General features: G+C 41.4%; 103 protein-coding genes (2 of these 103 only partly in view). 55 read left to right on the top strand and 48 right to left on the bottom strand.

Annotated features, from left to right (window positions below):
* From F8C76_RS02095 to F8C76_RS02120, 6 genes are all read left to right on the top strand, one after another.
* Nucleotides 1-1,081, top strand: the final stretch of a protein-coding gene (locus F8C76_RS02095; RefSeq protein WP_152130254.1) for a TraG family conjugative transposon ATPase. Its footprint begins 1,328 nt before the window's first position; 1,081 of the gene's 2,409 nt are visible here — the last part of the coding sequence; the start codon falls outside the window, past its left edge; the stop codon is at nt 1,079-1,081.
* Between the two features lie 98 nt (nt 1,082-1,179).
* Nucleotides 1,180-1,683, top strand: a complete 504-nt coding sequence (locus tag F8C76_RS02100; RefSeq protein ID WP_249042380.1) for a conjugal transfer protein — start codon at nt 1,180-1,182, stop codon at nt 1,681-1,683.
* Entirely contained in the window at nt 1,683-2,522 is an 840-nt protein-coding gene (locus F8C76_RS02105) for a hypothetical protein (protein WP_152130255.1), read from the top strand. The genes F8C76_RS02100 and F8C76_RS02105 overlap by 1 nt, the downstream gene beginning before the upstream one ends.
* Nucleotides 2,523-2,533: 11 nt before the next feature.
* Nucleotides 2,534-3,160, top strand: a complete 627-nt coding sequence (locus F8C76_RS02110) for a conjugal transfer protein TraK (RefSeq protein ID WP_152130256.1) — start codon at nt 2,534-2,536, stop codon at nt 3,158-3,160.
* The gene (gene traM, locus F8C76_RS02115; RefSeq protein WP_170283948.1) at nt 3,141-4,073 is read left to right on the top strand and encodes a conjugative transposon protein TraM; all 933 of its coding nucleotides are present in this window, start codon (nt 3,141-3,143) and stop codon (nt 4,071-4,073) included. Before F8C76_RS02110 ends, traM begins: the two co-directional genes overlap by 20 nt.
* Nucleotides 4,070-4,861, top strand: coding sequence for a DUF4138 domain-containing protein (locus F8C76_RS02120; RefSeq protein WP_152130258.1), 792 nt, complete (start codon nt 4,070-4,072; stop codon nt 4,859-4,861). Before traM ends, F8C76_RS02120 begins: the two co-directional genes overlap by 4 nt.
* 118 nt (nt 4,862-4,979) lie before the next feature.
* On the opposite strand, the gene F8C76_RS02125 is transcribed toward F8C76_RS02120, so the two are convergent.
* Nucleotides 4,980-5,627, bottom strand: coding sequence for an HPP family protein (locus F8C76_RS02125; RefSeq protein WP_152130259.1), 648 nt, complete (start codon nt 5,625-5,627; stop codon nt 4,980-4,982).
* 238 nt (nt 5,628-5,865) lie between these two features.
* On the opposite strand from F8C76_RS02125, the gene F8C76_RS02130 reads away from it, so the two are divergent.
* Nucleotides 5,866-6,093 (top strand): hypothetical protein, encoded by a 228-nt coding sequence (locus F8C76_RS02130; RefSeq protein ID WP_152130260.1) that lies wholly within the window; start codon nt 5,866-5,868, stop codon nt 6,091-6,093.
* 270 nt (nt 6,094-6,363) lie between these two features.
* Entirely contained in the window at nt 6,364-7,050 is a 687-nt protein-coding gene (aqpZ, locus tag F8C76_RS02135; protein WP_152130261.1) for an aquaporin Z, read from the top strand.
* A 178-nt stretch (nt 7,051-7,228) separates the two neighbouring features.
* On the opposite strand, the gene F8C76_RS02140 is transcribed toward aqpZ, so the two are convergent.
* Entirely contained in the window at nt 7,229-7,963 is a 735-nt protein-coding gene (locus F8C76_RS02140; protein ID WP_152130262.1) for a LytR/AlgR family response regulator transcription factor, read from the bottom strand.
* An 11-nt stretch (nt 7,964-7,974) separates the two neighbouring features.
* Nucleotides 7,975-9,768: a tetratricopeptide repeat-containing sensor histidine kinase gene (locus F8C76_RS02145; protein WP_170283949.1), complete on the bottom strand. Its 1,794-nt coding sequence runs from the start codon at nt 9,766-9,768 to the stop codon at nt 7,975-7,977.
* Nucleotides 9,769-9,936: 168 nt separating this feature from the next.
* Here F8C76_RS02145 and F8C76_RS02150 point away from each other — a divergent pair, with 168 nt between their 5' ends.
* From F8C76_RS02150 to F8C76_RS02210, 13 genes are all read left to right on the top strand, one after another.
* Entirely contained in the window at nt 9,937-10,413 is a 477-nt protein-coding gene (locus F8C76_RS02150; RefSeq protein ID WP_152130264.1) for a PspC domain-containing protein, read from the top strand.
* Nucleotides 10,414-11,032: 619 nt separating this feature from the next.
* Nucleotides 11,033-12,523: an AraC family transcriptional regulator gene (locus F8C76_RS02155; protein ID WP_249042381.1), complete on the top strand. Its 1,491-nt coding sequence runs from the start codon at nt 11,033-11,035 to the stop codon at nt 12,521-12,523.
* A gap of 184 nt (nt 12,524-12,707) precedes the next feature.
* Nucleotides 12,708-16,238, top strand: a complete 3,531-nt coding sequence (locus F8C76_RS02160; protein WP_170283950.1) for a T9SS type B sorting domain-containing protein — start codon at nt 12,708-12,710, stop codon at nt 16,236-16,238.
* A 1-nt stretch (nt 16,239) separates the two neighbouring features.
* Nucleotides 16,240-17,151 (top strand): PorP/SprF family type IX secretion system membrane protein, encoded by a 912-nt coding sequence (locus tag F8C76_RS02165; protein ID WP_152130267.1) that lies wholly within the window; start codon nt 16,240-16,242, stop codon nt 17,149-17,151.
* Between the two features lie 1,134 nt (nt 17,152-18,285).
* Nucleotides 18,286-18,840: an RNA polymerase sigma factor gene (locus tag F8C76_RS02170; RefSeq protein WP_152130268.1), complete on the top strand. Its 555-nt coding sequence runs from the start codon at nt 18,286-18,288 to the stop codon at nt 18,838-18,840.
* A gap of 154 nt (nt 18,841-18,994) precedes the next feature.
* Entirely contained in the window at nt 18,995-20,167 is a 1,173-nt protein-coding gene (locus F8C76_RS02175) for a FecR family protein (protein ID WP_152130269.1), read from the top strand.
* A 65-nt stretch (nt 20,168-20,232) separates the two neighbouring features.
* Entirely contained in the window at nt 20,233-23,757 is a 3,525-nt protein-coding gene (locus tag F8C76_RS02180; RefSeq protein WP_152130270.1) for a TonB-dependent receptor, read from the top strand.
* A gap of 17 nt (nt 23,758-23,774) precedes the next feature.
* Nucleotides 23,775-25,154 carry a RagB/SusD family nutrient uptake outer membrane protein gene (locus F8C76_RS02185; RefSeq protein ID WP_152130271.1) on the top strand — a complete coding sequence of 460 codons (1,380 nt, stop codon included), beginning with the start codon at nt 23,775-23,777 and terminating at the stop codon, nt 25,152-25,154.
* A gap of 204 nt (nt 25,155-25,358) precedes the next feature.
* The gene (locus F8C76_RS02190; RefSeq protein WP_152130272.1) at nt 25,359-26,246 is read left to right on the top strand and encodes a PIG-L deacetylase family protein; all 888 of its coding nucleotides are present in this window, start codon (nt 25,359-25,361) and stop codon (nt 26,244-26,246) included.
* A gap of 51 nt (nt 26,247-26,297) precedes the next feature.
* Nucleotides 26,298-27,560, top strand: a complete 1,263-nt coding sequence (locus F8C76_RS02195) for an MFS transporter (RefSeq protein ID WP_152130273.1) — start codon at nt 26,298-26,300, stop codon at nt 27,558-27,560.
* A complete protein-coding gene (locus tag F8C76_RS02200; RefSeq protein WP_283016250.1) occupies nt 27,557-28,402 on the top strand; it encodes an ROK family protein in 846 nt (281 codons plus the stop codon). The genes F8C76_RS02195 and F8C76_RS02200 overlap by 4 nt, the downstream gene beginning before the upstream one ends.
* 61 nt (nt 28,403-28,463) lie before the next feature.
* Entirely contained in the window at nt 28,464-31,076 is a 2,613-nt protein-coding gene (locus F8C76_RS02205) for an exo-rhamnogalacturonan lyase family protein (RefSeq protein WP_249042338.1), read from the top strand.
* Nucleotides 31,077-31,160: 84 nt separating this feature from the next.
* The gene (locus F8C76_RS02210; RefSeq protein ID WP_152130275.1) at nt 31,161-32,591 is read left to right on the top strand and encodes an SLC13 family permease; all 1,431 of its coding nucleotides are present in this window, start codon (nt 31,161-31,163) and stop codon (nt 32,589-32,591) included.
* A 489-nt stretch (nt 32,592-33,080) separates the two neighbouring features.
* On the opposite strand, the gene F8C76_RS02215 is transcribed toward F8C76_RS02210, so the two are convergent.
* The 3 genes from F8C76_RS02215 to F8C76_RS02225 all read right to left on the bottom strand — a co-directional run bounded on the left by F8C76_RS02215 (nt 33,081) and on the right by F8C76_RS02225 (nt 36,772).
* Nucleotides 33,081-34,928: a CocE/NonD family hydrolase gene (locus F8C76_RS02215; RefSeq protein WP_152130276.1), complete on the bottom strand. Its 1,848-nt coding sequence runs from the start codon at nt 34,926-34,928 to the stop codon at nt 33,081-33,083.
* Between the two features lie 84 nt (nt 34,929-35,012).
* Nucleotides 35,013-35,735 carry a LytR/AlgR family response regulator transcription factor gene (locus tag F8C76_RS02220; protein ID WP_152130277.1) on the bottom strand — a complete coding sequence of 241 codons (723 nt, stop codon included), beginning with the start codon at nt 35,733-35,735 and terminating at the stop codon, nt 35,013-35,015.
* A complete protein-coding gene (locus F8C76_RS02225; RefSeq protein WP_211372105.1) occupies nt 35,732-36,772 on the bottom strand; it encodes a sensor histidine kinase in 1,041 nt (346 codons plus the stop codon). The genes F8C76_RS02220 and F8C76_RS02225 overlap by 4 nt, the downstream gene beginning before the upstream one ends.
* 179 nt (nt 36,773-36,951) lie before the next feature.
* On the opposite strand from F8C76_RS02225, the gene F8C76_RS02230 reads away from it, so the two are divergent.
* Together F8C76_RS02230 and F8C76_RS02235 are read left to right on the top strand one after the other, a co-directional pair.
* Nucleotides 36,952-37,356, top strand: coding sequence for a hypothetical protein (locus F8C76_RS02230; RefSeq protein ID WP_152130279.1), 405 nt, complete (start codon nt 36,952-36,954; stop codon nt 37,354-37,356).
* An 88-nt stretch (nt 37,357-37,444) separates the two neighbouring features.
* The gene (locus tag F8C76_RS02235; protein WP_152130280.1) at nt 37,445-38,857 is read left to right on the top strand and encodes an MATE family efflux transporter; all 1,413 of its coding nucleotides are present in this window, start codon (nt 37,445-37,447) and stop codon (nt 38,855-38,857) included.
* 59 nt (nt 38,858-38,916) lie between these two features.
* Here F8C76_RS02235 and F8C76_RS02240 read toward each other — a convergent pair whose 3' ends face one another.
* A complete protein-coding gene (locus F8C76_RS02240) occupies nt 38,917-39,375 on the bottom strand; it encodes an SRPBCC family protein (protein WP_152130281.1) in 459 nt (152 codons plus the stop codon).
* A 176-nt stretch (nt 39,376-39,551) separates the two neighbouring features.
* Here F8C76_RS02240 and F8C76_RS02245 point away from each other — a divergent pair, with 176 nt between their 5' ends.
* Nucleotides 39,552-40,538, top strand: coding sequence for a GlxA family transcriptional regulator (locus F8C76_RS02245; RefSeq protein WP_152130282.1), 987 nt, complete (start codon nt 39,552-39,554; stop codon nt 40,536-40,538).
* Between the two features lie 313 nt (nt 40,539-40,851).
* On the opposite strand, the gene F8C76_RS02250 is transcribed toward F8C76_RS02245, so the two are convergent.
* Nucleotides 40,852-43,266, bottom strand: coding sequence for a TonB-dependent receptor (locus F8C76_RS02250; RefSeq protein ID WP_152130283.1), 2,415 nt, complete (start codon nt 43,264-43,266; stop codon nt 40,852-40,854).
* Between the two features lie 217 nt (nt 43,267-43,483).
* Between F8C76_RS02250 and F8C76_RS02255 the strand changes: the two genes are divergently transcribed.
* On the top strand, nt 43,484-44,524 hold the full coding sequence (locus F8C76_RS02255; RefSeq protein ID WP_152130284.1) for a sensor histidine kinase: 1,041 nt from the start codon (nt 43,484-43,486) through the stop codon (nt 44,522-44,524).
* Entirely contained in the window at nt 44,521-45,240 is a 720-nt protein-coding gene (locus tag F8C76_RS02260; protein WP_152130285.1) for a LytR/AlgR family response regulator transcription factor, read from the top strand. The genes F8C76_RS02255 and F8C76_RS02260 overlap by 4 nt, the downstream gene beginning before the upstream one ends.
* Nucleotides 45,241-45,410: 170 nt before the next feature.
* Here the strand turns inward: F8C76_RS02260 and F8C76_RS02265 are convergent, their stop codons facing one another.
* The 9 genes from F8C76_RS02265 to F8C76_RS02305 form a co-directional block, all read right to left on the bottom strand.
* Nucleotides 45,411-46,316 (bottom strand): alpha/beta fold hydrolase, encoded by a 906-nt coding sequence (locus F8C76_RS02265; RefSeq protein WP_152130286.1) that lies wholly within the window; start codon nt 46,314-46,316, stop codon nt 45,411-45,413.
* Nucleotides 46,317-46,396: 80 nt separating this feature from the next.
* Nucleotides 46,397-47,443 carry an alpha/beta hydrolase family protein gene (locus tag F8C76_RS02270; protein ID WP_152130287.1) on the bottom strand — a complete coding sequence of 349 codons (1,047 nt, stop codon included), beginning with the start codon at nt 47,441-47,443 and terminating at the stop codon, nt 46,397-46,399.
* 258 nt (nt 47,444-47,701) lie between these two features.
* The gene (locus tag F8C76_RS02275; RefSeq protein WP_170283951.1) at nt 47,702-48,421 is read right to left on the bottom strand and encodes a TolB family protein; all 720 of its coding nucleotides are present in this window, start codon (nt 48,419-48,421) and stop codon (nt 47,702-47,704) included.
* Nucleotides 48,422-48,703: 282 nt separating this feature from the next.
* Nucleotides 48,704-49,087, bottom strand: coding sequence for a VOC family protein (locus tag F8C76_RS02280; protein ID WP_152130289.1), 384 nt, complete (start codon nt 49,085-49,087; stop codon nt 48,704-48,706).
* Between the two features lie 161 nt (nt 49,088-49,248).
* Nucleotides 49,249-50,127: a right-handed parallel beta-helix repeat-containing protein gene (locus F8C76_RS02285; protein ID WP_170283952.1), complete on the bottom strand. Its 879-nt coding sequence runs from the start codon at nt 50,125-50,127 to the stop codon at nt 49,249-49,251.
* A 125-nt stretch (nt 50,128-50,252) separates the two neighbouring features.
* A complete protein-coding gene (locus F8C76_RS02290; RefSeq protein WP_152130291.1) occupies nt 50,253-51,065 on the bottom strand; it encodes an AraC family transcriptional regulator in 813 nt (270 codons plus the stop codon).
* Nucleotides 51,066-51,379: 314 nt separating this feature from the next.
* Nucleotides 51,380-52,126 carry an alpha/beta hydrolase gene (locus F8C76_RS02295; protein WP_152130292.1) on the bottom strand — a complete coding sequence of 249 codons (747 nt, stop codon included), beginning with the start codon at nt 52,124-52,126 and terminating at the stop codon, nt 51,380-51,382.
* Between the two features lie 23 nt (nt 52,127-52,149).
* Entirely contained in the window at nt 52,150-53,052 is a 903-nt protein-coding gene (locus F8C76_RS02300) for an alpha/beta fold hydrolase (protein ID WP_152130293.1), read from the bottom strand.
* Between the two features lie 112 nt (nt 53,053-53,164).
* Entirely contained in the window at nt 53,165-53,536 is a 372-nt protein-coding gene (locus F8C76_RS02305; protein WP_152130294.1) for a hypothetical protein, read from the bottom strand.
* 109 nt (nt 53,537-53,645) lie between these two features.
* On the opposite strand from F8C76_RS02305, the gene F8C76_RS02310 reads away from it, so the two are divergent.
* Nucleotides 53,646-54,629 (top strand): AraC family transcriptional regulator, encoded by a 984-nt coding sequence (locus tag F8C76_RS02310; RefSeq protein WP_152130295.1) that lies wholly within the window; start codon nt 53,646-53,648, stop codon nt 54,627-54,629.
* Between the two features lies 1 nt (nt 54,630).
* Here the strand turns inward: F8C76_RS02310 and F8C76_RS02315 are convergent, their stop codons facing one another.
* From F8C76_RS02315 to F8C76_RS02385, 15 genes are all read right to left on the bottom strand, one after another.
* Nucleotides 54,631-55,467: an amidohydrolase family protein gene (locus F8C76_RS02315; protein WP_152130296.1), complete on the bottom strand. Its 837-nt coding sequence runs from the start codon at nt 55,465-55,467 to the stop codon at nt 54,631-54,633.
* 52 nt (nt 55,468-55,519) lie between these two features.
* On the bottom strand, nt 55,520-55,804 hold the full coding sequence (locus F8C76_RS02320; RefSeq protein WP_152130297.1) for a hypothetical protein: 285 nt from the start codon (nt 55,802-55,804) through the stop codon (nt 55,520-55,522).
* 109 nt (nt 55,805-55,913) lie between these two features.
* Nucleotides 55,914-56,615 (bottom strand): alpha/beta fold hydrolase, encoded by a 702-nt coding sequence (locus tag F8C76_RS02325; protein ID WP_152130298.1) that lies wholly within the window; start codon nt 56,613-56,615, stop codon nt 55,914-55,916.
* Nucleotides 56,616-56,766: 151 nt separating this feature from the next.
* Complete coding sequence (locus F8C76_RS02330; protein WP_152130299.1) at nt 56,767-57,219, bottom strand: DUF1569 domain-containing protein; 453 nt, start codon at nt 57,217-57,219, stop codon at nt 56,767-56,769.
* A 211-nt stretch (nt 57,220-57,430) separates the two neighbouring features.
* Nucleotides 57,431-57,844 carry an SRPBCC family protein gene (locus F8C76_RS02335; RefSeq protein WP_152130300.1) on the bottom strand — a complete coding sequence of 138 codons (414 nt, stop codon included), beginning with the start codon at nt 57,842-57,844 and terminating at the stop codon, nt 57,431-57,433.
* Between the two features lie 48 nt (nt 57,845-57,892).
* Nucleotides 57,893-58,504, bottom strand: a complete 612-nt coding sequence (locus F8C76_RS02340; RefSeq protein WP_152130301.1) for a YdeI/OmpD-associated family protein — start codon at nt 58,502-58,504, stop codon at nt 57,893-57,895.
* 156 nt (nt 58,505-58,660) lie between these two features.
* Complete coding sequence (locus tag F8C76_RS02345; protein WP_152130302.1) at nt 58,661-59,035, bottom strand: DoxX family protein; 375 nt, start codon at nt 59,033-59,035, stop codon at nt 58,661-58,663.
* 203 nt (nt 59,036-59,238) lie between these two features.
* Nucleotides 59,239-60,327 (bottom strand): adenylate/guanylate cyclase domain-containing protein, encoded by a 1,089-nt coding sequence (locus F8C76_RS02350; protein ID WP_152130303.1) that lies wholly within the window; start codon nt 60,325-60,327, stop codon nt 59,239-59,241.
* A gap of 192 nt (nt 60,328-60,519) precedes the next feature.
* Nucleotides 60,520-60,969: an NAD(+)--rifampin ADP-ribosyltransferase gene (gene arr, locus F8C76_RS02355; protein ID WP_152130304.1), complete on the bottom strand. Its 450-nt coding sequence runs from the start codon at nt 60,967-60,969 to the stop codon at nt 60,520-60,522.
* A gap of 2 nt (nt 60,970-60,971) precedes the next feature.
* Nucleotides 60,972-61,403: an SRPBCC family protein gene (locus tag F8C76_RS02360; RefSeq protein WP_152130305.1), complete on the bottom strand. Its 432-nt coding sequence runs from the start codon at nt 61,401-61,403 to the stop codon at nt 60,972-60,974.
* A gap of 20 nt (nt 61,404-61,423) precedes the next feature.
* Entirely contained in the window at nt 61,424-62,152 is a 729-nt protein-coding gene (locus tag F8C76_RS02365; protein WP_152130306.1) for an NAD-dependent epimerase/dehydratase family protein, read from the bottom strand.
* Nucleotides 62,153-62,158: 6 nt separating this feature from the next.
* Nucleotides 62,159-62,515: a nuclear transport factor 2 family protein gene (locus F8C76_RS02370; RefSeq protein ID WP_152130307.1), complete on the bottom strand. Its 357-nt coding sequence runs from the start codon at nt 62,513-62,515 to the stop codon at nt 62,159-62,161.
* A 499-nt stretch (nt 62,516-63,014) separates the two neighbouring features.
* Nucleotides 63,015-63,386: an SRPBCC domain-containing protein gene (locus F8C76_RS02375; protein ID WP_249042339.1), complete on the bottom strand. Its 372-nt coding sequence runs from the start codon at nt 63,384-63,386 to the stop codon at nt 63,015-63,017.
* An 8-nt stretch (nt 63,387-63,394) separates the two neighbouring features.
* On the bottom strand, nt 63,395-64,270 hold the full coding sequence (locus tag F8C76_RS02380; protein ID WP_211372106.1) for an alpha/beta fold hydrolase: 876 nt from the start codon (nt 64,268-64,270) through the stop codon (nt 63,395-63,397).
* Between the two features lie 70 nt (nt 64,271-64,340).
* The gene (locus F8C76_RS02385; RefSeq protein ID WP_152130308.1) at nt 64,341-64,754 is read right to left on the bottom strand and encodes a VOC family protein; all 414 of its coding nucleotides are present in this window, start codon (nt 64,752-64,754) and stop codon (nt 64,341-64,343) included.
* Between the two features lie 111 nt (nt 64,755-64,865).
* Here F8C76_RS02385 and F8C76_RS02390 point away from each other — a divergent pair, with 111 nt between their 5' ends.
* Together F8C76_RS02390 and F8C76_RS02395 are read left to right on the top strand one after the other, a co-directional pair.
* Nucleotides 64,866-65,837: a GlxA family transcriptional regulator gene (locus tag F8C76_RS02390; protein ID WP_152130309.1), complete on the top strand. Its 972-nt coding sequence runs from the start codon at nt 64,866-64,868 to the stop codon at nt 65,835-65,837.
* Between the two features lie 43 nt (nt 65,838-65,880).
* Nucleotides 65,881-66,717: a helix-turn-helix domain-containing protein gene (locus F8C76_RS02395; RefSeq protein WP_152130310.1), complete on the top strand. Its 837-nt coding sequence runs from the start codon at nt 65,881-65,883 to the stop codon at nt 66,715-66,717.
* A 72-nt stretch (nt 66,718-66,789) separates the two neighbouring features.
* Here F8C76_RS02395 and F8C76_RS19060 read toward each other — a convergent pair whose 3' ends face one another.
* The 5 genes from F8C76_RS19060 to F8C76_RS02415 form a co-directional block, all read right to left on the bottom strand.
* Nucleotides 66,790-67,203, bottom strand: coding sequence for a DoxX family protein (locus F8C76_RS19060; RefSeq protein WP_170283954.1), 414 nt, complete (start codon nt 67,201-67,203; stop codon nt 66,790-66,792).
* Nucleotides 67,204-67,219: 16 nt separating this feature from the next.
* A complete protein-coding gene (locus tag F8C76_RS02405) occupies nt 67,220-68,479 on the bottom strand; it encodes an amidohydrolase family protein (RefSeq protein ID WP_152130311.1) in 1,260 nt (419 codons plus the stop codon).
* Nucleotides 68,480-68,496: 17 nt separating this feature from the next.
* On the bottom strand, nt 68,497-68,622 hold the full coding sequence (locus F8C76_RS18995; RefSeq protein WP_283016251.1) for a hypothetical protein: 126 nt from the start codon (nt 68,620-68,622) through the stop codon (nt 68,497-68,499).
* 357 nt (nt 68,623-68,979) lie between these two features.
* Nucleotides 68,980-69,786, bottom strand: coding sequence for a helix-turn-helix domain-containing protein (locus F8C76_RS02410; RefSeq protein WP_152130312.1), 807 nt, complete (start codon nt 69,784-69,786; stop codon nt 68,980-68,982).
* Between the two features lie 596 nt (nt 69,787-70,382).
* Nucleotides 70,383-71,459, bottom strand: a complete 1,077-nt coding sequence (locus F8C76_RS02415) for a LacI family DNA-binding transcriptional regulator (protein WP_152130313.1) — start codon at nt 71,457-71,459, stop codon at nt 70,383-70,385.
* Nucleotides 71,460-71,707: 248 nt separating this feature from the next.
* On the opposite strand from F8C76_RS02415, the gene F8C76_RS02420 reads away from it, so the two are divergent.
* The 21 genes from F8C76_RS02420 to F8C76_RS02515 all read left to right on the top strand — a co-directional run bounded on the left by F8C76_RS02420 (nt 71,708) and on the right by F8C76_RS02515 (nt 100,843).
* On the top strand, nt 71,708-72,532 hold the full coding sequence (locus F8C76_RS02420; RefSeq protein WP_152130314.1) for an SDR family oxidoreductase: 825 nt from the start codon (nt 71,708-71,710) through the stop codon (nt 72,530-72,532).
* A gap of 188 nt (nt 72,533-72,720) precedes the next feature.
* Nucleotides 72,721-73,305: an RNA polymerase sigma-70 factor gene (locus F8C76_RS02425; protein WP_152130315.1), complete on the top strand. Its 585-nt coding sequence runs from the start codon at nt 72,721-72,723 to the stop codon at nt 73,303-73,305.
* A 124-nt stretch (nt 73,306-73,429) separates the two neighbouring features.
* Nucleotides 73,430-74,593, top strand: coding sequence for a FecR family protein (locus tag F8C76_RS02430; protein WP_152130316.1), 1,164 nt, complete (start codon nt 73,430-73,432; stop codon nt 74,591-74,593).
* Between the two features lie 267 nt (nt 74,594-74,860).
* Nucleotides 74,861-78,178 carry a SusC/RagA family TonB-linked outer membrane protein gene (locus tag F8C76_RS02435; protein ID WP_211372107.1) on the top strand — a complete coding sequence of 1,106 codons (3,318 nt, stop codon included), beginning with the start codon at nt 74,861-74,863 and terminating at the stop codon, nt 78,176-78,178.
* Nucleotides 78,179-78,195: 17 nt separating this feature from the next.
* A complete protein-coding gene (locus F8C76_RS02440) occupies nt 78,196-79,884 on the top strand; it encodes a RagB/SusD family nutrient uptake outer membrane protein (protein ID WP_152130318.1) in 1,689 nt (562 codons plus the stop codon).
* A gap of 92 nt (nt 79,885-79,976) precedes the next feature.
* Nucleotides 79,977-81,668, top strand: a complete 1,692-nt coding sequence (locus tag F8C76_RS02445) for a sulfatase-like hydrolase/transferase (protein ID WP_170283956.1) — start codon at nt 79,977-79,979, stop codon at nt 81,666-81,668.
* A 16-nt stretch (nt 81,669-81,684) separates the two neighbouring features.
* Nucleotides 81,685-81,834, top strand: a complete 150-nt coding sequence (locus tag F8C76_RS18655) for a hypothetical protein (RefSeq protein ID WP_170283957.1) — start codon at nt 81,685-81,687, stop codon at nt 81,832-81,834.
* Nucleotides 81,835-82,141: 307 nt separating this feature from the next.
* A complete protein-coding gene (locus F8C76_RS02450; RefSeq protein ID WP_152130320.1) occupies nt 82,142-83,788 on the top strand; it encodes a sodium:solute symporter family transporter in 1,647 nt (548 codons plus the stop codon).
* Nucleotides 83,766-84,560, top strand: coding sequence for a beta/alpha barrel domain-containing protein (locus F8C76_RS02455; RefSeq protein ID WP_152130321.1), 795 nt, complete (start codon nt 83,766-83,768; stop codon nt 84,558-84,560). The genes F8C76_RS02450 and F8C76_RS02455 overlap by 23 nt, the downstream gene beginning before the upstream one ends.
* A 2-nt stretch (nt 84,561-84,562) precedes the next feature.
* A complete protein-coding gene (locus F8C76_RS02460; RefSeq protein WP_170283958.1) occupies nt 84,563-85,756 on the top strand; it encodes an AGE family epimerase/isomerase in 1,194 nt (397 codons plus the stop codon).
* Between the two features lie 111 nt (nt 85,757-85,867).
* Nucleotides 85,868-87,448: a hypothetical protein gene (locus tag F8C76_RS02465; protein ID WP_152130323.1), complete on the top strand. Its 1,581-nt coding sequence runs from the start codon at nt 85,868-85,870 to the stop codon at nt 87,446-87,448.
* Nucleotides 87,449-87,603: 155 nt separating this feature from the next.
* The gene (locus F8C76_RS02470; protein WP_152130324.1) at nt 87,604-88,518 is read left to right on the top strand and encodes an N-acetylglucosamine-6-phosphate deacetylase; all 915 of its coding nucleotides are present in this window, start codon (nt 87,604-87,606) and stop codon (nt 88,516-88,518) included.
* Nucleotides 88,519-88,522: 4 nt separating this feature from the next.
* Entirely contained in the window at nt 88,523-89,248 is a 726-nt protein-coding gene (locus tag F8C76_RS02475; RefSeq protein WP_152130325.1) for a glucosamine-6-phosphate deaminase, read from the top strand.
* 167 nt (nt 89,249-89,415) lie between these two features.
* Nucleotides 89,416-90,507, top strand: coding sequence for a sialidase family protein (locus F8C76_RS02480; RefSeq protein WP_249042340.1), 1,092 nt, complete (start codon nt 89,416-89,418; stop codon nt 90,505-90,507).
* 321 nt (nt 90,508-90,828) lie between these two features.
* Nucleotides 90,829-92,505: a ribulokinase gene (locus tag F8C76_RS02485; protein WP_211372108.1), complete on the top strand. Its 1,677-nt coding sequence runs from the start codon at nt 90,829-90,831 to the stop codon at nt 92,503-92,505.
* 41 nt (nt 92,506-92,546) lie between these two features.
* On the top strand, nt 92,547-94,331 hold the full coding sequence (locus F8C76_RS02490; protein WP_152130328.1) for an L-fucose isomerase: 1,785 nt from the start codon (nt 92,547-92,549) through the stop codon (nt 94,329-94,331).
* Nucleotides 94,332-94,482: 151 nt separating this feature from the next.
* Complete coding sequence (locus tag F8C76_RS02495) at nt 94,483-95,496, top strand: LacI family DNA-binding transcriptional regulator (RefSeq protein WP_283016252.1); 1,014 nt, start codon at nt 94,483-94,485, stop codon at nt 95,494-95,496.
* Nucleotides 95,497-95,852: 356 nt separating this feature from the next.
* On the top strand, nt 95,853-96,992 hold the full coding sequence (locus F8C76_RS02500) for an exo-alpha-sialidase (protein WP_170283959.1): 1,140 nt from the start codon (nt 95,853-95,855) through the stop codon (nt 96,990-96,992).
* A 275-nt stretch (nt 96,993-97,267) separates the two neighbouring features.
* The gene (locus F8C76_RS02505) at nt 97,268-98,209 is read left to right on the top strand and encodes a dihydrodipicolinate synthase family protein (protein ID WP_152130331.1); all 942 of its coding nucleotides are present in this window, start codon (nt 97,268-97,270) and stop codon (nt 98,207-98,209) included.
* Nucleotides 98,210-98,253: 44 nt separating this feature from the next.
* Nucleotides 98,254-99,729, top strand: a complete 1,476-nt coding sequence (locus tag F8C76_RS02510; RefSeq protein WP_152130332.1) for a sodium:solute symporter family protein — start codon at nt 98,254-98,256, stop codon at nt 99,727-99,729.
* Between the two features lie 337 nt (nt 99,730-100,066).
* Nucleotides 100,067-100,843, top strand: coding sequence for an SDR family oxidoreductase (locus F8C76_RS02515; RefSeq protein WP_152130333.1), 777 nt, complete (start codon nt 100,067-100,069; stop codon nt 100,841-100,843).
* 115 nt (nt 100,844-100,958) lie between these two features.
* On the opposite strand, the gene F8C76_RS19065 is transcribed toward F8C76_RS02515, so the two are convergent.
* Entirely contained in the window at nt 100,959-101,237 is a 279-nt protein-coding gene (locus tag F8C76_RS19065) for an HPP family protein (protein ID WP_152130334.1), read from the bottom strand.
* 810 nt (nt 101,238-102,047) lie between these two features.
* Between F8C76_RS19065 and F8C76_RS02525 the strand changes: the two genes are divergently transcribed.
* From F8C76_RS02525 to F8C76_RS19070, 4 genes are all read left to right on the top strand, one after another.
* Nucleotides 102,048-103,403, top strand: coding sequence for a Gfo/Idh/MocA family protein (locus F8C76_RS02525; protein ID WP_152130335.1), 1,356 nt, complete (start codon nt 102,048-102,050; stop codon nt 103,401-103,403).
* Nucleotides 103,404-103,435: 32 nt separating this feature from the next.
* Nucleotides 103,436-104,386: a 3-keto-disaccharide hydrolase gene (locus F8C76_RS02530; RefSeq protein ID WP_152130336.1), complete on the top strand. Its 951-nt coding sequence runs from the start codon at nt 103,436-103,438 to the stop codon at nt 104,384-104,386.
* Nucleotides 104,387-104,854: 468 nt separating this feature from the next.
* The gene (locus F8C76_RS02535; RefSeq protein ID WP_170283960.1) at nt 104,855-105,976 is read left to right on the top strand and encodes an acyltransferase family protein; all 1,122 of its coding nucleotides are present in this window, start codon (nt 104,855-104,857) and stop codon (nt 105,974-105,976) included.
* A gap of 218 nt (nt 105,977-106,194) precedes the next feature.
* On the top strand, nt 106,195-106,329 hold the full coding sequence (locus tag F8C76_RS19070) for a hypothetical protein (protein WP_369126709.1): 135 nt from the start codon (nt 106,195-106,197) through the stop codon (nt 106,327-106,329).
* Nucleotides 106,330-106,624: 295 nt separating this feature from the next.
* On the opposite strand, the gene F8C76_RS02540 is transcribed toward F8C76_RS19070, so the two are convergent.
* From F8C76_RS02540 to F8C76_RS02555, 4 genes are all read right to left on the bottom strand, one after another.
* Nucleotides 106,625-107,512 carry a PhzF family phenazine biosynthesis protein gene (locus F8C76_RS02540; RefSeq protein WP_152130338.1) on the bottom strand — a complete coding sequence of 296 codons (888 nt, stop codon included), beginning with the start codon at nt 107,510-107,512 and terminating at the stop codon, nt 106,625-106,627.
* A 386-nt stretch (nt 107,513-107,898) separates the two neighbouring features.
* Entirely contained in the window at nt 107,899-108,861 is a 963-nt protein-coding gene (locus F8C76_RS02545) for a gliding motility protein GldB-related protein (protein ID WP_152130339.1), read from the bottom strand.
* 218 nt (nt 108,862-109,079) lie between these two features.
* Entirely contained in the window at nt 109,080-109,907 is an 828-nt protein-coding gene (locus tag F8C76_RS02550) for a class I SAM-dependent methyltransferase (protein WP_152130340.1), read from the bottom strand.
* A gap of 31 nt (nt 109,908-109,938) precedes the next feature.
* On the bottom strand, nt 109,939-110,313 hold the full coding sequence (locus tag F8C76_RS02555) for a hypothetical protein (protein WP_152130341.1): 375 nt from the start codon (nt 110,311-110,313) through the stop codon (nt 109,939-109,941).
* A 223-nt stretch (nt 110,314-110,536) separates the two neighbouring features.
* Between F8C76_RS02555 and F8C76_RS02560 the strand changes: the two genes are divergently transcribed.
* Complete coding sequence (locus F8C76_RS02560; protein ID WP_152130342.1) at nt 110,537-111,067, top strand: hypothetical protein; 531 nt, start codon at nt 110,537-110,539, stop codon at nt 111,065-111,067.
* 121 nt (nt 111,068-111,188) lie between these two features.
* Here F8C76_RS02560 and F8C76_RS02565 read toward each other — a convergent pair whose 3' ends face one another.
* From F8C76_RS02565 to F8C76_RS02590, 6 genes are all read right to left on the bottom strand, one after another.
* The gene (locus tag F8C76_RS02565; protein ID WP_152130343.1) at nt 111,189-111,584 is read right to left on the bottom strand and encodes a VOC family protein; all 396 of its coding nucleotides are present in this window, start codon (nt 111,582-111,584) and stop codon (nt 111,189-111,191) included.
* Nucleotide 111,585: 1 nt separating this feature from the next.
* The gene (locus tag F8C76_RS19075; protein WP_152130344.1) at nt 111,586-112,023 is read right to left on the bottom strand and encodes a helix-turn-helix domain-containing protein; all 438 of its coding nucleotides are present in this window, start codon (nt 112,021-112,023) and stop codon (nt 111,586-111,588) included.
* Nucleotides 112,024-112,519: 496 nt separating this feature from the next.
* Nucleotides 112,520-113,203: an aspartate/glutamate racemase family protein gene (locus F8C76_RS02575; protein ID WP_152130345.1), complete on the bottom strand. Its 684-nt coding sequence runs from the start codon at nt 113,201-113,203 to the stop codon at nt 112,520-112,522.
* Nucleotides 113,204-113,351: 148 nt separating this feature from the next.
* A complete protein-coding gene (locus tag F8C76_RS02580) occupies nt 113,352-114,212 on the bottom strand; it encodes an alpha/beta hydrolase (RefSeq protein ID WP_152130346.1) in 861 nt (286 codons plus the stop codon).
* Nucleotides 114,213-114,283: 71 nt separating this feature from the next.
* Complete coding sequence (locus F8C76_RS02585; RefSeq protein ID WP_152130347.1) at nt 114,284-114,691, bottom strand: RidA family protein; 408 nt, start codon at nt 114,689-114,691, stop codon at nt 114,284-114,286.
* Between the two features lie 11 nt (nt 114,692-114,702).
* Nucleotides 114,703-115,343 carry the 3' portion of a hypothetical protein gene (locus F8C76_RS02590; protein WP_249042343.1) on the bottom strand. It continues 43 nt past the right edge of the window, so only the last 641 of its 684 coding nucleotides appear in the window; the start codon falls outside the window, past its right edge; its stop codon occupies nt 114,703-114,705.

The following is a 115,343-nucleotide window of genomic DNA, read 5'->3' on the forward strand; positions in this document are numbered from 1 at the left end:
TCGGCAATACTTTGAACAGAATGTCCGGTTGGTCCTTATCGACTTGGGAGGCTCTTATGCCAAGTTTGCCAAACTCTATCCCAATGAGTATGTGATCCTTCGGTATGAAGAAGGAAAGAACTTGGGTATCAATCCCTTTTATATTGTGGATGAATCCGATCTGACCCCAGAACGTCTGGAGGATCTGTCGATCTTTCTTTTGGAACTGCTGGCTGAAAACAAGGTGACCAAATCCAAGGAGGTCGCCATTAAAAAGGTATTGTTGTTCTACTACAGATCGGTCCGGTCAGGGCATTCACTGACCTCCCTTTACCATTTTGTGGATGCTCATAAGGACACCTTGGTCACGGAGGTGCAGGTGGCCGAGGCCGATTTCAATGTGTATGGTTTTTTGCATATCCTATCCGAGTATGTGGATGGGGGGCTGTACAGCGCTCTGTTCACGGTGGGGAACGACCAGGCCCATAAGTTGGAGGATAAGCGTTTGATCGTCTTTGAACTGGACGAGGTACGCGACAATAAGGAAATCCTCTCGGTGATGCTCAAGTTGATCAAGTCGGCCATCCAACGTACCATATGGCAAAACCGTTCAGAGCGGGGTATCATCCTTTTTGATGAATTTGCGAAACAGTTGAAGTTTCCAAATGTGCTCGAGAGTGTTGAATTCTATTATCAGGCTATCCGGAAACAGAACGGGGCCATTGGTATTATTCTGCAATCCATCAACCAATTGCCCGAAAACACCACTGCGGCCAGCATCTTGGAGAATACCCAGGTCATCTATAGCCTTCGCAATGAAAAAGGATATGGGGACCTTAAACGTAGGCTCAATCTATCGGACCATGACCTTGATCAACTCAACTCCATTCGGAACAACCTGACCGGGGATGGAAAGTATACCGAGTTCTTTATCAAGATCGGGAGGGAGAGCAACATTTTTCGATTGGAGGTGCCCCCTGAGGTCTATGCTGCCTATCTCACGGATGGGAGGGAGAACCAGGCCATCATACAGAACTATGAACGGACCAATGATATGGAATTGGCCATCAAAATATTCCTAGATCAAAAAGAAAAAGCATAATGAAAACCACAGCACAAAACTTTTGGAACCGTTTCCCTGCTTCGGGATGGACCCTTTTATTGATCCTTTTACTGTCAGGCCGTGCCGGGGCCCAAGGGATGCCGGTGTATGACAACACGAATTTTATCAGTATGACCAAGTCCCTTGTGGAGTCGGCCAAACAGACTTCGGAACTCTTGAAGACCGTGGAATTTTTGAAGGAGCAGAAGGAGAACATCGTCAAGGTGAACAATACCATCAGGCAATTGAAAGCGTTAAGGGAGCTGACCCGAAACAATGAGATCTTGTTCCATGCCGTCCAGACCGATTTGCGGGAGATTCTGGGCTCCCCCTATATAAAGGCCCATGAAATGGAGCGAGTCTCCGGTTCCTTTGAGCAGATCATGGATCAAGCCATGGATGACCTGGATTTTGTCAACCAGATCCTCTCCAGTAATCTTTTGAAAATGACCGATGCCGAGCGGACCGCCATATTGATGGAAAAGAAGGTACGGTCACAAGAAATGGTGGCTGAACTGGAGATGAAGACCCGAAGGTACCGGGAGATCATTTCCTTTCGGAAGATGCAGGATATCGTCAACAATAGGGAAAGGATATACTGATGACAGGGTTCTTTTGGGGCATAGGGTTGGAGTATGTGGACGCGGTCTTCCAGACCATCAAGGACAGTGACTTTTCCCAATACACTATGGTGGGAATGAAGACACTTGCCATACTTTTCTTTTTGATCAATGTCCTGAAGAAGTACAATGAGGGTATCGCCTCGACCGAAGGGCATACTTGGGGGCTTACCCCTACAGAATTGGCCAAGAATTTTATGGTGGTACTTTTGGTCATTTTCTCCACAGAGCTCTTGAGTGTGTTCGATGGTATTTTGGTGGCCATTGAGACACAGTATCGGGACACGGCTCCGGCACTCCTCCCATTGCAGCTTCAGGATGTGGATCTGGAACGGGATGTGGGTGCCTTGGAAGCCGCCAAAAAAGCTATGGCCCTCTTATATGAGGCCTTGGTCACACCCTTGTATGGATTGAAGGTATTGGCCTTTATTATAGGGGTCGTACTGTGGTTGTTGGATTTGTTCATCTATCCCTTGTTCCTGGCCGAACGTTATTTCCTTTTGGGTATCATGCAGGCCTTCTTTCCTTTGGTGATCAGTCTGGCCGTATTCGAAAGATTCCGACCCTTGGCCTACAACTATTTCAAGCTTTATACAGCAGTTTATATGCTGGTCCCGGCCTTCTTTTTGGTCAATGTCTTTGTGAACAATCTCTATACCGAGATCAGTACCAATTTTTGGGAGAATCTTTTTGGTTTTGATTGGGGGAGTGAATTCTTTGCTCCGATCATTGAGATTGGCACCATTGGATTTATAGTCTTTTTAAAATTTAAGTTGTATCGACGGGCCACGAGTTTCACCTTTCGATTGTTCACCGGATAAAATTCAAATGGATGAAAACACCTTATAATCATATACAAAAATTGTTGCGGTTGAACCGATGGGTAGTGGTTTCTGTGGTCATATGCTCTGGAATGGTCAGTGCCCTATCGATTGTTTTGATGGCCCGGATGCACCGGGAGACCTTGGACCATGCATTTGTGGTCAACGGGGAAGGAGAGATAATACCCCTTAGATGGGCAGAACAACGGGAGCAATTGGAAGTTGAGGCCCTTGCCCATCTGGAATTGTTCCATAGGATGTTCTATGGGGTGGATGCCGATAGCTATAAGCGAAACATGGAAAGGGCCCTGTGGTTGGGCAATGCCTCGGTCGCCAATGTCTTCCAACAGAAAAAGGCCGACGGTTTCTACAACCGATTGTTACAATATGCTTTGGTGCAAAAGGTGGTGCGGATCAACTCCACGGTCAAGGTGGGGCAAGAACCATATCGATTTGAGACCCGGACCATGATCCGTATCCATAGGGGGGCGGTGACCGACACCTATGAGTTGATTACCACTGGACAGTTGATCCATGTGGAACGGAGTTTTCCCAATAATCCCCATGGTCTATTGGTCACTGATTTTTTTGAAAATACATTACAAAAATTGGAAAGCTATGAAACTACAGAAGAATAAAACGGTCTTTGTCCTGGTTCTTACCTGTGTGATCCTGTTTGTGGCCTTGTACGGTATGATGACCTTTGGAAAGGAGAAAAAGGAAGTTTTGAAACCGGATCGTATACCCATGCCGGATTTGGAAGAGATGCCAAAGGAGTATGGAACCAAACTGGAAGCCATTGAGGCCATCAAGAAAGAAAGGGAGGTCATTGTTCCCCAAGTCTATCCCGACCATATGGTTGATGAAAAGGGCTATTTCAATCCAGATTACATGGAGTTTGAAAAGCAGCGGATCATTGACAGTTTGTTTGCCTCTAGGAAGTTTAATGTAAGAAAGGACCCAGTTCAAGGTGTGGAGTTGGGTACTTCCAATTTGGGAGCGGGAGTGATGGAAACTGTATCGGAGAACGAGGAAGGGAAGCAACAAGTATCGATGCAAGAATTGACACTGTCCCATCAACTTTTTTTTGCTTCGAATCCGATCACTGTGCAAAGGGTCAATACCTCCTTAAATGAAAAGGGAGTATTCGCCTTTGTGGATGGGGCCCAAACGGTCAGGGGAGGTCATCGTTTGGTATTGCGGTTGGCAGAGGATGTCCAAATCAATGGTAGAATCGTTACAAAGGGAACACGCTTCTATGGGTTTGTCAAAATGAGGCCCAACCGGGTGATGGTGGACATTGCCAAATTAGGCGATCATATAGTAACGATAAAGGCCCATGATCTTCAAGATGGACAGGAAGGGCTTTACATGGAGAACTACATAAAGGGTGAACTCATGGAGACAAGTAGGGATGGGGCCCTCAAAGAGGTCAACCTGCCGGGATTGCCCCAGTTAGGTGGTATCAAACGAATCTTCCAACGAAACAACAGTGCCGTAAAAGTGTTCGTAATGGATCAATATCAGATTGTATTAAAATCAAGACCATGAACATAAGGATTTGGGCACTAAGTGCCGTTGCTTTGATTGGTTCCAAGGGCGTATGGGGGCAAAGGGCCTTGGATACCCTGTATACCAATGAGTCCATGAATGTTTCACTTTTCTTTCCGAACCCAATCAAACAGGCCGTAACGGGCCATAAAAACTTTGTCTTTTCCTATGATAGGGAAGAGGCGGGTCATTTGGGGCTGTTACAGGGAGTGGAAGGAGTGGAAAGTAATCTTTTGGTGATCACTTCCGATGACAGGGTATATGCTTATGTTCTTAAATATGCAAAGGTACTTTCCCAATTGAACCGCTTCATCTGCAGTGAGGAGGGAATAGGGAATGTATGGCCCCAAAAGGAATTACAGGTCCAGCATAATACCATGGTACCGTCGGTTTCCCATTATGACACGGTTTGCATGTCGTTACTCGATAGAAAACCAAAGACCATGGTGAGCAAACGTAAAAACGGCATACGGTTTCGATTGGAGGATATGGTCCATTATGGACGGGAAGTGTATCTGGTCCTTGAGATCAAGAACCGTTCAACAATCGATTTTGAAATGGGCCACTTGGAGGTGCTACGGGTCAGTGGCAATAAGAAAAGAAGGTCTGCCTACCAAGAAATTTCCATGGTACCCAGTTATGAATATGATCGCCCCGTTAAAATCAAACAAGGTGAGACCAAGCGCTTTGTCCATGTACTGCCCAAGTTTGTATTGGGCGATACGGAACATCTGAAGATAATACTCGGAGAGTTGCATGGGAATAGGAGGGTGGAGCTCTTTAAATAGACGGAACACATTGGCGATTGGTGCATCCGAATTGGAAACGGAATGGAACTTTAAAAATGTAACAGTCTTGGTTTCGATAGGTTGGAGTTCAGGTTCCGGAACCGTTCCAACATGCTCCCTAAGGTCCGAACTTGTTTTTCTGTAACGGATTTGGCCACTGTCTCCGTTTCACTGTGTTCCAAGCAGGTTTAGCCACTAATTTTACCAAACGTAAGAAACGTCCATCCGCTGGGTATCGGCGCTCTGGTGTTAGGTTGTTGAAGGTAAGTGCCACCAGAAACATGATAAGGACACCACTGAGAACGGGGAAAATTACATACCAATAGCCCAATCCGATTATTTTTTCAGAACCTATTACGGCAATCAGGGCCGTGGCGCCTCCTGGGGGATGAAGGGTCTTACTGAGCTGCATGGCAAGAATTGAAAGGGAGACCGAAAGTGCAGCGGCCAACCATAGGATGTCCCCAAAAAACTTACAGATGGTAACACCGATGATGGCACTGATCACATGCCCCCCAATTAGGTTTCGAGGCTGTGCCAAAGGGCTATGGATGGCCCCGTATATTAAAACACCTGTTGCACCAAATGACCCTATGAGCAATATATTATCGGATTGGTCCAAATAGTGACTTTGAATGGCCCCAATGCAGGCAATCCCGATAAATGACCCCAAAAACGACCAAAACAACTCCTTGGGCTCTACTGAGGTTTCTTTGTAAACTATATACCTTCCAATACGAAGTCCTCGTTTAATGTTACTTTTCATAAGTGCTGCCAAAGATACGGTTATGCCTTTGGAGAACAACAGTGAATAGGATGATATTGATAATGAATACCCTCAGTTTTGTTGTGATAGTAACAATGCATGGTGACCTTTGACTCAAGTATACATCATCTTAGTCTTGTCCTGACCCTAATTCTGTTACGAACAATTGGACAATTCCTGAAAAAGGATGAAATTCAGCTTGAATTATTGGGTGATCAATATAATGCACTGAGGTACTATGAGTGTAAAATATATAAGAATCTTCGTAGATGAACTGGTGATTATTGCCTCGTTGGATGGAACCATATACAGATGTGTTATGGAATCTTCCAAGAATGACTTGGATATGATGGAAAGCCTTTCCCCGGATTTACAGGAACTATATACAATTACTGTCACCATGGAAGGAAAAGAGTATTGTGATATTAAAATCAGGAATATCCTATCCATAGAAAGAATGAATTGACCCTTGGTCATTCAGTACTGTTAGGTGATTTTTTAAAACGTTCGACAGATCCATTCCACTGCTTGAAACCTTATTTTGGAATTCCAGCTAAATCTGACTATTCTCTTTCTGTTTTTCAATTTTGTTTTCAGGAAATTTCCACAGTAATTTATTACTTTAGTGATTGGACTGCCAATTACAAGTTCCCTCCCCAATTCTACAAAGCCACTTATTTTATACTGTTGCCTATTGGCCTAGTGATGTATACCATTAACTTTATATACATAACACATGAAAAAACTAGTAGCAGAATTTATCGGAACCTTATGGTTGGTACTTGGAGGATGCGGGAGTGCTGTCTTGGCGGCTGCATTTCCAGAATTGGGAATCGGATTTGTTGGGGTCGCCTTTGCATTTGGATTGACCGTGGTGACTATGGCCTATGCCATTGGACACATTTCAGGATGCCACTTGAACCCAGCGGTTTCCATAGGGTTTTGGATGGGGGGGCGTTTTGATAAAAAAGAACTCCTGCCTTACATTGTGGCCCAAGTGTTGGGAGGAATTGCCGGAGCAGGTATCCTTTACTTGATTGCCAGTGGTAAGCCCGGTTTTGAGATGGGAGGGTTTGCGGCCAATGGGTATGGGGAACATTCCCCTGGAGGCTATGGTCTTTTGGCGGCACTGATCACGGAAGTGGTCATGACATTTATGTTCATCATCATCATCTTGGGGGCAACGCATTCTAACGCGATCAAGGGATTTGCCGGTTTGGCCATTGGACTTGGATTGACGCTTATCCACTTGATAAGCATACCTGTAACCAATACATCTGTGAATCCTGCAAGGAGTACAAGTCAGGCCCTGTTTGTCGGGGATTGGGCACTTGGTCAATTGTGGCTGTTCTGGATAGCACCAATAATCGGGGCCGTTTTGGCTGGCATTGTATATAAGTTTCTGTCACCTGAAAAAGGATAGGTTACAAAACAAACCGTATAAATGTCATGGAGGAGATCAAGTAGGTATATTTCTGAACTACTTTCATTGAGTGATGTTGCAGGCCAGATGTATTTTTTGTCGGCCTTGTCGATATAATGATATAGGAATGGCCCTTTCCAAGTATGAGGTGTGGGGGGATATATTCTATTGTTAAGGTTTAGATCAAACTACATGCCTTAATGAAAGATTCCCTTCTACGTGTTGAAACTTCAAGTCTTTCCCCATTGTCAAGGAGCGCATAGCCATCCCTATGGTAGGAAGTCACATATCTCAAATTGATCAGGTGCGAATTGTGCGTCCTAAAAAAATTATGGCCCACCAAGAGTTGTTCAAAATGTTTTAGGGTTTTGGAGGCGGTATGTTTTTTACCATCCGATGTAAAAATATGGGTGTAGTTGATATCGGCTTGGCATCGTATTATGTCAGTTGCCACAAGGAAAAGGTATCCATCCTTATGGGGTACACTGATTCTTTTTGGATTGTGCTCTGTTGAAATGTTCGAGAGAAGGACATTGATTCTTTCATGAAGTTGTGCTTGTTCGGATTTTTCCATGGCCTTTTGAAATGCATATTCAAAATCTTCCCGATCTACTGGTTTTAGGAGATAGGCAATGGCCGAAAACCTAAAGGCCTCAATGGCATACTTTTCATAGGCTGTAGTGAAAATCAAGTTGAATTCCCTATAGGATACCGATGCGAGCAGGTCAAAACCGGTTTTATCATGGAGTTGTACATCCAAAAACACAATATTGGGATGTAGTTCATCTATGCCTTTTATGGCCTCAGAAACAGTATTGAAACTTACAATTTCAAGGATTCCGATATGGGGTTGGAGTAGGTGGACCAAATGGTCAATACAGTGCTGTTCGTCATCAACAATAGCTACAATCATGTTTTTTCTATTTAATATAACAGCTCAAGGGGAAGGCTTATTTCAACTTGGGTCCCCTTATCTTGGCCTTTATCGATAATTTTTAGCTTGCCATTGGTGTTCTTTTGTCTATTCAGAACTTCCAGCCTACTTTCCGTAATGGCAATCCCAAACGATTTCTTTTCCATGGGCATTCCTCCATCTGCCCATCCCCCCGATCCATTGTCATCAACCATACACACCAGCATGTTTTCCTTTCTACTGATATCGATTAAAATTCGACCATGGGTACTTTTTGGTGTAAAACCATGCCAAATACTGTTTTCAATAAATGGCTGTAATAGCAAAGGGGGCACCAGTATGTTTTGGATATCTAGACCTTCCTCTATCTTTACGGCATAATCAAATTTCCCTGGCTGTCTTTTGATTTCGACCTGAAGATATAAGTCAAGGAACTTTAAGTCCTCATCCAATGGTATTTCCTTGAATTCTGAGTTCTCAAGAACGGTTCGCATCAATTTGGCGAACTTGGTAAGATACTCCATTGCGGTGTAGGTGTCGTTCTTCAAAATGTAATCCCCTATAGAGTTCAATGAATTGAATATAAAGTGGGGATTCATTTGGGCCCTTAATGCCTTAAGTTCAGTTTCAGAGACCATGGCCCTGAAATCGGCCTCTTTTTTTTGTTCGAATGCATCTCTATGCCTTTTGTACAACAAGAATCCAAAAACTGAGGCCAATAGGAGACTTCCTCCACCAAAAAGGTAGGCTCTTTTTAGAGTGGTCTGTCTTTCAATCTCCATTTTTGTCGTTGACCTTTCTTTCTCAAAATTGAATTCAAGTTCCTTTTTGTTGATTTCTACCCTCCTGTTCTGTCCATTAAGGCTGTCCTTCAGTACGGAAAACCTTTTATGGGCCTCTAGGGCTTGTGCAAAATCCCCTTTGGCAGCATAAATATCCGCTAGTGATCCCCAAGCCGATTTCTGTAGAAATAGGTTTCCTTGGGCATCGCTGAGTTCCAATGCAAGATGGGCATACTTCTCGGCCTTGACATAATCATGGTTTGCCAGATAGGCCATGGACGCATTGGCATAAGCCGTGGGCCTTACAAATTCGATCCCATATGTCTCGATTAGGGTTATACTTTTCTCTGCGCAAATGAGCGCGGAATCCACTTGGCCATTCCGGCCATAGATCAGTGATAGGTTACTGTATAGGTTGGCCTTGTATGTAGGGTTCGTCTTGACCTGCTCCAAACGCAAAGCCCTGTTGTAAAAATATATTGCCGAATCGGACTGCTCCTGCGAACCATATATATTGGCTATGTTCGCGGTGGCGGTAAGTTCGAGGGACGTATCGTGTTTCAATACCTGTTTGAAATAACGAAGGGCCTTGCTGTATTCCTCCTGCTCATAATATAAGGTCCCTATTCCCCCATAAATGCTCCACCCAAAGGATTGTAAACTTTTGTTCCTCTCGATCAGGGAGAGGGCTTCATGGTAGAATTCTTGGGCCTTATAAGGATTGGAAAGTGAATATTGGTAAATAAGGGCCATACGCTCATAGGCCTGCATGGTTCCTTTATCATATCCGATTTGCTGCGATACCCTCAGAGTCCCTTTGACAAAGTCGAGCAACGTGGTATCAGATGGATTGGCAAAAAGGGCTTGTTTTACATAAAGGTTTCTTAAATCAACGGTTGTCGTATCCTTCCCGTTTTGGGTTTTCAACAATTGGGTAAGGGAATCCAGCTCTTTCTGAAGCTGTTGCGCAGAGGAATTCTGAACAATGGCGACAAAGGCAAACATGCACAGGATACATTTCATAAAAGCCATTTTTTAGGCCAATGCCATGGGATTATGAAAGTACACAATTTGGCAAAAAATAGCTGACCCCCGGCACAAAATAAAAATATACGGGCATGGGATCAATACCAGTTTTGGGCAAAGGGAGGTTCTCTTAGTTTTGAACCACTATCAGCCCAAAATATCAGTATGGATTCAGAAAACATTACAGGATTTTTTACCCGTCCCGAAAAATCAATTTTGGGAGTTTGTAGCACGGTTAGCAATGCATTAAAAATTCCCACAGTCGGAATAAGGGTGGCATTGATTGTCTTGACCCTTCTTTTCATTCCTTTAGGACTAATTGCTTATTTGGGACTTTATCTTGTCTTTAACAAAAGAATGGGCAAGATGGTGACCTTTGGATTATTGGGTGCGTTGTTGGGAATTCCGTTGAGTTATTATTTTCAATCCGGCATCATTCAAAATTATGGGGGCAACGGTGGTGTGCTTAATTATCTGAGAAATTTCATTGCCATGGTGGATGAGTATGACAGATATGTTGGCAACGGTTGGGATGTTGTTTTCAATATGTTTTTGAGCATAATTGTATTTGCTTTGGTTGGAGGTGTGATTGGGTATTACTTGGATAAGCATGGAAAAGTCAACAATAAGCCACTTAAATGATCATCTTGGAGAAAGTACCTGTATATGTTGTTCTACTGAACCAAAGATTTCTTTGAAAATATTCCTGCTTTAATTTTTGGAATCGTTTACCTGAATTTTACCAAGGACAATGGCTTTCTAGGGAATCAATGTGCTAGGTATTGGACTATAACATGTTTTCAAAACGGACCAATAATCGGGAGCGTTTTGGCAGGTACTATATTTAAGTTTCTTTTGCTTGAAAAGGTGTAGATTACAAAACAGAGCATACCTCTGTCATAGAGGTGATTGAGCACTCATATTTCCTAAGCTTGTGTGAAGTCTATGGACGCTCCGACAGTCACGAAGGTTAATTCCTTAAGTGGGTCGAAAGGATGGAACGGGAATAAAAAGCATCCAATTGAAATTTTTAGCAGAGATTTCAAATCAAATATATTCAAGTAGGGAAGTGAACTCAAAGGATTGAAATCTTTTAGATAAACGATTACTTTCTAAGAATTTATGAAACGAAATGTAAACCTTATATTTTTGTACACTAGAGCAGAGTGTATTGTTTAGACGTTTCACACTATATTTAATCATTTTTGTTTCCATTCTATGGGCTCCTCAGGCCGTTTCCCAAACTGAGGATGAAGTGAGAATGGAACAAAAGGCCAAGACTTATCTTGAACTTTTACAGGAAGCCTATCGCAAAGGGGATTATCACCTTCACAGGCAGTACAGTGATTCCTTGTTTGTTTATGCACAGGAAAGGGGTTTGGGCATCATGCAGGTCAAGGCCTTGGTCAATCAGGCCATTGGTGATAACATACAGGGAGATTACCAAAGGGCCATATCACTTTATCAAAAAGCTCTTGAGGTTTGTAAAACCATTCCAGGGGATGTGCACCACCAGACACTGGTGTTGGTCAATTTGGCCAACACCTACAGTAATGTGGACTTGCACGACAAAGCCATTGCCACAATGGAACAGGTGCTCGAACAAGCGGACAGAACCGAAAAACCCGACCTCATGCGCGTAGCCGCCTTAAATGGTCTTTCAAAGAGTCATTCGTATTTGGGGAAGGAGGAAGAGGCCCTGGTGTATGCAGAAAAGGTAAAGGAGTTGGGAAACCAAATGAAAAACGAGAATATTGTATTGACAGGCATAAACCATATTAGCAATTCCCATTACAAATTGGGGGATTATGAAAAGGCTGTTCATGTGGCAAAACAGGCCTTTGGTTATGAAGCTTTCAAGAGACCGACCAAGACTAGGGCCTGGATCTTGATCAATTTGGGAACCGCGTATCTAAAACTAAGGGATTTTACCAATGCCAAGATCTATTTGGACCAGGCACTTCAGATTGCCGAAGACCAAAACATAAACGAAATACAGATCGTATGCTATGAGAATTTGATTGAAGTTTACAAGAGTATTGGAAATAGTGGGGAAATGGTCAAAATGGAACGCTTGTACGCGAATGCCAAAATCAACTCATTGGACAATGAAAAGGCGGCCGTTGAAAGTGATCTTCGAGCTGAAATAAATGATAAGCAAAGAACAATTTCCGAGCAGGAAGAACTAATGGACATGTTCAATGTCTACCAAAATAAGATGATATGGATGGTCTTGCTTTCCATAATCCTTTTTGGAGCCTTGTCCTGGACCTACATAAGGATAAAGAGGGACATCAAACTTGAAAGTGAAAGGTCTAAGGATATCGCTGTTCCTTTTGGGGATGTTGAGAATGAAGAGTTCATCATGCAGCAAGAGAAGTACCGGAACTCTTCATTGTCTGAGAGCGATAGGGCAAGATATAAAGAGAAAGTTTTGGAACTCATGGAAGAGGATAAACCCTATTTGGACACCAATTTGATGTTGGGGGATTTCGCCAGAAAAGCTTCCATGAGCAGCCACCACTTGTCTGAGGTGCTCCATTTTGGATTCGAGAAAAACTTTTATGGGTTCATCAATTATTATAGGGTGATTCATGCCCAGGCACTTCTGAAAGATCCAAAAAATAATAATGTTAAGATGCTCGCCATAGCATTTGAGTCGGGTTTTCAAAGTAAGACCACCTTTTATAGGGTATTTAAGGCCCAAGTGGGCGTTACCCCAATGGAATATAGAAAGCAAAACCGACTCTGATAATCAATTAGTTATAGAAAAACAAGTACCATTCCATTGGGTGGAACCGCTCTTATGTTGAATTTGAGTTCTTTTGGGACACCAATCTTCAAGTCTCCCCAATATGATGTCAAGCAGAAAATCATGCCCTCTGCGAAATCAAGATTTAGCACTTCCATTATCTATAACGGCCAACCCCTTGTCCTTGTCAAGAATTTGGGTGTTGGCCATATTTCTTTTTCTATCGACACAGGTCTTATGGACGCAGATTTATGTCTCACCCAATGGAAATGGAAATGGAAGCGGTACCTCATGGGCCAATGCCTCTACTTTGCAGGATGCCGTGATCAGTACCCCGGCCAACAGTGAGATTTGGTTGCGACAAGGAACCTATCCTCTTACGGAGACCATACTGATCAATACCACACTACGGATATTCGGAGGGTATTCGGGAACAGGGAGCCAAAGAAACCCCAATGCGTTCCCCAGCATCATCAATGGTCAAAACGCCGTAGTGATGGTCCAAACTCGGTTCAGTTCTCAAAACACCTTGTTCGACGGTATTTCCTTTGTAAATGGGTATTCAAGACCAGGGGGGGTGGATGCGGCCGATGTTATCAGTGGAGGAGCAATGTATATTGCTGGCCACGGCACAAGGATCAACAATTGCATTTTTAGGGACAATACCTCTGAAAATAGGATAGGGTCGGGGGCCATTTATCTTTGGAACGTTGATAATATAGTTATAGAGAACAGTCTTTTCGAGAATAATAGTGTCCTTCAAAATGACCATGATTATGGGAACATTGGCGGTGGTGCCATGCATATAAGATTTGGTTCCAACAACAGGGTTGAAAATTGTAGGTTCGTCAACAACACCTCCCATTATAGTGGTGGGGCCATTTACGCTTGGGGAGAAAACGCCCAGATAGTGAATTGTCACTTCGAGGGCAATTTTTCAGATCAGCGTGGAGGGGCCATCTATGTGAACTTTGATGATGTCCATGTATCCAATTCCAGTTTTTTGAATAATTCGGCCAGGGGCCTTGGGGGGGCTATGTGCATAAATACCGACGGTTCAACCATCTCAAACTCCATGTTCGCCCAAAATACTTCACAGGACAATGGCGGTGCGGTATACAATGGTGGGAGGTTGTCGGTTTCCAATGCACTGTTCAATGGCAATACCACGACCTTGCTGGGCGGTGCCATTTATAGTAGAAGTGTTCTGGAGGTTGCCAATTCCACCTTCGTGTCCAATAGCAATACGGCCATTGTTCATCCAAGGTCTGCGTCAAATAGCTTTACGACCTACGAAACGAACATATACAATTCCATTTTTTATGACAATGCCCCGGGGAGCATTTCCGGTATGGTGCTCTGGGCGGATGTGGATAAGAATTCAAATGCCAACGATGAGAGCACCAAGGATTTTAGAAGGAACATGTTCCAGGAGAACACCTTTGTGGGGAATAACCTATTGGGTATCGACCCAGCTTTCCAGAATTTTTCCGGTGGCAATTTTCGGCTGGGTGCGATGAGTCCAGGGATAGATTATGGCAATAATGCCCTGTTCAATGCGGTATCCACGATCCCTGCCGGATCGGCAATGGATTTGGATGGTAATCCGAGGGTGTTTGGGGCAAGAATGGATTTAGGGGCCTATGAGCGACAGTCCGCTTCCACACTGACAGTGCCCAATTGTGTTTCGACCTTATCGCCAATCAACAATGCGATGGATGTTCCTTTGGACAGTAATGTTTCTTGGAATGCAGTAAACCTAGCCATTGGCTATCGTATATCCATTGGGACCACATCTGGGGGAAGTGAAATTGTGGACAACCAACAGTTAAGTGGCACGGTTTATAATCCAATCTCTGATTTTGATTTGGATACCACCTATTACGTCAGGGTGATCCCATACAACACAATGGGCAATGCGACAGGCTGTAATGAGTTCACTTTTACTACCGTATCGTCCGTAACCGTGCCTACCTGTACCCTCTTATCAAACCCTTTGGAGGGGGCAACGGATGTCCCTGTTACAAGCGACCTGAACTGGACAGCTGTCGCAGATGCCATAGGCTATCGCTTACGAATAGGTACCACCCCAAATGGAGATGAATTACTTTCGTTGACCGATGTGGGGAATGTGGGTACCTATGATCCGCTTGTGGACTTTCCGGAAGGGGAGGACATATATGTCCAGGTCCTACCGTACAATGTTCAAGGCAGCGCAGTAGATTGTTCAGTGGAAAGTTTTACCACCGAGACTTTGGCCCAGGAACCTAACTGTAGTACAATTACATTGCCTGTACATGGATCCACCAATGTAAGTGTGTCAACAGATATAAGTTGGACCGAAGTTGACAATGCAGATTATTATTTGGTAAGCGTTGGGACAAGTTCCGGTGGAACGGACATAACGGACCGTGTTCAGGTGACAGGGACGAACTATGACCTTACACAGGATTTGGAAGAAGGGACAGACTATTTTGCAACGGTGGTTCCCGTGAACAGCATGGGTCAAGCATCAGGGTGTACTGAAATCAGTTTTAGGACCGAGGTCCCGGCAACGGTTCCTGACTGTACAACGGTCACTGTGGAGCAGAATGGAAATGATATTCATATCACTTGGGGAGCCATAGACAATGCCGATGATTATTTGGTCACCATTGGTTCCTTATCCGGGGGAAATGACATTTTTGATTCGGTCGTGACGGGTACATCGTTTACAGATTCCATTTCGCTCAGTGAAGAAACCACATACTATCTGAATGTTATCCCCAGAAATGTATTTGGGCCGGCAGAGAACTGTTGGGAAGTTATTTTCACCACAGGAGTTTGGTCAACAATACCTGATTGTACCCCAATTATATCGCCCATGGACGAATCCATAAATGTGGGTGTCTCAACAGATATAAGTTGGGCCGAAGTTGTCAATGCGGATTACTATCTGGTAAATGTTGGGACAAGTTCAGGTGGAACGGACGTAGTGGACCATGTTCAGGTGACAGGGACGAACTATGGCCTTCCAGAGGTTTTGGAAGAGGGGACAGACTATTTTGCAACGGTAGTTCCCGTGAATAGTGTTGGTCAAGCATTAGGGTGTACTGAAATAAGTTTTAGGACCGAGATCTCCACAATTGTTCCTGAATGTACGGACATTCTTAGTCCAAGCCATGAAAGTATGGATATGGGTTTGAATCCCTTGATCAGTTGGGTCAACGTTGATACGGCAGAGGGTTATTATCTGTCCATTGGGACGAGTCCGGGCGGTACGGAAATAGTGGACAACGTACAGGTAGAGGGTACATCCTATCAGGTTTCCGAACGGCTTGAAGAACAGTCAACCTATCATGTGGGCATAGTACCCTACAATGACACCGGTAGGGCAATGGGGTGTCAGGAAATAAGCTTTACCACAATGGGTAGTACACTTTTTAAATCTAGATATGGGCTTTCGCCCAATGGTGACGGCAACAATGATTTTTGGAACATTCGGGGGATTGAAAACTATCCGGATAATGTGGTCTCAATTTACAATAGGTGGGGGGATATGGTTTTTCAGGTTGACGGTTACAATAACAGGGACAAGGTGTTCGGTGGTGAGGCCAATAGATTATCGGGTATCGGGGCCGGAACCTTACCAGAGGGTACCTATTTCTTTCAAATCGAATTGGGAAATCTGGAGGTGTCTGGAAGCATGAGGGGATTTTTGGTTATAAAGCGATAGGATGGAAAGCAAAGGCATATATGGGGCGGCCATTATAATGGTCATGACGATACATTTTGGATGGGGCCAGCAAACGGTACTGTTCCCGGAATACAACAACAATCCTTTTTTGGTCAATTCTGCTTACGCCGGTATGGGATTTGGTGCTGAGGTCAGTCTGAGCAATTATGGCTATGTCAATCCCATTGATGGAAGCCCCAAAACCTTGGCCCTGAGCTTCCATACTCCCCTTGCCAAAGGTAAGATGGGTATCGGGGGTGTTTTATTGAGGGACCAAATTGGGGTGGCCAATTCCACACAGGCTTTTTTTGCCTACTCCTATAAGGTTTTCTTTGATCATAAAAGTGATCGTCCTTATTGGCAACTATATGATGCCAACGTTCTTTCCTTTGGAATTACGGCCGGTGTACAACAGTTTAATGAAGCCCTAGTGGAACTGGGGATTCCAACCGATCCCGAGTTCTCATCCAATGTCAATGCGACGGTACCCACTGTAGGGGCGGGATTTCTATATAATCGCGCTAATTTTTACGTTGGGGCATCGGCACCGAACCTTGTAGGTGATAAACTGTCCAATCGGGACGATTTGGATCTGTCAAGCCCATTCTATGGATATTTGGGGTACAGGTTCTATAACAACAGGTTTGAAGAATTCATGATCAGTCCGAGCGCTTTGTTCAAGTATGAGAAAGGGGCGCCGATGCAGCTGGACCTTAATGTGATGGTAAATTTCAAACATAGGTTCGAGCTAGGGACTGGATATCGGAGCAGCTCTTCGATAAACCTAATGGGAGGAATCTATCTTCTCAAACACTTGAAGGTAATATACTATCACAACATTGGAATCCAGAATACCTCAATGGGAAACGCCCATGGGATTATATTCTCATATCTGTTCAATGGATATGAGTGATACGGTATATGTGGAGGTTCGAAATAAATGTTGAAAGTGTCCGACAAAGAGCGCATGTCATTTTTGCCGTGGTAAGACCCATTTTTGATAAATTTATCCATTGAATGGAAGTTTGATGGAATTATAAGATATACTATGCCCGGTTTACTTTGAGCCTATGGGAACTTAGCTTACTTAGCATCACTGTGGTTTATCCCTGTTTAAACCATTGAATAGGCAACGAAACACTGTAATGGTTCAATGATGCACAGACGTTATTTCAAATGGGTTGTCTTCATAGGATTTGAATTTAGTTGTCTAAATAGCCTTTTAAAAGTTCAAGTATAGAGTTACACCCTTCCTCCAAATATTCATCAATACATTCCACCCCTACCTTTGTATTCAACAATTATCTCCATTTAATCTAGGAATATTCTCCATACCAAAAAAATGGAATGTTGATATGGCAATCGTGACTTTGCCTAGAGCAGCCCAACCATTTACAATGGTGGCTCTTTGGGCCAATACAGCTTTTCTGATACAAAATGGAAAATTGTTTTGGGTAGTGTTCTTGCCAGCAATATTGATGACCATGGTATGAAGCACCTATATCCTATAGCGCCTGAAGGGTTTCAGCTAGGGCAAGGACGGGTCTGTATCCACGAGACTTTCTGTACTTTCCCATAGTCATTATATTTCTTACCAGTACCCTGTATAGCAAAGTTGATTACGGAAAGTTCATAGGACCAAATAAAGGAAATGGAGATGGTTTGGGACGACGAGAATATTGGTTTTGTATGGTCAGTCGGGGAAGTGGAGAATCGGGATACCAAAACTCTTATCGCATATTTTTATAAAAAAACTAATCATTTAAAGTTTTTTTTATAATTTGTTAATGTTTTTTGGTATTTATTCTATTGGTTACTTCAAATCAAAGAATTGAAATAAGGGGGCGGGTATAGCTTTCCTCTTTTTAAGAATAGCCCCAGGATCGTATAGGGGAGATTCTCTTGTAATGGCACTTTTTCGTTTGAGATAGAGGTAGTTCATGTCACTTTGCCTGAATTACTATTACGTTAAGTGTGCGAGATAGGTGTTGTCAATACCATTGGGGTATTGCTGGTCTTTTTGCACTGAAAGAGTAAGACGAAAAAAATGGACCAAAAAAACTACAGTGATGAACATTTTCTTGTTGAGCAGCTGAAACATGGCTGCCAAGAGGCATATGGATATCTTTTCACGATATATCATAAAGAACTGTGCAATTATATGACCGTGGTTTCTGGAAGTATAAGGGTGGCCGAGAATATTGCCCAACAGACTTTTATTAAACTATGGGACAATAGGGAGCAGTTGGCTGTGCAAGAAAACAAGCTAAAGCAATATATTTTTAAAATAGCCTACCATCTCTTTATAGACTCGAAAAGAAAAAGGAAAAAAGAGTTTGAGCTTTTGGAAAGTCTCAAACAAGAAGCCTACTTGGAAATTGCGGATACCGATACTTCTCTTTTTGAAGAACGCCTAAAAAAAGTGGAGACCGAAATAGAGAATCTTCCCGAACAGTGTAAGAGAGTCTTTTTAATGAGTAAAAAGGAAGGACTGAAGTACCAAGAGATCTCTGAGAAACTCCAAATATCCATTAAAACCGTTGAAGTGCATATGGGCAAAGCACTGAAAAGGCTTAGGGCACAGTTGACTATTTTTTTCTAAGACCTGTCCACAGGTTCCTTTTTATAACCTCCCTCTCTCAAGTTTTTTGCTGTAAAATAGCGGAATCCATAATTTTTGCGTTAAAAAAATAAATTTAGATAAGGGTTTTTTTGAAAACCTGCGTCTGTTTTGTAAAGGAAATAAATTTTAACCAATGACCAAGTTCGATATCAGAAGAACTATCACAAGGTATATCAACCAAGAAGCCACTCAAGAAGAACTGGCAATGTTATATGAGTGGGTAAAAAAAGGAAACAACCAAGAAGTGTTCAAAAAATATGTGCAGGCAGATTTCCTGATCAATTATCAGGATAGATCATGGAAGTCCGAGGATGCCTTCAAGAATTTCATGGAGACCATCAAAGAAGGTGATTCCAAAAAGGTAAGGCCATTATGGGTGCGCAACCCTGTTTGGAAATATGCGGCGGCTATAGTGGTAGTTGTTTCCACATCCTTGTATGCATTACTATTTAGTACACCACAAGAGGTTCTGGAGCCACAAATGGACCCGAATTTGGTAACCTTACAGTTGGGGAATGGGGAAGTATTGAACCTTGACCCAAATTCCAACGTAACCCTTAAGAGTAAGAAAGGAAATACTGTGGTCTCATTGGTTGAGGGAGTGCTCACCCAAGAAAACAATACCAATGGTAAAATGATTGAAAAAGATAATATTCTGAGGATTCCTTATGGGAAAAGGCTATCCGTTACCCTTCAGGATGGTACGGTGGTCATGTTAAATTCAGGTTCGACCTTGAGTTATCCTTCCAGTTTTTCGGGGAAGGACAAAAGAGAGGTATATCTAAAGGGTGAAGCGTTCTTTGAAGTGGCCAAAAACCCGGAACAACCATTCATCGTCAATACCGATAAGGTATACACCCAAGTTTATGGCACGGTGTTCAATGTAACCGCTTATGCTGAGGATGAGGTCACAGAAGTGGTCTTGGTCGAAGGTTCCGTTGGTGTCGGTGACATAGACGTTTCCCGAACCCAGCAATTACTCAAACCTTCCCAAAAGGCATCAAAACTATTGGATATGGAGAGTGGTTTTATTGTGGAAGATGTGGATGTCTCTTCATATGTATCATGGACCAAGGGTATTTTGACCTTTGAGAACGAGGCCATGTCCAGCATCATTAAAAAGTTGGAGCGTCATTATAACATACGGATTGAAAATCGACATGAAGAACTGGAAGGGCGAAGATTTACGGGGATGTTTGATGTGGAAGATATGGACAGGGTCCTTAAAACCATTCAGGCCCATACCCATTTTAGTTATGAAAAAGAAGGAAAAACAATAACCATTAAAAAACCTAACAAACAATAGTGCCTATGATTTGAAGAACCGATAGACCAAAAAATGAATACTTAACTAACTAGACTAAAAGAATTATGAAAAAAACCGAAACTAGCAGGCCTTTGCCAACAAAGGTCAGAGGGAGAATACTGCTCTACTTTTTCTTGCTGCTCATGTTTGGCCAAGTGAAGGCGGCATCCTGTACACAAGAGGATATCGTAGCCATAAGCTTTGAGAATGAGAGGCTGGGAAACGTATTTGAGATGATCACCAAATCCACGGGCTATAAATTTTTCTACGAAGCTACTGAAGTTGATTTGGATAGGAAAGTATCCATATCCCGAAAAGATCTTTGCGTGGAAGACTTCATGAAAGAGCTTTTCAAGAATACGGACCTATATTTTGAGGTGGTTGCGAGACAAATTGTGGTCAAGCAAAAGGATGAGGATCGATTGCCCAGTATGGTTCCCCAAAAAAGAATTGATGTCCCAAAACCACAAACCAACCTTTCCGGAACGGTACTGGATGAAGCAGGTGTTCCCTTGCCGGGCGCAAGTATTGTGGCAAAAGGGACTTCGGTAGGCACAACCACCGATTTTGATGGGAAGTTTACCATGACATTGCCGGCGGGTGTTACCGAAATCCAAGTAAGTTATATTGGATATAGGCCCAAAGAAGTGAATGTGGCGGGTCAGACCTCCATCACTGTTTCCATGGAACAGGATGCCGCGGCCTTGGAAGAAGTTATAGTGGTGGGGTATGGAACCTTGGCCAAAACAAAAGTGACAGGTTCAGTGGTTTCCATTACCCCCGAGACCATTGTTGAGGTTCCTGCACTGACCCCTGAGGGTGCCTTGATAGGTCAAGTGTCAGGGGTACAGGTACAGGAAGTATCCGGTGAACCGGGAGCGGCCCCAAATATTCGCGTACGGGGATCGGGGTCCATTTCTGCGGGAAACGATCCTCTGTTTGTAGTGGATGGAATACCCATCTCGCGTAATCTCACCTCATCAAGCCAATTGGGAGGTGTTGCCAATAGAAGGGCTACATTCCAACCTCCGACCATTAATCCATTGGCCACTTTGAATCCAAATGACATAGAGTCCATTCAAGTGCTCAAAGATGCAAGTGCTGCGGCCATATATGGATCTAGGGGAGGTAACGGGGTCCTTTTGATAACCACCAAGAAAGGATCTAATTCCGAGGAGGGTGTGTTTTCCTTTGATTCTTATGTGAGCATACAATCGGTTGCCAATAAATTGGATTTGATGAACGCAGAAGAATTGATAGACTATACCAGAGATGCTAGGAACAACAATTACTTGGCCTCTGTGGATGGAGCTTCCATAAATGATCCCATAGGCCCTGGAGATCGGGGAAATGCCAATTACGAACTACCGGAATCCTTTGTCAACTGGGATGGTACGGATACCGATTGGCAAGACCTTATCTTTAAGACCGGAATAGTTCAGAGTTATAATTTTTCATATGCATCTCCGGTAAGGAACAAGACAAGTTTTTATGCATCCACAGGGTATTTTTCCCAAACGGGGGTTATAGATAAGGCGAAGTTTGAGCGGTATTCCGTATTGCTGAACCTAAATTCCCAACTTGCCAAAAAGTTGAACTTGGATGTAAGATTGGCCCCGACCGTTACCGAAAACCAGCGGGTACCGGCATCTTCACCTTATTTTGCCGCTCCCCCGGGTATCGTCTATTCAGCCATAGTGCATTCTCCAACAGTGAGTCCATACAATCCTGACGGTACCATAAACCAGTTGAACAATCAATCCTATTTGGGAGGGGGGACCACTACGGCAAGCAATCCATTGGCAATCATCGAAGCCGTGGATGACCAAATATTCCAATTTCAGACAAGGGGAAGCCTTGCGTTGACCTACGATATTTTACCGGAGTTGAGTTTTAAGACCTTCGGAGGGGCATACATCAACCTGTATAATCAAGATTTTTACCGTTCCAATACATTATTGTATAGAAATTCGGCGGATGGTAACCCGTATGGACAGGCATCGTCTTCCACAGAGACCAATTGGCTTTGGGAGAATACCCTCAATTGGAAAAAGGAGTTTGGGGATCATTACCTGGATGCTGTTTTGGGGTATACCGCCCAAAAGGACAACTTGACATTGAAACAGGTATTGGCCAACAACTATCCGGATGATTTGGTTCCGACCATCAGTGGGGGACAGGTGTTTGGTGGCACCTCTGTAAAGGAACAGTGGTCATTGCTGTCTTCCCTATTTAGGATGAACTATAGTTACAAGGACAAGTATCTGTTTACCGGTACCATACGTTCCGATAAGTCGTCCCGATTTGGGAAGAATAACCAAACAGGATATTTCCCTTCTTTTTCAGTAGGATGGAGATTGAACGAAGAATCTTTCTTGGTAGGGTCCGAAACCGTTTCGGAACTAAAGCTTAGATTGAGTTGGGGCCAGACGGGTAACTTTGAAATTCCCAATTATGGGGCCGTAGGTCTATTGTCTCCCCAAAACTATAATTTGGGTGGAAATGAAATCAACGGTTTGGTACAAAGTACCATTCCCAATCCCAATCTGACTTGGGAGAAATCAGAGCAGATTGATGCTGGGATTGAACTGGGGTTGTTCAACAATCGGGTATTTCTTTTAGCCGATTATTATGACACAAAGACCAGAGATCTGTTGTTGAATGTTGCCATTTCCTCGGTATCCGGATTTGAGACAACCTTGAGAAATCTTGGCGAAGTGCAAAACAGAGGATTTGAAATTGCCCTGAGCACCAAAAACTTTGTGGGGGATTTTACATGGAACACGGATATCAACTTCTCGACCAATAAGAATGAGGTACTCTCCCTCAATGAAGGAAATGAACCCATTTACTCTTCAGGTAGTGCCGGTGTACGCCACGTTACAAGAGTTGGGGATCCCATTGGGAGCTATTATGGATATGTGGTGGATGGTATATATCAATCCCAGGCAGAAATAGATAGTGCTCCATTGGATACCCAAGCCCCTGATCCAGGTATTGGTGATTTCAAGTTCAAGGACATTGATGGGGATGGAGAGATCACTCCTGATGATCGGACCGTTACCGGTAGCTATTTTCCGGATTTCACATGGGGGATAAATAATAGGTTCAAGTATAAGAATCTTGATTTGAGCTTCTTGATCCAAGGGGTAGAGGGGAATGAAATCTTGAACCTCACCTCCAGACACATGAAGAATGGGGAGGCCAACTTTAATTCCTACGCCATTTTCAATGAAAGATGGAGGTCGCCCTCCGATCCTGGAAATGGGTCGATTCCCAGAGCGGATAGAGAGTCTGGAAACCATGGGAACAATAACAGACCTTCTTCTTTTCAAGTGGAGGATGGATCGTATGTCAGATTGCGGAATGTGACCTTGGGCTATACACTGCCAACGAACAACCTTTTTGGAAGCAACATCCAGAAGCTTAGGTTCTATGTTACAGGGACCAACCTTTTTACCATTACCGATTACCTTGGTTACAACCCAGAGGTGAGTAGTATTACCACTAATAGTTTAACCCCGGGTGAGGATTATGGAGCATTTCCATTGACCAAATCATTTACCCTTGGCGTAAACTTAAAGTTCTAACCTAAAAAATGGAAAACATGAAACGAGTTCTATATATAATTCTATGTGCCACCCTATTAACCGGATGCAGTGAGGACTTTACCGACCTTGCACCGATATCCAATAGGAATGAAGCCGATTTCTATAATTCTCCGGATGATTTTGAAGTGGCCATCAATGCAAGCTATTCAGGACTTCAAAGTACAGGGGTTTATGGAAGGGGGTATTGGACCATGTTCGAGATGCGAAGCGATAATACCGATCAAGGTCCTGATGCCACAGGGTTGGCACGTCAATACACCGAAATCAACTCCTTTACCGAAGATGCTTTAAATGAGCAAATTACTTCCGCTTGGAGTGAATCATACAAGGTGATTGCCAATTGTAATGTCATCTTGGAACGGATACCCGGTGTAGAAATGGATACGGCCCTGAAGAACAGGGTCACAGGGGAAGCCCTTTTCATTAGGTCATTGGTGTATTATCATATGGCCATTGGTTTTGGAAATATCCCTTTACAGCTTACCCCGTACATATCTGGGGATGAGCTGACACAGGTGGACCAAAACACGATTTTGGAGCAATTGGTGACCGACCTATCTACGGCAGAGGATTCCCTTCCGGTTTCTTACTCGGGCAGTTTAATGGGAAAAGCGACCAAAGGTGCGGCGGCAACCCTATTGGCCAAGGTATTGCTGACCCTGGGGGAAGATTCTGCTGCGGAAACCGTACTCAGGAGGATCATTGATAGCTATGGATATGAACTGCTTCCAGATTATGCAAATTTGTGGGGGGTGGCCAATGAGAACAATGCAGAATCCATTTTTGAGGTGCAATACATCAGTGGAGGTATCGGGCAAGGGAGCCTTTTTACAAACGATTTTTCACCAAGTACCGATTTGCAAACAGGCTCAGGGTTTGGACGGAACCGACCTACGGTTTCCATGTTGGAGGCATATGAGGACGGTGACCTACGTTATGATATATCGATGGGGGACACCTATGTGAATTTGGAAGGGGAGACCATAGAAGCTAGATATATCAAAAAGTACCGATCCGATTTGGCAATTGAGAACGATTCCGATACCAACTTTGTGGTTTTTAGATATGCCGATGTACTTCTTATGTTGGCCGAAGCATTGGGGGAAACACCTGAAAGCTATGATTTGATCAATGAAGTTAGGGATAGGGCAGACCTTCCCGATATTGATGCGTCCACTCCCGGAACTTTTGAAGAAAAACTGTTGCACGAGAGAAGAGTGGAACTGGCTTTCGAGAACCATAGATGGCCAGATTTAAAACGCTTTGGTATGGTGGATAAAATCCAAGATGCTGAACCTTTCATTACCGGGACAAGGGAATTTTTCTATATCCCTCAACGTGAGATGGACATCAACCCAAACTTCGTGCAGAACTAGGCAATGACTTTGATTACGTTATAGTGTGTTTTCATTATTTAAGTTAGTTTGATTGATAGAGCCCCAAAAGACCATGAAACCCTACTTATGATGCTATGGGCGTATTGTCAAAAAGAACAGAAGGCCAGTTTGACAAAGTTGTTTTAAAAGAATTGACCAAGACCATAACTACGAAATTTTAAGGAACCTAATATAGATTATACGATGAGAAAATTAATGATGGCAATTTGCCTTTGCTTTGCGTTTGCAACAATCCAGGCACAAGAAAAAAAAGTACTCAATATTATAGCCATTGGGGCACACCCGGATGACTGTGATTCGAAATTTGGGGGAACTGCGGCGCTCTTCGCCAAAATGGGCCACAATGTGAAATTTTTGGCCCTGACCAATGGAGATGCAGGCCACCAAAGTATGGGAGGAGGGCCATTGGCCAAAAAGCGGAGACAAGAGGCCAAGGATGCGGCCAAGGCTTTGGGCATAGCGGAATATGAAGTTCTGGATAACCATGATGGGGAACTGTTTCCCACTTTGAACGTTAGGCTGGAGGTGATTAGAAGAATACGTGGTTGGAACGCTGATATTGTTTTAGGGTTGAGACCCAATGATTATCATCCCGACCACAGAAATGCCGGTTCGGTTGTACAAGATGCAGCGTACATGAACATTGTGCCCAATGTTGCGCCAGATACGCCACCTCTGAAAAAGAACCCGGTTTTTCTATATATGAGCGACCATTTTAAAAAACCATATCCATTTCAAAAGGACATTGCCGTAATAGTGGATGATGTGATCGACACTAAGGTCAAAGGATTGGCGGCCCATGATTCACAAATGTTCGAATGGTTGCCATGGACCAATGGAACAGACCTTTCCACCATTCCCAAAGGAGAAAAGGAAAGATTGGCATGGTTGAAGGACAGATGGATGAGCAGAAAACCCGATGCCGGCACTTTGGAAGTCGTAAAGAAATGGTATCCCAATGTAGATGTTTCCAAAGTAAAGCAGGTGGAGTTTTTTGAGATCTGCGAGTACGGAAAACAACCGACCGAAGAGGAAATCAAGGAATTGTTCCCCATGCTGGGCACAAAATAGGAGTGGACCAATATTTGGAACCCCAAGATTAAAATAACCAACCAATTAAAAATGGAGCACAACAAGGCCACAACCAAAAGATATTTTCACATCATTGGGTTGGTAATGATCGTATTCTTTGTAATATCCTTCATTACCAACATACTGAACTCCATAATAGTAGATGTTAAGGGTAGTTTTGATCTAAGTCTGACTTTGACAGGCCTACTGCCATTTACATTCTTTATCGCTTATGGAATCATGTCCATACCGGCAGGGTTCCTTTCCGAAAGGTTTAGTGAAAAGGCCCTACTGTCCATATCTTTTTTGGTAATGACCGTTGCTTCTTTGGGCTTTGCCCTTACACCCCAATACGGTGTGTTTAGCATTACCCTTTTTATATTGGGTAGTTGTATGGCAGTTCTTCAGGTAATCATTAATCCCATGTTGCGCGTGGCCGGAGGTGAGGAACATTTTGCATTCAACTCAGTACTGGCACAATTGGTGTTTGGGTCCGCGTCTTTTTTAAGTCCTTATCTCTATAAATACTTGGTGAACAAGGAAGAGGTTTCCAACAATACGATCGCAGATATATTGCGGGGATGGGTGCCTGAGGATTTGCCCTGGGCCTCGCTCTATATTGTGTTTGCCGGAATATCCCTTTTGTTGTTTTTCTATGTCTTTTTCACCAAATATCCAAAGTTTGAAAAGACTGAGGAAGAAAGGGCAGGCAGCAAGAGCTCCTATTGGGATTTGTTAAAGAACAAATGGACCATACTATATTTTATAGGGATGTTTTGTTATGTGGGTACGGAACAAGGCGTTGGAAATTGGATATCCCAATTCTTATATGAATATCACGGACTTGACCCACAAACCACAGGAGCTGACACCGTATCCTATTTTTGGGCCATGTTGACGGTAGGATGCTTGTTAGGCCTTCTATTGTTGAAGTTTATGGATAGCCGGAAACTATTGATTTTGACCACGGCCATAACCATAGGCTGTCTTGTTTTGGCCTTGACAGGCTCATCCCAAATGGCATTGATAGGCTTTCCTATGGTGGGATTTTTTATTTCGGTAATGTATTCCATTATAGTTTCATTGGCGCTCAACTCAGTAAAGGAACACCATGGTTCTTTATCCGGAATTTTATGTACGGGTATTGCAGGTGGAGCGGTCATTCCATTTATAGTGGGGGGGCTGGGTGAAATATTGACCCTGAAATCCGGAATGTTTTTTCTGATACTGCCTTTGGCATTTATTCTGTCCATCGGCTTTTGGGCCAAACCCCTGGTAAATAACAAGACGATAAGCTTAAAGAAGGAACAGTGAAAGAGATTGGGGCAGAGGTTCTTGGGGTTGATATAGGTGGAACCAAGATTAAATCGGGCAGAGTGATGGGAAACAGAATAGTGGATACCCATCTCATTGAAGTAAATCGAGATGATTCAGAGGAAATTGCCCTCAACAAAGTATTTGGGACCATTGATGAGCTTATGACCGATTCAATTCAAGCTATAGGTATAGGTGTTCCTGCAGTAGTAGATCCAGATTCAGGAATGGTATATGATGTCCAGAACATTCCATCTTGGACAAAAGTTCCTTTGAGAAGAAAAGTTCAAGATCGGTATAATGTGCCTGTCCATATTAACAACGATGCCAACTGTTTCGCGTTGGGCGAGAAGCATTTTGGGAAAGCCAAGGAATATTCGGATTGTGTTGCACTTTCATTGGGAACAGGATTGGGTATGGGCATTTTGGTGGACGGTAAGCTGTATAATGGCGTACTGTGCGGAGCGGGGGAAGTAGGCATGATTCCTTACAAAGATGGAATCATGGAGCATTATGCGGGCAGTTTTTTCTTTGATCAAAAGTATGGGGAGTCGGCCAAGGACTTATTCAGGAAAGCAATGGTTGAGGATAGGATGGCACACCAAGCTTTCAAGGAATATGGCGTCCACTTGGGGGAAGCCATCAAGACCATTCTGTATTTATATGCTCCCCAGGCCATAGTACTTGGCGGCTCCATAAGCAAGGCATATGTGTTTTTTAAGGAATCGATGCATGAGACCTTAAATTCATTTGCCTATCGAAAACAATTGGAACAAACAAAAATTGAAACATCGGACTTAATGGATGCTCCAATATTGGGTGCGGCTGCATTGTGTCTGTAAAACATATAATCGTATTGCACAAATGAGAGTACTGGCTATAATATTGCTTACATGTTTTTTGTTGAAATCCTGTAATACCACGGAAAAGGGCAAACAGGTCAACATTACCATAGAGAACAATAAAGAAGGTGCACCAATAACCTTGGGAATTCCATTCCCAAAAGGAGCACTCCATTCGGTGGATCATCTGCGTCTGTTGACCTCCAATGGTACTGAGATTCCTTGCCAAACCACAGAGGTGAGCAATTGGGGCCCAACCGATGAAAGTATTAAATGGGTATGGGTTTTCTTTTTCTCGGAAGAAGATTCGGAATACATATTGGAATATGGTGATTCCGTAGTACCCATGCTTCCCAAAGAGAAGATTGTTTCCATGAACAACATGAGGCCCCAAGGAGGGATAGATGTGAATACAGGGCCTTTGTCCTTCTCCATACATAAAAAAGGAAATGGTTTTTTGGATGAGGTATTTTTGGATTCCAACAAAGATGGAAAGTTTGATAAAGAGGAGCTCATTGTTTCCTCACCAGAAAAAAATAGGGGTTCCTTTCTCGATCTTTTGGATGATGCGGGAATAGATACTTCCAAAGCGGTGATAAATGAGGTGTTCAGGGAAAAGGGATCTGGCCCCATGCACAGTATATTCCGGATAGAAGGAACTTATACATATGATAGGTCGGACAATAATTTGTCCCCCTTTACCATTTGGTTGCACGCGTATGCCGGAAAGAGCTACATAAAGGTGTTGCATACCATGACCTATACAGGGATTCCGGACAAGCATAAGCCACAAGAAGGGGAACATGCCAATATTGCCACACAAAATAAAATTATAATTACAGAGAATACGGAGGACGATATGGGTTGGACACAGCCCAATGATCAAATTGCGGCCTGCGGCCTTCAACTTAAATACCATCTGGATGATAATGTAAATGTTTCGGTGCCCCTATATGAAGGAAATTGGCAAGAAGATGAAGCCAATACTTTTATGGAGGAGATCGTAACAGATGGGCAGTCTCCTGTTCAACTTTTACAGCAGGGTCCAGCAAGACGAAAGAGCACCAGTTTAAGAAGTTTGTACCTCAACGGTTTCAAAAAGGAGGACAATGGAAGCAACCCCGATGCGGCTTTGGAATTTAGGGCCACTGTTTCCGAAGGGGAAGAAAATAAAGCAAAAGTGGAAAGGGCCAAAGGATGGGTCAACGTTACCGACGGAAAACGAGGTGTTGGCGTTGGTATTAAAAACTTTATGAAGGAATATCCCAAAGGGATTGAGGTAGATCCTGCCAATGGCACCCTTTTGGGCAGTGTTTGGCCCAAGGAGAACGGTCCCATGAATTTTGCGAGACATAACACCGAACCGGATGGGGGCATGTTGGGCAATTTTGCCCAAGGGATCACCAAGACCACCGAATTTGTCTATTACTTCCACAACAACGATGTTATGGATGAAGTAGGAAAAAAGATGGATTATGTTATTGAAAATCCAGTGGCACATGCCTCACCTGAGTGGTATACCCAGTCCAAGGTCTATGGCAATATGGCTCCTTTTTCATCCAAGCATCCAGAGTTTGAGAACGCCCTTCAATATAAATACCAATGGTGGGCCTATAACCAAAAGCATGAGCCGTGGTACGGAATGTTCAACTATGGAGATGGGAAAAGTTACTTCTTTAATGGAAAATGGGTACAATGGACCAACAATGAACCCACAGTGGATTTCATGCTTTGGACGAACTTTATGCGAACTGGTGATCCCAAGTATTACAATCTGGCCCAAGCCATGAGTAGGCATACCATGGATGTGGACAACGTACATTGGCCAAAAAAGAGAACCTATTATGGAGAGATAAATGATGCCATAGATTTCTGGAACTACGAGGATGAACCTGAGTCCACCCCCTATCTGGGTATAGGTAGAAGACATGCCAATGAACACTGGTATGCCCTTTTGAGTGCCCATGTATGGATTCAAGGTTGGATTGCCTCATATTATCTTTCTGCCGACCATAGGGCCCTCGAAGTGGCTAGAATGACAGGGGATACCTATATCAATAGAATATGGGGGGAGCATGATTTAAGGGGAAGAAGGTTATATCTGTCCGTTTTAAACCTTGTTGAACTGTATGATGCCACCAAGCTCCAAAAATATAAGGAAGAACTGGAGGATAGAGTCAAGTTAATGTTGGAATTCCAAGAGCGGCAAGGAGGAAACCTGTTATTGGATAGATATGGGTATAGTCAGACCTATGTTGCCCAAGGACTTTATAAGTACCAACAGATAACCGGTGATGAAACCGTGAGACAAGCTCTTTTGAAACATGCCCGTTGGGTTAGGGACGTGCCTCCCTTGAACCATGAGATGGAATCGTATTTGGCGACCATATATCCATTGTTGATAGGATATGAGTTCAGTGGTGAAAAAGTATATCTGAATGAAGCTCTTGAGAGAGCCAAGGTGCTAAAGATTGGGGAACTATCCAAAGAACCCGAGTCCTATGAAAATGCGGAAGCTTTTAGTGAAGATCTGGTCAAGATTTCCAATTTGCCAAAGAGTAAAGGGAGCTTTACCAATTGGGAGACCAATCAAGGACTTCGCGTATTTGGATGGACCCATGCCTATAACATTCCTTATCTGTTGTACTGGATGGATAAAGAACATATGAATTAAATCTTGTAATCTTCACGAAAAGAGGTGGTTCGATCATAGATCAACGCCTCTTTTTTATATCGCCATGCCAAATAAATATGCAACATGTTATATAAACGGATAGGTCTTTTACTTGGTCCGATCTTGTTTCTCCTCATTCATTTCTTTTTTACTGGGGAAAATCTATCCTCCCAAGGAAGGGATATCTTGGCCACTACCGTATGGATAGGTATTTGGTGGATTATGGAGGTACTTCCGATAGCTGCCACGGCACTGCTTCCCATTGTTTTGTTTCCTATGTTGGGGGCACTGGGCCTGGAGGAAACCACAGCTAGTTATGGCCATAAATATGTTTTCTTGTACATGGGTGGGTTTATGTTGGCAATGGCCATAGAAAAGTGGAACCTGCATAAGAGAATCGCATTGTATATCATAAGGGCCATAGGCACAAACATGTATACCATTGTATTGGGGTTCATGGTGGCTACGGCATTTCTTTCCATGTGGATCTCCAATACGGCCACTGCCGTTATGGTAATGCCTATGGCCATATCCATTGTAAAACAGCTAAAGGACAATCCACAAACTGCCAAGGACGAAAATGCCATTTTTGGCAAGTTATTGATGCTTTCCATTGCATATTCGGCATCCATTGGAGGGATAGCAACATTGATAGGTACTCCGCCCAATCTGGTTTTTGCCGGTTTTGTACAGAAGGCCTATGGGTTGGATATCAGTTTTTGGCAATGGATGAAGTTTGGACTTCCAGTATCGGTTCTATTGCTGATTTTGGCATGGTTATACCTTACGCGGATTGCCTATCCTTTGCGACAAGGAAGATTTCCTGGGGGTAGGGAAGAAATTCATAGACTTATACAGGAGCTGGGGCCCATGAAAAAGGAAGAAAAGATTGTTTTGTCCGTTTTTGTCCTTACTGCATTCTGTTGGATAACACGGTCATTCTTATTGCAAAGGATTGTTCCCGGTATCGATGATACCATAATAGCCATTGGAGCGGCAATTGTTTTGTTCATGTTGCCTGCTGGAAAGGGTAGGAAAATGATAAAATGGGAAGAAGCGGTTCGGATTCCTTGGGGGATAATTCTGTTATTTGGTGGAGGAATGGCCATCGCTAGAGGTTTTGAGACTAGTGGATTGGCAATTTACCTAGGTTCACAAATGACATTTTTTGATGGATTGCCTTTGCTTGCATTGATATTATTGATTATAACCTGTATTAATTTTTTGACAGAAGTCACCTCAAACTTGGCCACCACGGCCATGATGTTGCCTGTTTTGGCACCATTGGCAGTGACTCTGGATGTTGATCCGTTCGTATTGATGGTTGCATGTACCACTGCCGCTTCCTGTGCTTTTATGCTTCCGGTGGCAACGCCCCCAAATGCGGTGGTCTTTGGGTCAGGGTACATAAGAATTCCTGATATGGTACGCACTGGTTTTTTAATGAATTTGATATCCATACTTGTGTTGGCTATTGCGGTGTACTTCCTATTGCCTTTATTTTGGAAAATATAAAAAATGGGGGATCCTATTTTCACAATGCTTCCATTGGAGTTTTTGGCCATCTGACCAACCCTAGCAGTATAATGTCGCATTTTCCACAAGGAAAATCTTTGGATTAAAGTCCAGGAACCTGTATACGGACTCACCTTAAAATTGACGCGACCAAATAAGATCTTATTGTCACTTGATAGAGAGGATAGGTTTCTTCCTATTTCAATTTTAATGTAGGCTTTTCATCCTGATCACTATAAAATTGGAATGGGGGCCATGTGCGAAAATTAGATGTAATTGTTTGGGGGAGATCACCTGTTATTATGGTTCATTTCAATTGAATCCACTACTTCGGTGGATTATGATAATGGTTCATTGTCCTATTGGCCAGCGGTAATTGGTCTAAACCGGAAAATAGGGTGACGGAGTACTGGACTATGTCAGAAAATGGGAACGAGCTCGAAACCTTCCCAATGAAGCTGTTACCATGTGGCATAAACTTATTTTAAGCTACTTGCACAGCGTTGCCACTGAGAGATAAATTTTGTTTTTTTTCACGGGAATCTCAATACGGCTATCATTGTGCCATGTGATTATTAGGGGATCTTGGCCATCTGCCATGGTTTCTTCGCTTACAGGTTTGCCGGAACCATAATTGATTTCTGTAAAGGGTTCCTTGATACCGTTGACCACCACTACCAATCGACTGCCTTTGCCAATTTTTTTGCTGGTCATCCTAACAATGCCAAATGGAAGTTTGGTTTTCACATTGGGCTGTAATAGTTGTCTTTTTTCACGGTTCAATACATAACTGGCCCTTCCCACATAAGGCAATGTCAATGCGAAAAAATTTCCGTCTGGGGTTTGCTCGTACAATGAAACACTATAATCAAAATCCTTTTTATTGATGGATACCGACATTTCTCCTGCGAACGAACCATTGACTTCGAAATCCGAGGTGAAGGGTTCGGTGACAAAGGAAAAACCTTGGCCAGTGTTTAAATTGTCTGCAAAAATGCTTCCCCATCCGCTTGAATTCCATGTAAAGTTCCTCCTGTCCAAAAAATCTATTGTTTGCTCCAAAAACCCTACAGGGTCACTAAGTCGCTCTTCCAAACTGAAATGGATGTTTTCTCCATGGTTCCCGGAATCATAGGTCGACTTAAAGGCCACTCCCGATCTTTGGTTGCTGAGGTAGTAGATGAGCGTATCATTTGCCATCTGTTCCAAGGAAGGGGCGTGCCCCCATTTATTGGCTCCCATGACCTGGTAATTGATCTTGTCCTTCAATAGGGATGGTTTCTCCTTGTCTTTCAGTATATAATCGAACCATTCAAAGGTCAGATCCGTTAGGTCGATTAGGGCCACCGGATCTATGTCATACCCTAAAATGTGGGCATTGGGTTTTCCTTGGGCACCAAAATGTGTATAGGGTCCAATGACCAAGTAATGGACTGCATCTTGATTGTATTTGATGTGTTCGTTCAAATAATACCTAGTGCCCGTTTGTCCCCCATCATAATACCCTGTGGTGGACAGAACCGGAATGTTTATATGGGAGAACTCTTCCTTATAGGGCATCATGCTTTTCCAATAGGCATCATAGGAAGGGTGTAGCAACCGCTCATTGAACTGTGGATTGGGCAATCCATCCAAACTGTCCATTTTGTTGTACGCAACACCTTCCCCATACCATTTCATGTTCAGGTCTTGCCATCTTTGTCCATTGGAATATAGAGTGGTATCCAAATACTTGTTGTTCGAGACATAATGATGCCAGGGGAAATGAAAATTTTGACGGATACCATTTTCCATGGGTTCGGCAATTCCCGGTGCCACGGATACTGATGGTACAATGGTTTTCAAAGCGGGGTGCACCCCGTACTTGACCGAGGCCCATTGGACAAAACCCACATAGCTTCCCCCGTACATACCTACTTTTTGGTCGCTCCATTCCTGTCTGCTTATCCAATCGATGACATCATATATATCCGTGGCCTCCTTTTTAAAAGGTATTATGGAATCTGGGCTCAACCCTTTGCCACGAGTGTATGAAACAATCCCAACATAGCCGCGGTCCGCCGCCATTTTTGCTTTTTGCAAATCGCTCTTCCTTGAATAAATGGTGTGGAAAAGTATGGCGGGATTTGGTTTGTTGATTTTGGAATTCCTGACCACTATGGCATGGATCTTGGCACCATCCCTCGTCTGGATCAAAATACTATCCTGGATCAGATAGGTGGTATTGTTTTCAATGACCATACGGGGAACCTGTTTGTCTTTTTTCAGTGTATAATGGATTATGGGGCAAGAGGTTGTGAGTAAGACAAGAACGGAGATTATGATTTGTTTTTTCATTTTACCGATATTGGATTTTGGACATATTTTCCCATCACCGTATGCTCCTGTCATTGGTGAGATGAGTTTTTGATGGTGTATTTGTTATAGACTTTTCAGTTTCTTGAACAATACGGATTGTCTACCTGAAACTTTGATGGTTTTTCCCGATGTCAGTACAACCCGTAGTCTATTGTTGAAATCCGGTTGGATTTCTTTGATGTGTTGCGTATTGATGATTTGGCTCCTGTTGGCCCTAAAGAACACAATGGGGTCCAGCTTTTTTTCCAAAAGGTTCAATGAGCGTTTGATCATGATCTTATTGTTGTCGAAGTGCAGTTGTGCATAATTGTCCATGGACTCGATCAAGCTGATGTTTCCCAATAGTATAAAATGTACTTTTTCACCGTCCTTGACAAAGATTTTCTGGTGACTGGCCAGTGGTGCCTGTTGTTTTCCCACTTTGTTTTCCAGCTCCATTTTGACCTTTTCAATGGCCTTTGAGAACCGTTCTTCCCGAATAGGTTTTACCAAATAATCCAAGGCATTTACTTCAAAGGCCTTTACGGCATACTGGTCGTAGGCCGTGGTGAAGATTACCTCAGGCACGCTTTCCAACTCATCCAACAGATCGAATCCTGATTTTCCGGGCATGTGAATGTCCAGGAATAGGAGGTCCGGTTGTTCTGCCTTGATTTGGCCAATGGCCATTTCCACGTTGTTCGCTTCTCCCACGATGCAAAACTCGGGATACGCCTTGAGGGCCCTCTTTACTTCTTCGCGGGCCAAACGTTCATCATCAACGATCAAAGTTTTATAGGTATTCATCTCTTTTCGATAGGTATTTTTAATGTTGCCTCGATCAGCTGTTCCATAGGAGCTTCGATTTTAAACTCTGACCTTCCCCCATATTGCAGCCATAGACGTTCACTTAAATTTTGCAGCCCCAACCCTGTATGCTCTTTCTTCGAAAAGATCCCTGGATTTTTAACGGTAATGATGATATGGTTGCCATCGGTCCGGACTGAAATTTCCACAGTTCCCCCATCCAATTGTTGGTCAATTCCGTGCTTGATGGCATTTTCAACCAGAAGTTGGATACTCAAAGGAGGAATGGTAAAGTCCTTGGAGGCATCATCGACTTCCATTTTTATCCTCAAACGTTCCTCAAACCGTAATTGTTCCAATTCCACATAGTCCTTGACCAAGGCCAACTCTTCGGCAATGGTGATGGTGGTATGCTCTTTCCCATAAAGCGATGAACGTAACAAATCGGATAACAAATCGATCGCCCTACGTGCAACTTTGGGGTTTTCAAGGGTCAAAGCTTTGATGGAATTGAGCGAATTGAACAAGAAATGGGGGTTCAATTGTGCCGAAAGGTTATCCAATTGGGTCTGCTTGGCCATAACTGAGAGTTGGGCATTCTTTTTTGCGGTATCAATCTCCCTGGCATAAAATTTATAGCCATGGTAGGCAAGTACCCAAATGGACATATGTCTTGCCCCGGTAATCAGCACTGGATTCCATAGAAGCAAGTTTTCCGAAAAAGTATTCCTACCACTGTACGCATAAATATACAGGGACATTTTAACGTTCATCAAAAGCATGAACAGAACGGACAATATCAAAATGGAGGGGACGACCCTTTTTATCAATTCTTGGATAACCAATTGGTCCCATCCCTGCTTCAATGAAAAGATTCTATAGGTATGGGTGAGTCCAATACAAATGGCAATATCGAGCACATAATTGGTCAGTGCATCGGTAATGCCAAACCTATCCCGTACCAAAGCAATATATAACCACAATAGGGAAACAGTTCCCCAGCCAATGATTTGGCATTTCCAGTAAAGGGATGGCATTTTGTTTGGGTTTTGGGTTTCTGGCATGATACAAAACAACAAAAATCACGTCAACCTTTGATGGTAAAATACACTGGCGCATATAATCGGGGTCGAACGTTGAATAATAGGGTCAAAGATTACCCTGAGACCAGAATCATTTATAAAGGACTGAGAGTTATGGTAATTTACTGCAATTGATGTTTTCTGCCCGAGCCTATGACATTTCCTTCAACTGGTTCTGCATTTCGTGTTTACATCTGCTTCGGATGGACCTGCTCATTCAAGATTTCATTAAAGTGCTTCCCCGGAAAATGGATGACAATATCTATCCTTTCCTCCCTGAAATGCTCCCTGGCATTATTCGTTCCCGTACTATCCGGTCGATGGGGCTCCGGTTATGGCCCGTTACCCTGTTCCGGTCATTTTTGCTTGAAGGGATGCCTACAAGGGCAATCAAAGGAAATAGGCGTTTCCCTATTGGTATTCTACAGATGATCAATGTATCCAATAGACGTGACCATGGTTTGGGGAATAAGGGTGTACAGGGTATGCATATCCCAAAGATACGATATGCCCGTGGCGCAATCGACCTTATAAAGTGACGGTATAGCCCTTTCTTGTTGTCGATTTCTTTCCATTATTTTGTGAGGCCGCTATATGCATTTAATTGAAACTTAATTTTTTCGCTCTATGGACAGACCACAGTTAGATTCACAAAAACGTAGCTTATGGCAAGCGCTGAAGGATGCAATACGGGGCACAGAGGCCGACTATACCAAAATTGATTTGAAGAGGGCCATTTTTTTGTTGGCCGTACCCATGATCTTGGAACTTGTCATGGAATCCACTTTTGCCGTTGTCGATATTTATTTTGTGGGGAAGTTGGGTGCTTCGGCCGTCGCCACCGTGGGCTTGACCGAAACCTATCTCTTTTTGCTCTATTCCCTTGCCATGGGACTATCCACAGCCGTGATGGCGATCATAGCCCGACGTATCGGGGAAAAGAGAAAAGGGGATGCAGGGGCCGCTGCCATACAATCCATTGTACTGGCCGTACTGGTCTCATTGCCCTTTGCCATTGGGGGCATATTCTTTGCCAAGGAGCTGTTGGCCCTTATGGGCGCGGATCAATGGGCCTTGGAACACGGTTATAAATATACCCAATGGATGCTGGGAGGAAATGGCATCATCATTTTATTGTTTGTGATCAATGCGGTTTTTCGCGGTGCCGGTGATGCGGCCATTGCCATGCGTGTCCTGTGGATCGCCAATGGATTCAATATGGTACTCGATCCGCTGCTTATCTTTGGGTGGGGACCGATTCCGGCCATGGGAATAGAAGGAGCTGCCATTGCCACGAATTTGGGGCGTAGCATTGGGGTTGCCACGCAGTTATGGGTGCTCTTTAAGGGCGGAAAACATATTAGGACCACCTTTTCGCAGCTCTATTGGGACGGAAAGGTGATTCTTAATATCGTACGGACCTCTCTTGGCGGGGTCGGTCAGATGTTGGTGGCCATGACCTCATGGATTTTTGTCATGCGTATTTTGGCGGATATCGGTAGTGATGCCGTAGCCGGCTCCACGATTGCCCTACGCATTATGCTTTTTACCTTGATGCCTGCTTGGGGGCTTTCCAATGCCGCAGCAACCTTGGTGGGACAGAACTTGGGGGCTGACCATCCTGAAAGGGCCGAATCGGCGGTATGGAAGATTGGTCTGTACAATATGGCATTCCTGATAGGGGTATCCTTGGTTTATTATTTCTTTAACCATACCCTGATGGGACTGTTCACTTCCAATGCGAATGTCATCAAAATCGGAGGCACTTGGCTCAGGATATTGTCCTATGCTTATTTTGTGTACGGGTGGTGGATGGTCTCTGTCCAGGCCTTTAACGGTTCAGGGGATACCCGAACACCCACCAAGATCAATCTCGTCTTTTTCTGGTTGATCCAGATTCCGTTGGCCTATCTTCTTGCCCTTGAATTCGAATGGGGCTATTCTGGGGTGTTCTGGGCCGTATTTGTCTCAGAGACAGGGGTAGGGGTCTTTACCCTATGGCTCTTTTCAAGAGGAAAGTGGAAAACTGTCAAAGTGTGATTTGGAAACCTAATCCTCTTACCATGGTCCAATATCCCGATAATTGCCAGGCTATGGTGTCAATTCCAATTGTCTATCTTGACGTCATTGGGAGAAGGCCTACCGTTGCCTGTTTCGACCAGTTCTTTGAGACTCAATAGGAATATGGCCCACTTCATACTGCAGTGCGCTGTGAATTCCACTGCCTCTTTCCAGTTCCTATGGCCAAAGAGCACGATGGTATGGTCCCCTTCAGTATGCAGGTCGAATGTCACATCCGTGCCGAGCCATTCCTCAGGTCCCCCGGTAAAGTGCCAATGTACCTTTTTATCCGACTCTAGGGATTTCACGAGCATGTCCATACTGCCAATTTCCACCCCTTCCCTTGAATTGAATTGAACACGTATCGATTTTCCCTCTGCCGATGTACCCGTGGTGGTCTGGGTCCACCAACCTTGGATGCCTTCGACGGATGCCAATGCTTTGTATACTTCTGAAATTGGGGCCGTAATGCCCACCCTATGTATGATATCTACCATTTGTAATTGTTTTGGTCGAACGGCTGTTTGGGGTTACATGAATTCGACATTGGTTTTTATAAATCCTCTTTGAATCCAAAAGTACTATTTGAAAGTACTGCTACAGGGTTGTAAAATAGACTTTGTAACGGGTTGATTTGGACGTGTGATTCTATTAAATTTACAAAAATGTTATCATGAAACAGTTAGTCATTTTGGTGCCGGAAGGGGAAAACAATCTAAGCAGCATTGTGGGGCCCTATAAGATTTTTTCCAGGGCGAATGCCCATTGGATGGAGCGTGGTAAAAGGAAAGTATTCGATATCGACTTGGTGGGGACCTCCAAAGAAGTGAATTTTTATGATGGTTTGTTCTGTGTTAGGCCCAAGGCCGATATGGCAACGATGGAAAGGGCGGACCTGATCATCGTTCCATCGCTCAACCACAATTATGAAGCGACCATCCGGGACAACCAAAGCCTTATCGATTGGCTTAGGGACCAGTATATGAAGGGTTCGGAATTGGCGAGTATCTGTACAGGGGCATTTCTTCTGGCGGCGGCTGGTCTGTTGCATGAAAGAAATTGCTCCACGCATTGGGCGGCCTCGGCTGATTTAAAGCGAAGATTCCCCACGATACATGTACGGACCGAAAAGCTGATTACGGATGAAAACGGAATCTATACCAATGGAGGGGGCTATTCGTTTTTGAATCTTATGCTCTATTTGGTGGAGAAGTATTATGACAGGGAGACGGCGATTTTCTGCTCCAAAGTGTTCCAGATTGAAATGGATCGGAAGAGCCAATCCTCGTTCATCATATTCAAAAGCCAAAAAATGCATGGTGACGAATTGATCAAGGAGGCCCAATCTTACATTGAAGACAATGTACGTGAAAAAATTTCCATTACTGACCTGTCATCAAAATTCCCAGTTACCCGTAGACAGTTCGACCGGAGATTTGTCAAAGCTACAGGGAATACCCCTTTGGATTACATCCAAAGGGTAAAAATGGAGGTGGTCAAAAAGGAACTCGAGACGACCGGTAAAACCATCAGTGAAGTCATGTATGAAGTCGGATACACTGATGAAAAAGCTTTTCGTGAGGTGTTTAGAAGGGTAACTGGATTGACACCCTTGGATTACAAGAAGCGCTACAACTATGAAAGAGCAAGCTTGAATTGATGTAATCCAGTACATGGAATCTTTCATGGTACAACAGGAGAACGGAATATTACCAAAGAGACAACTTGGCGTAACCATTCCCTGTCACATTTTTTAACCCTTAAATTTCCCTTTGTCCATTCCTGCTTTTGCTTCTTGACAAAAAAACAGGTTAGTATAGCTGTTATGGCCGAGGTTCCGCATAAAGGAATGAAGGACCTGTGAAATATAATGAAACACGGTGTGGAGTGGAACCACATCAAAGAGGGATGACAAAAGAAAGGAGGTAGCCACGGATGATCATAAAAAGGGATGCACGCCAACACGGAAAATCTTAGTTCAGTCTTCTTTGTTCCTCATCAGAACCGGATTTCCCTCGCTGCCTGTCCCGACTTGCATTGTCTCCAAAAGGAACCATTACGCTTAATCTGAAAACCGGTCCCTCATTGTCAAACAACCAATCGTAAAAAACGTCATAGTCGGAGGTGTCACTTATAATGTTCCACTCACTACTGGTGTTCAGGACATCGCTGATGTTGAGGGACAATGTGGTTCCTGAAGGAAAGCGTTTACGAAGTCCCATATCCAAGGCAACCCTTGGTTCCGTTCGTATAACACCTTCAAATTGGGTCGAGTTGTATTCCCCTGAGACCTCTAGGTCAAGGTCCTGTCCCAGCTTAAAACTCTGCACGGTGCTCAAAGTATAGCTTGTATTCCGGGCCGTGACCTCGACCCCGTTTATACGTGGTGTCTGGACCAGATAGTTGGCCAAGAGGTTGTACCTGCTTGTCCACCATGAGTTGAAGCGCCATGGGACGTTTGCGGTGAGTGAGGCAATCTGGTTCCTGTTTCCCTGTTGGGCCCTGAACACCACGACCTGTGGGTCGCCCTCCAAGGCCGGGTACCAATTGAAAATGGGATTCCGGGCATGGGTAAACTGTAGGCCAAGGTTCAATCTTTTGTACCGATAGTCTATTTTAAATTGATTGGCGATGGAAGGTATCAGGTTAGGGTTTCCCGTGAACAGCGTATTTTGGTTGAAGAAGTAAAAATAGGGGGCAAGGTTCAAAAAGCTGGGCCGCTCGATGCGCTGTACATAGGAAAGGTTCCATTCACTGTCCTCACTTTTTTCATAGCTGAGATAGATGCTGGGGAACAGATTGTTTTGGACCTGGTCCACAATCTGCCCTTGGCCAATAGAACCCAGATCCAGCCGATAGTACTCGTAACGTAGCCCGGTTTTTAGCAATAGACTTGGGTTCAGCCTCCAATCTGAGGAGATATAGGCGGCATGGATTTCCTCTTGCATGTCAAAAATGTCCGTGAAACGGTCATCTTCTTCAAAACCACTGCCGGTCTCACGGGATACCACAACGTCGTTCCTGAACTTGGACAGAGTGGTCTTTAGCCCGGTTTCCAGATCAATTTTATCAGAGAGACTGGTGTTGAAATCCGCCTTGAGGACATTGATGTCCAATGGGGTGTTCGTGTCGGATATAAAGTCATTGGATTCTCCATTACCGTCATCAAATAAGCGAAATACAATATAGTCCGTTGGGTTTTCCCGTTTAAACCCAATATTGTCATAATCGAGGCGCAGGCTGGAATTTTGGGAAAAATCATGTCTGAAGTTCACGTTCAGCAATGTTCTGAACAGATAGTTCTTCTCAAAACTTTCCACAAGCTCGACAAAGTTTCCAGTGCCCGTGCTCTGTACATCGGTTTCCGAAACCGCATCCATTTTCCAATCCCTTATGTTTATGGAAGACATCAAGCCAATTGTGGTGTTCTTGTCAATTTCATAGTCAAGGCCCAGATCCATGGCATACAGCCCCGTGTTGGAATGCCGCTCGATAAAAAGATCGGATAGCACTCTTTCGTCGGTCGTACTGTAATCGGTAAGTAGGGCTACGTCTTCATAATTGTGGTTGAAGTTGGCGGATGCATTGGTAAAGAAGTATATCCGATCCCTTTGATAACTTAGGTTTATGGAAGCGCCGTATTTGCCCCGTTGTCCATAGGCTCCATTGGCCGTGAAACTCCCGGTCCATCCCTCGCCAGTTTTTCGCAATGTGTTGATGTTGATGATTCCTCCGATTCCCTGGGCATCATAGCTTGCCGGTGGCGAAGTGATCAGCTCAATGGTATCAATATTGTCAGCGGGCATAGTGGCCAGAAAATTGATGAGTTCCTGCATTTCCATCCGCATCTGCTTGTTGTCCAGCATGACCAATACCCCCTGTTTCCCCATGAGGCTGATCTGGTTCGTGGATCGGTTTACCATGACGGAAGGGGATTTTGCCAGCACATTGAGTGCTGTATTGCCTACACTGGAAACAGCACTCTGCACATTCACGACCGTCCTGTCTATTTTCTGCTGAATCAGTGGTTTGTTCCCACTTACCACGACTTCGGACAGTGCCTGTGCGGCCACGGGTAATCGTATTGTTCCCAGATCTATGCCATTACCCTGGGGCAGGTAAGACGAAAAATGGTCCTGGAAGCCCAGAAGAGTGACTTTTACCATGACCTGTCCTGCGGAGTTGTTCACAAGATCAAATCGGCCCTCTTCCGAGCTTATGGTGCCTGTGATCATAGTACTATCGCGGGAGCGCAACAACAGTACATTGGCATAGGGGATGGGGTTGTTGTCCTCATCGGCCACAATGCCGACAATGTTCTGTTGACCATACAGACCACAGGAAAATAAAATAAAGGGAATACTGAAAAAGCAAAGTCGATGTCTCATTTTTAAACGATTTTCGACTAAATTATGGACCGCCCGGCCCGGGAAAAGCAAAAAGGGACAACCGACCAAAAACAATATGAAAATTCAAGTTTTGGTCACCTTGGTGCCGTTTGCGTACCTAAACCGGTGATTTAAATCAGGAAAACCGTAGTTCGTACTTTGTGGTATTTAGACCCAATAAAATTGTTGTTTATTGTAAGCGAAAATCAAGGATGTAATGTTTTCTTTGGAGAAGGAATATAAGGGTTGGTCGTTCAATAGAGTATTCAGGCACGTACTCTATTGGGGATTTTGGCTCACATTTTACTGTGTTCTGAACGCATCTTATCAAGGTACTGGATATGAGGAGTGGTTCTGGCTTGAACTCATGCTAATGACTGTGAAATTGCCCTATGCCTATTTTGTGGCCTATTTTCTTTTTCCAAAATTCTTGCCCAAGAAACAATATGTGGTCCTTTTTATATTGATGTTGATCTTCGCCTTCTTGGGTGTAGGGGTGATGACCTTTCTCTTACAGACATTCCCGGAAGTGGCAAATGACCAACCTTCCGAGTTTTGGTCCGTAAAAACACTGTTTCGGGCCGTGGACCTAGTATACATCGCTTCCTTGGTAGTGGTGATCAAGATGATCCAGCGACACTTTAGACAGGAACGTCAGAACGCTCTTTTAAAAGAGGAGAAGATAAGCTCTGAATTACAGATCCTGAAAAACCAGTTACAACCCCATTTTTTGCTCAATACACTTAACAATATCTATGGACTTGTGCTTGATGGGGACAAAAAGGCGGCGGGTACTTTGATTCAGTTATCGAATATCATCAGTTATATGCTGTATGAGTGCAACGTGAAATTTACGGATCTTCAGAAAGAATTGGATCTTGTAAAAAACTATCTGGAACTGGAAAAAATCAGATATGGGGGGCGGCTGGATCTGTCCTTTGAAGTGGAGGGACATGTTGCCGGGCAGAAGATTGCCCCGTTATTGCTCATCCCATTTGTGGAAAACTCGTTCAAACATGGGGTTTCACAAAGTCAGGGGAAATCCTGGATTCGTATATTGATCCAAGTCCATGGAAACCAACTGTCCTTTTTAATTGAAAACAGCGTAGCTGCCCCAACCGCAAGTACCCCTAAACTAAAAAGCGGGATAGGACTGGAGAATGTGGACAAGCGACTCGGGCTCATTTATCCCGGAGCGCATAAATTGGATATCAGGTCAGGAGAAACCTTTCAGGTCCATTTAAATATCAGTTTATGAAATGCATGATCGTAGAGGATGAAGAACCGGCCATAAAGGTTTTGGAAAACCATATCGGCCATTTCAACGACTTGGAAATAAGCAGTATCCACACCAATGCCATGGACGCATTGTCGGCCCTGCGACAGAATAAGGTGGATATATTGTTTTTGGATATTCAATTGCCAAAGATTTCGGGCATTGATTTTTTAAGAAGTCTGATGCACAAACCAGCGGTTATTTTGACCACGGCCCATAAGGAGTATGCCTTGGAGGGGTACGACTTGGAGGTTGTCGACTATTTGTTGAAACCGATTTCTTTTGAACGCTTTGCGAGGGCCCTGTCAAAAGTGTACCAAAGTTTTCAAAAGAACCTTGAGCTACCGCAAGGGGAACTGGAGAAGGTTTCGGCCTTTTCTGCGCCTTTTCTCTATATCAAGTGCGATCGGGAATATGTTAAGGTGCTTTTGGAGGAACTGCTGTATGTCGAAAGTATCAAGAACCATATAAAGATAGTGACTGACCATGGAACATTGCTCACCCTTATGAGTATGTCCCAAATAGAAGCGAAATTGCCTGCACAGCATTTTATAAGAGTACACCGTTCCTTTATGGTTTCTATCCATAAAGTCTCAAAGTTCAACCATGCCTATGTCCATATTGGAAAGAAGAGTATTCCCATTGGAAGACATTACAAACAGCTTTTTTTTGATAGAATCGATGAAAGAAGGTTATAATAACACGGCCTGCCATAGGAAGAAAAAGAGTTGTGGCCCTGAAGGTATTGACATCAGGGTTGGTTTGGGCAAGGCGTATTATGATGTTTTCATGGACCTTATCCCTTTTCCATGACCGGCCTATCGACTACCTGTCTATAATGATGGAGGTTGTTTTCAATATGTGTAGGTCATTCCAGCGTTTTCAATAAGATTTCGTAAAATCTATCGGGTCTTTCGTACATGGGGAAGTGTCCACTCTCCTCAATCCAATGTAAAATGATGGATGGGATATCCACCTTTAAATCATAAGAACAGAAACTGGCCAAATCCTGTCTTCCGGTAATGACATAAAACTCACCGCTATACTTTTTTAGTTTTTTGGAAATATTGTAAGAACGCGTAATTTCTTTGACCAAGATTTCTGTTGTCCTCAGGTTACGATCCGATGAAATTTTTTGGAATATGCTATCAGGCACAGGTTTTATATAAAAATAGGGTCTCCGTGATAATTTCCTTAGCTCTACTTGTTGTATGGAATCCAGGTTATCCCCAAGGGCAAGCCCGTTCAAATAATTTAACCGGTTCAATTCAACCGAACTAAAAGAATGGTTATAATTTGCGGTCAGAATTTCAAACCCATCCTTAACGTCCTTATGTGGACCTGGAGAGACCAATATTAATTTTTTAACTTGTTCGGGAAAATTGGCGGCTAAGCCCATTGCCAACATTCCTCCCCAAGAATGACCAATCACGGTTATCTTTTTTATTTTGAGTTCGTTCAACAAAAGGGATAGGTCGTTGGTGACCTTTTCGACGGTAATCGTTGTGGAGTCCAGTGGTGTTGGAATCGACTTGCCAGTACCTCTCTGCTCAGGCAGAATAACCCTGAAATCTTTTTGAAGCATGGTTGCCATAGCTTCCAATTGTCTGTATGAGTTCCCAGGTCCTCCTGTTAAAAGCAGTATGGGTTCCTTGGTTGCCAAACCATACTCATGGTAATAAAGTGAAATATCCTTAAGTTTTAGAGAGTCGGTTTTTTGCGCACTGGTATCCCATAAGGCCAACGTAAGGATGAAGATTGCCCATGTTTTCATTTTTGAATGTTTAGATGTCTTTATCAATACCTATGAGGCTTTGGTTAATATACCGGTCATGAGTGGTAATGGTTTGTATATCAAAATCCTAATCCTTTCAACCAATCCACCATTGACTTCAGATAACCGGGAGCAAAGATCTTTTTTGGATTGTCCTTGTATTTTTCCCTTCTTTCTACAGTTGCTGTCCTCCTCCCTGTATGATTAAAGGTAAGTGTATGGTCAGCATTTGGAATAATGACCATTTTAAATCGTTCGTTTTTAATTTGCTCCATTACTTTTTTATATTGATTGGCGCTCGAATGTGGAGGCACCAATAAATCATTTTCACCCCAAATGGCAAGAACAGGACATGAGAGGGCATCCAGATTTGGTATGTGGTCATTTTCTATGATCACTTTCAGATAGCGGTAAATTTCTTTGCCTCCCGAAATGGTATGGGAGAACCAATTGGATTGATTTAAACTTTCCTGAAGTGCATCAAAATCCGCGAAGGGTTTACCGGCCATAACCAGATCCTTGACTTGATGTGTATAGACCAATGCACTGTCTATGGCATATTTTGAAAATTCTTCTGCTTTTAATTCGGAACGAAGACGATATGCCTCTTGATCAAAGGCTGTGGTAACAGGACTGGAAACAGTTATGATGAATGCAGGTTCCATGGTCTCTGCCACTTTAGGGATTACCCAGCCCGCTTGACTTATTCCCCACATACCTAATTTGTTGGGATCTACCTTTGGATGTTGTTCCAATTTCTTGAATGCCGCGATTACTTCAGAGGCCCTATTGTCCATGGATTGATCAAACCAATTTCCCTGGGACATTCCAATGCCTGGCTTATCCCAGGAAAAGCAGGCAAATCCAGCTTTGGTAAATTCTTCCCAAAGCGGTCGGTAAAGGTTGGAAGAACTGTAATCCTCCGGTCCTGAACCGTGAACGAAGACCACTACGGGCAAATTGTCCTTTTTTTGATTGGGGAGTATCAATTTTCCATGGATCGTATCTTTGGTGTTGAGAAAAAAGATATCCTCTTCGGAATAATTCTTGTCTGTTGGCCTTTGCTCCTGTCCAATTGTAAAATTACCTACGGCAACTAACAATGCTGTTATGATAAAGTTTTTCATTCTGTAATATTAGTTCATTGAAACTGTTGGGCATAGAATAAAACAGACAAGGGTCAAACGTATTAAAAACCCTCTATTTAGTTGCAATTACAGTTTTTCACCCTTGACATCGACATTGGCCATTAAAATCCATTGGTGTTTCACTTTTGCTATTTTGTGGTATTTGCCCACTTACGAAAAGCATTTTATTGAACAACGCAAGTTCAACAGCTTGTGAATGGGAATTATCTGTAGGTTGGATATGATTTATCTTTGCCATCACCTATATTTCTTTAAAAAATCCGTACTCATCCATTTTACGTCCAACTCACTGCTGTAAAAGAAAAACTTACTGTCTGGAGTTATATAAGGGCAATAATCATAAGTGGCCGTATTAATGTCCTTTCCTAAATTTATTGGGGCTGTCCAGTGGCCGTCATTGTTTTTTGAAAAATACAAGTCCGCCTCCCCAAAGCCTCCTTTTCTGGTAGATGTAAAAATTATGTACGATTCGTCCGGAGCTATATAAGGGTCGTGTTCTTCAAATTCTGAATTTAGGGCATTTAGGAAAACTGGCTTTTCGTACGTGGCGCCTACTTTTTCGCTTTTATATAAATCCAGATTGCCGTTTATGTAAGAAGCAAAATAGATGTTTCCGTTTTTTGCAACCGATACATAATATTCTATACTGTCACTATTGATTTCCACAATAGGTCTGGCTGGGCGTAATCCAGATTTACCGTTTTCCATTTTGTATATGTCGTAGTCATCTATTGTATCGTTTGTTGTTCTTGGACGATTGGAAATAAAATATAACGAACCATCTTGATCAAAGAAAGGATCGGTATTGGAGTAAATCGTGTCAAATAATGATGAGATTTTTGGTTCGGACCAGGAGCCGCCATTCCATGAGGTTTCCATTATTAGGTATTTTTTCTTGACAGACCTTGAAAAATAAAACGTCTTACCATCAGGCGAAAAAAGGGCATTGAAATCCAACCCTTCTTTTGAGACAACATCTTTTAAATAGGTTTGGGGAAGCTCTTTTGGTAAGGGCTGGGGATAATGAATCCTTGATTTTGAGTTTTCCTTACAACTAGTAAAAAGAACTAATAATAAGACAGGCAACAAGGCTTGAGTGAAATTCATCTGTTTTGAAAAAGTGTTATATCCATTTGGTGATCAAACCGAACTTGTATATGAAATTATACCATAAAACCCCTTGGGGATAGGGCAGGGCAGGCTCAAATTCCATCTCTGAAGTACAGGGACAACTTTCATCTAATCTTCCTCGGGGGCCGTGTAAGTGACAAAATCAATACCTATTCCGTTAGGGTCGACAATCGCAAAATGTCTGTCGCCCCAAGGTTCGTCGCGTATCTCTATTTCCATTGCAACCCCTTTTTGTTTTAGCTCATTATACAGTTTGTCCACCTCATCCACCTCGATGGTCAGGTACATTCCCTGTCCTTTGAAAGGTTTTTGAAATATCGATCTTTGGGATGGGTGGTTGGGGAGCAAGAAGCTGAGTTGGGTTTCCTTATTGGGAGTATGCAACAAAATATAGAATTCGTTTTCAAAGGTTATCCCAAAGTCCAGTTTCTCCGTATAGAACTTCTTGGTTTCGGCCAATTTTTCGGTAATGATTCCTGCATTCAATTTCATGGTGTTTGTTTTTGAGTTAAGAGTTTGTGCCTTGGTATTGACTGAGAACAGTAGTATGGTTGCTAAAATTACTTTTTTCATGACCTCATATGTTTTTGGGACAAAGCTATCAAAGCGGCTTGATCGGGAATTGAATAAATCGGACAATCCGATCGATACCTTTAATTGAGGGTTATCGGTTCTTCATTATCATCGAAAACATTGTTTTCCCACTTGGTAATGTCCCCGGGCATTGCATCATTGCCATAAACTCCATATTGATAGACTCGTCCAAACCTATTATTGGTTATTTTAATGTCATTACCCCTTGTTAGTAGTAGTATTCTTCCTCCACCATTCATATAATTATGGTTTATCATGACATTTTCATTCCCACCGTTGACATCTTGTATAAAAACAGCTGCGGTATAGGCGTCAAGTCCACATACTTGTTTCCATGGCCCCATATCAACGGTGTTGTTCGCTATGGTTATTTGTTTGACCCCTCTTACCTGGATACCATCGGAGTGGGCTTCGCAGGGAGGATCTGGAGTATGGATGAAATTGTTCTCAATCTTTATATTGGATGCTTGTCCCGAATCCGATGCCACATAGACTCCTTGGGTGAAATGTGAGATGTTGTTGAATAAAATGGAAACATCTTTTGCCCCGGAGCATGAGATTCCTCCGGTAACTTCACAATGCTCGATTTTTACATTTGTTCCGTTTACCTGCAATCCATTGGGGATTTTACAATTTTTTAGTATCAGGTTGTTGCCATAAAACACATAATAGTTGCCGTTTCCAGGATCTTTAAAGGAAAGGTTTTCAAAAATTTGATCGGAATCGGTGATGGCTGCAATATTGCCTGTTACAGGAATGTTTTCCGCAAAGGTATTGAGCGTTATTCCTTTTTGTATACCTGTATTGTCCGCATTGGGACGGGCGTTCAGGCCTATGTCATGCGGAAGCTCCTTTTTATCACAACCCATGATGGAAATCAATAGCAATACATGTAGGTGTTTTAAAGTAACGGGCTTCCCTAAAATTGGTTTTTTCATAGTCATTTTTTAAAGTTTGTTGCCCAATGGAATGGTACGACACTAAGGATTTTTGTGTCCATAGGTATTGGGTCTAGGGTGTGATTGTATTATGATGTAAGCAATAGTGGTATGGTTAATGGATTCTATTTAAAGGCCTTATTGGGGGTAACACCATAGAAATTTTTAAAATCCCGGATAAAATGAGCCTGATCCGAATAGCCCATATCATAGAATATTTTATTGCGTCTAAGACTTTGTGCCGATGGTTTGGCGCAAAGAATGTTTTGAAATTGGATGACCTTGCTAAAGGTTTTTGGAGAGGTACCGATGTAGTAATCGAAGATTCGTCGCAATTGCCTAGGGCTTATTCCGGTATCCAACTCTTTTTCGGTCTTCAAAACTCCTTGTTTTTCAAGAATTAGGGATAGACTCCTATAGAGCCTGTCATCCAAGTGGAATTTCGTATCTGAAGTTACCTTGATCAGATACATATTAAGCAAAACAGCAATCTGGGATAGGGACATATCAGCATGGATTCTGTTTTTTATATAGTTTGCAAGTGCCGGCACAACCAGATTAAGCTCAAAAACATCGTTGCTGAGTTCTTTGGCATTGATATGGAATAGTTGGGGAAACATGGTCGGGTAAAACCGAATACCGATATAATTGAAACTATTTTCCAACGGAAACTCGGTATACTTTTTACAGAACCCCATTACAAAGCTCTCGCTGGCTTTGGATACTTCAAAGAATATGTCTATACAACCATCAGCGACAACTCTGTAGATAAACTGCTCCTCTAGGGATCGGTTGGTCTTTAGTTGCCAATAACAATACGCGACATTTCTTAAGGTAGGTTCGGGCTTTACCTCTTGATAGCATACGCTATTGTTTGACGGCTTGATCGTTGGCTGAATAGGCTTATAGCGTGTATTCAAGGAATTTAGTTTTTTCATGAAAATTTGATTTTTTCCAATTTTAAATCACGAACATCCATATATCCGGTACACTTCTTTTTTATTTGTGATACGTTCAATGTTCCCCATTTTATCGGCAAAGCTTCTGCTTTGTCTCTTTATCTTGGTGTAAGGCACGATTTTCAATACTGTTATTGTTTTTAATCTTTTTAATGGCCCAAATGTATTCAAGAGGATCCATTGTACCTCGTTGGCCATTAGGGATGGACTTTTCTTCTACTTCTTCTCTATGGATCATTCATGCATTGCCCACTGGGTTTGCCACTTCCTTGGAGGATATATGATCTTGTATACTAGGGTTTAAATGGAGCCAAAAAATCGATCAAGGCCGTCCAATATTCCACATGGTTATCGTTGTAATCCCATAGTGCGATAGAGCCATGCGCACCTTCTCCGTCAGGAATGAACTGTACTTTTATATCTGATGAAAGATGATCGATCAAATCGGTCACATCAGGTGCCTCTTTTTTGGAGGATGCAACAAAGAGAGGCTTTGAAAACCCTGAGACTTCCGATTTTAGATTCAATTTATTCCCAAAATATTCCCCAGGACTAAATGCCATTACAGCTTTCACCTTGGGATTGGAAGCTCCGATTTTCAATGCCAGGGATGCACTAAAGGAACTGCCCAATAATAGAATGGGATCATTGTTGTTCAATTCGTATACATAATCGATTGAAGCCACGATATCCTGTTCCGAGCTTAGAAAATCAGTTGGTAGGCCCAGTTTTTTGGCTTCTTGGGCCGTTTCGTTGACCACACCGAGAGCTTCGTTTCCTGTTCTGGTGTCCACAGCCAAACAGTTAAAACCCACAGCATTGAATTTGGCAGCTGTGTTTTTATACTCTCCTCGACTATGTTGGGATAAATGTGCAAGTACTATGTACGGTGCGTTTTCTTCAATTATGTAAAGGTCTGCTGTCACGTTTAGTCCATCCTTGGAATGGAACGTAACAGTCTTTTGGGCCAATATCCAACTGGTGAAGAAGAAGCAATATAGGGTTGAAATGAAAAGAGATCGATGCCTTATGATTCCCATTTTAAATCAGTTTTGGGTATTGTTTAATTTTCGGTTTCCTTTAGAAAGGATTCAATATCCTTTATCATTTGCTCCTTATGCGTTAAAATGATACCATGTGGCGCTCCTTCATATACCTTTAGTTTGGCGTGTGGTATGAGTTTTTTGATTCGCCCTGCAGTAAATGATATTGGTGCCGATACATCCGCGTCACCGTGGATGATCAAAGTTGGTACGGAAATCTGTTTTAGTTCTGTTCTGAAATCGGTCTGTATATTACTTTTATTACATTCAATCAAGGCCTGCAATGAGGTTTGTCCAAACAATGAGAGGCCCCATTCCACCATATCTTGGGAAACCGTGGGGTTTTCACCGAAAAAACTAGTGACACCAGCACGAACAGTGGCATGGATATCTGCTTGTAAATACGTTGTGAATCGGGTAATGGCTTCTTTGTCCAATCCAAATGGATTGTCATCGGTCTTGAGCATGAACGGAAGGTTTGGGGAGGTCAATATAATTTGTGCTATTTTTCCCGAGCCGTATTTGCTAAGATACCGTATGATTTCCCCGCCGGCCATGGAATGGCTTATTAGGGTTACATTCTCTAAACGTAAGTCCTCAATAATTGAGTTTAAATCAGAAGAAAGAGTATCATAATCATAACCGTTCCACGGTTGACTTGACCGTCCATGACCACGCCTGTCGTAGGCGATACATCTAAACCCTGAACTCGCCAATTGGTTCATTTGATACTGCCAGATATCGGAGTTTACGCCCCAACTGTGCAAGAACACCAAAGGTTTTCCCTTGCCCCAGTCCTTGTAGTACAAGCTCACATCGTCAGAGGTGTATATGCTATTTTTCTGGGCCAATGTGTTTTGAGAGCATAACAGCACTAGAAAAAAGCTGATGGCTATTGCTCCGTAGGGTTTTATAGGCTTCATTTTAACAATGGTTTTAATGCTTTAACAAGCTGAATGTTATGATTTTATATTCAAACAGGATAGAATAAAACAGACACCGATCAGGTAATCTGTTTTATTCGGTCCATAGTCTTCACATTCTGATCAATCTAGCATTCTGTATATAGGCCATTAGCCCCACCCAAACGGCAATTGCCATAATAATCACTACCCCGGTGGAAGAAATTGAATTGTACAATATAGGTACGGCCACCACACTTGTAAGGACCCACAGTCTGTCCATCCAAATGATCGAAACAATTTTTTTTACATTAAGGGGATTTTGATAGGCTTGATAAACAACGAACATTGAGAAAATAAGTAGGAACAATCCCGTAATTATAAAGGGCAGCTGTGTTGTGGTTGCAAAGAGGTTCGCGGAGAATTTTGAAAAGATCACCAATACCAAGCCAGTTGTTCCTGAGCTGATGGCATTGATTTTTAAAATGTTTGTTAATGTAAGCATGGTGTATGTTTTTAAAGGATTTAGGCCAAAAGTAGCGGGGATATAGCCATTCTAATTATCTTTAAGCGCCAATCGATTGTCATTTGACGACAGTTTATTTTTAAATGATATGGACTTTCAAACGCAGTTTATTTCAGCTTTAAAGGCCTATTGTACTTTAAGGAACATAGCATTGGACGAGTCGTTTTTCGCAAGACCGATGGATGTTCACGATGAACCCACTATCGGGGAATTGGATGTGTTTTGGAAAGAGATCATGCATTGTTCCGGTGATGACCTGTTAGGACTTCATTTTGGGGAATCCATGCAATTGGCGGCCTTGGGAATAGTGGGGCAGATCATCACCACTAGCAAGACAGTTGGGGAAGCGCTGGGTAAAGGCGCATCCATGGTTCCCCTTATTGCCGAAGGCTTTGAAGTAAGTTCCGAAGTGATTGACGGAAAAGTCAAAATAGGGATACAGGCCAGTGAGGAAATCAGTTTACAATACCCTTACTATCATAAGGCCATGGGGGATTTTCTTGGTGCTTTGATAATACATGAGTTGGATGGCTTGATAGTTGACAAAATGACCCCGAGTCAAATCAGTGGATCCTTCACCAGTGACACTTTGAATGAATATTGCCGTGTGTTCAGGTGCCAGGATTATAGGCATTCCAAGAACATGGCCATATCCATTGATATGAACTTTTTGGAAATACCCATAATCACTTCTAATTACAAGATGCAGCAGTTCCTGCAAACTTTGTTATTGAAAAACCACGCTGTGGATTTGGAGAATGGGGAATCCTTGATAAGTAGGGTAGGGGCCTATATTATGGGCAATTCCTATTTACGGATATTGTCCATTGACGATGTGGCCGCCAATTTCAATTTAAGTTCCAGGTCTTTACAGAGAAAGCTAAAGGAGGAGGGTAGTTCATTCAAGGAAATTGTGGACCATGTCAGAAAAGAACTTGCCCTGGAATACCTAAAGGACCGAAACAACCAAGTAAAGGACGTGGCCTATTCACTAGGGTATAATGAATCGAGTGCATTTGTAAGGGCATTTAAAAGATGGACAGGCACCACACCTTCCATGTATTTAATGTGATTCAGTCAGGAAAGAGAAGCTTTTTGGCATTCCCAAAACGTATTTTTTGCTTCTCTTCCTGAGTTAAATCCAATTGCTCCACAGCATCGATGGCCTGCTTCAGATTGAATTGTGGAAAGTCGGAACCAAGTAAAATGTTGTCCATACCAACATTTCGCATGGTCCAAATGAATTCTTCTTCAAGCGGGGAATTCACAATAAGTGTTACGGTGGCGGAAATGTCGAAATAAATATTGTTGCCAAGGAGTCCCTCCGCAGTCCGTGCCAAGGCCAATGTGTTCCAAAATCGAAAATTCAAACCCCCCATATGGGTAAAGATGAAATTGGTCTTGGGGCATCTCAGGGCCAAATCGAACAGTTTTTGACAATCTCCGGGAACTATACTGGCATTGTCCATTAAAACCGTGACGCCCAGCTCACCAGCCTTTTTACATAATGAGTGGACGCGTTCATCGGTAACATCAAAATCCATACTGTTTTTATGGGGATGGAGTTTGATACTATTTACCCCCAATTTTACAATACGTTCCAGTTCGGCAATAGCCTCTGTACCATCCATCGGATGTACGGAACATATTGGCAAAAGCTGTGGATACTTTTTGGAAAGGGTAATCAGTTCATTGTTCTTTAGCCTTGTTTCTTCCATTTGTCCTTTTTTGGCCATATAAATACCTCCAAACTTTGTGACCGTGAGATCGGTAGTGTCCAGTTGGGTCAAGTATTCCCTAACCGATTTTTCTCCATCCCAGATATGGACATGGGTGTCAAACACTTTATCTTGAGTATGTCCTACATAGAAAGTCAACAATGGTAAGAAAACAAAAACTAAATTTTTCATAAGCAATAATGATACTCAATTAAGAATAAACCAGATTCGATGCTCCCAAAGGTTAAGCCAATGCTCGATGTTTGGTCGACTTGTTGGGGGCCAATCCATGTAAACCAATGGTGTTTGGCAATGGGTGGTCAAAATAACCATGCTCACCCAAACCAGAACAGTAATGTTCCAAAAGTACCATTTTGCGCTGCACGTTTTTGTTGCTGTACGTTTGTGTGAGCCTTTCACATCGTTTATCGGTCAAAATCTTGGAAACGGTCACATGCCATTTGTTGGTCGGATTTTCGGGCACTTTTTTCCAGTCCACATCAGTCATGACAGCCGTCATATCAATCATTGGCGATCTTGATTAAGATATTGACCAGTTCTTTTGGTCTGCTAAAAAAAGGGGAGTGGCTGGCTTTCATTTTATAGACTTCTTTACAAGGCGTTTCACGGTACATCATTTATTGCAACTCAGGCGTAATGGCCCTGTCTTCCGTACATTCGATATAATATCTGGGGACGCTTCCGTAGTTTTTACCTGAAATTGAAATCTTGGCGGTTGCAGTTTGTCTAGGTTCCGGGCCCAATATGATTTTGGCCATTTCGGTGATTTCATCGGTACAATCATGGTATAGCCCTTTTTTATATATCCTTGGGAGCAACATGGATGAATTGGTCAGGGAGTCATAGATGATATGGGGGCCTAAAATCTCATTCTTATCCAGTTTGAAATAATCTACCGCAGACGTTCCATCTTTGCCCAAAACCGCGGCCAAGTAAACCAGTTTTTCAATTTTTTCAGGGCGGTTTTCGGCTATTTGTGAAATCAACACACCATTTTTACTATGTCCAACCAAAACCACCTTTCCTTTTATTTGATCAATTACTTCACAAAGCAATTTCACGGTTTTATCGAATCGGACATCTTCCACAGGAGTTTTGTCCCTGCCCATTGCCGGCAGATCTGGAGCAATTACCCTATGGCCCATTTTCTCCAACAAAGGGGTTACCTTATACCAGTTCCAGGCGCTGTGCCATGACCCGTGTATGAGAACAAATGTTTTCCTTTTAAGCGTATCGTCCTTGCTTTCGGGTAGACCGGCCGATGAAAAAAAAACCGTGGCCAACAATAAGCACGATCCCAAGATTCCTTTTAATCGCATATTGGATGTTTTGTTATTATGGGGTAAAGGTAAGAGCGGGACAAACTCCAGAAAACCCGAATCTTGCTGTACTGGCTGAAAGTTGAACAAACCGGAATGTTATGTCGTTTCCAAGCCACTCCTTTTCCCTTCTTGTTTTTTTGACTTGTCCTTAAACCCCAAACTGTCTAAAATGATGGTCTAAATGCTTATAGGTCAATGTCAACCATTGCTCAGAGGTCATATTACCAAAGAATGGGTGCAACCTGCCTTCAAATTCAGACTTGTGATTGGATTTTAGTTTGATGATGGTGACTATGAATCTTGCTTTTTCAGTATCAAAATCCCTGTCATCATCAATAACTGAACCCTCGTCCGCCTCGATTCCTGTTGGCATGGGGGTATCATCTTTTACGATTTCAAAAAGCATCTGTTTTCTGGTTTTTTCATCTAGATCTACCATGATGATTTCCTTTTCCCCCAAGGCTTCCTTGGTTACTTCACAGCAATGGGCCAACATTTGGCTGCAGGTCATTTTGCCCCATTTGGGTAGGGTATTCCCATTAAGGACATTTAACCGGTTAAGAAACTGCTCTGCCATCCGTTTAGAGAAAAAGCTGTCCATGCACAAATGAAATTAATTGCTATCCGTTTTTGTTTCCATTACATAAGACCGGATCTCCACATATCCACCAGGTAATATCTTCGCTGACATGGTCGATAATGAACTTGACATTGCCTTTTGCAAAGGCGGTGTTAGATTCTTTTATGAAAACCTGCCGGGGAGAATTGCCGCAATCTTTCGGTATCGTGATATTGGTCATTGAATTATCGGTTTACTTCTCCACATGTTTTTTAAAATTGTCGATGATGGCCTGCCATCCATTTTTTTGCATTTCAATCGAATTTTGGTTCTCTGCTTCAAAAGTGGTCGTGATCTTGGTCTTGCCATCCATATCTTCAAAAAGGGTCAAGGCCTTCCTACCGTCAGTCATGGTGTAGGCAATTTTTTCATTTTCGACAACTTCGTCGTAGGTGGCCTCAAAATCGAACCCGAAACTACCGTCCTTGGCCTCCATTCTTGATTTTAGCGTTCCGCCGCTCCTTAAATCGTTCTCCGCCTTTGGGCAGTGCCAGGAGTCATCGGCAAAGTTCCATTGGACAATATGCTCCGGTCTGTTCCAATAGTCCCAGACCTTTTTCTTGGTAGCAGCGATAGTACTGCTTACGGTAATTTTGATTGCTTCCATTTTTCTTATTTGTATTTATGGTGATGTTCGTTTTTTGATCGAATGGACTTATTTTTTATATTGCCAAAACCTATCCTTTCCTTCGGAAATCCATTCCAGGGATTGTTTTATTCGCTGTTGTCGGGTCCCTTCGGTTTTAGCGCCTGTTATCCAGACTAGATAGTTCTTTCGAAACGAAGGGGATTTTGATTCAAAAACTTCTTTGGCCTTTGGATTGGCCTCCAATTCCTTGACAAAATAATCGGGGACCTCAATGATTTTGGTTTTTTCAGACTTTTTTGGGTTGATTTTTATTCCTTTTTCGTTAAGGGTCATCGCCTCTTTCAGCATGGCCCTGAACTCCTTTTCAGGGGGTAACCCTGAAATAGCGGTGATTTTGCCCAAAAAGCGTTGGATAGGTTTTTGGCCCTTACTTTCCTTCAGTCTGGGGTCGTTCATCAATTCCGCTTTTATAAAGGTGAATGAACAATGGTTCTTGTAGGATGCCATCACGCACATAAAATCCCCTTTGTAGTCAAAATGGGGGATGCCCCATTTAATCGCTTCCTCCACATCGGGGCAAGTTGTGTGAACGAGTTGACGCCAATGTTCTAAAATGGGTTTTGCAAAATCTTCCGATGCGGCGATATAGTCATCAACTTTTGGGTTAAATAATGCCATTCCAATTATGGTTTTAATAGAGGTTTGTACTTTATTCGGTCATCGTATACCATTTAGGGATAGCGGACAAGCCTTTTAAGTTTGATATAGCCTTGTGTCACTATCCCATCAATGTGGGCACTTTCCGTATTCTGTGAAATCGTTTTATGGCCTGGTTTAGACGCTGACCTTGATTCTGCGATTGTATATATACGAAACGGCAAGAATTGCGCCGATTACGATGGGCATTGCCATATAGCCAATGTTCTTGTCCACTGCTGCATGGCTGATAAAGGCAAATATCAAGTTGAACGTCAAGCCTGCATATGCCCACTCCTTGATCGTAGGATGGAGCTTGGGTATGACCAAGGCCGTTGCACCCAGTACCTTACATATAATAAGGGCATAAGCGAAGTAGTCAGGATAGCCCAACGGTTCGGTTCCTGCCGTGGCGTATTCCGGGGCGAACAATAGGGTGCTCAACGGCATTAGTCCTTCAAAAAGGAAAATGATCACGGTAGCTACCCAAAAGATGATTTTTACTTTTTTCATGATAGATTGTTTTGATAGGTTATGGTATGTTGTTTTTATAAACTATAAAAATTCAAAATTCGAATCGTTCGACATAGAACAAATCGGACACGATTCTTATAGTTCCGTTGTTGCTTAAATCAAAATTAGGGCCCTATCTTTTAAAAAGGAGGTGTGAAAACGGCGGTTGAAGGGGTTCATTGCGCCATAGTGCGTTTACGGCCTTAAAACATTGAAAGCGAATGGATGGAAATTTCTTTGGCCTTTCCCTTTAGGTATACGCTGCCCAACAATCGACTTCGGTATTCCTGGGTTAAGTCCAATATCGATAACAAGTCGGAACTTATCAAAATCTCTTCTTTAAGTTCACTGCACTTTCCCAAGATACGGGCGGTTGTGTTCAGAACATCCCCGGAATAGGTGATGTCTCTCTTGACAATGCCCACTTCACCAGCAACCACGTTCCCAGAGTGGAAACCTGCCTTAAAGGAAGGTACTTCCCCATAGCGTTCCCGATAGTAGTTGCTCTTTAGGGCCATAACTTCCTTTATTTCAAAAAAACACTTGAGACAATGCTGGGCTTCTGTTCCTTCCTTGTAATCCCAGGCCACCACTACTTCATCACCCACATATTGGTAAATATTTCCTTTGCTGTCGATGATGGGATCAGTGATATCCGCAAAGAAATCCTTCAACAAACTATGGTATCTTTCGTTGCCCAATGTTTCGGCTAGTGTAGTGGAATCGTCCAAGTCTAGGAACATAAAAATCCGTTTTTCTTCTTTAGGGGTATTGTAGCGTCCTCGTAGGATATTCCAAAAAGTACGATGTCCAAATTTGCTGTTGATTTGCAACATAAGTTGTGTGAATTCTACAATAAAGGCCCAGACCAAGGCATTTTTAAGTGGATAGGGGTCCGTAACAAAATCCCAGAAAGCTTTATGTGTTTCGGGATGCGAAAGTGGTTTTGCCGTTTGTCTGGGGACAATGACCATTCCCATGACCAAGGTTATGAACAGAACGATCAGGATAAAACTTACCGCTACAAATAGCAGGGTATGCCCATACGGTCTGTCCCTAAACTTTTCGTTCACATAAAATACCAAAAGGCTACCACCCAAGAGTGCTCCTATAAACCCGGGCACCATGTTTCTGACAACGGAGTTCCAGAAGGAATAGGCTGTAGATGGCCCCAAAGAATAGTATGTGTGCAGTTGTAGATGATCGTAGATGGCAATCACAAAGCCAAAAAACAACCATAGGAGCATAAGTATGCCCAATTGCCTAAATTTTATTTGGGTAGCCGTTTTCATTGTTCTAATACTTTACACGCATTTTCCAAAGTGCCATAATTGACAATGGAAGAATTTAATGGTATCCCTTCCAGTACCGGGATGTGATTTCCCAATTTGTTCAAGCTTGCACCGATAAAAGAGGGGCCGGATGAACATGACGGGGTCGAAGGACTTTATTCTTCGCCTTTAAGAGGTTCCTATGTCCGATTTTTATTTGTTGTCATTAAGGGAATCAATGCCTTTTTCTTTTAATGCGACCAAATGTTCCTTCATTTTCTGCACTTGTTCCTTTGGATGCCCTTGCCATTTAATTACTTCTCCCACCACTAAAAATGGCTCAATGGAACGATAGGACATGGTAGGGTTACCTGGAAATTTCCGATCGGTTAAATCGGGGTCGTTTTCAATCGGTCCCGTTGGCTCCACTAAATATATTCTTTCACGACCATTGCCCACTGCCAGTTCCGCCCCCCAAATCGCTGCATCCAATGTAGCCGACAAAAAAATGAACTTTGCTTTCTTTTGGTCTCCATAGTTCGAGTTGTAACCGACCTCAATTAAGTCCCCTAATCCCAATTCGGCTTTTGTTCCATGAAAGTAGGTTTGTTGAAAGGGACGATGGACTGTTGGGGATACTATTTTATTCGATATTGACGCCATTTTCACTGTTTTGGTTCCACTATTTTCTTGAGTCCATCCACTACGACAGCCCAGTTCTTTTCGGAATCTTTTTTCTTTGTTTCATCATAATTGGATTGTGTAATGGTAAGTGCTGTTCCTGCTATGATTTTGGTCACCTCATAGGTTACGACCAGATAATTTTCTGGTTTGTCTTCCAATCCGGCCCAACTGCTCAAATAGCTGTAACTTAGTTTTTCATTTGGAATGAATTCCAAGACCACTCCCGTATCCTTATAGGTAGTGCCCTCATATTCCCCGGTCCAAACAATGGGTCTCCCTATTTTCCAATCCGTGGTTTGTTCTGAACCAAAAAAGTATAGTTCAATGATTTCAGCCTGTGTCAAGGCTTCCCAAACTTTTTCAATGGGAGCCTTCACTGTCGTACGGTATACTGATATATGGTCTTGTTGCATGGGGTATGGGATTTAATTTTTCAAACCTCTGATCGAAACAATTTAAATGCATCTGCTTTGGGTGCATATCCAAGTTTTGCGATTGTCTCGGTAATATCAAGCCTTTTATACCTATTATCGGAAATGGCATTGAAAACTTCATATTTTAAGTTATTCTCGGCAATACACAACCTTAAAAGGTGGTTGAAGTCATCCGGGTGTAGGAATGCACTCAAATCCCTTTTGCTCATTTCGGTATGGTCCTCAGGGAATTCGTAGGCACCTATACGCAAACAAATGACATTGATATGTTTATTATACGCGTAGTAAGCCCCTAACGCCTCTCCAAAGCACTTTGACACGCCATATACGTTCTTTGGTCTTACCAAAATACCTGTTGTTGCCTGAACATCTTCAGGATAACTTTCAATGACCTGGGCACTACTTGCAAAAATTAGTTTCTTGCAATTGCAATCGACTGCTGCTTTAAATAGGTTTCTGGTGGTTGTAATGTTTACATCCAAAATTTTATCTGATTCGGAAAACGGGTCAACTATTCCGGCAAGATGTACAATGGTATGTACCCCTTGGCAGACTTTGATGCATGCATTGTAATTTTCCAAATCAGCTTCAATCATCTCCACACTCTTGGGAAAATGGACGGAATCCGTGCGGACATCAACTGCCCGTATTTGGAAGTCTTTATGGCAATTCTTTATAAAGTAGCTTGCTATTTTACCAGAACCACCGGTAATTAGTACCGTATCCACTTTTAATTATGCTTCTTTGGACTGTTCAAAAACCATATAACTTTTTATCTCCTTTACTTTCCCATTTTCCAACATGTATACGTCGGCGAAAAAACTTTTCTTTAAAGATCCATCCCCATGTCTGGCCGTGACCACACCTGTACCCACCACTTTATTGCCTTCCTCTATGAACTCACCGATCTCACTGGAAATCATTTGTGGTACATTTTGGTAGAATTCGCGAATGGCATCTTTGCCAGGTTTTAAATTGAAGAAGCCAGGCCAGCCCATTTTGATGTCATCGGCCATGAAGGACAAAGCCTTGTCAACATTATGTTTTAAGAAGGCCTCGATAACTTGCTTCACTATTTCTTTATTATTCATGTTGCTGGAATTTATACTGCTCATTATTTATGTTTGGTAATTCGGTATTTTGATTTTGTGCAAATTGCCATTTGATGTGGATTGATATGTCCGGTTCACCGGTGTTATGTTGCCAATCGAATCGCCTATCGCGTATTTTCTTTGTACAAATGATTGTTCCAATGAATCCCCAATTGCCTTATGTATAACAGTACGCTTCCATGGACAATTTGTCAGCGTAAACCAACCCTTGGGAAATTCCATGAATTCCTTTCGTGGTCCTTGGACAATGCCAAAATGCCATGACCAAAAAATGGGTCGGACCGATTCCTTTTAACATCAATGGAATTCGAAGTTTTAAATTTCGCGTTATATAATGTTTTGTAATAGAACAAATCGGACACCTGGATTTAAACCATTTTATGCATCGGGAATTTTGGTTCCCACCAGATCCTTTCGTTTATCCAAAGACTCCTGCCAACCCAAATAGCACATCTCAATGGGTATTGCATTGGGATGCCTATAGTTCCGTACCGTAAGGGACTTTGTTTAATTGAATGCTTGTGGTCATTTCTCCCGAAAGGTTTGGATCATCAAACCTGCTGCTATATCGAATCAACTCATTGGGCTTGATTTCCAGGTAGCTACCACCAAACGAATGGCTCTTGTCCGTTGAAAAATTGGTGAAGGACATTTTATAGGTTCCCTCCTTACGAAAGTCCATGTGGTGCATCTTGCCCAAAAAGCCGTAAGGCGGTATCCATGGCGCATATGCATTTGGACTTGAAAAGGCCTTGAATATTCTCTCGGGAGTAGTTGTCAATACACGATGTAAGGTCACTGTGTTGTTTGTCATGGAATTTATCCCTGCTTGGTGTTCTTTCCTGGCCATAGTACATTTTAAAAAGTGGGTGGTGCCGAATTCAGGTCAGAATCGAGAAAATCCGAAATCATCGGGATAAGCACATCCATTTTTTGCATCATCCCGATATGGGTAGTTCCGGGTATAATGGCGAGACGTGACTCGGGTAAACCGTGTATATCACCCATTTTTCCTCCTCCCTTAGCGCGGAATAGGTCAAGGGCATGCTCGTACCGTACCCCGTCTGCATCTCCAATGATTATAAAAATTGGTGCTTTGATGCCCATTGCCTCTTTTGTCCAATCATAAGGTTCTAAATCTATGCTTATTACTTTTTTTATATAATCAGGGAATTTGGCGGGATCGTTTCCATAACTGAGATACTGTTCCTCTATGGGTGTATTTTTAAACATATCCGCTGTCATTGTCGGATATAAAGCCTCTACATCGGGCCACCAGCCATCGTGCGCATAAGTGCCTGATAATACAACAAGCCTGCGAACCTGTTCGGGATGGCGTATGGTCATTTGGTAGGCTACCCCTCCACCCATACTATACCCCAAAACATCGGCCTTTTCGATATTGAGATATTTGAGCAGGCCGGATACGTCATCCGCCATGTTTTCATAGCTAAACTGTCGGTCAGTATCCTTGGTGCGACCATGACCCTGCATTTCCACTGCAACTACCTTTCGGTCTTTTGATAGGACTGGAATGACCTCGGACCAATTCGAGGGTATGTTCATATAGGAACCATGTACCAACACCAGTGGTTTGCCGTTTCCATAGACCTCATAATATAGTTGAAGTCCGTTTACCGAGGCATAGCCAGATTCTGTTGGTTCAATCTTATCTTGGGCCCTGCCAAGAAATGTCATAAAAATTATGAGCATGGATAACAATGTGTGTTTCATGATTTTTGCTTTGTTATATTTATTTTTCTGTTTTTACTTTTTTCGAATGGATTGAAAACGACAAGAAATTTTATTCTTCCCTACGTTTACAATGGAACAGCCAATGGTGTCCATATTTGTCTGTCAATTCCCCTGAAAGTCCCCCCCAATGATTTTTTTTTAAGGGATGGATAGGGGAGCCCCCTTTCTCCAAATTCTTATAATATTTTTTGATTATATACTCGTCTTCACTCTCAACCAAAATGGAAACAGTATTGCCGTTTACTAAATCTTCGTCCCGTAAATCGGTTCCCATTAAAAGGATATTGCCCTTTTTTAGACTTGCATTTACCACAAGGTTTTTTAAATCATCAGGGAACTTTTCACCCTCCGGGGTTTCCGATATGGTTTGCACGTCCAGTTCTCCGCCGATACAACCCCTATAAAACTCCATGGCTTCCCTACAATTGCCGTTAAACGTCAGATATGTAATGATTTGATACATCCCCCTGATTTTGTCCTATACAAAGTTGATAAGAAACTAGCTGACGCCAAGGGTGTGATAACGGCGGTTAAAGGGGTTGATTCCGCCAAACAAATTCATTAGTTTTAGAGGATGAAAACAATTTACACCTTAGTGCCCGAAACGGCAGTTGCCGAAGGGGTTACCGGACCACGCTATCTATTTACCACAGCCAATCAATTTTTGCAGTCTGTTGGTAAAGAACCCCTGTTCAATGTACAGCTTGTAGGAGAAAAGAGAAAGGTAACCGTACAGGATGGTGTTTATTCCGTTACCACTGATTTGCTGTTGAAGGAAGCCAAACAGGCAGATTTGATCATAATACCACCCATATTTGGGGATATGCGGAAGGCCGTTGAATTGAACGAAGCAACCCTACCGTGGATCGTACATCAATACAACAATGGAGCGGAAGTTGCTTCTTTATGTGTCGGTGCCTTTTTATTGGCCTCTACCGGGTTGCTAAATGGTAAAAAATGCTCGACGCATTGGGCGTACTACAATGAATTTAAAGAGCGGTTCGGGGAAGTCGAAGTTGTGGACGGTGGTGTTATTACGGAAGAAGGGGGTATCTATTCCAGTGGCGGGGCTAACTCGTTCTGGAATCTGTTGCTCTATATTTTGGAGAAGTATACGGATAGGGACATAGCGATACTTGCGTCCAAATATTTTGCTATCGATATCGATAGGGAAAGTCAAGCTGCATTTATGATGTTCACTGGTCAAAAGGACCATAGTGATGAGGAAGTGAAAAGGGCGCAGCAATACATTGAGGAAAACTATCACGAAAAGATAATAGTGGATGATTTGGCAAGAATGGTGGCCGTAAGTCGAAGGAGTTTTGAAAGACGTTTTAAACAAGCTACCGACAATACGGTCATCGAATATTTGCAACGTGTGAAAATAGAGGCCGCCAAACGCAGTTTTGAGAGCACAAGGAAGAATATTTCCGAGGTCATGTTCGATGTGGGGTATTCGGATTCCAAGGCCTTTCGTACCGTATTCAAGAAAATAACGGGACTTACCCCCATAGAATACCGAAACAAGTATAACAAGGACACATAGAAATCATACATAAGCCTTCATCAATCAAAACAACACAAATGGAATGCAAAAACAATTCTTTTATTTTCCTCATCCCTTATTGAGGAATTACATAAGATATTTTTGGGTTTATGAGCACCAAAAACCAGAGTCTTTTGAAATACCGTTAAAGATTATGGCCGACCGATTCCCAAAGTTGATCGTTCAAAACACGCAGTCGAAAGGTGGCATCAAAACAGCGGAAGGAGAAACCTTGCCTTTGTTTTTTGTTTCCGGGGTCATCACAAAACCGTTGTCTTATCGGATCAGTCGCCAGCAATCACATCTTGGCGTAAGCTTTGCCCCGGATACCTTGGGATATATGTTTGGGATAAAACCGAATGAACAGAAGGACCAGTTTGCCGATATTTCATATTTCGTACCTCGTGGTTTTATGGAAGCTTTGGGGGATGCCGGCACCGTTAAGGATAAAATTACATTGCTCACCAATTTCTTTATTGAGCAGCTTACGGCCAGAACTTTTAAGGAAAACCATGGATTGGTTCGAAATATTCTACTGAACTTTTACAAATATCGTGACTTTACCGTGAAGGCGATTGCGGATAAGAACAAGGTCTCTGAACGCAGCTTGGAACGGAACTTTAAGAGTTTTGTCGGTATTTCCCCAAAAAAGTACCTCCAGTTGTATCGGTTCGAGATGACCTACAAAAACCTCTCCTCAAATACATTTGAATCATTTGCTGAAGTAAGTTATTGCCATGGCTATGCCGACCAATCGCATTTTATCCGAAATTTCAAGAAATACTCAGGAATGTTACCTACTACATTTATTAGGGAATTGAAGAAAGAGGACGCAATGGACGTGATGATATGGAATTATATAAAACTATATAGAATGTAATTGACAAGAGTTTATGAAAACCTATTGCCAACATGGACAACATTGGCCATAAGGTCATTGGCGTGTAAAGCTTCAACGATCTTTTCTGTGCATGAATCGGTCTATTGAATATTTATCCGAACCATAGAAAAGCAAAACGATACAGCAGAACAATAAGGCCATGGCAGGGGTCATTGATTCAAGAGAATCATTGAGATGAACCATGAATAGGGCGATTATAAAATTTATTATAAGAATGAATGCGGCAAAACGAATTCTAAATCCCATTAATACCAGTAGCCCAGCAATGAATTGGGCGTAAACAGAAATAATTGCGCCAACCAGGGGGTATGGAAAATGGAACTTACCCAAAAAGTCCCGAAACACAATCATATGTTCCCAATGAAAAACGTTGTCCAATACACCTAAAATGATTCGGATACTTACAAAAAGGCGTAGTAGTACTATGCCAATATCCCTGTTCTTATCCAACCAAACTTTTAGCACGGATATATTTTAAGGATTATTTATGATAGGATGAGGATTCATAGAGTATTTGCCCTTTCTTTAAAGTATATGTTATCCTTGCCAAGGCTTCAATGTTTATCATTGGGTCTTCACTCAATAAAACAATATCCGCTTCCATTCCCGGTTCAATTTTTCCCGTTTTATCCTTGTACCCAAACCTTTTGGCAGGTGCAGTTGTAAGGGAAGTGAGAATTTCTTGAAAGTCCATTCCAGCCTGTTGCATCAATTGTAGTTCTTCTTTGGTATCATAATCTGTCATATATCCTGTATCCATTCCGAACAGAGTTTCTCCACCGGATTCATTAAAATCCTTGATCTGTTGGATTGCTGTCATTATCAAGGGATGGTTTTCTGTTTCAATGTCAAAACGTTCCAAATCCCATTTATATAGTTTAAGGGTAGGTATTACTGCCATATTATTGGAAATCATCATTTTTATCATTTCAGGACTCCAAGGTTTTCGGTCTTCGGGAGATACATGGGCAAGGATATCCACACCACAATCTATTGCCCTTTGGACACCGGCATTGTTGGTTGGATGGGCAAATACTGGTTTACCCATTTGGTGTGCCGCTTCAACACCCGCCTTTCCAATTTCCAGGGGCATGTACACAATTTTTTCACCATCTGGGGAGGCCGACCACATTTTTGTTCCGGCCGCACCTTTTGTAATCTGTTCTTGAACATGCAGTTTGGCCTGTTCGGGAGATTCCATCTCGGGCAAGGTATAGGGTTCTACATAGAATGGACTGCCCTCAGGTGGTGTAAAGGGCGCGCCGGTTGTCAATATATGGGGCCCTTTAACCTCGCCTTTGTCAACTCTACTCTTTAGGGCAAGAACATTTTCAATGGCAATGTTTGATATGTCAAATGCATAAGTGAAACCATATCGGGTCAACATCTCATTAAACTGGGTGGTCAATTGTTCCGATGGGATACTATCGGCGTTCTGCCATTTTTGTTCATGGAAGTGAATATGGTTGTTCCAAAACCCAGACGTCATAAAAAGTCCATTGCAATTTATTATTTCTGCATTGACAGGAATGTTTACTTTGCCCTTTTCTCCTACAGTTTTAATTATTCCATTGGTAATGATAACAACTCCGTTATCAATAGGTTTTGCTGATGGGGAAGGATAGATCTTTGCTCCATCCAGGACCACAATGCTATGGTTGTCAACAACAGACGCAGTTTTCTTTTTACATGAAGTGGGAAGAGCTAGAAAAACAATGATTGCGATTAATCTGAAACACATATTCTTGAATTTATATACTATGTTGCATGGTTGGATTCCATTCCTTCATTAAGCCATATGGAATAGGTGCCTTTGTCCAAATCATCAAAAAAGCCGAATGCCTGAAACCAAAACTCACGGCGAGCATTGGACGATATGTTCATCTACAGGGTAGGTATGCGAAAATTGTTGAATGAGTTCCAAACCCTATATTCCTGCATCTATGTCATTGTTCAATTTTTGCTTTTTGAGAGTTATTTCCAGACCATCCCTTTCACAATGGAACGTTATCGTAGCCTTTGAAACCATGGTTGACTTTTCCCATGGGATAACTTCAAGTGAAAATACATTACCCTATTGAACAACGGGTTATGGAACCATCATTATCACCTACCTTCCATCCGTCAAGGGATACGATCAAATCAAAAAGCTTTGTTATAACTTAAGTCTCCATGGAGAGAACCTTTACGCCAAAATACATATTTAGGGTTGGATCGAATAGAATAAATCGGACATCCAAACTACTCGGAAAGGAAGGAATTGCTTTCTTCCACCTTTCTCTGGAGGGATAGAAATTGGGTAGGGGTGAGACCAGTGAATAACTTAAATTCTCGATTAAAATGCGATTGGTCAGCGTAATTGAACTCGTATGAAATATCAATCAGTTCGTTGAAGTTGTTGGTTCTCAATTTTTGCAGGGATACTTCGAATCGACACATTCTTTTATACATCGTTGGTGTTATGCCCACAGTTTGTCTAAACCTTCGTACAAAATGCCTTTCACTGATTTGGTAATCGCTCAAGGTATCTTTGTATGGGTTTTTATAACCACTGAAAAGAAAATGTGATACGAGTTTATCAGGTTTCCTGGCTCTCTTCTGTAATTCTGCCATTATGAAATCGCTCAAAAGCCTTATTTTTTCATGGTACGTTTTGGCATAGACTACTTTTAGGATAAAATCAGCAGGCCAAAAATTATGCAAATCCAAAAAGGTGTTCATGGCATAATGGGCATCGAGTCCAAAAATTTCCTTGATCGCGTGTGGGTAGAAACGAATGGCGATATGGGAATATCTTCCATGCATGATGTATTTTGCATGCTCGGATGCGACACCACATAGACTTGCAAAGGGCACTTCCTCCAAAGTATCCGCATTTTGTGTTCCACTTGTTCCATTCAGACATTGAATGACCAATCGGGGAAATTTATCCGCAAGAATATTTATGGTCTTAGTCTTCTTTATGTCCTCATAAACATCAAGAGCCCAAAAGTTTTTTATATACCCCGATAACCCATAAGGTGGTGGTATTTCGTTGTAGTATATCATATTTTATAGAGCCTATCTAGGGCCAAGGCCAATGAAATATTGTAGTTTATTTAGTAAATGACGCTTTGAACTAAACTATAGACAATCAAAGGTATTAAAAATCAATAATTCTATAATAAGGATAAATGCCCGCTACTGGATAGGTTGCACTTTGAGATCCAATTAAACCAACTATTGGGTTTGATCGATGCCGGGGCCAAGATGGTTTAATCTTGCTCATGGCCATAATTGATTTTTGAACTTAAGAATGCTGGAAGCGGCCGAAAAAAACATAAAGGGGGTAATTGCAAAATATTGAAGTTATGTATTTGGTGTTAACGGGATAGAGAGTAGTTATACTTTATGTAATAACTTGAGTTCCTTTAGTTGTTAGGTGACCACACCAGCATGTTTGCTATTCCGAACATGGGGAATGACCGTGTTGATACCCTGGTCCAGATAGATATCGGTGACCTTCATTTCAAATCCTATTTTAAAGGATTATTTTGTTTACAACAAACATGTTTATTGGAGAGCTTTAATCCAGAACAGAGACTTTGATATTGTATTACGTAAAAAGGTGGTAATTCTATTTGAATATATAAAACTAGTTCATGTTAGGAACTAACAAATATATGTGAAGGTTCATGGCTGTCATTATATATTAGATTTTCTTTTATGATAATTTGGATAGGTGAAAAGATTTTGTCCTTTGGGATTTTCTTATGTGAAAGAAAGTCAGCCATAATCTTTATAGCATAATACCCTTGATCAAATGATTTTTGGGATATCAAAAAACTTATCTTTCCTTCTTGCAGGCATTGGAGGTTATTTGTTGTGGTATCAAATCCAATGATGAACAGGCTTGCCAATTTATCTTTGGCAATCACATTGGCTAAAATGGACACACGACTGGATGGGACATATATTCCTTTGACTTCCTTGTGCTCTTCTAGGTATTTGTTCACCTGTCTCCTTACCTCGTTCAAGTCGTCCAAATTTTGAAAGATTAAATGATGGTTTTGGATGTTGTTGGATTTTGAGGTAAGATATTTCTCGAACCCTTTTATTCTTTGATAAATTGCACTGTAATTACTTATGTTCGAACGAGTTTGAATAGTAACACAAGATTGTTCCTCCCTTAGGCAAAGCCCCATAAGTTTACCTACGGCATATCCGGCATGATAAGAATCTTGGCCAATGAAAGAGATGTTGTTAAGTCCATCAATATCAATATTCAACAAAGAGTAGGGGATTGAACGTTTTTCCAACTCTTTTACCAGTTCTTTTGTTTCGGTATAGAACGTCGGTGCTATGACTACAGCATCAGGATTGGTCTTTAGCATTTTGTGGAATTGCAGTCGGTAAGTATTAGGGTCGAATTGATTGAACTTATGGATGTTTGTTTGAATACCATAACTTATAATTTCTTCTTCAGCTCGGTGTATTCCCAATGAGGGGGATTTCCAAAAGAGGTTCTGATTATCATATTTTGGGATAAGGCAAGAAATCTTATATTTTTTCCGTAACGCGAGTGTCCTGGCAATAGGATTGACTTTAAAATTATTTTCTTTGAGTATTTTTCGAATTCTTTCCTCAGTTTTCTTGGAAACACCTCCCCGATTGTGAATCACCCTGTCAACGGTCCCATCAGAAACCTTTGCCATTTTTGCGATATCCTTTATTGTAACCATAATGAATTTGAAATCAAATTACTTTGAATAAGTCAGGGGGATGTAATTGGAAATCCAATCAAGGGCCAAATTACTAATATTATCCTTTAGAACCGTGTGCCCACACTTTTTTTTATATATTTACGTGTGCGTACACGGTTCTATTTTTAATTTCTACAACTTTAAAAAAGATATTTAATTGATTACCATTAACTTAGGAAAATATAATTAAAGTTTAACCCATTTTGGAGGGAAAGAGATGATTGAGTATGAGTAAAGTGATTATTATAACAGGAGCCGGAGGTATTCTATGTGGGACGTTGGCAACCGCCTTGGCCAAAGAGGGGCATAAAGTGGCCGTTTTGGACCTGAAAGAAACAGCAGCCGCTAGAGTGGTTGACCAAATCAAGGAGATAGGAGGGCAGGCTATTGGAATAGCCTGTAATGTATTAGATAGGAAATCTCTCATAAAGGCTCGCGAAATGGTAAGGGAGCAGTTTGGTTCCTGTGACATATTAATAAATGGAGCGGGCGGAAATCATCCCAAGGGTACAACAACAAAGTCACATTTATTTATGGGGGACTTGGAGTCCAAGGAAAAATTGGTAACCTTTTTCAAGCTGGATCCAGATGGAATTGGTTTTGTGTTCAACTTGAATTTTATAGGGACGCTATTGCCCACTCAAATATTTGCCGAAGATATGGTTGGAAAAAAGGATTGTTCCATTGTGAACATATCCTCAATGAGCGCTTACCGTCCTTTGACCAAAATACCTGCTTATAGTGGAGCCAAAGCAGCGGTCACCAACTTCACGCAGTGGTTGGCGGTACATTTTGCTCCGGTGGGTATCCGGGTCAACGCATTGGCCCCTGGCTTTTTTCTTACCGATCAAAATAGGAAGTTGCTAACCCAAGATGATGGAACACTGTCCGAGAGGGGAAGAACCATATTGGATCACACTCCCCTGAACCGTTTTGGAAAACCTGAGGATTTGGTGGGGACAACATTGTGGTTGATTGGAAATGATTCGAAATTCGTCACGGGTGTTGTGGTGCCCATAGATGGGGGCGTAAGCGCATTTAGTGGAGCTTAAGAAAGAATAGAGAAGTTCGGGATCGATATAGGTAGTTCAAATTCTATAGGATTTTGTCCTCAAAGGGACTATATGGATATGCGATGGTCACTCTTCGCTGATAAGTTTGAAGTGATCGTATCGATTGTATATGCTTTAGGGGATGGCGCTAATTTTTAAATACCAACCGGTTTATCCAACTAACAGGAATGTCCAAGGAAAAGCAAATAGATAAGAGCCACTTTATTTACCTTTTGGAAAAAGGAAAGGGAATTGCTTTTGAAGCTTTGTACAGACTGTATTATGACAAGTTGGTACATATAGCCAAAGGGTATTTAATGTACCATGATGAGGCAGAGGAGGTAGTGCAAAAAGTCTTCATCAAGGTTTGGGAACGTAGAAGCAAATTGAAATCTGTTGAGAACATCAACAATTATCTTTATTCGATGACCAAGAACTCTTGTCTCGATACCTTGAAACACCAAAAAGTCAAAAACACATATATCAATACGACCATCAAAGAGACCAAATGGATGGTGAACCATCAATTCGTAATGGACGAAACTGCTTCGGCAATGATTGAAAAGGAATTGGAGAACCGGATCATGGACAGTATCGATCTATTGCCAAAAGCGTGTAAAAAGGTTTTTATCAAGAGTAGGTTTGAAGGTATGAAGAATATTGAAATTGCCAAAGAGTTGGGAATTTCAAAAAGAACGGTTGACAATCAAATCTCCAAGGCACTCAAACATATGAGACTTCAATTAAAAGATTATCTCACATCTTTTTTATAAGCGTTATTTCAACATGTATTCCTAGCGTGCTAAAACATCTTCTCTTAAGGATGGAGATGATGAATCCATAAAGAAATTCAGGAAAGTTTATTTTTTTTTGATTTTACGTAGGTATACGTTGCCTATGAATCGTCTATACTATGTGAAAGATCAAAAGATTATAGATTATTTGATGGGAAAAGCCTCCGCTGAAGAACAACTTCAAATGGAGGAATGGATTTTATCCTCTCCCCAAAACACAGCAAGGTTCAATAAACTGAAGAGCGGATATATTGCTTCAACTTTTGACAAGACTTCAAAGGAGATTGAAGTGAATCAAGGATATGAAGCTTTCTTGAAGGCCATTGATAAAACCCCTATTTTCAGTTATAGAAGGCTGAACCCGGTACTGAAATATGCTGCGGTCATTGTCTTTGTTTTGGGGTCAGGGTATTTGCTTACCTCCAGATTGTTGAATGAACGTGGGGATTTTGTTGTGCCTGAGGATGCAATTACCTTGCAGCTTGATAATGGGGATATTCGGATCGTGTCCGAGGACGGAACATCCTTGATTGTCGATTCAGAGGGCAATCTTGTAGGAAAACAGGAGGGGAAGCGGTTGATGTACGATCAGGAGGAAGGCGTAGACGAGATGGTATATAATACCCTGAAGGTTCCGTATGGCAAACGTTTCAATGTTGGTCTTTCGGATGGGACCATAGTATTCTTAAATGCAGGGTCATCATTAAGATACCCTGTAAAGTTTGTTCAGGGAAAAGAGCGAAGGGTGTATTTGAAGGGAGAGGCGTTTTTTGATGTGATCAAGGATCCAGAGCATCCATTTATAGTCGATGCTACGGGTTTGGATGTGCAAGTGTTGGGAACCAAGTTCAATGTTTCATCCTACCCGGAGGATGCTTTTGTCAATACGGTGCTTGTTGAGGGATCGGTGAATATATTTCCAAAAAACAATCGTAACGATCAAAGGAAAGGTTCCCTTTTGCATCCTGGGCAAAAGGCCCAATGGGATAGACTCAATGGGGGGATTTCCATAGAGGAAACGGATACTTATCTGTATACGGCTTGGATGAAAGGTAAGATAGTCTTCAAGCATATGCCTTTTAAGCATATCATCAAAAAACTCGAACGACATTATAACGTAGAGATCATAAACCACAATGAAACTTTAGGGGATGAGTTTTTTACGGCAAGTTTTGATGTGGAAACCATTGAAATGGTCTTTAGGACATTTCAGAAAAATTATGGTCTGAAATATAGCATTGAAGATAATAGAATAATTATTAATTAAATAAATGGGCCAATGAGAGAAAACTTTATGGAAAACTAGAAAAAATTTCACCTGTATGCCATCTCGACTCAATTGACTTGTCAAAGGTTTCGGGGGATGATATAAAAAATCGGGAAATGGTCGTAACACTTCCCGATCATAGGGTGAGATTAATTAATAACTAATTAATTACAATGTAAAAGTATGAAAAAACCAAACATGTTTGGGAAGGGAACCCCTTTTCAAATGAATTACCAACTAAAGATGAGATTAACTGCCATTTTCTTCATGATAGTTGCCTTCTTTCAAATTTATGCCAGTGATACGTATGCCCAAAAGACCAAGATCACATTAAGTTTGGATAAAGTGCCTGTTGAAGATGTGCTGAATGAGATTGAAAGACAGACCGACTTCAAGTTTTTTTATAATGACAATGATTTGGATTATAGAAAAATGGTGTCTATCAATGCGAACAAACAAAAGGTGTTTTCCATTTTGAACCACCTTTTCAAAGACACTAGAATTACCTATGAAGTCTATGAAAAGCAGATTATCCTGAAAATTGATAAATCTTTACTTCCATTGCGGAGTGAGGCAATCCCTCCCCCCGTACAATTTACAGTGACTGGAAAAGTGGTGGATGGCAATGATAGTCCTTTGCCCGGAGCCAATATTTTGGAAAAAGGAACCACCAATGGAACCGTATCGGACTTTGACGGAAATTTCTCCTTGGATGTGAAAGAGGGAAGCGCAGTTTTGGTGTTTTCCTATCTAGGCTTTCAGTCAAAGGAGGTATCCGTGGATGAACAATCGAGTTTGTCCGTAAAACTGATCGAGGATACGGCTGGATTGGATGAGGTGGTGCTTGTAGGGTATGGTTCGCAGAAAAAATCCAGTGTAACGGCCTCCGTGGTATCGGTGGATGCGGATGAAGCCAATAAAAATATTACCCATGATGCGGCTCTGTCCCTCCAGGGAAGAGCACCGGGAGTGGAAATATTGACCCAAGGAGGCATTTCAGGTGCTGAGGCCAAAGTGATTATCAGGGGGGTTGGAACTTTTGGGGAAACCGCACCTCTGTTTGTTATAGATGGGGCTTTCTCAACTTCTGGCTTGAGAGGGTTGAACCCAGCGGACATCGAGTCCATTGAAGTACTCAAGGACGGGTCCGCGGCAGCTATCTATGGATCTCGTGCGGCTAATGGTGTTGTGTTGATCACGACCAAAAAAGGAAAGAAGGGACAGGCCCGTTTTGAATTTTCCTCATCGATCAGCATGCAAACATTGTCCAAGAAATTGGATTATGCCAACGCGGATCAATGGAGGAGATTTGCCAATCAGGTTTCGGACAATGACGGAATAGCCAGAGCACCTGAAAATGATAATCCAAACCTTTCGAATGGTGTGGACGTGGATTGGCAGGACACATGGTTCAGAAGTGCCGCACCCATTTATAACAACACGATGTCCGTTTCGGGTGGAACGGAGCACACAACCTATAATGCCTCATTGGGGTATTTCAAGCAGGAAGGGATTTTAAAGTTTTCTGAATTTGAAAAATACAATGCACGTATCAACGTGGGGTTCAAAAAAGGAAGGGTAGAGTTTACTGAGAATTTGGGGTTCTCGTACTACAGGAATGATCCCAATACACACTTCAATACAGGCGGAACATCAGGTAGCGGGTATGAATTGCCAACGGTTCCCGTGAGAAATTCCGATGGTGAATTTGTGGCAGCAGGCAATGATTTCCAATTGCTGGGAATTGACCCTATTTCAAGGTTTGCACTTGCTAGCATGGATCAAAGAGTAGTGGACAATTTTGATGTCATTGGAAGTACCAGTTTGTCCTACGAACTGGTGAAAGGCTTAAAGTATAGGATTGGTTTGTCCGGCAGTTACAATTCCGAGCATAATTTTGATAGGGAGTCAGCTTATAACATTCCAGTTATTGGCGATAATTCTGTCACCGGGATTAGCGTAACAACACCTTCCATTAATGAGTCTAGGTCAATAAGTTTTGATTATACCATTGATAATCTGTTGACATATGACCAAACATTTGGTAAACATGATTTTAGTTTATTGGGAGGTTATAGTCGATTTAGGGAAAACCTGCGCACAACAGGATATACCGTTATCTTTGAGAATGCATTCGATGATCAGTTCACCACATTTGACGGTGAGGCGCAAGTGACTGGGGACGAATTCAAATCGTTGTTGGTGTCTTGGTTTGGCCGCTTGAACTATGCATTCGATGATAGATATTTACTCTCATTATCTATAAGAAGGGATAAATCCTCAAAGTTTGCCGAAGGCTTCAATATAGGCACCTTTCCATCCATATCGGCAGGTTGGAATGTGAGTAACGAAGCTTTTTTTCCTAAGGACGGTTTTATAAGCAAATTGAAGATCAGGGGTGGTTATGGTGAACTAGGAGCAAATTTTATAAAGCCGTACCAGTTTGTTTCGATAGCTAAAGGACCAATACCTGTATTGTTCGGAGATGTCCAGAACAGTTCTGCAGATAGGACATTTGGTCGTGTAATTCAATTGTTTACCGAGAATTTAACATGGGAGTCCGCACAGAGCACCAATGTTGGTATGGAGCTAGGGCTGTTAAACAATGCTTTGTCATTGACCGCGGAATACTTTAGAAAAGTGAACAAGGATGTCTTGGCCCCAGTATCCTTGCCCGCAAGTGTAGGACAGACCATTGAAATAAATACAGCAAGGGCCCCAAATATAAATTCTTCAGAAATAGAGAATAAGGGACTTGAATTCCTATTGGATTATCAAAACAGAAACAATGAATTCAAATATAATGTTTCATTTAACCTAAGCACCATTAAAAACGAAGTGCTGGCCTTGGGTGAGAATGTGACCCCAATTGTGGGTGCCCTGGTCTCCTCTAGATTTGATGACCGCCCAGGATTGACCGACACTGGGGGGCCTGTGGGAGCTCTTTATGGGTATAGGACCCAGGGATTGGACGGGAATGGAAATTTTATTTTCGAAGATGTGAATGGACGCGACGTAAATGGGGAACTTACAGGACAGCCTGATGGCCAAATTGATTTTGATGATCGGGTACAGATAGGAGATCCGTTTCCAGATTTTACCTACGGACTCAATTTTGCAGGGGAATACAAAAAATTTGATTTCAGCTTGTTCTTCCAAGGATCACAAGGGAATGATATTTTTAGTCAAATTAAATATTCCAATTACTTTGTCTATACCGGAAATGTTGTAACTGACGCATTGAATGCGTGGACACCTGCCAACACCAATACCAATATTCCAAGGGCCACTCTGGATAATAGGTCTGGTGGGAATTCACTTCCAAGTGATTTTTACATTGAAGATGGTTCCTATTTACGCCTTAAGAATATTCAAATAGGATATTCATTACCTGAAAATATTTTGGAAGGATTGAACATCAATAGTGCAAGGTTGTTTATTGGGGCGCAAAACTTATTTACCATTACCGGTTATTCTGGTTATGACCCCGAGGTGAGTTCCGATGCCCAGTTCAATAGGGGTATTGACTTTAGGGGATATCCAAATACGCGTACACTAACTCTTGGATTCAATGCTTCTTTCTAACGAATAAAATTAATAGTATGAAAATTCGAAATAATAAATATATAATCATTTTTTGCAGTATATGCTTTTTCCTAACAGCATGTAATGACGATTTTGATGAATTGGCCGTTAACCCCAATGAATTATCCCTAAATGGTTTTTTTGATACCCCGGAAGGTGTTGATCAAGCGGTAAAGGGCATATATGGATACTTGGCAACGCCCAGAAATTTGGGATCGTTGGGAAAGGGGATGTACATGCACCACAGAAGTGATGAGATGAGTTCCGGTACGAACCAAGCTGTTTCTGGACAACATAATTCTAAATTGGGCCCAAATTTATTTTCCATACAACAACCTTGGGCCTTAATGTATACTGCGGCTTTTCAGGCAACCGGGGTAATTGAAAATGCCGATGATGCCGATTATGAAGGAAACACGGAACTGAGGGATGCTTATGTAGGGGAGGCTCATTGTTTGCGCGCTTTTGTCCATTATTTTCTTCTGACGAATTTTAGAAATATTGTGGTCATTGATAAAGTACCTTCTGATGATAGTGAACTGATAAAAGGTCAAGTATCCCCGGATGAGGCATGGGATTTTATCATAAGTGATTTGATCAAGGCCAAAGAGCTTCTGCCCAATAAGGACTTTTGGGATTCTTCAAATACCGGTAGAATGACAGCTGGTGCCGCAGCAGGACTTTTGGGAAAAGTATATTTGACCAGGTCGGGTATAGAGGGCATTGATCGGTATAACGAGGCCGCTTCAGAGTTTGCCGATATTATCAATGGAGTTTACGGACCTTACGGATTGACACCAAACTACAATGATAATTTTGGCGTGGAAAACGAGAACAACGAAGAATCCGTATTGGAGTTTCAATTTGTTGGTGATGGTGATCAAAATAGGGAATTTGACCCTGGACTTGTAATATCTGGGTTGTTTTCTGATCCAGTAGGTTTTTCACCTCCTGGTTTAAGGGGTTTCGATGCCGTGGTACATGATTGGTTATATGATTTTTATGCAGCATCCATTGATAATGATGGAAGAACCGATCGTAGAATGTTCGGGACCTTGGTATTTGATGATCGGTTATTGCCCAACGGTATTCCAGATTTGAACAATGATAATGATTTTACCAATGATAGGTTGGCACTCAATGCCGGTCATACTTTCGAAGAAGTGTATTTTGAGGACGGCACCTTTGGCGGGAAGTGGCCACAAGCAGCCGCATATAAGGCGGCCAACAGAAAATGGTTGGATTGGAACCTAAATATCGAAGGAGAGTATTCAGGAAGAAATGACCGTTTCAGGGAAACGAGGGCGCATGGAGCAAATTGGCGCTTTATAAGGTATGCGGACATATTGCTGATGTATGCAGAATGTGTATTGAACGGTGCTAATGCCAGTGCTGGATCAGCTTTGGAGGCTGTGAATGTGGTAAGGGCCAGAGCGGATGTCCCCGTATTGGGAGCCCTGGATATGGATGCGTTGAGAACAGAGCGTATTCTAGAATTGTCATTGGAGGGTCATAGAGGGGTCGATTTGTTGAGGTGGGGAACCATTCAAGCTAGAATGTCATTTTTGGAAAACTCAGATCCAAACTTTAAACAATTCGATGACGGAACGTATTTTCCCTTTGAATCTCCCAAAAATTTATATCTGCCAATTCCTATCGATGAAATCCAATCGAATCCAAATATTATACAAAATGATGGATGGTAGTGGTGATTATGATTTAGCACCATTAATATCGAGTTTTCTTAATTATTTGTGATTGATTTATTAAAAAAAAATACGTACAACATATGTGTTTCGTGAAGTTTTTTTTAAAGCGGATTTTCTTTTCCAAAGAAAATATCCATAAGGGGGGGCGGGCCTATGTATTGATTTTATTTGGAATGATGCTCTTTGCTGGGTTTTTAAGTTGTGATTCCAAAAAGAATGTGGGTACTGGTATGGAAGTAATGGATGAGCGCCCAAACATTGTCTTTATTATAGCTGATGACCTTGGTTTTTCGGATATCGGCGCCTATGGGGGTGAAATACCAACTCCAAATTTGGATAAATTGGCAGATTCCGGTACAAAATACACCCAATTTTATAATAATGCGGTTTGCGTCCCGACAAGGGCATCCATATATACTGGATATTATCCGGCGGAAGGTATGAAAAGGATTGGAAGCCAAGACCCCAATGTCCATAACGTTGTGACATTGGGGGAAGGGCTTAAAAAAGCAGGTTATAATACGTCACTTACCGGGAAATGGCATATCGGGCATAAAAAACCGAATAGGCCCATTGATCGTGGTTTTGATGAATTTTATGGGATGCTTGATGGTGCCAGTAATTATTTTGACCCTTCCATGCGAGACCCGGAATTCTATCATGACGGGAGATATAGACGGTTTGCCCATAATGATAGTATGGTTACCTCCTTTCCAGAGAAGTATTATACCACAGATGCATTTACCGAACATGCTGTCGGTATGATTGAAAAGTTTTCCAAATCAAAAGCTCCCTTTTTTATCAATGTGGCCTATAATGCACCTCATTTTCCAATGCAGGCCAAAGAAGAGGATATTGAAAGGCAAGTAGGAAAATATGACCATTTGGGAAATCATAAGGAACGTTATTTGCAACTAAGGAAAGAAAGGTTCCAAAGACAATTGGAAATAGGGCTTATTGAGCCTGAATGGGGTCTTTCGGAAAAACCTGAGGGGGGTGGTTCTTGGCGTTATGACTATGATATCGATAAGTGGATACAGGGTCAGGACAGTATCAGGGAATTACGAAGGATGGAAGTGTATGCAGCAATGGTAAGTTCCATGGATACAGGCATTGGACGAATTTTGAAAGCCTTGGAAGACAATAATGTGGCGGACAATACCCTTGTCATATTTATTTCGGATAATGGTGGATGTTCAACGGTCCCCAGTCCTGATTTTAACTCAGAAAAAATGACAGAAATGAAAAAGTACAACCAATCTTTACCAGGTGGAAAGGATACGTACGAATTTTTGGGGCCAGCATGGGGTTGGGCCATAAATACACCATTTCGGAGACATAAAGCATGGGTCTATGAAGGCGGAATCGCATCACCAATGATAGTAAAATGGCCCCATAAACAAAAAGAGGGCGCAATAAACCGTGATGTTATACATGTTGTTGATTTTGCACCGACCTTGATGGATATTACCCATGGTGCCATTCCAAAAGGATGGCAGGGAAATATCATGACTCAAACCATTAAGAATGAAGTTGTCACTAACCCTGAAAGGACATACTATTGGAATATTAATGACAATAAGGCCATAAGAAAAGGGAAATGGAAATTGGTTATGGCCAATGGGAAAGACCAATGGGAACTTTATGATATGGAAGTCGACAGAACTGAAACCAATGATCTTGCGACCAGTTATTCTGAAAAAGTAGAAGAACTTAAAGGACTGTGGCAAGAGTGGGACAAGAATTACAAGGAAAGTGTCTCGGCCATAGAAAGCAGATAAATGGTATATCTCTTGAATGTCCTTGAGTCTAAGGCGGATGTTGGAAAAGGACGATATGATATTGGATATGGTCCATATGTGCAACGATGGCATTTTGAAAGGTGATGGATATTGGTCAAATGGTAGGGATTTGCCCATGGAATGGACATATGGCAATTCCGAATAAATTTTGCTTTTGAACATATGGCCTTTCAGAACCTAAGTGAGAGACTGCACATGGTTAACGGTATTACAAGTTGAATTTTTGAGTTAGTTAGTTTGGTTGAAAGAGGGTGGTGTAATCCATGACCACCTTCTTTTTTTATTAATTCAAAAAATGTTGTGCCAGAAAGAATCCGCACAAAAATATTTCACAGATATTCTCGGTCATCCAAGTAGGGAAAATGATGATATGGGATGGATTATTTAGAATAGGAACACTCGGATACATGCTCTAGCTGGCATTGTAAAAGAAAATAAAAAGATTTTAAACAATGGAATTATCGATACTGGACTATTTTGTTATTGTAGGGTACCTACTTTTTGTAATCATCATGGGTAGTTTTTTCTCTAAGGGGGATAAGAGTACTGAAAATTATTTCTTAGGAGGAAAGTCCATAAAATGGCTCCCATTGGCCATATCGATGTATACTTCAATATTCAGTGCAATCTCTTTTATCATGGCACCTGCAGAAGCCTTTCGGGGAGATTTACAATATCTGGTAGCTTTGATTATGTTTCCGATAGCTTCAGTATTTGCACTGGTCTTTTTTATTGATGTATACACTCGGTTCAATATGACCACAATCTATGAATACGTTGAGGCGCGGTTCAGTCGCAGGCTTGGTTATATCGTATTGTCAAGTTTTTTGCTTTTTAGGACCATATATGCCGGGATAGTGGTTTTCACCCTTTCGATGATATTGAACGTCATTATGGGCTTTCCATTGATTGAAACGATCGTGGTGGTGGGGATAGGAGCTATTGTATATACTACATTGGGTGGGATGAAAGCTGTGATTTGGACCGATGTTGTGCAGTTTGTGGCCATTATCGCAGGTCTTGTGGTGGTACTTTTTTATGCATCTGCCCAAGTACCTGGTGGGTTTACTGAAATAGTAAGATTGGCAGGAGATGAAAATAAGCTCCGTTTGGCAAATTTTGATTTTGATCTAACGGAACGTTATGTTTTTTGGACTTTGATCATTTATGGATTAGTAGAGTTTTTAGGGGCCAAAACTGTTGACCAGATGAATGTGCAGCGTTATTTGAGTGCCCAAAGCCCCCGTCATGCCAAAATAGCCATGTTGATGCAATCCTTATTCTCCATTCCCGTATGGTTGCTCTTGTTTGCCGTAGGTATAAGCCTTTATGCTTTTTATCAGTATAACCCATCCATGGAGATTACAGGTTTTGTGGACAATGGGCTGTTCGATAGGATATTCCCATACTATATAGCTACGGTTTTGCCTTCCGGCATAAAGGGGCTGTTGATAGCCGCCCTGATGGCGGCGGCCATGTCTACAATGGATTCGGTGCTCAATTCGCTTTCAGCCATCTCTGTGGTCAATATATATGAACGGATCCATCCCCATTCGACTCCGCAAAGGTCATTGCGAATGGCAAAGGTCTTTACCATTTTTTGGGGCATTATAATTATAGGTTTTGCCATTTCCATGATAGATATTACCAGTATTTTAAAAACTATCCAAAGTATTTCGGGAATTATAATGGGTCCGATCTTGGGAATCTTTGTGTTGGGCCTATTCACTAGGCACAGTAATGGTAAAGGAGTGCTCATTGGTCTAATCTTTTCCTTGTTCCCATTGATTATAATGAAGTACGGCGTCCCTATAGTTTTGACCTTACATGCACTGTTTGATACCGAAGCTACAGTGCCTGGATGTTTGGTGTATTTATCCAAAATGACATTTACAGTTTATGGAGTCATAGGATTGAGTATAAGTGTATTGGTGGGGTATTGGGCGAGCAAACTTTTTCCCACCCCTTCTTTCCAACAGATTGAACCATTGTTATGGAGGAACCGGCCATGGAGATCATTACTGTTTGGGAATCCTGATGAAACCATTGATATAAACCAATTGATAAATGGAACAGATGAAAATAAAAAGCAACAATGATTTAATGAGGAATTACAGAACCCTTCATCAACAGGGGTTCTTGCCCATCTTTGTTTCTTCGGACAATGATAACCGTAGATTGGTACATTTACTGGTTGAAGCCGGATATAAGGCAATGGAATATACGTTGCGGTGTGAGGATGCAGCGGAAATGATACCATGGATCAGAAGAACATATCCCGATATGGTATTATTGATTGGGAGTACCATGGATGGTGACAAGGTTTTGTCCCGTTTGCGCCAAAGAAATGATGATGGTTTTCTTTCATTGGACGATTTGGCGGACATGGGGAGCCATGGCTTTGTTTCCATGCACAGGTTTACGGAGAGTACCTTTGAAAAGTTTGCTTCGAGCCATTTATTGCTTCCTGCGGTTTATACACCCAATGAGGCAATTGACCAATTTGAAATGGGAGCTCATTTTGTCAAGCTATTGGGACCTGACTTGACCTTGTTGAAACAGTGTACCAGTCGTCCGACCTTTGGGTATTGTCCGACAATGGTGACCGGTGGCATGAACTTGGAACGGATTCCCCAGGCCATCGAATCAGGTGCTACCATAATTGGTGGTGGGTTTGACTTGTTGTTCGGTCAAAGTAATATTGATGAAATACCGGATGACAAAATAATCTCGTTGCTAACGAGCTATCGACGTGAGGTACAGTCTTCAGTAAAGAAGAAGTTTCCTGAACTTGATCGTAATGCAAATAAATCAAATCACGAATGGTTCGAAGCGCTGTCCCATCAACATCCTTTTTTTGATTTCAAATGAGTATGACATCAGCAATGACTCCGCAGACCAAGAAACAATTGTTGGACCTCTATCGAGAACTATTGTTGGAGGATGTGATTCCTTGGTGGACACGCCATGCAATCGATCGGTCTGGGGCCATAAATACATGTATCCAAGATGACGGGACAATTATTAGCAAAGAACGGTGGCTATGGTCACAATGGCGTGCTGTATGGGTGTTCTCCAAACTTTACAACAGTATTGAAAAGCGGGAGGAATGGTTGCAAATAGCCCTGGGAATATATTCATTTTTGGTAAAGTACAATCCATTGGACGATGGACATTGGCCTACGTTACTTGATGAAAAAGGAAATGTGTTACGCGGATATGAAAGTATCTACGTTGACGGATTTGCCATTTATGGACTCTCGGAGCTATACAGGGCAACAGGTGACCCGTACGTACAGGAGTTGGCTATGCGTACTTTTTGGGCGACCGAAAAAGATTTGAAGAAGGATGACCCTCCCCCTTCCTGGCCTTATCCAATAGAAACAGGCCGGATGTCCCATGGCATAAGTATGATATTTTCCATAGCTTATCATGAATTGGCCGAAGTAACAGGGGACAAAATAGTGAGGGATGCGGCAATACACCATCATCGTAAAGTAATGGATGGATTTTATCGCAAAGATCGAAATTCTGTTTTGGAGTTTTTGGATAGGGAGGGCAAAGAACTGGATCATCCAAAGGGTAAAGTCAGTGTCCCTGGTCACGCGATTGAATCCATGTGGTTCCAGATACACATTGCCAAGGCGAACAATGATGCGGAAACCATTGAAAAGGCAGTGGATATCATTAAGGAGTCTCTTGAAATGGGATGGGATGAACAGTATGGAGGGCTTTTTTTGGCAATGGATATTGAAGGTAATGAAGAGGTTGATTGGCCGCATTATAACACCAAGCTTTGGTGGCCCCACACGGAGGCTTTATATGCGACGCTTTTGGCGTATGAACATTCCAAACAGCCTTGGTGCATGGAATGGCACGAAAAGATAAAGCAATGGAGTTTCGAGCATTTTCCAACGGACCATGGGGAGTGGAAACAAAAATTGACCCGTACTGGAATTGAGATTACCGACACCTTGGTATTGCCTGTCAAAGATCCTTTTCATCTACCTCGAGCTTTGATCTATACTATTTTGTTGTTGCAGGAAGATTTGACCAATATTAGGTAATGGGTATAAAAAATAATTGATATGAACAATAAATTTAAATCTGTTGAGGAAATTAAAATGAGGAGAGTTACACACAAATTTGAAAGGAGACTCATTGTAAAATACTCTTCGATGATATTGACATTCTTTTTTACGTTCTCTTGTGCCCAAAAAAAGAGTGATGGCAATGATATGGGAGAGATTATTCCTTTGGAGCGTAATGAAGCTCAATTGTTCATTGATGATTTTTTAATTGAATCTGTTTCGGATGTGAAAAGAACATTGCACCAACTTAAAAAGGATAATGGGGGCAACGTTCCAATTTTGGCAATTGAAGATGAATTTGGCAAGTATACGTCTTCCCTACAAGCCAATGGTACTATTGTGTATGACCCAAAACTCAAAAAATATGTCATGATCGCATTGAGTTATTCCAGGCATTTGGGAAGGGCTACAAAGAGGTCTTGGGACAAAATTAGATTGTACCGATTTACATCGGTCGACGGGATAAACTGGATAAAAGGGGATGACGGTTCCCCGCAACGGATTTTTCCAAATAGCAGGGAAGATTTATTTGACCCCTTGACGGGAAACTATGCCCATAACATTGACTTGTTTTCTTTTTATTACGATACGTACGATTCCGTTTATCCATATAAGGGATGGCAATATTTTTCAAAGAAGAGGGAGGATGACCGTTCTGGAATATATTATGCTTTTTCAAAAGATGGCATTCATTGGGAACATGGAACCAATTTGATAGTAAACGGTTATGAGGGTTCTGATAATCCGTTGAATTATAGTTTTATACAGGATGGGATAAAATTCACAGGTGCAGGAGATGTAACAACGATTTATCATGACGAAAAGGAAGATCGGGTTCTGGGCATTTTTAAATTCAAGAAGGACAAGAAAAATGAAGATGGGCACTATATGAGAAGCCGAGCTTATGCTTTTATCAAAAAACCTTTAAGCGAACCATTCGATTTAAGTCAGATCACACGTGTAGAATTGGTTCCGGCAACAAAGACAATCAATGGGGATATGCCTTCTGATGAGTATTATGCGTCCACTGCTTGGAGATATGGCTCACAGTGGCTTGGTGGTCTCAAGGTGTGGCACCCCAAAGGGGATTATCCATATTCATCAGCGGGAAGTGCTTTTCTGAAACTGGTTTCAAGTCGGGATGGATTACATTGGAGAAAAGTCCAATTTAAAAATGAAGATGGATTTCCTGAAGTGTTTTTGGCAAATGGCAAAGAAGGGGGGAACAATGGGCAAAACGATGGGGGGTATATAACCGAATTTTCCAATGCCCCACTTCGAATCGGTGATCAACTTATCTTTTATTATGGAGCCAGTTCATGGGGTAAAAACCATGAAGACCCCATTAATCTGAGTGGTGGTGGAATCTTTAGGGCCCGGCTGAGGATCGATGGGTTTGTCTCTGTCGACCAGGGTACGATCACCACCAAATTAATAGATATTGATGCAAAACAACTAACCATAAATTCAAAAGGGAACATTGAGGTGGAGCTGTTGGACGAAACCGATAAACGCTTGGGTCATCAGTTGATTTCGGGAGATTCCATTGAACATGAAGTGGATTTCGATGGGAGGACTTTTGGGGAACTTTCTAGGGGGAATCCCATAAAGTTAAGGTTCACAATCAAGGATTCAGGGGAACTGTATTCCTTTAAATTTAGGGATTAGGGTACATCAATAAATTTTTTGAATACTGTAGGGGATGTTCGGGTAGTCTGAAGTCAGGTGATGGAATCATCATTCTGCCATAGGTCAACGGAAGTCCTTCCTGCCGTACGGTTAAATAGAACTTAAAAGAGGAGACCTACAGGGGTCATCGTACAATGGACACTAAATATTTTGATATTCAGGTAAATGGATATGGTGGGGTGGACTACAACCAGAATGATCTGACGTTGGAGGATTTGAAACTATCTTGTTCAAAGTTGATGAATGATCATGTGGAAGGAATATTGGCAACCATTATAACAGCCAATTTTGATGCCATGGTCTTGCGAATCAAAAATCTGGTCAATTATCGAAAACAGGACAGTTTGATCGGGAAGATGATTAAAGGTATCCATTTGGAAGGACCTTTTATCAATAGGGAGGAAGGATATAGGGGCGCACATCCCAAAAATCATATTTTAAGCCCCAACAGGGGAAAGTTGGAAGAACTGTTGGATGCTGCCGAAGGTTTATGTCGGGTGGTTACCTTGGCCCCTGAGATGGATTCCCATAATGTATTGACCAAATTTCTATACTCCAAAGATGTTATAGTCTCCGCAGGACATTGTAATCCAAGCTTGAAGGTCTTAAGATCGGCCATTGATGCCGGATTAAGTATGTTTACCCACTTGGGAAACGGGTGTCCCCAAGTATTGCCAAGGCATGATAATATTATTCAAAAAGTACTTTCCCTGAGTGGAGCCATCAAAATATGCTTTATAGCGGACGGGGTCCACGTTCCATTTTATGCGCTAAAAAATTACATCAGTATGGCAGGAGTGGAAAATTGTATGATCACTACGGACGCAATGGCAGCTTCCGGTGCTGGACCAGGGAGGTACCGGTTTAATGATATAGAGCTGGAAGTGGGAGAGGATAGGGTGGTCAGGGAACCCGGAAAGCTGAACTTTTCTGGTTCGGCATTGGACATGAAATCCAGTGCCCTTAATCTAAAAAAAGAACTTGGATTTAGCGAAGAGGAGATCCATAAGCTCACATATGCGAATCCATTACAACTATTAAAGTTTTAAATTAATGAACATCGAAATTTTTGAAACCAAAAAAGAGTTGGGTGTGGCCGCTGCCAATAAAGGGGCCGAACTTATTGATGAGGCCATTAAAAGGAACGGGAAGGCCAATATCGTTCTTGCAACAGGGACTTCACAATTTGAAACCTTGGAAGAATTGGTCAAAAAGGAGTTGGATTGGACCAAGGTAACCTGTTTTCATTTGGATGAATATATTGGAATACCGATGACACATTCCGCGTCCTTTGGAAAATACTTAAAGGAACGGTTTGTTGATAAGACGAACATTGGTGAATTCAACTTTATTAATGGTGAGACCAATCCTAAAGAAGAATGTAAACGACTCAATGCTAGAATCGATAAGGTGTCGATTGATGTGACTTTTGCCGGAATTGGGGAAAATGGGCATTTGGCATTTAATGATCCTCCCGCCAATTTCGATACCAACGAGCCCTACATCATTGTTGAATTGGACGAAGCCTGTAAAAGGCAACAAATGGGGGAGGGGTGGTTTAAAAGTTTGACTGAGGTTCCGAAAGGAGCAATCACCATGTCAATCAAACAAATATTAAAATCAAAAAATATTATTTGTTCCATTCCTGACAAGCGTAAGGACATAGCAGTGAAAAATACCATTGAAAACAAGATTACTCCCAATATTCCTGCTTCGATTCTACGGACCCATACATCAACTTGGCTATATCTTGATAAAGAAGCTGCTTTGCTACTATGAAATATAAAGGAATGCAGATCGAAATATTGAAATGACCGTCAGCCCAATCGAGAGGAATCCGTTATGATCTCCTTGGACCAAGATGGAGAGAGGGTCAACCGTCCACTGTTATTGTAAGAACCAAAATATATACTAAAATGAAAGCTTTGCCAACAATTCTTTTTTTAATGATGTCCTTACTGGTTTATCCGCAAGAGGAGCAAGCCTCGGCCAAAAAACAAGAACTGGATTATATAAATTTATTCAATGCCGAGGACCGGGAAGATGTTTCCTGTTATAGAATACCTTCAATCATTACTGCCCAAAATGGGGATTTGATCGCGGCCATTGATGAAAGAGTCCCTTCATGTGGAGATTTGAAGTTGAGCAAGGATATAAATATCGTTATTCGACGTAGTGACGATAGTGGAGATTCATGGTCTGAAATCGAAACCGTGGTCGATTACCCCTTGGGCCGATCGGCTTCCGACCCGTCCATGATCGTAGATGAAACGACCGGTGTGATTTTCCTGTTTTTTAATTTTATGGATTTGGATAAGGAAAAGGATGTCTATTATTTAAAAGTGATTAAGAGCACGGACCATGGGAAAACCTGGAGCCTTCCTGTTGACTTAACCTCGCAAATCACTAAACCGGAATGGCGCAATGATTTTAAATTCATTACATCAGGGAGAGGCACCCAAACTAGAAATGGCAAATTACTGCATACTTTGGTGAACAAGGAGAATGGGCTTCACCTCTTCGGAAGCGATGACCATGGGGAGAGTTGGTATTTGATCGATACCCCGATCCTACCAGGAAATGAGTCCAAGGTGATAGAATTGGTAGATGGGACATGGATGATCAATAGCAGGGTAAAGGGAAATGGAGAAAGGTACGTCCATTTATCGTCTGATGAAGGAAAAAGTTGGGTGTCCAAATCCGACCCATCCCTTATTGATCCAGGTTGTAATGCGAGTTTGATCAGATACACTTCAATCAATGATGGGGCAGACAAAAATAGACTTCTCTTTTCCAATGCAAGAATGAGGGATGACCGTAAAAACATGACCATAAGAATAAGTTATGATGAAGGAAAGACATGGACGGAAGGGAAGACCATTTATCAAGGGAGCTCGGCTTATTCATCAATGACCATTCTTCCCAATGGGGATATAGGTTTGTTTTTTGAAAAGGATAAGTATAGGGAGAATGCATTTGTTCGTGTTACTTTGGAGTGGTTGACCGATGGAAGGGATTGCTATAAAAAAACCAAATGAAATCAATGATTAAAATATGAGGAAAACCATCAATTCTATTTTAGGTGATTACGGGTATAACGTACTTGTGTTCATTATGGGTTGTTACCGGAAAGTTACGTCCGTATGGAGGGGACATGTTTATAGTGAAACCATAGTTGATAGGGAAGCGGTTGGTGGAAATCTTGTTGCTGTTCGTGAATGCTTCGATAAAAAGCATACTTCATCCAAGCTTTGATCAAAAAAATCACTGATAAGTAAACTCTTTTTTTGAAGTTTAAAATTAAATGTATATTCTTGCTTAATCGATAAAGCAAAAACTTTTTTAATCGTAATATGAATATGGGAATTACCATTGGAGTGGATTTTGGGACAGATTCTGTCAGAATACAGGCTGTAGATACGAACAATGGGGAAGTCTTGGCAAATGGAAGTGCCCCTTATGAGAGGTGGGGGAAAGGCATGTATTGTCAACCTGAAAAATCCCGATTTCGACAACACCCCATGGATCATATTCAAAGTTTTGAAAGAGCAATGTTTCAAACCATTGCAATGATGTGTAAAGAAGATTTGGAATCGGTCAAAGGTATCTCCGTGGCCAGTACGGGAAGTTCACCCATAGCAGTGGATGAAATGGGTATTGCATTATCCATGACGGAAGAATTTTCAGAAAACCCAAATGCCATGTTCTTTTTGTGGAAGGATCATTCCGCCATAGAAGAGGCCGACGAAGTAAACAGATTGTGTCATGACCGGTGTTCTGTTGATTATACAAAATATGTTGGTGGTGAGTATTCCTCTGAATGGTATTGGGCCAAATTGCTATATGTGTTAAGGGAGGATTCGATGGTCAAGGATAAAATATTCTCTTGGGTCGAACACTGTGATTGGTTTACGGCTTTGCTTACTGGGAATACGGATCCACTTCAATTGAAGAGAAGTAGGTGTGCGGCAGGTCATAAGGCCATGTGGCATGAGGAGTGGGGCGGATTTCCACCATTGGACTTTTTTGTACGGTTGGACCCAATTTTGGGAGGAATACGCAAAAGGTTGGGTAGTGTCACCTATACCTCAGAACAAGTTTCCGGAACCTTATCCAAGCAATGGGCAGATAAGTTTGGATTTCCACCAAATACGATAATTGGTGTTGGTTCATTGGATGCACATATCGGAGCCATAGGCGGAGAGATAACGGAAGGTTGGTTGGTCAAGGTCATGGGGACATCCACCTGTGATATGCTTATAGCACCAAAAGAAACCATCGGCGGGCCGATCAAAGGTATCTGTGGACAGGTAGATGGATCTATTCTTCCAGGAATGATTGGGTTGGAGGCAGGCCAAGCTGCTTTTGGTGATGTATATGCGTGGTTTGGCAAGATGCTTATTTGGCCATTGAATCAAATTCTTGAGAACGATGAAAGTATTGATGTTGAAATCAAGCAGAATATCCAAAAAAAAGTGACCCAAACCATATTGCAGACATTAACATTTGCTGCAGAAGGAATGATGGGCGATGTAAGTGGACCTGTGGCCTTGGATTGGTTCAATGGAAGACGGACTCCCTACTCCAACCAAACGGTCAAAGGTGGAATCTATGGTCTTGATATAGGCACTACTGCACCAGCCATATTCAAATCTTTGGTCGAGGCTACTGCTTTTGGTTCTAAAGACATAATAGAACATTTTAAAGGACAAGGGGTGCAAGTTCATGGAATAATTGGAATTGGCGGGGTGGCGTATAAGTCGAATTTTGTCATGCAGGTCCTTGCCGATGTGCTTGACCAACCGATCAAGGTCATAAAATCTGAACAACCGGTTGCCTTGGGTGCAGCTATGGCAGCTGCCGTATCCGCGAAAATCCATCATTCTTTTGGACAGGCCCAAAAAAGGATGGGAGCTGGTTTTGACAAAGAATTTATTCCGAATCCGATCAATACCCAGAAATACAAAAGACTATATGAAGGATATAAAAGTTTTGGAGGATTTGTGGAAGAAGGTGCATTATCAAGAGAATACTGAAGGTACGAACAGTAATTACCGTAATCGCTAAAAATTTTATAATGGCAGTAAACAACAATCTATTGAAAGCCTATCCCAAAGTAGGTATAAGACCAGTAATCGATGCTCGATTGGGAGGTGTCCGGGAATCATTGGAGAAGACCACCATGGGTATGGCGGAAAAAGTTTCAAAACTAATTTCGGACAACTTAAAATATGGTGACGGAACTTCTGTCCAATGTGTCATTGCAGATACAACGATAGGAAGGGTCCCTGAGGCGGAAGCCTGTGAGCAAAAGTTCGCTAGGGAAGGGGTAGGTCTTTCCATTACAGTAACGCCTTGTTGGTGCTATGGGACCGAAACCATTGACATGAACCCAACAAGACCAAAGGCAATATGGGGATTCAATGGTACGGAAAGACCCGGGGCGGTTTACTTGGCCGCCGCCTTGGCGGGACATGTGCAAAAAGGACTTCCGGCATTCGGTATTTATGGGGTTGATGTACAGGATAATGACAGTGATCACCTGCCTGATGATGTAAGGGAGCGTTTATTGCAGTTTGCCCGATCAGGTTTGGTAGTTGCCCAAATCAAGGGTAAGTCCTATCTGTCCATCGGATCGGTATCCATGGGTATTGCAGGTTCAATTGTGGATGAGGTTTTTTTTCAGGATTATTTGGGGATGAGAAACGAGTATGTGGATATGAGTGAAATTAACCGTAGAATGCTAAATGGGATTTTTGACCGAAATGAATTTGGAGAAGCGATGACCTGGGTGAAGGAGAAATGCAAGGAAGGCCGGAATAGAAATCCCGAATATCTCAAAAAATCCAGGGAACGTATGGATGAGGAGTGGGAAATGATTGTAAAGATGACCTTGATATGTAGGGATTTAATGGTAGGTAATCCAGCGTTGGAAGAGTTGGGATTTGGTGAGGAAGCATTGGGACATAATGCCATAGCGGCGGGTTTCCAAGGTCAGCGACAATGGAATGACTATATGCCCAATGGAGACTTTATGGAAGCCATTCTAAATTCTTCCTTTGATTGGAATGGATTGCGGCCGCCGTTTATAATGGCTACAGAGAATGATTGCCTGAACGGTGTGTCCATGCTTTTGGGATATCTTCTTACAAACCAAGCACAAGTGTTCTCTGATGTAAGAACTTATTGGAGTCCGGAATCCGTAAAGAGGGTGACGGACCATGTCTTGGAAGGCAGGGCGGCCAACGGGATCATCCATTTGATCAATTCTGGTTCATCAACCTTGGACGGGACCGGAAAACAAGAGAAAAATGGTTTGCCCGCTATGAAACCTTTTTGGGAAATAACTGATGAGGAAGTGGAAGAATGTCTAAGGGCGACTGATTGGCCTCCAGCAATGTATGAATACTTTGGGGGAGGAGGATATTCGTCCCGTTTTGTAACCAAAGGAGGAATGCCTGTGACCATGTATCGAATCAATCTTGTAAAGGGGTTGGGACCGGTAATGCAGATTGCAGAGGGTTGGACAGTTGAACTCCCAAAAGACGTTCATGACACATTGGATGAAAGAACAAACCCTACATGGCCCACTACCTGGTTCGTTCCTAGGCTATGTGAGAAACCAGGGTTCAAGGATGTATATTCTGTAATGGCCAATTGGGGAGCTAACCATTGTGCATTCAGCTATGGACATTATGGCCATGATCTGATCACTGTTTGCTCCATGCTAAGAATACCTGTGAATATGCACAATATTGAAGAGGGTGGTATTTTTAGGCCAAAGGATTGGGCCTCTTTTGGGATGGATTGTGAATCTGCGGACTATAGGGCCTGTATAAATTATGGACCTCTATACAAATAGAAACTCAACTATGCCACTGCATTTCGTTGATGGTAATGGAACAACGAACAGAAAGGATTGGACTGTCAATTTGAGACCGATTTCATGGCTTATTTTTTTATTTGTGCGATACATAATTATTCTTTACGTTTGTTTAAACGTTAAAGCATTTATGGGGTCTCCAGTGTCATTAAAAGATATAGCGAACAAAGTTGGTGTGTCCATTCCATTGGTTTCTTATGTGTTGACCGGTAAGGGAAAACAAAATAGGGTATCGGAAGAAACAGCTGAAAAAATCCTTAAAGTGGCCAAAGAATTAAATTATCAGCCAAATTTAAGTGCCCGAAGTTTAAAGACCAATAAAACAAAGACAATTGGGGTCATCCTGGCCGATATCTCAAACCCATTCTTTTCGAATATGGCCAGAGTCATTGAAGATGAAGCGTTTTTGAGGGACTATACGGTGATTTTTGGATCTTCCGATGAAAAGATTGAAAAGTTTGATAAGGTCTTGGAGTTTATGTTGAGTAGGCAGGTGGATGGTTTTATCATAGCTCCACCTGAGGGCTCCAAAGCATCGATATCCGAGTTATTGAAGAATAAAAACAATGTGGTATTGATCGATAGATATTTTGAAGATTTGGATGCAAACTTTGTCATTGTTGATAATGTCGCAGCTTCTTTATCGGCCACCAATTATTTGATAAAAAAGGGATATAAGAGAATAGCAACTATTGCCTATAAATCAAAATTGGCCCATTTTGACGATAGATGTCGTGGGTATTATAAGGCTCTTGAACAGGCCGGTATGTCTCTTGACGAGAATCTTGTGGTAAAGATAGAGAGAGGTTCTTCGAAGAAGGATATGGGAAAAGCTATTGATGAGCTCATCGGTAATGATCTGGCGGACGCCATTTTTTTTCAGACCAACACTTTGGCCGAAGAAGGAATTCGACAAATGCTTGGGAAGGATAGGGAAACTTTAAAGAAAATTGGGGTTATGGTGTTCGACCAAAATTCTGCGTATCATTTTTTGGAAAATCATATCCCTTACATGAACCAACCAATCAAACAAATGGGCAAAGCTGCACTAGCAATGCTTATCGATAATATACAGAGTAAATATAATGGAGCCATAAAAAAATTGCAGTTAAAAACTACATTGGGTGGTATAGAGGAGGAATGATTTTTTTTTTCATTAAATTGCTTAAACGTTTAAATTGATGATTCCAAACCTTAATGTACAAGTAAATGTATATCCAACCATATAAACACGGTGAGTGTCTTAAGAGGTCTGGATAAAGTGAACAATAATAACAAGGTGCCCTAGATAGGATGGGGTATCTGTCCAAGTATATATGAATAATAAATGGATCGAATGTGCTTGGGGAATAGCTAATCAATTGCTTGGCAAGGAACATTTGGGGCAACTTATAGGGATACCAAAAAGCATTAACTTAATCAATGAATCAGTAACAAACTTTTTTAAAAATGGAATACAGTTTTAGAATAACCGAAAAGTATATGCAAAACATAGTTAAGGTGCTACTTATACTTATATTTTTTCAAGTTGATAGGGGATGGTCCCAGAGTAATGACTGGAATATTGAACATGATATAGTGTTCTATGAAGAAGGGAAATATGGAGGGTGGCCGGCGAATCATGGCATGTGGACTTGGGACGGTGAGATATTGGTCGGTTATGTCGAAGCCTCATATTTGGAAAAGAATAAAGGGCTTCATACGTATGACGCTTCAACTTCAAAAAGTAAATATGCCCGAAGCTTGGACGGGGGAGATAGCTGGACAACTTCGGATGCTTTTGAAATGGGACAAAAAACTTGGGGGCACAACCATCGTATGTCCGAAGATAAAGCGAAAAAACCTATGGTCCTGACAGAACCCATTAAAGATTTTACAGCGCCTGGTTTTGCACTGACCTTTACACGACATAACAATGATTATGGCCCGTCGCAGTTTTACTATTCAAGTGACAAAGGGAGAACATGGAAAGGAGCATTTGAATTTCCAAACCTTGGGACTGGGGGTATTGCGAACCGAACGGATTACATCATTGATGGAAAACAAACATTGACCGTCTTCATTACCGCTGCCAAGTCCAATGGAGAAGAGGGAAGGGTGGGTATGGCCCGAACCCAGGATGGTGGATTAACGTGGAAATTGGAATCATGGATTACCTCGGAGCATGATGGCTTTGATATTATGCCCTCCTCACTTCGTCTTTCCGATACAGAACTGTTCACAACAATCCGAACCCGTACTGAAGACGGATTGGATTATATTTCCGCCTACCGCTCTCAGGATAATGGAAAGTCTTGGGAAAGACTTAAGAATCCAGTTTTACATACGGGAAGAGGTGGGTCACCCCCAGCATTGGTCAAATTGAAAGATGGTAGATTGGCATTGGGATATATATTTAGGAGTGATAATGGATCTAGGGTGCATCTAAAACTAAGCAAGGATAATGGTGCTACTTGGGGTGATGAAATAACGTTACGTTGTGGTGATGGGGCAAATAGGGATGTTGGTTACCCTAGAATGACCCAAAGACCGGATGGAAAACTTGTAATGGTATATTATTGGAACCATGCGCTTACCAACAAAGAGAAGCCTTATAGGTATATCGCATCGACAATTTTTGATCCGTCACAATTCGATTAGTGTCACTTATAAATAGAACAAGTTGAAAAAATGGTCTATCAAGTTTTGACATGGAAATACGTGCCATTTGAAAAGAATAGGGCTTAATATCAAAAAAGAGGACTGCCTGCAAGTAATGGCAGATTCTAAATTGCATTCATGTGTTAATTAGGGCATTTTGACCATTCATCTTTGGCTTCCCTTAAATAGCACAGGGCATACTTTTTGGTGAGGTTGTCAAACCATGGGAATAGATTCGTAACAACCCTGATCTTAAAGAAAAGCAAAAAACAATAATGAAGAAATCCAAAAATGATTTTATCGGAACACTCAGTGGAATAATACCACCGATGTTGACCCCACTTTTATCAGATTGGACCTTGGATCGTCCTGCTGTAAAAAAATTGATCGACCATATGATAGATGGCGGGGTCAATGGAATATTTATTTTGGGAACCACGGGAGAATCCACAAGTTTAAGCTATCGCACTAGGAGGGAATTGATTGAACAGACCATTGGTCATGTGCATGGAAGAGTCCCGGTATTGGTAGGTATTACCGATACATCCATTGAAGAAAGCTTGGAGTTGGTTTCCTTGGCTCATGATTTTGGAGCTGATGCAGTAGTTGCTGCTCCACCCTTTTATTTTCAATTGGGTCAAGAAGAACTATTTGAGTTTTACTGGGATTTGGCAGACCGTTCAAAACTTCCCATATTTCTTTATAATATGCCCTCAATGACCAAAATTTCCATGTCGATAGATACGGTTGTGCGTTTATCCGCCCATGAAAATATAATCGGTCTTAAGGACAGTTCAGCCAATACGGTTTACTTTCAAAGTTTAAAATATAGTATCAAAAGAGAGGATTTTGCACTTTTTGTGGGGCCTGAGGAAATCATGGCCGAGACAGTTTTAATGGGTGGCAATGGAGGGGTAAATGGTGGAGCGAACCTATTCCCAGAACTGTATGTTCGTATGTACAATGCAGCGGTAGACCATGACTTTGAGTCCATTAAGATTTTGCAACGCCAAATTTTGGAAATTTCGTCGCTGATCTATAATGTTGGAAAATATAATTCAAGCTATTTAAAGGGTTTGAAAGGTACGGCATCGTTACTGGACATCTGTGGAAACTATTTGGCACCACCGCTGAAACCATTTTTAAAAAGAGAAATGGATCAGTTGGCCAATAATTTGGTAAAGATCCGGAAGAACCTCCATAAAACACTATCCTAACGTATATTCAGGCATGGAAATGCCTTTTCAAATTAAGACTGACAATGGACACCTTAGATATAGTTGTTTTTTTAATCTATATAGTTGGAATAGCAATTTTCGGAAGTACTTTTTTTAAGAAGACCAAGACATCGTCTTCATATACCCTTGGCAATAAAGATATACCCCAATGGGTCATTACAATGTCCATATTCGCAACTTTTGTGAGCAGCATAAGTTATTTGGCATTACCGGGAAATGCGTTTCAGTCAAATTGGAATGCATTTGTCTTTAGTTTGTCTTTGCCCATTGCCTCTCTGATCGCCTCTCGTTTTTTCGTGCCATTGTATCGAAAGGTCAATAGTCCGTCGGCTTATACATTTATGGAACAGCGTTTTGGTACTTGGGCAAGAATATATGTGTCATTTTGCTATTTGCTTACCCAACTGATGCGCATAGGGACCATACTTTACCTGCTCGGTCTTACATTGAATGCCATTGCTGGATGGGATATCACCACGATTATTGTCCTTACAGGACTTGTTGTAGCAGTGTATTCTATGCTTGGGGGCATCTCAGCGGTTCTTTGGACCGATGCCATCCAGGGTATCATTTTAATCGTTGGTGCCATTGTTTGCCTGGGATTTATCCTTTTTTCGATGCCGGAAGGACCCTTTCAAATGTTTGAGATAGCGATGGATAACCGAAAATTTGGGTTGGGTAGTTTTGAACTAGACCTTTCCAAGCCAACTTTTTGGGTTGTTCTGATTTATGGCATAGTGGTCAATCTACAAAATTATGGGGTCGACCAGAACTATGTGCAGCGTTATATGGCTTCAAAGACGGACAAGGATGCCAAACGTTCCGCTTTAATGGGGGGGCTACTATATGTGCCAATTTCAGCACTTTTCCTTTTCATTGGTACAGCGCTTTTTGCTTACTACGAATCGGTAGCTACATTACCCACGGAACTCCAAGGAGCAAATATGGGAGACCGTGTTTTTCCGTATTTTATAGTCAATGTTTTACCCTCTGGTATGAGCGGCTTATTGATTGCCTCCATCTTTGCTGCGGGAATGAGTACTATTTCTACAAGCTTCAACAGTTCCGCAACCGTTTTTCTTACAGACTATTATAATAAATACTATAAGAAAACCGCCACCAATGAACAACGGATGCGCGTATTGTACATTGCCTCTTCGGTCATAAGTATAATTGGAATCTTGATAGCCATTGCAATGATCAATGTGAAAAGCGCCCTTGATGCATGGTGGAAGTTAGCTTCGATATTCAGTGGGGGTATGTTGGGACTCTTTCTACTGGCCATTTTTTCAAGACATAAAAACACAGTAGGGGCTATTCTTGGTGTCATATCAGGTCTTGCTGTAATATTGTGGTTAAGTCTCTCGAATATTTTACTGGGGCCAAATGCTCTTGGCAATCAATTCCATACCTATTTGACCATAGTTTTTGGAACTGGGATTATTTTTCTTGTTGGTTTTTTGATATCCCTTTGCGGAAAGGAAAACAACACTAAATAGAATCGAGTAAGGTCGTTTGTATGCTTATTGCTCAAGAATATATTGGATGTTTATATCGAACTTTTTTTAAGGGATCCGTAATTCCATGGGAACCATATGGTATCGACTCTGTTTGATATAGACAGTTTTATCACATATTTGATACTGAGCATGGTATGACAAGGAATACGGTGGTTCTCTTTTTGGCTCCATACGTTTAGAGGTTGGATTCACACAGAGGAGTATTTGAAACATAAATGGTAAATTATAAGTTGGAGCATATTAATTACAAAGAATAAGCGTCATGTAGTTTTATTGCTTTTAGAATTAATACGGTGGGAAAACAGATTAATATACAATGGATTTAGGTTTAAGAAACAAGGTGGTTATAGTGACCGGGGGTGCATCCGGTATTGGGAAGGGAATACTACTTGGATTAATAGAGGAAGGGGCAGTTCCCTGTATTTTGGATAGGAATGACACTTCCATCAATTCATGTATATATGAATTGGGAGAACTTGGTCAAAAAGTCATTGCTTTCAATATGGAACTTACGGATGAAAAATCCTGTAAAAATGTTATCAAGGATATTATAAGAATTAAAGGGAAAATAGATGGTCTTATAAACAATGCGGGAACAAATGATGGAGTGGGACTGGAACATGGTTCGCTCCCTAAATTTTTTAATTCACTGGAGAACAATGTGGGTCATTATCATCTGATGGCCAAGACATGCCTGCCATTTTTAAAAAAGTCAAAAGGGAGCATTATAAATATAGTGTCAAAAACATATACCACGGGTCAAGGTGGAACTTCTGGTTATGCTGCAGCCAATGGAGCAAGAGTATCCTTAACAGAGGAGTGGGGACATGAACTTAGGGGATATGAAATTTCTACTTATGCTATTGTTGTAGCTGAGTGCTGGACACCACAGTACAAGTCTTGGATATCCAAAAGGGAAAACCCGGAAAAGATTTTGCGGACCATCAACTCCAGAATTCCTATGGAGAATAGAATGACTACCACTACAGAATTGGCTGACATGACACTTTTTCTACTTTCAAAAAAGTCGGGTATTATAAGTGGCCAAACCATATTTGTAGATGGGGGGTATGTGCATTTGGACAGAAAATAACTTCCTCTTTGGTGCAGAAAGAAATCGGTTATATGTGAACCGATAAATCCAAGATGGGTTTATTTTGGATTGTTGTTCAAATAGACATTATAGCTTCCATTTTATGACCCTAACTTTAAAATAGAACATTTGTGGTGGCTTGATATGATTTTAAGAAGCATTTCATATTATTGAATATCAAAGATATGGACAGCATTATCAATACCCCGCTAAGTACTGGAAAAAGAACATACCAGTACCCTAATCCGGTAATATCATCCGTGCCGATAACTGCAATCAGGGCAGTTGCCCCCCGGTGGGTGGAGAGTCTTACTATATTGCATTGCGAGAATGGAGAGAGAGAGAGAGAGACGGATTGGGCTACGGATAGCCAAAGGGCTGTGAATGGCTCCATAAATCAATACGCCTGTCGCGCCGAAGGACCCAATCAATAGTATATTGTCAGATCCTCCAAAAATTGGCCTTGAATGATTCCAATACAAGCAATCCCAATGAAGAATCCCAAAAATGACCAGAATAGTTCTTTAGGTTCCACTGATGTTTCCTTGTAGACTATATATCTCCCTATGCGATATCCCCGTTTTATACTTTTCTTCATTGAGGGGACAAAGATACGATTATACAGGTGTGGAACAACCTAAATAGCCATGACCGTTTAACAGCTTGCAAGATAAATAGGTGGAATCTAGTTTGATCTACTGGTTTTTATCTTGGAAATTCAGTTGGTATTCCAGTACAACCTTGTCCATCAAGGCATTTCATCCATGTGATTGACCCACCAAGGATTGGGATTCATTTAAAAAAGATGCCACATCTAGTTAAGGGATTGGTAAACTGACAGGGGGATGGCCGCTTGAGCACTATTTGTAAAATATAGGATACATCAAAAATGAACAAGATACTTGTATATATTAAATAATATATCTACTATTGCTTAAACGTTAAAGCATTTAATTGTTTTGTATTCTGTAACTAAAAATTTAAACGCTTAAGTTTTAACCAAAACATAAAACATGAATAGGGAACATCGATTTTATGGTTATGCAGCCATGGATTTATAAAGACGGTCTTCTTGCCATTCTAAATTTTTAAAGGATTTGCTTAGAGGAATGGGAATTTCTGGAATGTTGGGACACCAATCTTTTCAACAAAATAGTTTGTCAATAGTATATGTAAACCGAATAGGTATTCAAGAAATTTAAAAATGGGTGAAAAACAAAGTTCGCGACGGGAATTCATTAAAAAAGCGGCTACAGGTTCGACCTTTTTCGTGGCCGGTGGGGTACTACCACAGTTCAGTGCAAAAAGTTATCGGCAAATTTTAGGGGCCAACAACAGAATCAACGTTTCCATGATGGGGGTCAATAGTCGAGGGAAAGCCTTGGCACAGAATTTTGTACAGCATCGGAATTTTAATGTTCTACATATCTGTGATGTGGATAGTCGTGCCATTGTCAACTGTATGAAGGCAGTCAGGCAACGGCAGGACAAAAAGGTAAAGACCTTTGTGGATTTTAGGAAATCACTGGACAGTAAAGATATTGATGCCTTGGTGATTGCGGCTCCCGACCACTGGCATGCACCGGCTTCACTTTTGGCCCTACAGGCAGGCAAACATGTATATGTAGAAAAACCATGTAGCCATAACCCAAGGGAGGGAGAGTTGTTGGTTCAGGCTGCATTGAGATACAATAAGATTGTTCAAATGGGTAATCAACGGCGTTCATGGCCTAATGTGATCGAAGGTGTCAACGCGCTTAAGAGCGGAGTCATTGGTCGAGTTTATTTTGGTAAGGGTTGGTATACCAACAATCGTCCTTCCATTGGTATTGGAAAGGAGATGTCAGTCCCTGAATGGCTTGACTGGGATCTGTGGCAAGGTCCGGCTCCTAGAAAGCAATTTAAGGATAATATTGTCCATTATAATTGGCATTGGAGGTGGCATTGGGGAACAGGGGAGGCGTTGAACAATGGGACCCATATGATAGATCTTCTACGATGGGGTATGGGAGTGGATTATCCTACAAAGGTCAATTCCAATGGTGGTCGGTATCGGTATATGGATGACTGGGAGACACCGGATACCCAAATCATCAATCTCGATTTTGACAATGAAATGGCCATTTGTTGGGAGGGTAGAAGTTGCAACGGAAAGAACATAGAAGGGAGTTCGGTAGGTGTTATGTTCTATGGAGAAAAGGGGAGTATGTTGATTCCGGGAGGGGATAGCTATACCATTTTTGATTTGGATGGGACCGTATTAAAGAAATCAAAGATGGTTTCTGTAATCGATTCAAGGGATAAAATGAATCCAGCAGAAGCTTTGGATGCACTCCATATCCAAAATATGTATAATGCAATCTCCGAAGGGGAGAAACTTAATTCCAATATAGTCTCTGGACATAAAAGTACCTTGTTGGTACAATTAGGTAACATTTCCCAACGTATCGGAAGGTCTTTGGATATAAATCCTGAAAACGGACATATTCTCCGCGACGAAGAGGCCCAAAAGCTTTGGGGGCGTTCCTATGAGAAAGGCTGGGAAATGAAACTTACCTAGAGAACAAAAATTAGTCTATAAAAATAAAACTCATGAAATCAGTCGTCAAAAATCTTAGGCATAACCTTTTTAACGGAATGCAATATTTTTTTTCCGTTCGATATACCGATCATTTCAATGAACTTATGAAGCTAAGACCTTTAAAACCCATCCTTGCGAAATATCTCTGCTTTGCTGGTATGGTAATGTCTTTGGGTTTCTTTGGTTGTTCTGGAAAAATGAATAAGAAAATGGCAAGGGTCATTTCAACTGCTACCAATGCTGACAATACGTTAACTGTTCAAGAGAAGGGGGAAGGATGGGAACTGCTGTTCAATGGTACAAACTTTGATGGGTGGCGTATTTTAGGTCATGATGATGCGCAAAGTGTTCTTTGGGAAATTGAAGAAGGTATCGTTCACAAGGTGAATAGTGGGGAAGTACCTTCACTGGCCGATGGGCAACCTTTAAATGGGGGGGACTTGATGACGATAAAAAAATATGATGACTTCGAACTTTATTTTGAATGGAAGATTCTAAAAGCAGGTAATACAGGATTAAAGTATAATGTATCCGAGGAACTCTCCCAGAAATACTCCAAACATTCCGCCATAGGCTTTGAATATCAATTATTGGATGATGGGGATACCCTATATGCTGGAAAGCTAAAATGCTCACAGTTCACAGGAAGTCTTTATGATCTAATACCTGCAAACAATGCCCGTCCAAAACCTGTCGGTGAGTTCAATACCAGTCGAATAATCATTGATGGAAACCATGTATCCCATTGGTTGAATGGAGAAAGGGTAGTGGAGTATGTATTTGGTTCCAAACAGCTGGATTCCGTATATAAATTAAGTAAGTACAAGGACTATCTTCAATTTTTGGATAAGCGAAGTGGACATATTGTACTTCAAAACCACAAGGACGATGCATGGTTCAAAAATATTAAGATACGTGAATTGAATAAGGCTGAGAATCTTAAACCCAAACATCAAGAATGAAAGTCATCTATGTTGTTGTTATGATTGCTAAGATGCCCTTGTTTTATGGAGAAAGAATCCAGAGTAGATTGTATTCCAATCGAAAGCTTAGCCGAAGGTGAAGGTACGTACTGGTAAAAATTGAATTTAAGGTGAAAAGAGTGAAAAGAAAGAAGCCGCTTGATCGAATGTTCGAGTTTTATACTTGAACGGATACTATGGGTAAATTCAAAGCCAACAAGTTTCGAAGGGTTCATGTACGGGTTTTAAAGATGTCAAACTGAAGTACATTGGCCCCTTTGAAGGAAAATTCAAAGCATCTCTTCTTTCTTATATACATGGATTGACGGTTCTTGGTTCACGAATGCCATAGAAAATGCGAGCTTGATATATCTAGCAGCTAATCCATATATCGAATCAAATGGTAGGGATTTGATGTAAAGCATTTGATATCGATGTGGAGTTCAATCAAACTAAAAATGTATGGGTATGGAAGAGACGAATACACGAGTTACTTCTTTGGATTTTTTTCGAGGCGCCACAGTAATTGCGATGATTGTTGTCAATGATCCCGGTAGTAGTAAATTTCGGTATCAACAACTCTCACATGCCACATGGGAAGGATGTACCGCTACCGATCTTATTTTTCCCATTTTTCTTTTTATAGTTGGAGTTTCAATAGCTTTTGCGTTTGACAAATCGATTTCGAAAGGTAAAACTAGAAGGGACCTCTTGATAAAGTCCATTAAAAGGGCAGTAATCATTTTCATGCTAGGTCTATTTTTGAATTTGTTTCCGGATTTTGATTTTACTTCTTTTAGAATACCTGGTGTACTCCAACGAATAGCTTTGGTGTTTGTGTTCTGTGCTGTGATTAACCTATATGCGGGTGAAAAAAGTCAATACATCTGGTTTATATCAATTTTGGTGGGGTATTTCATTATAATGACCTTTGTGCCGATACCTGGAATCGGTAGGCCTAATCTAGATCCAACAAACAACTTTTCAGCTTGGTTCGATAGGTTGTTGTTAAATGGATATATGGGCGGAAAAGGCAAAGGCCTGTATGATTCAACGGGCATTTTCACAACTGTTCCTGCCGTAGCTTCAGGTCTTTCAGGAGTTTTGGTTGGTCATCTATTCTTATCAGAAAAAATGACCGACAACGTTAAACTAATTTGGATGTTTATAGTCGGAAATATTTTGTTGGTTGTGGGATGGATTTGGAGTTTTGAGTTTCCTATGATAAAGCGGCTTTGGACATCTTCTTATGTTTTATATACTTCAGGCATGGCAATCTTATTTTTTGCAACCTCATATTGGTTTATCGATGTTTTAGGATATCAAAAAAAAATAAAACCAATTCTAGCTTTTGGCTCAAACGCTCTGATTGCATATTTTGCTGCAAGTATATTGGGTAAATCCACATCTTTGAAGATTATTGATGATAACGGGACGCTCAATAGTATCAAAGATTTGATGTTTAACGAAGTATTGACGAGAATATTTAATCCTTACAACGCCTCGCTTGTCTATTCCATTTTAAGTTTGTCGATATTATTCATTTTAGTATGGGGATTATTTAGAAGGAACATAATAATTAAAGTTTAAAAGTAAGCCGCTTAAAAATGTAATGTCTAAATTACAATCAATCCGAAGGTAGCCTTCCTTGAAACAAGTACTATTGATTAAGAATTGTTGAATTTAGAGCTGTCCTAAAAAAGCTATGGTCAAATATGGAACAACCGCAAATTTAGAGACCCGAAAGGAAGTAGGTTTATCGAGATTGAAGTGGTCAAAATCTTAAAACAGCATGTGGAAGGGATTCCGTGTATGAACCTTGCAATGACCATGGTACCGGTGCAGCCACATTCTATAATTGGAAGGGCAAATATGGAGAGATGGACGCCCCACAGTTAAGGAAGCAAAGGAAAAGGAAGATTGGATATTCCAAAAGCACTTGATCGGTTGGCCCAAGAACACTCCACATATGGGTTTTGAAAGCGAAGACATCCATGGAACCATAAACGTGTCTATGGGTCTACAAGCACATAGGGCTAAAAATTAGGGGCAAATTGATAAGGCTATGCCACTCTTTCAGGGCTTCCAGACAACGTTGGTCGTGAACTCCGGGGTAAATTTTCTACGTGTCGTATCAGTAAATTTAATGATTAAACGTACTGTCCTAATTTTGGGATATGCATACAGAAACATAGTAGTCCTTATTTAGTATGAACGAGTTGGATCGCATTTTTTTTATTAAATATATAAAGTTCCTTTCATGACGATTACAGAATCACCACCTACTATTATCCCATTATCTTGCACCTGGATTTCAATGATGGAACTTCTATTGAGAGCCTCTCCCTGTGCTATTTTATAATTTCTGTTTTTGTTTATATATCCCCAATGTTGAAGAAATCCAGCCAAAGGTCCAGCAGCACTTCCTGTGGCGGGATCTTCATCAATACCTATTCCTGGATTGAAGAATCTGGCTTTTATGGGGACTTCATTCTCTTTTGTAATGACGAAGCAATAAACCCCTTGAAAATGGTATTGTTTGGCCAGCTCACTTAAAAGTCCTTTATCCGATATTGTTTTGGCCAAAACCTTTTCATTCCTTAAAGGAATCATTAAGTGTGAAACTTCGGTAGCCACTACCGTAGGAATCAATTCTTCATAACCAATATCCTCCTCTTTAAGGGAGAGCGCTTTACAAAGCGAAGTGGTTGGGACGGGGCTTTTTATAACGGCAGCTTGCTGATGCAGCCCTAGCTTACTTCCTGTCACCGATATTGCAACCAGGTTGTCCTTCATTATTATTTTAGGGAAATCGTTTAAATCGGATTTAAACCGTTCTTTATCCAAAAGAAGGGCATGTACTGCACCCAAAAGGTTATGGCCAGCTCCGTTTATTTCAAAACCAGTTGGTGTGAATGAGCGAACTTTAAGGGTATTTGATTCCCTAGAATATCGAATAAAAGAAGTTTCGGAATAACCGAACTCTTTGGAAATGTCTTTATACAGGGATAATGATAAATCTTCGTTTGTTACGACAACAGCCAATTGATTTCCTTTATATTTTTCTGATGTAAAAACATCAAGCACATAATATGCTAAACTTTCTGTTTCTTGTTTTGTAATCATGATTTTAATCCGTTCAAGCTTTTTTAATGATTGATTTTGTGACCAGCGGTATTTGATGTTCCAAATGAAAAATAAATGTGTTCAAAGCGTATTCTTACAGTATCATTTTTCTTTTAAGAGTCGATTCTATTTGCACTGCCCGTGATTTTATCAGGTTAATTTTTATTATTGGTTACAATACCTCTTAAGGCATGTCCGTATTATTATTTTAATGGTTAAAACCAAATGGTTTCCATATTATCATAGTCAGGTACCGAGGAATATGAACTTGTTTGAGGAGTTTGGAAATTGCTATTCCACAGCATTCGTCCCTTTTCCTGGCATTATGGTACTCTATGAAGGACAAGATCACTGAAGGGGAGGCTGTTCCCAAATCTGTTCTATTCTCACAAATTCTTATAGTACTTTGACTGACGCAAAAACGCTTTTATCTTATTTGTATCCGCATAGTCAAGTTCAATGATTTCTGCGATTGCGTTTTCCTTGTTTTCTGTACTGTCGTAATAGGCCTTACAAATGGCGTATCCCATGAAGTAGCCTAAATCACCTACGGTTTCTGTGGTCGCCCCATTGTACAGCCAATTGCTAAAGTCCTCGGAATACATTTCTTCCTTGAATTGTTCTTTCAATTGCTTTTCGTGCTTCTTACCGTACAAAATGTAGGCGTTTTGCAGGTCTGTTTCCAATACCAATTCCGTAATAAAATCGCATGCTCCCTCACAGAGGGCTTGTCCCAATAAAATTTTTCCTTCACTTTTCTGCTGGGTATGCACATATTCATGTATCGCAATTGGAACAATGTAATCTTCCTTTTGAGTCTTGAAGAAAGTTTCTAATCGTTTATCAGGAAATTCCGATACATTGGTAGCTGCATTTCCTGTGGCTATTTCACTTCCTATCATCACGATGGAGTCTTTTACCGTACCACCCGAACGAATGGCGGAAATGGTAAAATAAATTTGAGCTGGTTGTAAGCCAGGATACAATTTTCGAAATTTCTTTAGTGAACTGTTGATTTCTGTTTCCTTACTCTTAACCAGAAATGTATTGGGCCGGATGGATTTCCAGAATTCAGGATATTCATTTACTGTATTCACCAATCTTTCCGCACCAAAATTTCGCAACGTCATGAAAACCTCTAATCCTTTGGTACCCTTGTCGATATATAGAGTCTGCATCAAGTCAATTTGCCGCTGCCTATCGTTTATGGTTTGGACCGTATCATAGGCTTTCCAAAAATTATCAATGTCGGTAGTGAACACTTGCTGTTTGTTTTCTTGCCCATACAGTGTCAGTGTGAATAATTGAATTACAACTGCGGTATTTATACTGTTAATTATCTTTTTCATTCTTTGTGATTTTTTCTATTCTATTGCTTTTAGTTGGTGTTGTCCATACAAATGGACTGAGAATAATCATCCAAATTGCGTACTGAATTTTTTTTGCGTCCTGAAGCTTTGTCCAATGATTCTTAAAAAGTATCATATGGCCCAACTTTATCAGGGTCTTTTTCTTATTCAAAATTTCATATCTGGTAGTTTTTCCGAACTTTTGGCTGGTTCTTGGGTTATTTTTGAATGATTTGAACTTGCTGATTTGATCGGTTACCTACAGACTTTCTGCCAACTATAAAGAGATAGTCGCCTTTATTGTTTTTATAGGATTCCATGATTTTATGAACTTCCCCATTGTCAATATCCGCTTTTAATTTTGATAGTCCTATTTTCACTTCCATTTGATTCTCCAATGAAGAAAATGACGATATCCCATTTCTTATTTGTTCATCAAAATAGTATTCAGGGTTGTGCTTGCCACTGTACAGAAATTTATCTTGCAGATTGGGCAGGATAAAATACTTTTCTGTTTCAACGATTTCAAGACCACATTTTTTAATGGCATTTTCCATGTGCGAAAGACTTGGCATTTGTGTAATTGCATCGTCCAACATTCTTGGGAAATAGTGATTAAGCCAATATCCTTTCATCTGTTTTGGTGTTGACGTGAAAATCACGATTCTTCCATCGGTCTTGAGTACCCTGTAAAGTTCATGAAAGGCCTTATTGATATTGGTCCAATGATGAACAGTCAAACATCCAATAATCCCATCGACTGAATTGTTTGCAAGTTCCAATTTTTCAGCAGAACCCTTTTTCCAACCTATGTTTTTATTTTTCAGTCTTGCCTTTTCAAGCATTTCTAGTGAGGGGTCAACACCTATGAATCGATAGCCTTCCTTTTGGAATTCATTCGTATAATTTCCTGTTCCACAACCGATATCCAGATAAATACCCTTCAATTTTGGCCGTAAATATTTTAAAAAGGTTTGGACTAAAAATGGATCGGCCTTTCTTGTGACATTGTAATTAATCCCTAATTTGTCATATTTGACTCCCATCGCTTAATTGACTTTCGAAAGATGATGAACTTTATTTGAAATTTACTATTTCAGTCCCACCATTATTGGGAAGCCCATTGCTGTCAAAGTTTTCATAATCCATTATAATCTCGCATTCATCCAAGTTAAATTTCGACTCGACCCATTTCACTGTGGAAACACAATCAATTAGAGTTGAATCAGAAACATTCTCTTTTATTGTTACAATCCATAAAAAGTGTTCAGATTTTTTCAGGTCCAATATTGTTTTGTATTCTGACGAATTCGTAATAAATGACTCAAATTCTATAACCGTGTCTTTGTAAATGGATTTGTATTTTTCAATTACGCTCCTATAGTTGATTGTTTTGGTAAGTTTTGACAAAACACATTCTTCCCCTCCAACTTGTTCAATGGGGTTATCCACAATTTGTTTCTGGGTACTGCAGCTTAGTAATGTCAGAACAATGGTAATAAGATGGCAAACTTTCATGATTATGGTTTTCTTATACTGGATTATGGTTAAGAATTGGCCATCTTGAATATGGCATACGGATAAGTCCATTATCTTCTCTGTTGAGTAAATAAAATTTCTTAAATTTAAAGGAATTCCTTTTGGTATTTGTCGTATCACATAAAATCCAAGTTATATGGGAAATTACGCAAGATGGATACCCGAACAGACCCCGTTGGACCCTCACAATCCCATGAAAAAATTTGAGGTATTTCTAGGAGAATGGGATTGTGTTGAGAAATCATACTTTCCGGGCAACATACAGGAAAGCTTTAAGGCCAGGGCACATATTTATTTTTTGCAGGACCAAAAGACACTTTGTGTTGATGAAATAGGTGTTGACTCAACTTTCAGGTTTTTGGGTTTCCATAAATATGACCCTGATTTGGAAGTATACTTGAACTATGGTGCTACCTATCAATACCCTATGGGAGGGTATGCTTTGGAAACATACGACTCGGATAAAAACGAATTTAGGTTCAATCTTAACCTTCGCCTTTATCCTGATTCCAATTCGATTAAAAACAATTCCCCAATCACCGTGGAAGGATCTAATTCTAAATGGATCGTTCAGGACGTTGACCACCATAAATTTTATGCATGGACCCTAGGGGAGGAGGGTAGGGAAATTCCATTGAAGGAAGTTTTGTATTCAAGAATAAAGTGACCTCCTTATTGTTTATTTGAACTTCTACATTCTTAGACTAATCAATGCGCGGTACGGATTTTAATACATTCCGCCTTCCGGGTTTACCGTTTAGTTCTTAATTGTTTCGTTTTTTGGCGCCTTAAAGCATTTCTACAATTTGAATATTGTTCCCACAAGTGTCATTGAAAACTGCAATTTTTACCGTTCCCATCTCGGTCGGCTTAACGCTAAATTCAACACCAAGTTTTATAAGCCTTTCGTAGTCTTGTTGTACATGGTCAGAACTAAATTGTGTATAAGGAATTCCTGCATCAAAGAGTGCTTTTTGATAAATCTTGGCTGGTTCAAAATGATTTGGTGCAGGTTCCAATAAAATTTCAATTCCGGTTTGTTCTTCTTTGCTCACAACGGTTAGCCATCGACCATGCTGGCTTAATGGAACATCCACTTTTTTTACAAATCCCAACGTTTCGGTATAAAAACGTAATGCCCTTTCTTGGTCTTGGACCGGAATGCTTGTTATTTGAACTTTCACTTTACTTTGGTTTTACATTTAATACTGCAAAATTCTTGAATGCTAAACAGTCCGACTTTGTGAAAATTGCTCTTTTCCGGAACTCATTGGGTGTCAGCCCTACACGGGATTTAAACAATGTGCTGAACGAACTCGGGGTATCAAAACCGACTTCAAAACAAGTATCTGTGACGGTTTTTCCTCCTTGAAGTAACAATTTTGCTTGCTCAATGCGCTTGTCAATAATATATTGTTTGGGGGTTTGTCCGTAATACTTTTTGAACAATCTAAGTAAATGGAACTTTGAGATAAAGCGAACTTTTGAAAGAAAGTCCAACTTCAATTCTTTGTTAAGGTGGTTGTTTATATAATGCCTTGTTCCGATTATAGTATCGAGTTGTCCTTTGTTGGGGTAACAGTCATTCACTAGTTTGCTCACTTGTCTATAATAATGTGTCATTCTTGATGTTTATTGTGTTGTCCGTTCAATGGCCAGCAACCTGATCATAGGAATTTGGAATACATCTCCATATCCCACGTACTTGAACATCTTCTATAGAAATTGCTTGTTTGAACTTTGAATTATCCCATAGTCTAAATGAAATATAGCTGGTTTTTGTAGTTTGAAGAAACTGGATTGAGAGCGTTCTCAATTAATCCAACTGTTTTTTTCCAAATATTGAATGTGGGTCTCTAGCCATAATACCTATAATTCCCACTTCTTGATTTAAAGTGGACTGGGTCAATACTACAACTTTTTATCTTCTTCATATTTTGCAACCTATTTGCAGTACCATCAAGTTTGGAATTGTTTGTATTTTCCTTTTGGGTACGGTTATGGATTGTTGTGGGGCTGGATGGACTTAGTTGATTTACACTGAACTGAAAATTCCTTTGAAATTTTCTGAGTGGATGGAAACTGGCAATTACTTATAGCCATTGCCGGTAAAAGGTATTCATTCGTTCAAGGCAAAATTTACAATACCTTCAACATGAATTTTTGTTGTGTCGAATACGGGAAAATCAAAGTCTTTTTGATCAATGAGCATAGGTATTTCGGTGCATCCCAAAATAAGTCCTTCAGCCCCTCTTTCGATTAATTCATTTGCGAACCGTATGAATTTTAGTTTTGACTCTCTATTTATTATTCCTCTTCCAAGTTCATTTTTTACAATATGTTGAATTTCTTCAATATCTTTTTTTTCCGAAGGAACAATGGTTCCAATATTATATTCTTTCAGTTTATTCCGATAAAAATCCATTTCCATTGTAAATTTCGTTCCTAGTAGTCCCACTTCGCGTAGTTTCTGCTTTTCTATTTCTTCTGCCGTGGCAGATGCAATATGAATGATGGGGGTTCCGAGTTTTGATTGGATTTCGTCAGCGAATAAATGAGCCGTGTTGGCGCATAGAACAATGCAATCAACATTGTTTGAGATTAAACTCTTGCAGGCATTAAAAATCAGGTCATAGGAATTTGTCCATCCCCTATCTTGGATATCCGAAAAATTCAAGGAATAAATTATACATTCAGCGGAGTTCAGGCCTCCTAGTTTTTCGTTGATACTTTGGTTGATATATTTATAATAGTCTAAAGTAGAAGTCCAACTTATTCCACCTACCAATCCTATTTTTTTCATTATAGTTTAGTTTTATTCTTTTGGCTTGTTTCCATCTTGCTTATTTAAACGTAAGATGCATTTCTATACCCCTAAGCAATGGATAAAATAAATCGTTTATTTGAACTTAAACTTGTCCCATTGTAAACAATCAACAAATTAGTTCTTGTCAATTACTGCTCTTGTTTTTTAAGATATGGGCCAATATGGCTTTTCCCAACTCTGGATAGTTTGTCTGAATTAACCAGTGACCAGAATCCAACTCCAAAAATTCATAGTCGTTTTTCATGTACTGATGACTTTCTTTTACTGAATAAGCACCAATTGCCATGTCTTTCTTGCCCCAAATGAATAAGGTTGGCACATTAATATTTCCCAGTATACTTTCATTTGCTGCTTTCTTTAGATGTTTATAGTTGCATCTGTAATAATTCAGTGAGGCCGTAAGCTGTTTGGGATTTCTAAAAACCTTCAAATAATCATCTATTTCATCGGTACTACTGTTCCTCCAAAGTTTTTTAAATAGTCGAAAATCATTTTTTCTAATTTTCATTTCTGGAAGAAATGGCAATTGGAAATCTTTTATGTATTGACTCATTTTTCGCTGTTCACTGTCAAGTGCCAGTGCTTTTCCAAAAGCTTGCAGATGTGGAACCGAAATACCGGTCCAACTCAATATTGATTCTTGGTGATCATGAACCAATTTCCAACCTATAGCAGCTCCCCAGTCATGGCCGATAAGATGAAATTTTGAATTGCCCCAATGCCCAGAAATGTTTATAACATCCTCCACCAATCTATCCACATGGTAATGCTTTTTACCTTTTGGACAAGCACCTTTACTATACCCTCTCAAATTGGGAGCAACACAGAAAAAACCATTTTCAGAAATATAAGACATTAGTCTTTTCCACATATATGACGTTTCTGGAAAGCCATGTAATAAAATTACCAATTCATTCTGTTTGTTGCCTTCGGTCCGGCAATCAAATACAAAATGATTGGTTTTTATTTGCACAGTTTCTTGCATACAGAAATTAAATCTAACTTGTTATGTTTCAAAATAAAGCAAATCCATGTACATCACAGATTGGAATGATACTATAAATCACCACTGCCATACTTGCTAGTTATGGCATCGACCTCAATTTCAATTAACCAATCTCGGTCAATGAAACCAGAAACCTGCATAATGGTATCTACAGGTTTAATATTTTTAAAATAGACGGCCCGTACCTCGGCGGCCTCCTTCCAATCCTTTATGTCCACCAACAACATTCGTGTTCTCACCACATCGTTTAAACTAGCTCCCGCTTTCTCCAATGCTGTTTTAATGGTTTCCAAACATTGTTTGGTTTGTATGGTAATGTCTCCAATTCCCACTGTTTTTCCATGTATATCCAATGGAGCTGTTCCGCCAATGGTAATATAAGGCCCCACCCGAACAGCTCTACTAAAACCAATGGTTTCTTCAAAAGGGCTCCCACTTGATATTAATAATCGTTTCATAAAGTTTTCACCTAGTAGTTCTTGATTTTTCTCATTTTCTCATTGGCTTCTTTGAATATACCACGAATCACATCACCGTTGGAGGGTTCTTCCGCAAGGGTTTCTGGATTCCATTGGCTACGTTCTGTTGCAAAAAAATCACCTCCGTAAATGTGAAGTCCTCCCGTGAATCGTTTTAATGGATTAGTGACCGAATGTATGGCATTGGTATTTAAGGTTGCGACATCACCCTCAAATAAGCATCTTACATCATCGGCTTCCAATCCTCTTTTTTGGTTTTCCCAGATAATATTGTCCTCCCGACCTGTATAGATACCAATATTGGCCCACATTTTATGGTTGTGTGGCATGAGGTTCATTTGCGGTGTCCAAGATGCCGCAAAAATGGTGAGTTCTTTTGTCCTCAAGAAAACCTTCAAACCTGCTTCAGTAGGTTCACCAATGGCTTTTAGCATAGCCGCAGGATTAGAGACTGCCTTTTTCAAAACTTCCTTCACAGCTTCTTGGGGGTCGACATCTTTATTAGCCTTTATACATTCCTCAATGAATTTTTGTAGCTCTACTAGTTCCCATTCCTCAACGGGTATAATGCGTTCTCCGTGATCCAAGGCCCCATGATCTATTTCTGTTTTGGCGGAAGCCATAAAGCTTG

It is taken from the genome of Flagellimonas olearia (genome assembly GCF_009184425.1).
Lineage (GTDB): Bacteria > Bacteroidota > Bacteroidia > Flavobacteriales > Flavobacteriaceae > Flagellimonas > Flagellimonas olearia.

Bases quoted from the DNA above. Each gene is read 5' to 3' on its own strand.
- F8C76_RS02415 (WP_152130313.1), bottom strand. From the start codon at position 71,459: ATGGTTACAATAAAGGATATCGCAAAAATGGCAAAGGTTTCTGATGGG.
- F8C76_RS02345 (WP_152130302.1), bottom strand. From the start codon at position 59,035: ATGAAAAAAGTAAAAATCATCTTTTGGGTAGCTACCGTGATCATTTTC.
- F8C76_RS02480 (WP_249042340.1), top strand. From the start codon at position 89,416: ATGATGTCCTTACTGGTTTATCCGCAAGAGGAGCAAGCCTCGGCCAAA.
- F8C76_RS02155 (WP_249042381.1), top strand. From the start codon at position 11,033: ATGGAACAAAAGGCCAAGACTTATCTTGAACTTTTACAGGAAGCCTAT.
- F8C76_RS02370 (WP_152130307.1), bottom strand. From the start codon at position 62,515: ATGAATAATAAAGAAATAGTGAAGCAAGTTATCGAGGCCTTCTTAAAA.
- F8C76_RS02240 (WP_152130281.1), bottom strand. From the start codon at position 39,375: ATGGTAGATATCATACATAGGGTGGGCATTACGGCCCCAATTTCAGAA.
- F8C76_RS02125 (WP_152130259.1), bottom strand. From the start codon at position 5,627: ATGAAAAGTAACATTAAACGAGGACTTCGTATTGGAAGGTATATAGTT.
- F8C76_RS02265 (WP_152130286.1), bottom strand. From the start codon at position 46,316: ATGAAAACATGGGCAATCTTCATCCTTACGTTGGCCTTATGGGATACC.
- F8C76_RS02490 (WP_152130328.1), top strand. From the start codon at position 92,547: ATGGCAGTAAACAACAATCTATTGAAAGCCTATCCCAAAGTAGGTATA.
- aqpZ (WP_152130261.1), top strand. From the start codon at position 6,364: ATGAAAAAACTAGTAGCAGAATTTATCGGAACCTTATGGTTGGTACTT.
- F8C76_RS02140 (WP_152130262.1), bottom strand. From the start codon at position 7,963: ATGATTGTAGCTATTGTTGATGACGAACAGCACTGTATTGACCATTTG.
- F8C76_RS02280 (WP_152130289.1), bottom strand. From the start codon at position 49,087: ATGAAATTGAATGCAGGAATCATTACCGAAAAATTGGCCGAAACCAAG.
- F8C76_RS02180 (WP_152130270.1), top strand. From the start codon at position 20,233: ATGAAAAAAACCGAAACTAGCAGGCCTTTGCCAACAAAGGTCAGAGGG.
- F8C76_RS02145 (WP_170283949.1), bottom strand. From the start codon at position 9,768: ATGAAATGTATCCTGTGCATGTTTGCCTTTGTCGCCATTGTTCAGAAT.
- F8C76_RS02245 (WP_152130282.1), top strand. From the start codon at position 39,552: ATGAAACAGTTAGTCATTTTGGTGCCGGAAGGGGAAAACAATCTAAGC.
- F8C76_RS02380 (WP_211372106.1), bottom strand. From the start codon at position 64,270: ATGAAACACACATTGTTATCCATGCTCATAATTTTTATGACATTTCTT.
- F8C76_RS02350 (WP_152130303.1), bottom strand. From the start codon at position 60,327: ATGAAAACGGCTACCCAAATAAAATTTAGGCAATTGGGCATACTTATG.
- F8C76_RS02225 (WP_211372105.1), bottom strand. From the start codon at position 36,772: ATGCCATCCCTTTACTGGAAATGCCAAATCATTGGCTGGGGAACTGTT.
- F8C76_RS02100 (WP_249042380.1), top strand. From the start codon at position 1,180: ATGCCGGTGTATGACAACACGAATTTTATCAGTATGACCAAGTCCCTT.
- F8C76_RS02410 (WP_152130312.1), bottom strand. From the start codon at position 69,786: ATGATATACTACAACGAAATACCACCACCTTATGGGTTATCGGGGTAT.
- F8C76_RS02210 (WP_152130275.1), top strand. From the start codon at position 31,161: ATGTTATATAAACGGATAGGTCTTTTACTTGGTCCGATCTTGTTTCTC.
- F8C76_RS02335 (WP_152130300.1), bottom strand. From the start codon at position 57,844: ATGGAAGCAATCAAAATTACCGTAAGCAGTACTATCGCTGCTACCAAG.
- F8C76_RS02585 (WP_152130347.1), bottom strand. From the start codon at position 114,691: ATGAAACGATTATTAATATCAAGTGGGAGCCCTTTTGAAGAAACCATT.
- F8C76_RS02305 (WP_152130294.1), bottom strand. From the start codon at position 53,536: ATGCTTACATTAACAAACATTTTAAAAATCAATGCCATCAGCTCAGGA.
- F8C76_RS02260 (WP_152130285.1), top strand. From the start codon at position 44,521: ATGAAATGCATGATCGTAGAGGATGAAGAACCGGCCATAAAGGTTTTG.
- F8C76_RS02230 (WP_152130279.1), top strand. From the start codon at position 36,952: ATGTTTTCTGCCCGAGCCTATGACATTTCCTTCAACTGGTTCTGCATT.
- F8C76_RS02175 (WP_152130269.1), top strand. From the start codon at position 18,995: ATGACCAAGTTCGATATCAGAAGAACTATCACAAGGTATATCAACCAA.
- F8C76_RS02390 (WP_152130309.1), top strand. From the start codon at position 64,866: ATGAAAACAATTTACACCTTAGTGCCCGAAACGGCAGTTGCCGAAGGG.
- F8C76_RS02190 (WP_152130272.1), top strand. From the start codon at position 25,359: ATGAGAAAATTAATGATGGCAATTTGCCTTTGCTTTGCGTTTGCAACA.
- F8C76_RS02215 (WP_152130276.1), bottom strand. From the start codon at position 34,928: ATGAAAAAACAAATCATAATCTCCGTTCTTGTCTTACTCACAACCTCT.
- F8C76_RS02435 (WP_211372107.1), top strand. From the start codon at position 74,861: ATGATAGTTGCCTTCTTTCAAATTTATGCCAGTGATACGTATGCCCAA.
- F8C76_RS02470 (WP_152130324.1), top strand. From the start codon at position 87,604: ATGGACACTAAATATTTTGATATTCAGGTAAATGGATATGGTGGGGTG.
- F8C76_RS02575 (WP_152130345.1), bottom strand. From the start codon at position 113,203: ATGAAAAAAATAGGATTGGTAGGTGGAATAAGTTGGACTTCTACTTTA.
- arr (WP_152130304.1), bottom strand. From the start codon at position 60,969: ATGGCGTCAATATCGAATAAAATAGTATCCCCAACAGTCCATCGTCCC.
- F8C76_RS02580 (WP_152130346.1), bottom strand. From the start codon at position 114,212: ATGCAAGAAACTGTGCAAATAAAAACCAATCATTTTGTATTTGATTGC.
- F8C76_RS02255 (WP_152130284.1), top strand. From the start codon at position 43,484: ATGTTTTCTTTGGAGAAGGAATATAAGGGTTGGTCGTTCAATAGAGTA.
- F8C76_RS02405 (WP_152130311.1), bottom strand. From the start codon at position 68,479: ATGTGTTTCAGATTAATCGCAATCATTGTTTTTCTAGCTCTTCCCACT.
- F8C76_RS02545 (WP_152130339.1), bottom strand. From the start codon at position 108,861: ATGAAAAAGATAATTAACAGTATAAATACCGCAGTTGTAATTCAATTA.
- F8C76_RS02385 (WP_152130308.1), bottom strand. From the start codon at position 64,754: ATGTATCAAATCATTACATATCTGACGTTTAACGGCAATTGTAGGGAA.
- F8C76_RS02165 (WP_152130267.1), top strand. From the start codon at position 16,240: ATGGAAAGCAAAGGCATATATGGGGCGGCCATTATAATGGTCATGACG.
- F8C76_RS02535 (WP_170283960.1), top strand. From the start codon at position 104,855: ATGGAAGAGACGAATACACGAGTTACTTCTTTGGATTTTTTTCGAGGC.
- F8C76_RS02475 (WP_152130325.1), top strand. From the start codon at position 88,523: ATGAACATCGAAATTTTTGAAACCAAAAAAGAGTTGGGTGTGGCCGCT.
- F8C76_RS02310 (WP_152130295.1), top strand. From the start codon at position 53,646: ATGGACTTTCAAACGCAGTTTATTTCAGCTTTAAAGGCCTATTGTACT.
- F8C76_RS02220 (WP_152130277.1), bottom strand. From the start codon at position 35,735: ATGAATACCTATAAAACTTTGATCGTTGATGATGAACGTTTGGCCCGC.
- F8C76_RS02465 (WP_152130323.1), top strand. From the start codon at position 85,868: ATGATATTGACATTCTTTTTTACGTTCTCTTGTGCCCAAAAAAAGAGT.
- F8C76_RS02150 (WP_152130264.1), top strand. From the start codon at position 9,937: ATGGATTCAGAAAACATTACAGGATTTTTTACCCGTCCCGAAAAATCA.
- F8C76_RS02430 (WP_152130316.1), top strand. From the start codon at position 73,430: ATGAATCGTCTATACTATGTGAAAGATCAAAAGATTATAGATTATTTG.
- F8C76_RS02235 (WP_152130280.1), top strand. From the start codon at position 37,445: ATGGACAGACCACAGTTAGATTCACAAAAACGTAGCTTATGGCAAGCG.
- F8C76_RS02170 (WP_152130268.1), top strand. From the start codon at position 18,286: ATGGACCAAAAAAACTACAGTGATGAACATTTTCTTGTTGAGCAGCTG.
- F8C76_RS02295 (WP_152130292.1), bottom strand. From the start codon at position 52,126: ATGGGAATCATAAGGCATCGATCTCTTTTCATTTCAACCCTATATTGC.
- F8C76_RS02270 (WP_152130287.1), bottom strand. From the start codon at position 47,443: ATGAAAAACTTTATCATAACAGCATTGTTAGTTGCCGTAGGTAATTTT.
- F8C76_RS02560 (WP_152130342.1), top strand. From the start codon at position 110,537: ATGGGAAATTACGCAAGATGGATACCCGAACAGACCCCGTTGGACCCT.
- F8C76_RS02250 (WP_152130283.1), bottom strand. From the start codon at position 43,266: ATGAGACATCGACTTTGCTTTTTCAGTATTCCCTTTATTTTATTTTCC.
- F8C76_RS02285 (WP_170283952.1), bottom strand. From the start codon at position 50,127: ATGAAAAAACCAATTTTAGGGAAGCCCGTTACTTTAAAACACCTACAT.
- F8C76_RS02495 (WP_283016252.1), top strand. From the start codon at position 94,483: ATGGGGTCTCCAGTGTCATTAAAAGATATAGCGAACAAAGTTGGTGTG.
- F8C76_RS02290 (WP_152130291.1), bottom strand. From the start codon at position 51,065: ATGAAAAAACTAAATTCCTTGAATACACGCTATAAGCCTATTCAGCCA.
- F8C76_RS02185 (WP_152130271.1), top strand. From the start codon at position 23,775: ATGAAACGAGTTCTATATATAATTCTATGTGCCACCCTATTAACCGGA.
- F8C76_RS02105 (WP_152130255.1), top strand. From the start codon at position 1,683: ATGACAGGGTTCTTTTGGGGCATAGGGTTGGAGTATGTGGACGCGGTC.
- F8C76_RS02340 (WP_152130301.1), bottom strand. From the start codon at position 58,504: ATGGCATTATTTAACCCAAAAGTTGATGACTATATCGCCGCATCGGAA.
- F8C76_RS02455 (WP_152130321.1), top strand. From the start codon at position 83,766: ATGAAAATAAAAAGCAACAATGATTTAATGAGGAATTACAGAACCCTT.
- F8C76_RS02425 (WP_152130315.1), top strand. From the start codon at position 72,721: ATGTCCAAGGAAAAGCAAATAGATAAGAGCCACTTTATTTACCTTTTG.
- F8C76_RS02525 (WP_152130335.1), top strand. From the start codon at position 102,048: ATGGGTGAAAAACAAAGTTCGCGACGGGAATTCATTAAAAAAGCGGCT.
- F8C76_RS02530 (WP_152130336.1), top strand. From the start codon at position 103,436: ATGAAATCAGTCGTCAAAAATCTTAGGCATAACCTTTTTAACGGAATG.
- F8C76_RS02110 (WP_152130256.1), top strand. From the start codon at position 2,534: ATGAAAACACCTTATAATCATATACAAAAATTGTTGCGGTTGAACCGA.
- F8C76_RS02300 (WP_152130293.1), bottom strand. From the start codon at position 53,052: ATGAAGCCTATAAAACCCTACGGAGCAATAGCCATCAGCTTTTTTCTA.
- F8C76_RS02440 (WP_152130318.1), top strand. From the start codon at position 78,196: ATGAAAATTCGAAATAATAAATATATAATCATTTTTTGCAGTATATGC.
- F8C76_RS02420 (WP_152130314.1), top strand. From the start codon at position 71,708: ATGAGTAAAGTGATTATTATAACAGGAGCCGGAGGTATTCTATGTGGG.
- F8C76_RS02320 (WP_152130297.1), bottom strand. From the start codon at position 55,804: ATGATTGATATGACGGCTGTCATGACTGATGTGGACTGGAAAAAAGTG.
- F8C76_RS19065 (WP_152130334.1), bottom strand. From the start codon at position 101,237: ATGGAGCCATTCACAGCCCTTTGGCTATCCGTAGCCCAATCCGTCTCT.
- F8C76_RS02120 (WP_152130258.1), top strand. From the start codon at position 4,070: ATGAACATAAGGATTTGGGCACTAAGTGCCGTTGCTTTGATTGGTTCC.
- F8C76_RS02315 (WP_152130296.1), bottom strand. From the start codon at position 55,467: ATGAAAAATTTAGTTTTTGTTTTCTTACCATTGTTGACTTTCTATGTA.
- F8C76_RS18995 (WP_283016251.1), bottom strand. From the start codon at position 68,622: ATGAACATATCGTCCAATGCTCGCCGTGAGTTTTGGTTTCAGGCATTC.
- F8C76_RS02515 (WP_152130333.1), top strand. From the start codon at position 100,067: ATGGATTTAGGTTTAAGAAACAAGGTGGTTATAGTGACCGGGGGTGCA.
- F8C76_RS02360 (WP_152130305.1), bottom strand. From the start codon at position 61,403: ATGCAACAAGACCATATATCAGTATACCGTACGACAGTGAAGGCTCCC.
- F8C76_RS02375 (WP_249042339.1), bottom strand. From the start codon at position 63,386: ATGGCCAGGAAAGAACACCAAGCAGGGATAAATTCCATGACAAACAAC.
- F8C76_RS02195 (WP_152130273.1), top strand. From the start codon at position 26,298: ATGGAGCACAACAAGGCCACAACCAAAAGATATTTTCACATCATTGGG.
- F8C76_RS19075 (WP_152130344.1), bottom strand. From the start codon at position 112,023: ATGACACATTATTATAGACAAGTGAGCAAACTAGTGAATGACTGTTAC.
- F8C76_RS02550 (WP_152130340.1), bottom strand. From the start codon at position 109,907: ATGGGAGTCAAATATGACAAATTAGGGATTAATTACAATGTCACAAGA.
- F8C76_RS02395 (WP_152130310.1), top strand. From the start codon at position 65,881: ATGCAAAAACAATTCTTTTATTTTCCTCATCCCTTATTGAGGAATTAC.
- F8C76_RS02130 (WP_152130260.1), top strand. From the start codon at position 5,866: ATGAGTGTAAAATATATAAGAATCTTCGTAGATGAACTGGTGATTATT.
- F8C76_RS02505 (WP_152130331.1), top strand. From the start codon at position 97,268: ATGAAGAAATCCAAAAATGATTTTATCGGAACACTCAGTGGAATAATA.
- F8C76_RS02330 (WP_152130299.1), bottom strand. From the start codon at position 57,219: ATGGACAGCTTTTTCTCTAAACGGATGGCAGAGCAGTTTCTTAACCGG.
- F8C76_RS02485 (WP_211372108.1), top strand. From the start codon at position 90,829: ATGGGAATTACCATTGGAGTGGATTTTGGGACAGATTCTGTCAGAATA.
- F8C76_RS02460 (WP_170283958.1), top strand. From the start codon at position 84,563: ATGACATCAGCAATGACTCCGCAGACCAAGAAACAATTGTTGGACCTC.
- F8C76_RS18655 (WP_170283957.1), top strand. From the start codon at position 81,685: ATGTCCTTGAGTCTAAGGCGGATGTTGGAAAAGGACGATATGATATTG.
- F8C76_RS02450 (WP_152130320.1), top strand. From the start codon at position 82,142: ATGGAATTATCGATACTGGACTATTTTGTTATTGTAGGGTACCTACTT.
- traM (WP_170283948.1), top strand. From the start codon at position 3,141: ATGAAACTACAGAAGAATAAAACGGTCTTTGTCCTGGTTCTTACCTGT.
- F8C76_RS02540 (WP_152130338.1), bottom strand. From the start codon at position 107,512: ATGATTACAAAACAAGAAACAGAAAGTTTAGCATATTATGTGCTTGAT.
- F8C76_RS02325 (WP_152130298.1), bottom strand. From the start codon at position 56,615: ATGCGATTAAAAGGAATCTTGGGATCGTGCTTATTGTTGGCCACGGTT.
- F8C76_RS02510 (WP_152130332.1), top strand. From the start codon at position 98,254: ATGGACACCTTAGATATAGTTGTTTTTTTAATCTATATAGTTGGAATA.